The sequence below is a fragment of the Pseudoalteromonas sp. SWYJZ98 genome, from assembly GCF_015864495.1.
Classification (GTDB): domain Bacteria; phylum Pseudomonadota; class Gammaproteobacteria; order Enterobacterales; family Alteromonadaceae; genus Pseudoalteromonas; species Pseudoalteromonas distincta.
In genome coordinates this window covers 1-80,969 of the sequence record NZ_JADYXA010000015.1, presented here as the reverse complement: position 1 = coordinate 80,969, position 80,969 = coordinate 1, and the positions used below count along the sequence as shown (strand labels likewise).

Below are 80,969 nucleotides of genomic sequence, written 5' to 3'. Positions count from 1 at the left end.
AGTGTTGCTTGCAGTGCTTGTTCTATATTCACAAAAAAATCCGTAGTTAGTTTCCTAACTACGGATTTTGCATGATCGTTTGGATCGGTCAACCGGTCATTTTCTTAACTGATCGGCATTACCCGATTGGGGCTTTTTACTTACTAGTATTTACTTTTATTGCTCAAAACTACAAGAGTTAACTAATTTTTACGGTATATCTCATGCTCAATATCGTAAATATTTACGCTTAGACTGTCTGATGCTCTGCAATATGTTTTTAAACATGAAAGTAGCAGTTCGCTTAACATTTGTTTTTGCTCAATTGAGCGTCCTGCCAAAATATGTACCGCGATATGTATAAACCCTGATTTTCCTGCGCCAAGTTGATATTGCTGATAAGCAATAGCACGTGTTTTTATGGTTTCTAATTCAAACAAGTTACTTTCGAAAGCGGTTGTATGAATTTTTTCTACCAGTACTTGAGGTAAAACGGGGAGGTCTTCTGAGTGTTCAATAATAATGTGCGGCATTTAGGCGTTTCCTATTATGAGTTACTGCATGAGCGAGAGGTAATTGTATCAAATACAAGAGGGGTCACTAAACCCTGAGCTATCTAAAATCTTTACTTTAAACTAATTTAGTCGTATTTATTTTTGATGTTAGTATAAAAACAAACAGGTGAACCTTCGCTTAGTAACTCATCTACTAAGTTACCTATATATTGATTAAGGATAAGTATGAAATTACCACAAAAATTTAAACGTTTAGCTTTACTTGCATGTGCAATTGTTACGTTAAGTGCTTGCTCTGACGATGTTGCTTCGGTAAGCCTTGGGTTATTTACAACTAAAGATGTTGTGGTGAATTCGCAGCAAGATCCTATTGTTGAGGGCGTTACTTGTCATATTAGTCATATAGAGGCTAATTTGGACTTTTCTGATCCCTCTGATATGTCTATAGCGTGTCGTCAAACGGGGCCAATTACAGCGCAGCAGCTACAAAAAATAGACCGTAGCAAATCGGGCGAAGTGATCTTTAAATCATCTAAAAGTATATTATTTAAATCACTAAAAGTGCGTCGTATTTACGATGCTGAAAATCGTACTTTATTGTACTTATCGTACTCAACTAAAGAGTCCAGTGGTAGCCACCACCATGCGCTATCAACAGTGCCGCTATACAATACTCAAGCGTGGGACTGGGCGCTTACACAAAAAGACTAAGTTAGCACCTACGTAAGCACCTAAACTAAAACCTAAAAGAGCACACTATGTTAGCTTTATTTAAATCAAAGCCATTATTAGAGCAGCAAGAACAGCAATGGCTTATTGATACATTTATTTGGGCTGTAGAAAACTTTGATGCTGAGTTTTTTACAAAGCACACTCAAATAATACTGCCAACGGCCACTTTTTTCCCTGATTCGGTATCGAGCATTGAAGAAATGGCGAGTAATGTTTTTAACCGCGTTACTAATTACGCGGGTATGAACGCATGGCCTATCCAACTAGTTGCACCGCAGCAATTACAACCGCAAGTTTTTCCACACTTTGAATTTAGCAATGAAATACGTGGCGAAGGCAGCCATTTAATTGTGCCGCCAAGCCATACGATTAATATTTCTTTTAATCCTAATCAGATTAATCAGCCACAAGATTTAGTGGCAAGTTATGCGGGTACTCTGGCTACTATACTTATTCATCACGTTGGGGTGCTACCGCCAGGTGGTAGGGAGTATTTACCACAAGCTGCTGATGCACTTGCTTGTTTTTTAGGGTTTGGTGTAATGATGAGCAACACGGTGTATCAGTTTAAAGGGGGTTGTGGCTCTTGCTATAACCCATACGCTAACCGTGAAGCTAAGTTAAGTGAAACGCATACGGTATTTATGCATGCCCTAATTAGTTACTTTAAAAACGATAAGGTGTCTAAAAAACACTTAAAGCCGCATTTACGTGGCCAGTTTAAAAAAGCACAAAAAGAAATTAAAGCATTGGTAAATAACTCGGCCAACCCGCTGTTATTAGCTTATTCGCCAAACTAGCAAGGATTTGCGTGGAATACTTAGATGAATTTTTACTGATTGTTATTGCTCATTTTTTTGCAGTAGCAAGTCCTGGGCCTGACTTTGCCGTTGTGCTCAAGCAAAGTGTGCAACAAGGTAGGCGCAATGCATTGTGGACAAGCGCAGGTGTTGGCGCTGCTATTTTACTGCACGTTGCCTATTGTGTGTTGGGTGTTGCGCTTATTTTAACGCAATCGCCTAGTTTATTTATGGCGCTTAAGTACCTTGCTGGTGCATATTTAGCTTATTTAGGCGTACAAGCTCTTAGAGCTGCAAAACCGCCTGCAAGTAATGAAGGCGAGGCTGCAAAAGATATTGAAAACAAAACCGTTCAAGAGGAGCCCGTTTGGGTGGCTTTTAGGCGCGGCTTTTTCACCAATGCATTAAACCCAAAAGCCACGTTATTTTTTATGTCGTTATTTACACTCGTGATTAGCCCAACAACACCTACTAGCGTACAGGTCGGCTACGGCGTGTACATGGCATTGGCTACTTGGGCGTGGTTTTCAATACTTTCAATAATACTTTCTAGAAATAATGTAAGAGGCTTTTTCCAACAACGCGGTTATTGGTTTGACCGTGGAATTGGCATTATTTTAATTGCACTTGCAGTACGTGTTGTTATTTAACTTATTCAAAAAGCGCAGGAGATAAAAATGCCGCTATATAATTTTTCGTTTGGTTCTAATATGTCATCTAATCGTTTGTTAGCGCGCTTGCCCAATGTAAAGCGTGTAGGAACCGCGATACTTAAGGGCTACGAGCTTACTTTTGATATGCTATTTAAAGATGGCTCAGGTAAATGCAGTATTTGTCCAAGCGATAAAGAAGATGCATTGGTTTACGGCGTTATTTATGAGCTCAATGAAGAAGAAAAAGCTATTTTAGATGGTATTGAGGGCGTAGGTTATGACTGCGTAGATATAGCCCCAACGCTTTTAACGGGTGAGACTGTAGCCGCACATTGTTATATAGCTAATACCCATGACAGCAATGTACTCCCATATGATTGGTACATAAAACACGTTCATCGCGGATCACTTGAAGCGGGCGTACCAAAAGAATACAGTGATGCGATATTAAATCGCGCACAAAAAAGCGATACCAATCAAGAGCGCGCAGCAATTGAATTTGCAGTTCATCAAAAATAATAAAATAGGATTGATATGAAATTAACCAAACTTGCCGCAATTGCACTACTAGCAGGCACTTCGTTTAGTAGCTGGGCACAAGTTGATACCAACAAAATTGACGACGTAATTAAAGCGTCAATGGCACGTTTTGACGTACCCGGTATGGCAGTCGCCATTGTTGAAAACGATAAAGTAATATTTGCTAAAGGCTTTGGTGTAACTAATCTCGATACCAACAAAAAAGTAAACAAAGACACTTTATTTGGTATTGCTTCAAACACAAAAGCATTCACTACTGCGGCACTGGCAAAGTTGGTTGATGAAGGTAAATTAAGCTGGGATGATCGCGTAATTGATCATTTACCAGAGTTTAGATTGTACGATTCGTACGTAACACGCGAAATGCGTATTCGTGACTTATTAAGCCATCGCAGTGGGCTTGGGCTTGGGCAAGGAGATTTAATGATTTGGCCAAGCACGGATAAATCAGTTGATGAAATTTTAGCGGGATTACAGTACTTAAAACCAGCGAGCAGCTTTCGTAGTAAGTACGCTTATAACAACTTGATGTTTGTTACCGCTGGTGAAGTGGTTGCACGTGTGTCGGGGATGAGCTGGAACGATTACATCGAAAAAAATATATTACAACCGCTGCACATGGATAACTCACGCGCGGGCTTTTCACGTATTCCAAAAAGTAATAAAAACTGGGCGACAGGTCATATTCCTATGGATGGCACGCTTCATCCATTTTTTGTGAACTACCTTGAAGACTTTAGAGGCGCAGGCGCCATTGCTTCAAGTGTAAGCGATATGAGCCAATGGCTTCGTACGCAATTAGCGGGCGGTAAAATGCCTAATGGCGAGCAGCTGTTTAGCGAAAAGCAACAAGCGCAAATGTGGCACCCACATATTACGTCTATGGCGTCTAAAAGTGCGTTTGAATCGTATCATCAGCAGTTTAGGGGTTATGGGTTAGGCTGGAGTATTGAAGACTACCACGGCTTTAAAAAGTTAGGTCACGGCGGTGGTATTTTGGGAATGGTATCGCAAGTTACTTTATTGCCTGAGAAAAAACTCGGTATTGTTATTTTATCTAATCAACAAGCTTTTGGTGCACTTTCGGCAGTAACCCATGAAGTGCTTGAAGATGCACTTGAACTTGAAGATAAAGACTGGGTAGAAGATTTAGCTAAAAGTCATTTTGAAGGCAAGCAACAAGCGTATGCTAATGCAAAACCAGAAGCCCCCGCTGACTACCAACCACAATTACCAAATATTAATTACACCGGAACATTGCACGATGATTGGTACGGCGATGTAATTATTGAGCAGTTAGATGGTAAATTACGCATTGATTTTACGCACACTAAACGCTTGAAAGGCACTCTTGAGCATTACACTGGCAATACATTTATTGTTAAGTGGGATGAAAAATTACTAGAAGCAGATGCGTTTATTCGTTTTGAAATGAGCTCACAAAATCGTGTAAACAGTGCCAAAATGCGTGCGGTATCAACACAAGTGACCGACTTTAGCTTTGACTTTAGAAACCTACATTTAAAAGCAAAATAGCTAATATTGATATTTAAAGTATTGATATAAACCAAAGTCGCAAAGCCACCCATCGGTGGCTTTGCTATATTAAGTTTTTACACCTTGTAAGGGACTTTTTATGCGTACCGCTGTTATTTCTCATCCTCATTGCCGTAAGCATAAAATGATAGACGACCACCCCGAGTGCCCAGAACGTCTAGATGCCATAACAGACCGATTACTTGCCAGCGGCGTAGATGTTGGCTTAACACACCTACAAGCACCCAAGGCCGAGCGTGAGCATTATTTACTTGCTCACGATGAAGCTTTACTTAAACACGTAGAAAATACGCTACCAACAGAAGGGCTCGCTAATTTAGATGGCGATACGTGGCTGTGCCCCGATTCGTTTAAAGCGATTGAGCGGGCAGTAGGTGCAGGATTGTTAGCGGTTGATGAAATACTTGCCGATAAACTCGATGCTGCTTTTTGCTCAGTGCGCCCGCCAGGGCATCACGCTAACAAAAACTCATCATCTGGGTTTTGTGTGTTTAATAACTTAGCTATTGCTGTTAAGTACGCACAAAGCAAAGGGGTTAAGCGCATTGCTATTGCGGATTTTGATGTACACCACGGTAATGGCACGCAAGATATTTTTATTGATGACGAAAATGTACTGCTTTGTTCGTTATTTCAGTATCCGTTTTATCCAAATACAGCGGTTAAAAATAATAGCCATATAGTTAATTCACCTCTGCCAATTGCCAGTAATGGCGACGATTTAAAAGAGGTGTTTACTGGGCAATGGCTACCAAAATTAAAAGCGTTTAAACCTGAATTACTTTTTATAAGCGCAGGGTTCGATGCTCACCTAGAAGATGATATGGCAAGCTTAAAATTTGTTGAAGATGACTATATTTGGCTTACCGAGCAACTATGTGGTGTTGCTAAAGAGGGCGGTTGCAAAGGGGTTATTTCGTATTTAGAAGGTGGCTATGCGCTATCAGCTTTAGGTCGCAGTGCTGTAGCGCATATAAAAGTGCTTACTGAGGTTTAAATAAAGAGAGTGTTTATAGCCCTAGTAAATCAAACGCCTGCGCTGAGCTTAGGGTTTTGATTTTACCAAGGCAGCATTGTCCTTCATTTAATAAGTAAGCTGTAACAAGCTGTGCTAGTTGCTCGCCATTCAATTTAGGGCAAACAGTGCCTTGTAAATTAAGGTAGTCACCTTGCTTGTTAAGTACTCGCACATCGCTTAGCTCACTTTGCGTAACGCTGTGCAAGCACTCTTGTTGCTCTTGTAGGTTATGGGCTATCTCAAGCTCATTATAAATAACCAATAATTGTGGGTAGCTGTTTAACATGGCCCGTTAGCCTACGGTTACTTCATAAGACGTAAATTTACGTATATTAATAACGCCTTTTTCAAAGATTAAGTACTGACCTTTAATACCTTGTAAAACACCACTTACAACAGGGTCTTTATCAAAGTTAAATGAGCTGATTTTTGTTGGGTATTCGGTTACTGGAAAGTTTAAATCAACCACATCTTCATCAAGTTGCTCTATTGCTGTTGCGCCAAATAATTCACTGAGCTCGTTTAGCTTTTCACTAATTTGTGGGATCAGCTCGGCTGCTGCTGCCTTTAAGTCAATTGCGTCGTTTTGACCTTTTAGCATATTGCGCCAATTAGTTTTGTCGGCAATAAATTCAGCCAATGCAACTTCTACTAAACCAGATTGCAGGCGAGTTTGCACTTTAAAAATAGGTAATGCCTGAGTGGCGCCTTGATCAACCCAGCGAGTCGGTATTTGTGTGTGGCGGGTAATACCTACCTTTAAACCTGAGGTGTTAGCGAGATACACATAGTGTGGGATCATGCAGTTTTCTTTGCCCCACTGTGGCTCTCGGCATGTACCTTGATCGTAGTGGCAAGTTTCTGGTTTCATTATGCACATATCGCAACTAGCAAGCTTGCGCATACATACAAAACAGTGACCTTGAGAATAGCTTTTTTTGGTTTTTTTACCGCAGTTAGAACATAAAATAGTGCCACTAAAGGTAAGCGTAAGCTCCTTACCTATAAATGCATTTAAGTCTACTAAGTGTTCACCTACAGGTAAGTGATATTGTACTGGTTCGGTTAAGCTCGATTTTAGTTTACGCAGTGTGCCTTGCATCTTTACTTGGCCCCTAAAGATGTTAAAAAGAGGAGTCTAACATTTTTAAGCTATATTGGCTTTTTAAGAAGTGTAAATAGTCGGTGTAAGGCAGTGCTTTTGCGTATAAATAACCTTGGGCGGAATCAGCGTTCATATCTTTGAGCAAGTGATGGATTTCTTGGGTTTCTACCCCCTCAATTGTTATTGATAAATTGAGGTTATGCGCCATATCAATGGCTGTTTGTACAATAACTTGGTGAGTTGGGTTGTTAGGCAAATCAAAAACAAATGACTTATCTATTTTAAGCTCACTAAAGTGATAATTAACTAAGTAGCTAAGTGACGCGTAGCCTGTCCCAAAGTCATCCAGTACCACTTTAATACCTAATGCGGTTAACTCATCAATTAACTCTATAAGTGCATCTTGACTATCTACGAAGGCTGATTCGGTTAGTTCAAATTTAAGTAAGTGTGCCGGCACTTGGTATTTAATTAAAATATTTTCTACTTTTTCGGCTAAATTATTTATGGTTAAGTTTTTAGCACTTAAATTTACGCTAATTGTGTGCTCGTTATAGCCATTTTTAGTAAGCTCAACTATGTCTTTACAAGCTTGCTCTATTACCCACAGTGTTAGCTCGTTAATAATACCTGTGTGTTCAGCAAGTATTATTAGCTCTTCAATTGATAAGTTGCTGTAAGTTGGGTCGGGCCAACGTAATAAAGCTTCAGCACCACTTACGTGGTTACTTAATAAGTTTATTTGAGGTTGGTAATAAAGCGCCAGTTGATTTGTTTTGATTGCTTGTTGCAGCTTAGCGGCTAGAGCAACGTCCATCATCAGATTATTACCGTTTGACGATGACCCAACTTGATTAACGCTACCTTTTGCTTTTTTAAGCGCTAAATAACCACGCTTTAACCAATATTCAAAGTCGTTAGTCTTGCCTGCACTACTAATACCTATACTGTAACTAAGCTGCAGGTTTAGCCCTTTAATTTCATATTGTTTTGGTAGGCTACTAATTATTTTAGTCAGTAGTGCTTCTAGCATTTCTTGGTTTTGTGTTTTTGTAGAAATACAGGCAAATACACCACTGCTTAAATCGGCTAAGCGAGGACTGGTGTTTAAATCTGTTTCGAGGTTTGTAAATTCACGTTCATGGCTGAGTTCTAATTCAAGCTCTTTGGCTATATGCTTTATAAGTGTGTAGCCCTGAGAAGAGGTAATAATTGTATTGAGTGAATTAAAGTGACGTATTTTTATTAAACACAACGTTGTTGAGCGGTTTTGGCTTTGTAGTGCCATAAATGCTTGTTTTAGCTTGGAGCTATTAAGTAATCGTGTTTGTTGTGTATGCGTGGCATGATAAAGCGCACGTTCTCGCTGATACCTTACCCTGTCTGCTAATGCCATCGCCATTAAAATAACTTCACACAAAATAGCGACTAAAAAGGCATGGCGGGTTGCAAAGGTATACGGTAAAACACCAGTGAGTTCCATAGGCTGAATTGCCGCACCAAAAATTAGCGGTATCCATGATAAAACATAAAACTTAGCCCACCTAAAACCACTGCGTAACTTGTTATATATTAAAATAATACAAGTAATATAAAGCAGTACCATTACACCAAAAAATATAGGAGCCGCTATATTTTCAGGAATAAACAAGCTACATACAGCAAGAGTAAACATTAGCCAAAGTAGAGCTATGCTCATTTTGTAACGCCAACATTTATCTTTATGATAGCGCAAAAACATGGTGCAAAAAGCAAGGGTGAAAAAGGCGACCCCATAATTACTAAATACAATTTGTTCGTGAATAAAGAGCTGCCATTGCTTAGGCCATAAATAAAAACCAAAGCCCAGTACTGCACCCATTAGCGTAATAGCGCTGACGATGTAGCCAATATAAATTAAATAAACACGGTCTTTTATACCAAAATAAAGCACCAAGTTGTAAAGCGCAGCCATCAATAGCACGCCTACAAAAATACCCCAGATCCCAGCTTGAGAGCGCACTAAGTCAATAAACTCTTTATCACGATACAAGTTTACAGGTGTTTTACTTATGCCTATTGTGTCTATTTTTATTACTAGGCGTTGTGATGATTTTCTTTCTACTAAAAAGCGAATATGCGGTACGCTGTATTCAAACAAAGAGAGGGCTTCTTCTTTATCGCCGAGTTTGTATGTTTCAATTAGTTTGTTATTTTTATCGAGGCGATAAACCGTAAGGTGATCGACCATAGGGTTGTCAAAATGTGCTACAACATTTTGCTTGTTAAGACTTTTATTTTCTAAATCAAGAAACAACCAATAATTTTGTTGGCTAAAGCTCCATGGAACATCTGAAAATGGTTGATGAGTAAGTAATTCAGGTTGGTTAATGATGTTATCGAATGTTTTAGTTTTGGTTTTGTCAATATAGTAGGCGTAATCGAGGTACATTGGAGCCGTTTTATCAATTGTATATCGTGTAGGCACGACTAAGTTTGATGCCAATGTACTGATTATAAAAAATATAAAAATCAGTATGGCAACAGCAATTGCATGGTAACGTAAAGTTCTTAGTTCCAACGTTAATTTACTTTTAGAAAACCTTTTAATTAGTGTAGCACTAAAAAAGCGCAGGGAAACTGCGCTTTTTTAGTTAAATTAATTGGTTATACCAATGAATAGGTATTATAGGCTATTGCTCGCGTGCAATAGCACGGTAAGCTATATCTGTACGATATTCCATACCATCCCAGCTAATTTGTTTAACAAGCTCATAGGCGCGTTGCTGCGCTTGCGTAACAGTGTTACCAAGTGCTGTTGCGCATAATACGCGACCGCCTGCGGTTACAACGTCATTGCCACTTTGTTTAGTACCCGCATGAAACACTTTTTCACCTGCAGGGTAATCCACTTTTAGCCCCGAAATAGCGTCACCTTTAGGGTAATCACCAGGGTAACCTTTAGCGGCAAGTACAACACCAACGGCTGCGCGTGGGTCAAACTCAATTGTTGTTTTATCAAGTTCTACACGGTTAGCAGCTTCAATCAATTCAACCAAATCTGATTGCAAACGTAGCATCATTGGTTGAGTTTCAGGATCGCCAAAGCGACAATTGTACTCAATTACTTTAGGGGTGCCTGTTTCGTCAATCATTAAACCTGCATATAAAAAGCCGGTGTACGGATGGCCTTCGCTTGCCATGCCTTCTACCGTAGGGTAGATCACTTCGTTCATAATACGCTGGTGGATTTCATCAGTAACAACTGGCGCAGGTGAGTATGCACCCATGCCACCCGTGTTAGGACCCGCATCGCCATTGTAAGCGCGTTTATGATCTTGGCTTGTTGCAAATGGTAATACGTTTTTACCATCAACCATTACAATGAAAGACGCTTCTTCACCGTCTAAAAACTCTTCAATAACAACACGACTTCCCGCATCGCCAAAAGCATTACCCGCAAGCATATCGCGAATAGCTTCTTCGGCATCGGCCTCCGTCATGGCTACAATTACGCCTTTACCCGCAGCCAAACCATCTGCTTTTACAACAATTGGCGCGCCTTTCTCTTTTAAATAAGCAAGGGCAGGCTCAATTTGTTCAAACGTTTGGTAGTCGCCCGTTGGGATTTTATGACGTGCTAAAAAGTCTTTAGTAAACGATTTCGAACCTTCAAGCTGAGCTGCGCCCGCCGTTGGTCCAAAAATAGCCATGTTATGTTCACGAAACTTATCAACAACACCCAGTACTAACGGTATTTCTGGACCTACAATAGTAAGCTCTACCTTATTTTGCTGTGCAAAATTAAGTAAACCATCTAAGTCGTCAACGTTTATTGCTACGTTTTCAAGTTTTGGTTCAAGTGCAGTACCTGCATTACCAGGGGCTACAAATACAGTATTTACTTTGGTGTTTTGAGCGGCTTTAAACGCAAGTGCGTGTTCGCGGCCGCCGCTGCCAATGACTAAAACATTCATGGCGAAAATTCCTATTTAAAGCGGTTTCTTAAATTTCAGCGTCATGCGGTCGCTTTCACCAATGGCTTTATATTTGTCAGCATCTTGTTCGCCGAGTCTTAAGCTTGGTGGTAGCGTCCATACACCTTTAGGGTGATCGGCTGTATCTTTTGGATTTGCATTTATTTCACTGCTTGCTACTAATTCAAACCCAGCTTGTTCAGCAAGGTCTACTACGTAGCTCTGCTTCATATAACCTGATGTTTTTTGATCTTCATCAGCACGCTCTTCAGCTAAACGGTGTTCAACTAAACCTAATGTACCACCTGGTTTAAGGGCTTTATAAAAAGCTTGGAATGCACTTAATGCACCGCTTTTATCTTTGCCCATATACCAGTTATGTACATTACGAAATGTTAAAACCATATCGGCACTGCCAGCTGGTGCAATATCTAAATGTGTTACAGGTGCAAACTCAGTAATTTTAACGCTACTAAAGCGCTCATCTTCAGCTACTTTTTGTTTAAAGCCTGCAAGAGAGCGTTGGTAGTAGCCAACTGATGAATCAGCAGGGAAGTGCGCGACATAATAAGTGCCTTGCTCTTTTAATGCTGGCGCTAAAATTTCACTATACCAACCACCACCGGGTGCAATTTCAACAACTGTCATGGTTGGTTTAAAGCCAAAAAATGCAAGTGTTTGAGCTGGGTGACGATATTCATCACGAGCGCTGTTTTTAGCATTGCGTTCGCTTGATTGAAGTGCATGTTCAAGGCTTGATTCGTGGTTATGGCTAAGCGCCATAGCCATAGTCGATGTCATTGTTAGTGTGGCTACAAGTAGCGATTTTAGCGCAAATTTCATTGTTTGTTCCTTCACATTATAATTTTAAATAGGTTATTGAATAATCAGAATACGTGAATTTATAGCAAACAAAAAGGGTTAAACCAACGTTTAACCCTTTGTGTGATTAGTGGCGGAAATGGCGCATACCAGTTAGTACCATTGCCATGCCAGCTTCATCAGCAGCTGCAATCACTTCTTCATCACGCATTGAGCCACCAGGCTGAATTACCGCAGTAATGCCAGCGGCTGCGGCTGCGTCAATGCCATCACGGAATGGGAAGAATGCGTCAGACGCCATAACTGAACCTTTAACTTCAAGGTTTTCGTCGGCGGCTTTTATACCTGCAATTTTAGCTGAGTATACGCGGCTCATTTGGCCTGCGCCTACACCAATGGTCATACCGTCACGGGCATAAACAATTGCGTTTGATTTAACAAATTTAGCTACTTTCCAGCAAAACAGTAAATCTTTAAGTTCTTGCTCAGAAGGCTGGCGCTTAGAAACAACTTTTAAGTCGCCTTGCGTTACCATGCCTAAGTCGCGGTCTTGAACTAAAATACCGCCGTTAACGCGTTTAATATCTTGGCCAGCTGCTTTACCTGTCCACTGTCCACACTCTAATAGGCGCACGTTCTTTTTAGCTTCAACAATTTTTGCAGCGTCGCTCGAAATACTAGGTGCAATAATTACTTCAACAAACTGACGGTCAACAATTGCTTGTGCAGTTGCTGCATCTAGCTCTCGGTTAAAGGCAATAATGCCACCAAATGCTGATGTAGGGTCTGTTTTAAAAGCGCGCTCGTATGCTTGTAGAATATTGCTCCCAATTGAAACACCACACGGATTAGCATGTTTTACAATTACGCACGCAGGTACGTCAAATTCTTTAACACATTCAAGTGCTGCATCGGTATCTGCAATGTTGTTAAACGAAAGGGCCTTACCTTGCAATTGAGTTGCTGTTGCAACTGATGCTTCAGCAATGTCATTTTCAACATAAAAAGCAGCATCTTGATGTGAGTTTTCACCGTAACGCATATCTTGCTTTTTAGTGAACTGCATATTGATAGTACGTGGGAATTTAGTCTCTACAGCAGCTTCCTCGGTGTAATCAGGCACCATTTTACCGAAGTAGTTAGCAATCATGCCATCGTATTGTGCTGTGTGCTCGTAGGCGGCAATCGCTAAATCAAAACGTGTTTTGTACGTTGTTGAACCATTGTTGTTTTGCATTTCGCTAATAACACGGTCGTAGTCGCTCGCGTTTACCACGATTGTTACATCTTTGTGGTTTTTAGCTGCTGCACGAACCATTGTAGGGCCGCCAATATCAATATTTTCAATGGCATCTTCAAGGCTGCAGTTTTCTTGAGCGACTGTATTCGCAAAGGGGTATAAGTTAACTACAACTATGTCGATAGCAGAAATGTTGTTATCTGCCATTACGCTTTCATCTTGTCCGCGACGGGCTAATATGCCGCCGTGAATTTTTGGGTGAAGAGTTTTTACGCGACCATCCATGATTTCAGGGTGGCCTGTGTGATCTGATACTTCAGTCACTTTTATGGCGTTATCAGCAAGTAGTTTACATGTGCCGCCAGTTGATAAAATATCAACGCCTTGCGCTTCAAGTGCGCGGGCAAATTCAACAATACCGGTTTTATCAGACACACTTAATAGTGCGCGACGAATGGGACGATGAGTATCCATTGTAGTTTGATTTCCTCAGTTAATGAGCTAGCTTAGAAGCGGGCATTTTAACTGATTACTACTCAAAAAACGACTTATAAAGGCTCAATAAGCGTGAGCATTTTGCAATTTAGTTAATAAACTGTAGGCATAAAAAAAGCACCCTAAGGTGCTTTTTTTGCATAATACCAGTTGTATTGGATTAGTAAGTAGTAATAACGATAGAAGAACAAGTCTATAACAAGGCAAAAATTTTGCAGTGTAGTTATTCTACATAAAAAATTTTTAACGACGTTATGGGCTTGTTTAGCTCGTTAGAATACTTACGCTTTCAATATAATTGGTATTAGTTCATGCCGTATTTTTTAAGCTTTTTACGTAAAGTACCACGGTTGATACCTAGTAAAATTGCTGCACGAGTTTGGTTACCACGTGTATATGTCATTACTTCTTCAAGTAATGGCGCTTCTAGCTCTGAAAGAACAAGGTCGTAAACGTCTTGCACATCTTGACCGTTAAGCTGCTTTAAATAGTGGTGAACAGCTTTTTTTACTGCATCACGCAATGGCTGCGGTTTCTCGTGTGACTGAACATGAGGGTTAGTGATAAATGGAGAAGTCACGTTTTGTTCGAACATTATTAAGTCTCTTTCTTTCTTAGTTAGCTGCTAGTGTTTTAAAGTATTGCTCTAATGCGACGACCTGTGCCTGTGGGTTGTCGAGCGCATTAAATACTCGCCTAAACTGACCATCACTGTCATGGGTTTGCAAATACCAAGATACATGTTTGCGAGCAATTCGCGCTCCCATTGGCTCACCGTAAAACATATGGAGGTTTGTTAAATGCTCCATTAATATACTGCGCACCTCTGCAATAGCAGGTGGCTGTAAATGTTCCCCAGTTCGCAAATAGTGGTCTATCTCCCTAAATATCCAAGGGCGACCTTGGGCGGCTCGGCCAATCATAATGGCATCTGCACCCGTATAGTCTAAAACCTGTTTTGCTTTTTCTGGTGATGTAATATCACCATTGGCAACAACAGGAATCGACACTGAACGTTTTATATCCCTAATCGTGGCGTACTCAGCATCACCTTTGTACATACATGCGCGCGTACGCCCATGTACAGCAAGTGATGCAATGCCATAACGTTCAGCTATTCTCGCAATCTCTACACCATTACGGTTATCCGGATCCCATCCTGTACGGATTTTAAGTGTCACAGGTATATCAACAGCATTAACGACTGCATCAATAATCTCTTCCACAAGTTCAGGAAACTGTAATAAGGCAGAGCCTGCGAGTTTCTTGTTCACTTTTTTTGCTGGGCACCCCATATTGATATCTATGATCTGTGCACCATTAGCAACATTGAATTGTGCGGCCTGCACCATAAGCTCAGGATCTGCTCCTGCAATTTGCACCGCGCGTATACCCGACTCACCGCTGTGATCCATACGGTTCATCGACTTTTCTGTTTTCCAAACCTTAGGATTTGACGATAGCATTTCAGACACAGCTAATCCCGCACCTAAGCGTCGACAAAGTTGTCTGAATGGTCTGTCTGTAATGCCTGCCATTGGCGCGACAATTACATTATTCTCAAGTTGGTATTTACCGATACGCACTATATTCAATAGGCCTCTTTTCAAGGGGCGCTAAGTTTACGGTTTTTTTCACAAAAATCAAAGGCTATAAATTGAACAAAAGTAACTTTTTTTTGCCCTTTTCGTATTGACATTTGATAACCACATGACAAGTAGGTTGATTTGTTTGAAATTCATACAGATTTTATTTTTTACAAGATAACTAGAAAATTTTTGGATATGTAAAAAAATAGTAAAGCCTGTTAAATACAGGCTTTACATGCATGTTTTGAGTTAATGCTCTAGATTTGATTGTTCGATTTATTACGCTTTTTTAGTGCCACTTACTCGAGTCCAATCACCTTCAACGGCAATGTCATCTAGTTCAATGAACGGTGCATAAATGTCAGCAACCGATTGCGCTTGTTCTTCTAAAATACCCGACATGGCAATTTTACCACCTGGCTTTAATAACCCTAAAATCACACTATGTAATTCGCGAAGTGGCTGGGCTAAAATATTAGCCACTACTATATCTGCACTAAACTCAGGTTGGTTTTCTGGAAGGTATACTTCGAGTTTGTCTGCAACACCATTTCGGTTCGCGTTATCAAGGCTTGCTTCAAGCGCTTGAGGGTCAATATCTATCCCAATCATACGCTCTGCACCTAGTTTTATAGCTGCAATACCTAAAATGCCTGAACCACAACCAAAATCAACAACCGTTTTACCCGTCAGATCTTGGCTTTCTAACCATTTAAGGCACAAGGCCGTTGTTGCATGTGTGCCCGTGCCAAAAGCAAGGCCAGGGTCTAGCAATACATTTACAGCATCAGGGTCAGGAATATCGCGCCAGCTTGGGCAAATCCATAGTTTTTCGCCAAATTGAATAGGGTGGAAGTTATCCATCCATTCACGTTCCCAGTCTTTATCTTCAAGTTGCTCGATTTTGTATACTAAATTGTCTTTTAGCTCATCATGGCGCTTTAATAACGCAACGACTGCGTTCATATCATGATTAGCTTCGAACAAGCCAATAACTGTGGTATCAGCCCAGAACACAACGGTGCCAATTTTAGGCTCGTAGATAGGGGTGTCTTTTGCGTCAATAAAGGTTACTGAAGCACTACCCGCTTCCATTAATAGATCGCTTACGGCATCAGCTGTTGCAGCATTGGCATTAATACGAATTTGGATCCAAGCCATGGTTATTTCCTTCAAATAGAAAAAAGGCCGCTATAGCGGCCTTTTTAGTTTATATAGTAGCGCTAAATTATTTAGCGTCTAAAAAGCTTTTCAGTAAATCTGAGCGAGAAGGGTGGCGTAATTTACGCAGCGCTTTCGCTTCTATTTGACGAATACGTTCACGTGTTACGTCAAACTGTTTACCTACTTCTTCTAAGGTGTGGTCGGTATTCATATCAATACCAAAACGCATACGTAGTACTTTAGCTTCACGAGCTGTTAAGCCTGCAAGTACATCGTTAGTTGCGCCACGAAGAGATTCCATTGTTGCCGAATCGATTGGCGAATCAATAGTTGTATCTTCGATAAAGTCACCTAAGTGAGAATCTTCATCATCACCGATTGGTGTTTCCATTGAAATTGGCTCTTTAGCAATCTTAAGTACCTTACGGATTTTATCCTCAGGCATCATCATGCGTTCTGCTAATTCTTCTGGATTTGGCTCACGACCCATTTCTTGTAACATTTGACGAGAGATGCGGTTAAGTTTATTAATCGTTTCAATCATATGTACAGGGATACGGATTGTTCTTGCTTGGTCAGCAATAGAGCGTGTGATTGCTTGACGTATCCACCACGTAGCATAAGTAGAGAACTTATAACCACGGCGATATTCAAACTTATCAACCGCTTTCATCAGACCAATGTTACCTTCTTGGATTAAATCTAAGAATTGTAAGCCACGGTTTGTGTATTTTTTAGCAATTGAGATTACAAGACGTAAGTTAGCTTCAACCATTTCTTTTTTCGCACGGCGTGCTTTCGCTTCACCTATGCTCATTCGACGGTTGATGTCTTTAATACGCTCAATGCTTAAACCTGTTGTTTGTTCAATAACAGATAATTTATTAATGCTACGAATGATTTCTGGCTTAACTTCTTCAAGTTTAGCTGAATACTTTTCGTTACCTGAAATTTCTAAATCAACCCAAGAAGCGTCAGTTTCGTTATTAGCAAAATGCTTAACGAATGTTTTCTTTGGTAATTTAGCAATTTGAACAGCTTGCTTCATGATTAGGCGTTCTTGAACACGAACTCGATCCATCATTTCACGCATGTTATTTACCATGCGGTCAAACTGTTTAGGTATTAATTTAAATGTTCTGAAAAGCTCACCAATTTCAAAAATGGCTGCTTGTGATTCAGGATGCGAACGACCTTTAGCTTCAAACGTATCACGTGCTTTATTATATAAATCACGTAAATTTTCAAAATGAATACGAGCTTCTTCAGGATCTGGCCCTGTGTCTATCTCTTCTTCATCTTCATCATCGCTATCAGCATCATCTTTGTCATCTTTATCGTCGTCCTCAAGTTGCTTAGCACTTAATTCTGAACCGATGTTAGTTGCTGAAATTGGCGCTGTATCTTCATTAGGATCGATAAAACCAACGATAATATCGCTTAAACGCATTTCTTCAGCTTCAAACTTATCCCACTGCTCTAGTAGGTAAGTGATTGCTTCAGGGTACTCTGCAACAGAAATCTGTACTTGATTAATGCCTTCTTCAATACGTTTAGCGATTACAATTTCGCCTTCACGTGTAAGAAGTTCAACAGTACCCATTTCGCGCATGTACATGCGAACTGGATCCGTTGTACGGCCGATTTCTTTTTCTACAGTCGCAAGGGCTGCAGCGGCAGCTTCAGCTGCGTCTTCGTCTGTCGTTGTTTCTTGCATCATTAATTCATCAGCATCAGGCGCGTTTTCGCTAACCTTGATACCCATGTCATTAATCATGCTTATGATATCTTCTACTTGATCTGAGTCTATAATGTCTTGTGGAAGGTGATCATTTACTTCTGCAAAAGTTAAGTAGCCTTGCTCTTTACCTTTCTGAATCAGAAGTTTTAATTGTGACTGAGGAGTTGGATCCATAGAGATTGTTTCTTCCACTCTGATAAGTTGATACAACAGGCGCCATCATGTAGTTTGCATTAAAGCTAACTAGAATAATGTGACGCAGTGAATAGCACAGTATAACAGTTTAAATCAATTTTGACTAGGGTCTGTTGGTCTTTCAGGATTAAAGTTTGTTCTATCCAAGGGTGGTTTAATCGCGGCGCGAGGTTTGTAACCTAGTGGGCTAAGTAAAAACCGAGCAACAAAGAGTAAACCTCCCTTGGGTCGAACCCAAAGGGCAGCGCGTGTTTGGCATTTATGCTGCGTTATCGCCTATTTATGTGGAATAACCACACTACATAGGCTCTGTCTTGCCTAAATACCAAACACACTGCTGTAAACTTAACCTCGAAAGATAAACAGACCCTAGCTGTTAGTCGCTTTTAACGCTGTCATTAACAAATGACACTCAAGCCTTTCATCGCTACTAAGGCCTTGTGTCTTGTCCTTTATTAATAGGGTCTCGAGTCGATAATTTAAACACTGATCTTCAATAAACTTGAAAGTATTTTTAAAAACCGTCTCTAAACGTTCTTCATTTATTTCATGTTGCCACGTTGCAAGCTTGATTAATGGCTCGTAATCTTCAGTTCCTCGAAAAAACTCGAGCAGTTGCGCAGTGGTCACATTTTCTTTTTCTAAAGCTTGTTCTTGTAATCGTAATAACAGCCCTATGCCAGCAATGTTCATTTGTGCAAGCTCAGGTAAATACGGCACACTTTTAGCTAAATTAGGGTGCTGGATCAATATACCGATAGCTTGGCGCATAGGTGTTATTTTAAATTTACGTTCAATAGAGTGTTGTTGTTTAGGCGTTTTTAAACGGCTATTCAACTGCTCACGCGTTCTGCCAATTAAGCGTCCTAATTGTTCAAGAATGTTTTCTTGATAAAACTCACTTGGAATTTTTTCAATTAGTGGAAGTGCTGCACTAAGAAGTTTAGCTTTTCCTGAATCGAGTGTTAAATCAACCTCTTGGCTTAATTTATTAAACAATACTTTGGTAAAGTCATCTGCTTGGCTTAGGCGCAATTCGAATTGCTCCTTACCTTCTTTTTGTACAAGCGAGTCAGGGTCTTCGCCATCTGGTAAAAATGCAAATTGTAGTGCTTTACCATCGTTTAAATAAGGGAGTGCATTTTCAAGTGCCCGCCAAGCAGCGTCACGGCCAGCCCTGTCGCCATCGTAACAACAGATTACTTTATCAGTAGTTCTAAATAAAGTGTGCATGTGCTCGCTTGTTGTTGCTGTCCCCAGTGATGCAACTGCATATTCAATCCCTTGTTCAGCTAAGGCAACAACATCCATATAACCTTCAACAATCATTACATGATCAAGTTTTTTATGGGCTTGCTTTGCTTCGTAAAGCCCATAAAGCTCAAAGCCTTTATGGAAAATTCGGGTTTCTGGCGAGTTTAGATATTTTGGCCCTTGGTCGGCTTGCATTACACGCCCACCAAATGCAATAACGCGTCCGCGTTTATCGCGAATAGGGAACATTAGGCGATCGCGGAAAAAATCAAATTGTCTGCCTGGTGTTTTTTCTGAAGCTAGCTTTAGCTCAACCAATTGCTCTTTTTGTTCTTTATTACGACCAAGCTGTAGGCATAGCCCATCCCATTCACTGGGAGCGTAGCCAATCATAAATTTTTTAACAGTTTCACCGCTTAAACCACGGCCTTTAACATACTCAATAACAGCAGCAGAATTACTATGGTGTTTTAATTGGTGCTGATAAAAGCGAGCAGTATGAAGCATTAAGTCGTAATCGGAGCGCTTTTGCGCAGCTGTACGCTCTGGTGCTGAGTTTGCGCCTTGTTCTCGAGGTACTTCTAAGTTAAGCATGCTAGCTATTTCTTCAATAGCATCTACAAACTCTAGCTTTTCGTACTCCATTACAAACGAAATAGCATTACCATTAGCGCCACACCCAAAGCAGTGATAAAACTGTTTGTCTTGCGATACAGTAAATGAGGGAGATTTTTCGTTATGAAATGGGCAGCAAGCTTGATAATCCTTACCTGCTTTTTTTAGACCTACTTTTGAGTCTATCAGGTCGACAATATCGGTTCTGGCAAGTAAATCGTCTATAAAGTTACGTGGGATCTTTCCGGCCATTAGTAAAATACAGTCCTGAAATAATAAGAAGAAGAACGAATATGAAATTTACTTTTTTATACTTGCTTGATGCAAAATATAGTGTGCTTTAACTTACCAAAATGACAGCGAAATAAATAGGGAAGCTATAAAAAATTTCATTTTAAAGTAACCTAATCGGTGTACTTTTTATTAAAGTTAAAAACAAAGAAACCGAGCGCTAGGCTCGGTTTACTTCAATCATACTTTAATGTATGTGGGAGTATTAGGCAGTTAATCTTTGCTTAATTAAACCAGAAATCTTACCCATATCGGCTCGATCTTCAGCTTTGCTTTTGATTATACCCATTACTTTACCCATGTCTTGCATACCTGCTGCATTAGTATCAGCAATAGCCGCGTCAATGAGAGCAATTATTTCTTCTTCACTCAATTGTTGAGGTAAAAAAGTTTCAAGCGCTACTATTTCATTGGCTTCAATATCAGCTAAATCATCACGCCCAGCATCTTTGTACTGAGTGTAAGAGTCACGACGTTGTTTAACAAGCTTCACTATAACGGAGGTAATACCTGCGTCGTCTAGTGTTATTTGCTCGTCAATTTCACGTTGCTTGATTGCAGCAAGTACCATACGAATAGGGTTAAGACGTTGCTTGTCTTTAGCTCTCATCGCATCTTTTTGCGCATCTTTTAGCGTTATTAAAAGGCTCATTTATACAAGACCTAATATATTAGTATAATTTAACGCGACGAGCGTTATCACGAGAAAGTTTTTTCATGTGACGTTTAACTGCAGCAGCTTTTTTACGCTTACGCTCAGCTGTTGGTTTTTCATAGTGCTCGCGACGACGAACTTCTGAAAGGATTCCTGCTTTTTCACATGAACGCTTGAAGCGACGAAGTGCTACGTCAAACGGTTCGTTCTCTCTTACTTTAATTACTGGCATTAAAAATTCACCTACCTAAATTATGAGCGTTGCTCAAGTTGATCAAACATTGATCAAGTGGTTCAAAAATGGTGCGGTATTGTAATCCGAAGCAACACCACATGTAAAGGACAATATTAACAGAAACGCATTACGTTAAACAGTATTAATTTGCTTGGCGCTGGTACAGTTGGCAAAGTACTTGCCCCGCCTTTTTTTCTTTAATTAACAACCAGTTGGTTGGCGTTTCCAAGGTGGCTAGCTCTGCCTCTACTTCAACATAAATTAATGCGTCGTTGCTTAACCATTGGTTTTTTTCTAATAAATCGCAGGTTGTTTGCGCTAAATCTTTACGAAATGGTGGGTCAACAAATACAAGATTAAAGGCTTCGTTTGTGTTTTTTTGCTCTAAAAAGGAGAGCGAATTGGTATGTTTAACGTATGCGTTGTCGAGCTTTAAAGTGCTAATATTTTGTTCTAATTGCTTAGCAGCTAATGAGTCGAGCTCGATAAATGTAGCGCTTTTAGCAAATCGTGATAGCGCTTCAAATCCCAATCCACCAGAACCGGCAAAACAATCAAGTACATTTGCGTCACGCGTATCTTGCATTAGCCAATTAAATACAGTTTCTTTAATTCGATCGGTAGTAGGTCTCAAGCCTTCTACGTTTTTAACAGGGAGTTTACGGCCTCGAAACTGACCACTAATCACTCTAATAAAGCCATCACTGGGCTTGTTAGTAGCTTTATTTTGCGTTGTTTTTTTTCTCATTTAGCTCACTAAAAAATGGTATATGGTATCTAGCTCAGATAATATTATGGGCGATTACGTGTAGCTTCATTTTTCAACCGCATTAAAAGTGTTACTATTGAACACTTACGTTTTGAATGGTTGTATTTATTAGCAACTATTGCTGGGCATTGCCAAGCTATTTCAAATTTTAGTTTATCAGATTTTTATAAGTGGTTATTAGCAAGTATGACAAAAAAAAGTAAATTCATGTCGTGGCTCGGTTTTGGCAAGTCAGATAAAAAAGAAGCAGAGCAAAAAGCAGCAGCTGATAAACAACAAGTATTAGCGCAAGAAGAGGCGCAGAAGCTAGAGCAAGAAAAACTAGCGCAGCAAGCTGAAGCTGAACGTATAAAAGCTAAGGCTGAAACAGAGCGCTTAGAGCAAGAAAAACTAGCGCAGGAGCAAGCTGAAGCTGAACGGTTAAAAGCAGAGACTGAAACAGAGCGTTTAGAACAAGAACGCCAGCGTGCTGAAAACGCGGAAAAGATTGCCATTGAGCAGGCCAATGCTGAATTGCTTGCAAAACAGCAAGCAGATGCCGATGTGCAAAGACAAGAACATGCGCAACGTTTAGCCGATCAAGAAAAAGAGATGCGCTTAGAGCAAGAACGATTAGCGGCAGAAAAAGTAGAGGCTGAGCGACTAGAGCAAATACGCCTTGAAAAACAAGATGAGGCAATCAAAGCCGAAAAGCTTGCAATAGAGCAAGCGAATGCTGAGTTATTAGCAAAAGAACAAGCGGATGCTGAAGCTCAAAGGCAAGAGCAAGCGAAGCGCTTAGCAGAACAAGAAGCGCAGATGCTTTTAGAGCAAGAACGCATTGCGGCTGAAAAAGCAGAAAATGAGCGCTTAGAGCAAGTACGTATTGCAGCTGAAAAAGCAGAAAATGAACGTTTAGAGCAAGAACGCCTTGCAGCTGAAAAAGCAGAAAATGAACGTTTAGAGCAAGAACGCCTTGCAGCTGAACAAGCAGAGAATGAACGATTAGAGCAAGAACGCCTTGCAGCTGAACAAGCAGAAAATGAGCGTTTAGAGCAAGAACGCCTTGCAGCTGAACAAGCAGAAAATGAGCGTTTAGAGCAAGAACGTATTGCAGCTGAAGAAGTAGAAAATGAGCGTTTAGAACAAGAACGCCTTGCAGCTGAAAAAGCAGAAAATGAGCGTTTAGAGCAAGCACGTATTGCAGCTGAAGAAGCAGAAAATGAGCGTTTAGAACAAGAACGTATCACAGCAGAACTTGCAATTGAAGAAGCTAAAAAAGCCGAAAAGCCAAAAAAAGAAGGGTTTTTCTCTCGTCTTAAAAAAGGCTTGTTAAAGACTCGCGTTAATATAGGTTCTGGTTTTGCGTCTATTTTTAGTGGAAAAAAAATAGACGACGAATTATTTGAAGATCTTGAAACTCAATTACTCACCGCCGATTTAGGTGTTGATACCACCATGAAGTTGATTGATCGTTTAACTGATGCAGCGAACCGTAAACAGTTAAAAGATGGTGATGCGCTTTATGAGTTAATGAAACAAGAAATGGCTGCGATGCTTAAAACGGCAGAACAGCCTTTAGTTATAAGCGAAGATAAAAAGCCGTTTGTTATTTTAATGGTAGGCGTAAATGGTGTTGGTAAAACAACGACTATTGGTAAAATGGCAAAGCAATTTCAAAATGAAGGTAAGTCGGTAATGCTTGCTGCTGGTGATACATTTAGAGCCGCAGCTGTAGAGCAATTACAGGTTTGGGGTGAACGTAACAGCATCCCTGTTATTGCCCAGCATACAGGTGCAGATAGTGCATCAGTTGTGTTTGATGCATTCCAAGCTGCAAAAGCACGTAATGTAGACGTGTTAATTGCTGATACAGCTGGACGCTTGCAAAATAAAGATAATTTAATGCAAGAACTTGAAAAAATAGCCCGTGTAATGAAAAAAATTGACCCTGATGCGCCGCACGAGGTGATGCTAACTATCGATGCAGGCACAGGGCAAAATGCAATTAGCCAAGTAAACCTGTTTAATCAATGTGTTGGTTTAACTGGTATTACGCTTTCAAAACTTGATGGAACTGCAAAGGGTGGTGTAATTTTTGCGGTTGCAGATAAGTTTAATATTCCAATTCGTTACATTGGTGTTGGTGAAGGTATTGATGATTTACGCGCTTTTAAAAGCGATGACTTTATTGATGCGTTATTTAGCCAAGATGAGGACGACGTTTAATTTACCAAAAAAGGGAGCTAGCTCCCTTTTTAATTGCGAGGAATACTAATTTCATTAATGTGTTAATGGAGTTGGCATAATAAAAAGATGATAAATTTTCAGCAAGTAAGTAAGACCTATCCTGGAGGGCACCGCGCCCTCGAAAAAGTTAATTTTCATATTAAACCGGGTGAACTTGCCTTTTTAACTGGCCACAGTGGTGCGGGTAAAAGTACGTTGCTTAAGTTAATTAGCTTAATGGAACGTCCTTCAGCAGGTAGTGTATTTATCAACGGTGTTGATTTAAACAAAGTAAACTCGCGTCAAATTCCTTATGCTCGTCGTGATATAGGTATTATTTTTCAAAATCATAGGTTATTAGAGCGCTATACTATTTTTGATAACGTGGCATTACCTCTCATTATTGAGGGGACTCACCATAAGCAAATAGCTAAACGGGTTCATGGCGCGCTTGACAAGGTAGGCCTAATTGACAAAGTGAAATGTCATCCTTCAATGCTATCTGGAGGCGAGCAACAACGTGTTGGTATTGCCAGAGCTATTGTAAACTCCCCACCAATTTTACTAGCTGATGAACCAACAGGTAATCTTGACCCAGAGCTTTCAATGGAAATACTCAAGTTGTTTGAAGACTTTAATAAACACGGTACCACTGTTCTTATCGCAACGCATGATTTGGGTTTGGTTGCACGTATGAAGTATCGTAGCTTAACCTTAAAAGATGGCCGTATGCTTCAAGACCCGCTTGCTGAGGGGGCACTATGAGTTTACTTTTTAAAGGTCGCCAAAATAGTAATGACAAGCAAAAAAAATCAGTATTAGCTGGCAGTTATTTTTTTATTATTAATATTTTTCGCCAAGGTGTGCATAGCTTAGGTGAAATGTGGCGCACGCCGCTTGCATCTATGATGACTATCGCTGTACTTGGTTTGAGCCTAACGTTACCTGCAACACTTTACTTAGTCGTTAAAAACGTACAGCAAGTGAGTAGTGGCTTTGAAGAGGCGAGTGAAATATCGTTGTTCGTTAAAGAAAGTATGAACGAGCAAGAAACGCAAACATTAGTAAAGCGTTTAGCACTTTACCCAGAAGTGGAAAGTGTTGAGTTTATTTCAAAACAACAGGCATTAACTGAATTTAAAGACGTATCTGGCTTTGGGCAAGCTTTGGAGTATTTAGATAAAAATCCATTACCGGATGTGGTGCTCGTTACTCCAACAAAACGTCACAGACACCCAAATTCCGCTAAAGTACTGCTAACTAAATTAGAAAGTGAACGTGAAGTTGATTTTGGTAAGCTCGATATAGCCTGGTTAGAGCGTTTAAATGCATTACTAGATTTACTTAAAGAAAGTGTAATAACCATCGCATTATTACTACTTACCTCAGTGACACTTATTATTGGTAACACCATTCGTTTGTCGATCATGGATAAAAAAGAAGAAATACAAGTAATGAAGCTAGTAGGCGCAACGAACACCTTTATACATGCCCCATTTTTGTGGACCGGTATTTGGTATGGTGTAATAGGTGGTTTGTTTGCCTTTATATGCATAGGTTTGATGATGTGGTGGCTTTCAAGCGCAGTGAGCAGTGTGGCGGGGGTGTATCAAACAAGTTTTTCGTTAATAGGATTATCGCTTAATGAACTCGGCTTTTTAGTGTTACTAGCAACAAGCTTAGGATTTGTAGGATCGTACCTTTCTGTAAATCGATATATTAAAGAAATAGAACCCGATAAAGTATAAAAACCCCTGCAAACTATAAGTGAACCAACCCAGCTTGATATGCGTAACGTATCGGACTGGGTTGTACCTCCCGTTATTAAAACTGTCATATTTGTGTACTATCCTCCCATAAAGTAATGAGTTGTAAATAAGGTGATGCGGTTAGGTTAATTGGCTGCAATCCCTCAATTCATCACTTATTCAGTCGCTTGTAGTAGACTAAACACATACTAAAAACTGCTTGATTTATACTTTTAAAAAGTTTTAAATTGGGGTTAGCACTCTTAGAGAAAGAGTGCTAAGATAGTTTCAAATGTTTATCACCGAGGTGAAAAATGAGTAAAGATTTATACGCAATGGCACTTACAGTCGGACAACAAAGCGCAAGCATGGACGGTTACCTTCAAGCGGTAAGCACTATTCCTATGCTTAAAGTTGAACAAGAGCAAGAACTTGCTAAAAGACTTCAGGAAGAAGGCGATCTTAGTGCTGCCAAGCAACTCATTATGTCGCATTTACGCTTTGTAGCACATATTGCTAAAAGCTACTCGGGATACGGCTTACCACAAGCTGACCTTATTCAAGAAGGTAATATAGGCCTGATGAAAGCGGTTAAACGTTTTGACCCTACAGTGGGTGTACGTTTAGTGTCGTTTGCAGTGCATTGGATTAAAGCCGAAATTCACGAGTTTGTTCTTAAAAACTGGCGCATAGTTAAAGTTGCAACCACTAAAGCGCAACGTAAATTGTTTTTTAATCTTCGTAAAAACAAAAAGCGTTTAGGCTGGTTCAACCAAGCTGAGGTTAGCACTGTTGCTAGCGAGCTAGGTGTGAGCGAAAAAGAAGTACGTGAAATGGAATCGCGCATGAGCGGCCAAGACATGGGCTTTGACCTAACTGGTGACGATAACGACGATGCACCAACAAGTACATACTCTCCAGTACAGTATTTAACAGATGGCGCAGCAGACTTAGCTGACGACGTTGAACAAGAGCAGTGGAAAGAGCAAGCGCATACTCGTTTATTTAGCGCACTTAAAACACTAGATGAACGTTCACAAGATATTGTTAGCGCACGTTGGTTGTCTGATGATAAAGCGACACTTCAGGAGCTTGCACAAAAGTACAGTGTATCTGCTGAGCGTGTCCGTCAGCTTGAAAAAACAGCGATGAAAAAGTTACAAAGCGCTATGAGCTAATATTGCTCAGCAGCAAATTTAAAAAGCCCTGCATGAAAATGCGGGGCTTTTTGCTTTTGAGTAGGTTGGTTTGAGCGAAGCGAAACCCAACGATAAAATATCTAATTAAGTAATACCGATATTCTGCATTATTGAATGGTTATACCAATCCGCAATAATACTTAATGATTTTACGGGGCTAAACGTGTCGCTACCTGCGTTAAAAAATTCTCATTTAGAGCAACTAAATAGCGAATTTTTTGCCTAGCTATTAACACGTTTTTCCGCCCTTAAAATAGACCACTTAATTAAGCGAATTGGTATTAGTTTATTATTCGGATATAGCATTATTTAAAGCTATATTACCTAGCACTCACTCCTTTTCCCTCAGCATGCGCTAACTGAATGTACTTACGTTCAACTAATTGCGAAACCGGTACGAGTTCAAAACCTTGCTTAGTTAGCTCTGGTAAGGCATGGCGTAAAAATTCGATGGTTTCAGGGTAGGGATGAGCAATTGCAATGGCAAAGCTATGGGAAATGGCTAATTGTTTTAACTCTTCAAGCCTTAGTTGCAGTTGTTCTGGTGTAGTTATGTTGTCTAAAAACACTTGGCGACTAATATTAGCAACACCCAAAAAGTTAGCGGCATTTTGTGCTTGACTCAAATCGGTTGTGCGACTATCTAAAAAATATAAATGACGCTTTTTAAGTACTTCCATTGTCCACTTCATAGCTTGGCTTTTTTGCGTAAGCGCTGAACCCATGTGGTTATTAACGCCTTTAACTTGCGGTAAACTAGCGAGAGCGGTTCCAAGAGTTTGCTGAAGCTGCTCTTTATTCATATTTAAAGTAAGCGCACCAGGCCCTAGTTCTTTACCGTTAAGTGCTTGCATAGGTACATGAAGCAATAACTCTTTATTTGATTGACTGGCAAGTGTTGCAAAAATTTGCGAATAAGGGGTATGGGGCAAAATTGAATACGACAATTGCCCAGGTAAGGAAAGGAACTCTAAGTCCCGTTGATGATAGCCTATATCGTCTATCACTATTGCTATTTGCTTGGCGCTAATTGTTGCAGAGCTAAAACAAATAGCTAATGTTAGCCATTTTATTATTTTCACGTTTATAGTTTTTATTATCTTTTTAGCTTTATTTATACAGCTTGTACAAGCTATTGCATGCTAAGCAATTGTTTGGCTTTAACCAACTGTAAATCGGTTAGATTACCAGTAAGTAATTGCGCATTATTGTTAGTGTGTTCATTTTTTATTATAACGGCTTTATTACTTTGTGAAAGGTTTGTTTGATTAACCGCCACATCTGGGGTTATTCCTATTCCATCAATCGATTTACCTAACGGTGTGAAGTATTTCGCTGTGGTGAGCTTTAATGCGGTATTGCCATCACCGAGTGGAATGAGTGATTGTACAGAGCCTTTCCCAAAAGATTGGCTGCCAACAATGGTTGCTCGTTTATTATCTTTAAGTGCTGCTGCAAGTATTTCGGCTGCAGAGGCAGAATTTTCGTTTATAAGCACAACTATGGGCGCATTTTTTAGAATGTCTCCACGCTTTGCATAAAATGCTTGGTTAGCATCGTAAAAACGTCCTTTAGTCGTCACTATAGTGCCACTTTGTAAAAATAGGTCTGATACAGCCACTGCGCTTTGTAATGTCCCCCCTGGGTTATCACGTAAATCAATTACTAAGCCTTTAAGTGGGTAGCCAAAATGGCTTTGCAGGGCGGCAACTTGTAGTGCAACTTCATGTAATGTGTGGTTAGAAAAGTTATTGATAGCTATGTAGCCAGTTCCAAAATCTAAAAGTTCGCTTGTTACACTTTCGAGGTTTATTTGGCGACGTGTAACATGAAAAGTGAGTGGGTTTTTATTGTTATCGCGATTTACAATTATATCTATATTCGAAAATTCACTGTCTCTTATTAGTGTTGCTATTTCGTCGATAGTACGATTTTGAGCTGCATTGTTGTTTACATTTACAATAATATCGCCTGGTAAAATACCTGCTGCTTTTGCGGGCGAATTATTAACCACGTTAACAATAGTCATATTCTCGTCTATGTTCTTAACTTCTATACCAATACCTGTGTAACGACCATTTGTGTTATCAAATAATGAGGCTAACTCATACTCATTTAAGTACTTAGAATAGGAGTCGAGTTTTGAATATAAACGCTCAAACTGCTGGTTGTTATATTTAATATGGTGGCTATTTTGTAAGGTGAGATCTTCAACGTAATAGGTATGAATGTTAAAGAGTATTTCGTCTATTTGTTGTCTTTTAAGATCTTTAATTGAGCTTGCTAGTGCATTACTAGTAAAGGTAATTAGGGTTAGTAATACAAGCAAGTACAGACTTATATAAAAGTCTGCACTTTTTTTATTAACGGTATTTATTGTGTGTTTTTTAGTTGTCATCAGCTGCTCCAGGGCGGTGCAGCGATTTATCTAATTAAATACGTTTGCACCATTTTACAGGATTTACTGCGCGTCCTTTGTGGCGTATTTCAAAGTATAGACCAGAACTTGCCTGTCCGCCGCTTTGGCCTACCAAAGCGAGGGTTTCGCCTTCACGTACCATATCCCCTACATCTCTTAGTAGCGTTTGAGCGTGGCCATATAGGCTCATAAAACCTTCACCATGGTCTACAACAATTACCCATCCATAACCTTTTAGCCAATCGGCAAATACAACTTGCCCGTTGTGCACGCTATTAATATTAGTGCCTTCTTTTGCACCAATTAATACGCCTTTCCAATCAATACCACCATGCTTACGTTGGCCGAATGTGTGCTCTAACTTGCCTTTGCTCGGCCAGTCTAATTTTCCCTTGCTCTTATTTAGGCCAAGTAATTCTATTTTTTGTGTTTTTTCTTTTTCGAGCTCTTTAATCGTTGTTACTAAAGTTTGTTGGTTTTCTTTTAAATAATTTATTGAGCTTTTAGTGCTGCTAAGCTGAGCTTGTAAGTTTTTAAGATTAGCTTGGCGTTCACTTTGTGCATTAAGTAATGCAGTTTGACGCCTTTTTTGTTCATCAAATAAAAGCTCTAGTTTTTCTTGTGTTTTAACGAGCTCTTTTTGGTTTTGTACTATTTGCTGTTGAAGATCTTTTAGATCTTCGATTTGTTCAATACGGGCTTTATTTAAGTAATTGTAATAGCTAAGTGTGCGCTCAAACTTGGCTGTGTCTTCTTGATTCAACAGCATTTTAGAGTAGTCGTCGCCACCGGCCATATAGGCACTTTTGAGTTGCGCGGCTAAAATTTTCTGAAACTGAGTGTGCTTTTTATCAAGCTCATCGGCTTTACTTTGTAACTCTTTTTGCTGTGTTTTAGTCTCTTTTACAGATTGCTCTGCCATGTTAAGTGCTTTAGCATTTTTAGCTATATCGAGTTCATGGCTTTTTAGATTTTTTTGTAGCGACGCTATTTTTTTTCTTTGGGCGTTATATTCAGCTTGGCTTTGCTCAAGTGCATTTTGAACCTCTGATAAGTCTTTTTTAGTACGATCTTCATTAGCAACTGCAGATGCAGCCACTAATGAAGTTAGTATCAAACCGCACTTAATTAACCGGTTAATACGTTTATTCATGTGTTATTTCAACATCATGATAGGCGTACCAGTCATTTCTTTTGGTTGCTCCATACCCATTAAGTGAAGCATTGTTGGGGCTACATCACTCAAGGCTTTACCTTGCATTGGCTCTGCATCACGACCAACATAAATAAAATGCACCGGTTCGCTAGTGTGGGCAGTATGTGCTTGGCCTGTTTTGAGATCAGCCATTTGCTCAGCATTACCATGATCGGCTGTAATTAGTGCTTCACCACCTAACTCTTCTAGTGCATCAACGACACGTCCGATACAGCTATCTACAGCTTCACAAGCTTTAACAGCGGCTTCAAATACACCTGAGTGACCAACCATATCGCCATTAGGGTAGTTACAAATAATAGCATCGTATTTACCGCTTTTAATTGCTTCTACTAGTTTGTCGGTTAGCATTTCTGAGTTCATTTCAGGTTGTAGGTCGTAGGTTGCTACTTGCGGCGAAGGAATTAGCTCGCGTATTTCACCTTTAAATTCACTTTCACGTCCGCCACTAAAGAAAAACGTAACGTGTGCGTATTTTTCGGTTTCTGAAATACGAAGCTGTGTTTTATTATTTTTTTCAAACCATTCACCAAGTACGTTTATTAGCGGTGTAGGTCCAAATGCAACAGGTGCGTCTATATCGGCTGCATACTCTGTCATCATTACAAATGCGCTAAGCTCTGGCGTTCTTTTTTTAGTAAAACCATCAAATTCAGGCTCAACAAAAGCGCGGGTAATTTCGCGGGCTCTATCTGCTCTAAAGTTAGCAAAAATAACGGTGTCGCCATCGTTTATTGAAGCCGGAGTGGCACCTGTCGGCGTAATGGTCGTAGCTGCTACAAACTCGTCGTTTTCGTCGCGCTCGTACGCTGCATTAAGTGCTTCAACACCATTATCAAAATTAAAGTCGCCTTCGGCGAGCGTCATTACGTTGTAAGCTTTTTCTACACGGTTCCAACGGTTGTCTCTGTCCATTGCGTAGTAACGGCCAATAAGTGATGCTAAACGTCCGCACTTAAGTTTACTAAATAACGCTTCAATTCTTTCGATTGATGCTTTTGCGCTACGTGGAGGAGTGTCACGGCCATCTAAAAATGCATGGAAATAGACTTCTTTAGCACCACGTTTTGCAGCAAGTTCGATACTTGCAACTATATGATCTTCATGGCTATGCACACCACCTGGGCTTAAAAGACCCATTATGTGAACCGCTTTACCAGCACTTACTGCTTTGTCTATGTTTTCAACTAAGGCTGGGGTTGAATCAAACTCGCCATCGTTAATTGCTTTGGTGATACGGGTAAAATCTTGATACACAATGCGCCCTGCACCTAAGTTTACATGGCCAACTTCTGAGTTACCCATTTGACCATCAGGAAGACCAACATCTAAACCCGAAGCAGATATTAATGTGTGTGGGCGGGTGGCCCATAAGTTGTCTAATACAGGTGTGTTAGCTGCAAGAATAGCATTACTTTGCGTATCTTCGCGGTGTCCCCAACCGTCTAAAATCATTAATACCAGTGGTTTTTTATGCTCTGTCATAATAGCTCCTGAAAATTAGTATCTGTTGATGGATACTGTGCACCTAAAAAGGTTTATTAGCGTGGTTTTAGCATACCGTGTTTTTAAGCTAGGATCAGCATTGAAAACAAGATATTAAATATTTTTACTTATACCTTATTGACTAACATGAACTCTGCTTGAGATAGATTTATTATCCAGAGTTCTGTTAACTATATATGGGGGGCTTTATCGTTTTTTAAACGTCTCTAAGTGCTCCTAAACTCGCATTTTAGGTTGGTTTGGGTATACTTGCGTGGCTAAAGTACAAAATAATTAAAACATCACGTTTTAAAACATAATTTCATAGTGGAAGTAGAATGGATCAATATATTGAATTTATTACAAATCATCCCATTTTAAGCCTTGCTTGGGTTGGTATTGTTTTCCTTATTGTTAGTGGCTGGATAAAAAGTAAGCTTTCAGCTGTTCGTCAAATAAATCCCCAGCAGCTTACGTTACTTATTAACCGTGATGACGGTCAAGTAATCGATATACGTGCGCAAAAAGAGTTCAATGCAGGGCGTATTTCTGGTGCTGAGCACTTAAGCCCAGAGAATGCGAAAAAATCTGACTTTTCAAGCCTTGAAAAGTACAAGACTAAACCCATTATAGTTGTATGTACTACAGGTATGACTGCCCAAGGTACTGCAGCCGCTATGAGTAAAGCTGGTTTTGAACGAGTTTACTTATTAGCAGGTGGCATGGGTGCGTGGCAATCTGCCAGCTTACCAACTACAACAGGTCGCTAATCAGTTTAGCTAGGCCGATAGAGGATTTATTATGAGTAATGTTGTTTTATACACCAAGGCGTATTGTCCATTTTGTCAGCGTGCTCTTTCGCTTTTAAACAGCAAAGGCGTTGAATACACAAATTATGATATTGGTGTGCAGCCTGAGCTACGCGATGAAATGATTGCCAAAGCAGGTGGTGCAAGCACAGTACCGCAAATTTTTATTAATGATGAACATATCGGTGGCTGCGACGACATGATGGCTATTGAAGCGCAAGGTAAACTTGACGCTAAGCTAAACGCTTAATTTAATTATAATAACGAACAAGTTAGGAATAACAATGAACGAAGAAAATCAAAACGTAGCAGCTGCAGAAGCTGGCGCACAATTTACTATTCAACGCATTTACACTAAAGATGTATCGTTTGAAACGCCAAACTCTCCGGCCATCTTTCAAAAAGAATGGGCACCAGAAGTTAAGCTAGACCTAGATACACGCTCAAACAAGTTGGACGAAGGTGTATTTGAAGTTGTTTTAGCGCTAACTGTAACTGCATCTATTGGTGAAGAAACTGCGTTCTTATGTGAAATTCAACAGGCAGGTATTTTTACTATTGCTGAAGTTGAAGAAGTGCAACTTGCGCACATGCTAGGTGCATTTTGTCCTAACGTATTATTTCCATATGCACGTGAAGCTGTTTCAAACCTTGTTAACCGTGGTACTTTCCCACAGCTTAACCTTGCGCCAGTTAATTTTGATGCGTTATTTGCACAATACATGCAACAACGTACTGCGCAAGCTGACCAGGCTTCAGCAGACGCATAACTTATGAGTACAGCAACTACAGCTGTTACTGTATTAGGGGCGGGGTCTTACGGCACCGCCCTTGCTATTTGTTTAGCCCGAAATGGTCACCAGGTGACACTTTGGGGAAGAAATAGCGACGACGTTGCCACGCTTGCAGCTGAGCGGAAAAATCAACGTTACTTACCTGATGCTCCTTTCCCAGATACTCTTACTCTTGAAGCTAACTTACAACATGCCGTTGCTAGCAGTGCTATTGTACTTGTTGTTGTGCCAAGCCATGCTTTTGGCGACACGCTTGCGCAAATAAAACCTGCATTGCAAGACGGTGCTAAAGTAGCATGGGCAACTAAAGGGCTTGAGCCTAATACTGGACGTTTGTTACAAGAAGTTGCTTTGCAAGAATTGGGTGATGACATTCCACTTGCGGTACTTTCGGGTCCTACGTTTGCAAAAGAAATGGCGATGGGGTCGCCTACAGCTATTTCAGTGTCTTCTACGTCACCTGAATTTGCGCAGCAACTGGCTGATTTACTTCATTGTGGTCGCTCATTCCGTGTGTATAACAATGATGACTTTATTGGTATACAGCTCGGTGGTGCGGTTAAAAATGTAATTGCAATTGGCGCCGGTATTTCGGACGGTGTAGGTTTTGGTGCTAATGCGCGTACCGCGCTCATTACCCGAGGCCTTGCAGAGCTCACTCGTTTAGGTTGTGCCCTGGGTGCTAAGCCAGAAACCTTTATGGGAATGGCAGGCCTTGGTGATTTAATACTAACCTGTACAGATAACCAATCACGTAATCGTCGGTTTGGTTTGGCGCTAGGTAAAGGCGAGAGCGTTGATGCTGCTATTGAGTCTATTGGCCAAGTAGTTGAAGGCTTTAGAAATACTAAAGAAGTGTATTTACTAGCGCAGCGTGCTGGCGTAGAAATGCCAATCACTGAGCAAATTTATAAAGTACTTTATGAAAATAAAGACATGAAAGAAGCCGCTATGGCTCTTTTAGGACGAGAACAACGCGCTGAATAAGCGCTTGAGCTAGGCCTTAACTAAAAAACCGACATTATGTCGGTTTTTTATTGCCTAACGGATTATATTTACTGGGCGTTAGGGAAGCCCAACTGACGCCACGACTCGTAAACAAACACGGCGACTGCATTTGAAAGGTTCATACTACGGCTATTTGCTTGCATAGGAATACGTACACGCTGATCGTTTGGTAATGCTTGAATCATTTCATCAGGCAGGCCGCGTGTTTCAGGACCAAATACCAAGCAGTCGCCAGCTTCGTAACTTGCTTCATGATGAAATTGACTGCCTTTTGTTGTACAGGCATACACTTTTTTAGGTTTGCATTTTTCAAGGTAGTCCTCAAATGAGGCATGGCGTTGAACATGGCTAAATTCATGGTAATCAAGGCCCGCACGTTTCACGCGTTTATCGTCCCATTCAAAACCTAACGGCTCAATTAAATGTAATGCATAGCCAGTATTGGCACATAGGCGAATAATATTACCTGTGTTAGGCGGTATTTCAGGTTGGTATAAAACAATATCCAGCATAATGAGCCTTATAAAATAATCTGTAGTTTGACGAAGGGCAGTATACACGAAACCTTTTAAAAAAATGATATACTCAACACATTCAATACAGTGATTAATGGATACACGCGTGCATAACCGTAGCTACGAATTTTGGGTTAAAACTTCCAGCATTGTTACCATGGTCATGGTTAGTTTAATGATCGGCGCAAAAACATGGGGCTGGCTGGCTTCGGGCTCGGCTTCAATGCTTGGCTCGTTAACTGATTCGTTAATGGATATTACTGCCACCGCTATGAGCTTTTTAGTGTTGGGTTACGCACTGCGCCCAGCGGATGATGACCATAGGTTTGGGCACGGAAAAGCTGAAGCACTTGCAGGACTTGGCCAAGCCGCATTTATTGCAGGCTCAGGTTGCCTACTGGCTTTTCATGGTATTGAGCGATTATTTAACCCTATACAGTTAAGCCATTCTTTATTAGGTGTGTGGGTAAGTATTTTTGCTATTGCGTGTACGCTCGCCATTGTATTTGTACAAAATAAAGTGGTTAAGTATACCGATTCAATTGCTATAAAAGCCGACTCAGTACATTACAAAGGCGATTTAATATTAAACGCTGCTGTGCTGTTAGCTATTTTGTTAGCTTATTATGGCGTGTTGTATGCAGATCCTATTTTTGCAATAGGTGTAGCGGGTTACTTACTTTATAACAGCTGGGATATAGCTCGCGATAGTGCCGATCATTTAATGGATAAAGAACTCCCTGATGATGAAAAACAAAGTATATTTGACATAGCCAGAGCCCATGCCGATGTACATGGTGTGCATGATATTCGTACTCGCCAAGGTGGAAAAGTTAAGTTTATTCAAATGCACTTAGAGCTTGATGATCATTTAAGTTTGATTCGCGCGCACAATGTGGCTGATGAAGTAGAGGCAATGCTCAAAGAACGTTTTGAGTCGGAGGTAGATATACTGATCCACCTCGACCCTTTGTCAGTACTTGTTAAGCCGTCACCGACTCACAAAATTGATAAAAGTTAGTTAATAGCGGCTTTCGAATTTCGTCACGTTCAAAAAGTAGCTCGTGTTTAGCGCCTTCAAAACTCTCAATCGTTGCATGAGCATGCCTTTTTGCAAGACCGTACTGTGCTTCGTTGTTTACCACTGTATCGCTAGCTGCACTTGCTATAAACAAAGGGATTGGTACGTTTAGATTATCAACAGACTTTAAAAACGATATTGTAGCTGCTAGCCAGCCAAACGTAACGCCACCTAATTGTATGTTAGGTTCTAATTTATAGGTTTGCCTAAAGTAGGTGTAACGCTTCTCGCTGCTAGTAAGTACGTTTTCGGTAAATGGGATCGGGTTGTAGTTGCCTTGTCCAAATGCATAGCAAGAGTGTAAACCAAGTAAAGTGGCTAATTTAACAATAAACTTCGTTGGTATTTTTGGTACGTCTTTTGTAAAAATATCAAACATAGGGGCAGACAAAAACACGCCTTTATAGCTATTTTCAAATTTTGCTAAATAATCAATAGCAATGGCGCCACCCATTGAATGAGCCAGCATGACTTTTTTACCTTGCCAATGGTTTGAAACTATTTGCTGATCAAAGTTATTTAGGTCACTGCTGTAGTTATTATAATGTTTTACAAAGCCTTTATGTTTATTTTTAAGGTGCCTGTAAGAGCGGCCTTGACCTTGATGATCCATAATAAACACAGCAAAATTATTACAATACAGCTCCCATAGCAGTTCTTTATATTTTTCTAGGCCTTCAATACGCCCTGTACTTACTACTATTGCGGTTGTCGCGTTTTTAGGTATTGCGTATGCGTAAAATAGCTTTCCTGATGGCGTATCTAAGTAGCTTTTAATTAAATTTGAAGTATAAAAAACATTAATGGCCTCTTGGTTGCTCTCAAGCTGGGCTTCTGAACTATAAAACATGCTTTACTCTTTTATTAATGGCAAGGTTATATTAGCACACAAGCCACCTAGTTCTTTATTTGATAATACTAAACTGCCGCCATGCGCAGTAATAGCATTTTTTGCAATCGCCAGCCCTAAACCCGTACCACCACTTACGCGATCCCGCGCATCTGATTGCCTAAAAAAGGGCTCACAAAGCTTGCTCAGTTGATCATCGGGCACACCAGAGCCATCATCACATATTTCTATATAAATGGCATCTGTGTGCTTTAGAGTAATGCTAATTGTATTGTTTGCGTATTTAATAGCGTTACGAAGTAGGTTTTCAAGCGCACTGGCAATAAGTGTTTCGTCGCAATTAATATTTACGTCTACAGCGCCCACTATATTGAGCTGCTTATTATTTTGTTTTGCTTCAAACTGCGCATCGTTAATAACGTGATCTACAATTATTTGTAATGATTGTTTTTGCAGTGAAAGCGCTTGGCTTTTTGCTTCTAAGCGAGAAACTTGCAGCACGTCGGCAATCATCTTATCAAGTTGGTTTGCTTCTTTTTCTATGCGTAATAAATACGATTGGCTAGCGTCGTTAGCTTGCATTTGCGCAAGACCGGTAGCCATTTTTAAACGCGTAAGGGGCGAGCGTAACTCATGTGATATGTCGGCTAATAAGCGTTTTTGTGAACTAATTAAAAGCTCTAGCTGATTGGCCATGCTGTTAAAGTCTCGCCCAAGTATTCCCAGCTCATCTTTTCGGTTTACAGAAATGTCGGCTCTTGCGCTTAGGTTGCCCGCTGATAGTTTAATAGCTGCTTTTTTAAGACTATTTATAGGGGCTATTAAGTTACGGCTAAATACAAAGCTTAAAATAAGAGAGGCAACAATTGCGATGACTATTTTCATCCAATTAGGCATAAGCTTAAAGCGCATTAATAGCGGCGGTTGATGGTTAATATCTATTTCATAAAGATAAAAACTCCCTTCAGGCACGTTTATGTTAACAGGGCCGAAGGCTTGATATTTTTCAGTAAAAATAATTTGTGGTGACATATTTTGAGTAAAGTTTAATAAACTTAAGTCGATGCTCTCTGGCACCTCTTTACTACTAAGGGAGTCTTCGCTTTGAGCTGCGCTTAAGTATAAAAGTTTACGCTTTGATAGGCGAGGGTGTACTAATACATCGCTTAGGCTGCGCTTATGTTTAATAACAGTGCGCTCAATACTTTTGGCGGTATATATTAAGTTTTTTTTCATAGGGCCATAAAGCGGCTTGTTAGTTACCGCGTTAATAGCGGTAATGTTACTTAAAAATATAAGCGCTGCAACGGTGCCGATTATAGTTAACCAAAACCAAATAAATATTTTAAAAAACAGGTAGTGCCCAGGGTGTTTTAACCAAGCAAAGTAAGTGCTTTTATTCGCCTTGGATAAAGACATAACCCGTACCTCTCATTGTTTTAATTCGCTCACCTGGAATATGCTCTGCTATTTTTTTGCGGATATTACTTACATGCATATCGATAGAGCGATCGAAAGAAGCTAAACGCCTACCTAGTACTTCTTCACTAATTTGCTCTTTACTAACCACTTCACCTGCATTTTTACACAATAGCGTGAGTATTTCGTACTCTGTACCAGTAAGCGTTAGTGTAGAGCCGTCTATTGAAGCCTCGCGCGCAGCAAGGTTAACAGTAATGCCATTAACGAGTAACTTACTCGTTGTAGCTACATTTAAGCTATTAATGTGCTCTATACGGCGAGTTATTGCTTTTACGCGGGCTAGTAATTCACGATGATTAAAAGGCTTTGGAATGTAATCGTCAGCGCCTAGCTCTAGACCAAAAATACGGTCAAAGTCTTCACCTTTTGCTGTAAGCATTATTACCGGTGTGAGTTTTGTTTGCCTAAGTTGTTTAAGTACTTCAAAACCATCAAGCGTTGGTAACATTACATCTAGCAATATCAGGGCGTAGTCATTTGCTTGTGCTAGTTCAAGGCCTTGTTCACCGTCGTGTACGCATTGTATTTCAAAGCCTTGGGCAGTTAAATATTCACTTAATAGCTCACAAAGGCCAGTGTCGTCATCAATCATTAATAGTTTCATTTACAAACCCTTAGAGTTGTTTATAGCGTTATTTTACCCGCTAAATAGTGCAAAGGTGAATCTTTACACAACCTTTACACTGCTTTGCGTTACTTTGCGTTGAGTTAGGTATAGTTAACTCACTGGCGTATACCCAGTCAGCCTCAAGATACAGAATTCAGCGTTTCACAGCAGCTGGCTATCAAGGCGTGACTTTGCAAGAATGGCATTCCCTTTTAAAAAGTCACAACACCGAGAGCTAGTTGCTGTGAAACGCCCAAAGGGTTGGTTTTAAAACGATTTATTCTGCGTTATAGATTTTAACAAGGGAGCAACCATTGGTTACAATCAATGCCTTGCCTAAATAGTTTTTAATTCCAACTGAAACTCGTTTCTTGCGGTTGATTGGGTATGTTAGCCACAACCAACCCAATATTAAGGTAATGATTATGACTAAATTAAACACACTTTCAAAATTAGTACTTATCTGTGGCTTAGCAACAGCAACGCTTGGTGCTGGTAGCGTGTTAGCTAAAGGCGACGGACATAAGCAAGGCCATTCTCAAGCTCGTTTTTTACTTTCTGAGCGCGGCGTTGAAAAATTAAACCTAACAGATGAGCAGCAAACTAAGCTAAAGGCTATTTTTGAAGCGCAAAAAACACAAATGAAAGCACTGCGTGGCGACGATAAAGAAGCCCGTAAAGCGATGCGTGAAGCGCACAAAGCAAAAATGGATGCATTACTTTCGGCTGCAACATTTGACGAAAATGCAGCAAAAGAGCTATTAAATGAACGTCATGAAAAAGGTGAGCAATTTGGTTTAATTGAACTAAAAACACGACACCAAGTAATGCAAGTGCTTAACGCTGAGCAAAAAGAGAAGTTTGCTAAAATGCAAAAGCGTATGAATAAAAAGCACCGTAAACAAAAAAGTTAATTTTACTTTTTTGTAAATACTAAAAAACCAGCGTAATGCTGGTTTTTGTATTTAGGGCATTATGAAGATAAATTATTTAAAAAAGTCATCTTCATTTTTAGCCATCATTGCCTCAATATCTTCTATCATGTCTTGGCTAAACTCTTCAGCCGAGGTGATTGGTGCAGAAATTTTATTATTTTCGAACGACCATTCACCTAAATCAATTAGTTGGCAGCGCTTTGAGCAAAAAGGGCGAAATGGGCTTTGCTCTGACCATTCAACTTTAGTTTTACAGGTTGGGCAGTTTACAACAGTAGGCATAAATTACTCTCTACAAATTTTTGGTGCGTATTACATTACTTAGATATGAGTCTCTAGCTATAAGGCTCTGAGCTTAAAGCTTAAAGCTTAAAGATTAGAGCTTAGAGCCTTATATCTTTTACTGTGGGACTTTTAAAAATTGGTTACGCGGTTAATTTCACCAAGGGATGTAAGGCCATCGGCTGCTTTGCGTAAACCTGATAAACGTAAATTATTAAAACCGGCTTTAAGTGATACGTCTGCTATTTCAAGCGAATTACCACCGCGCATAATAATTTGGGCAATTTCAGGAGTAATTTGCATTACTTCGTAAATACCCACACGTCCTTTGTAACCATCAGTACAGCTATCACACCCTTTAGGCATATATAACGTCATTTCTTCAATTTGCTCGGCACGAAATCCTTGGCGAGCAAGTTCTTCACTCGGAAGTTGTTCTGGCGTTTTACATTTAGGGCACAAGCGACGTGCTAAACGCTGGGCTATTATTAAGCTAATCGAACTTGCTACGTTATAAGCAGGTACACCCATATTTAATAAACGAGTGATTGTTTCCGGCGCTGAGTTTGTATGCAATGTTGATAAAACCAAGTGACCTGTTTGCGCCGCTTTTATTGATATTTCTGCGGTCTCTAAGTCACGTATTTCACCTACCATAACTACATCAGGATCTTGACGTAAAAATGCGCGCAGTGCGTTGGCAAAAGTCATGTCGGCTTTAATATTTATTTGTACTTGGTTTACACCTTCAAGGTTAATCTCAACCGGATCTTCCGCAGTACTAATATTACGCTCAGGTTGGTTTAGTATATTTAAACCTGTGTATAGCGATACTGTTTTACCAGAACCCGTTGGCCCTGTTACAAGTATCATCCCTTGAGGCTGGGCAAGCGCGTCCATGTAGAGCTTTTTCTGCTCAGGCTCATAGCCTAATACATCAATGCCTAACATAGCGCTTGATGAATCAAGGATACGCATTACAATTTTTTCGCCCCACAAGGTAGGCATGGTACTCACACGAAAGTCGATACTTTTGCGCTCAGTAATTTTTAGCTTTATACGACCATCTTGTGGTTTGCGTTTTTCGGCAATATCGAGTCTCGACATAACCTTAATACGCGCAGAAAGCTTGGTGGCTAATGTATTAGGTGGGCTTGCCACTTCATGCAAAATGCCATCAATACGAAAGCGAATACGGTACTTGTGCTCATACGGTTCAAAGTGTAAATCAGAGGCGCCTTTTTTAATGGCATCCATTAAAATTTTGTTGATGTAAACGATGATAGGCGCATCGTCTTTATCGTCATCTTGCTGGGATGTATCTTTTTGGCTTTCTGAGTCTAAGTCAGCAAATTCTTGAAACTCGTCATCAGTTAAATTTAAGCTGCCAGCAGCATCTAGTAACTGCTCAATTTTGGCATCGAGTTGAATATAATCAACAGCAACAACTTCGCATGATAGACCGGTACTAAACTCAAAGTTTTCAAATGCGCCATAATCTGTTGGGTCTGATGCTGCTATATAAACTTTTCGATCTTTTTGAACAAGCGGCAAAATGTGATGTTTACGTATAAGTTTTTCTTTTACGAGATCGGCTGGAATTTTTGTAGGGTCAAAATCTTTTAAATCAAAATAAGGTACGCGAAACAAATCAATACATTGTTCAGCTAAATCTTTACTATCGATTTTTCCACATTTAGAAATAAGCTCAGCTGTTGAGGCAAATTCATTTTGTTTGTTTTTAACCGTGTCGGCATCAATGCGGCCAAGGGTTATAAATTTTCTCAATAACGGTGAGTTAATATTCATTGCGCACCTGTTTTATTCCTTCAATAGTAAGTAATTTATCAGAAAAAAGAAGGTGATTACATCACCTTTCATTCTTTGTTGTGATTTTACTAACTAAAATACGAGTTTGTGTGAGTTAGTTTTGTTGTGTAATGCATATTGTAGGTACTTTTTATGAAGATCAACAAGTTCTATATGCACTAGGTTTAAACTACGGTCGTTATTTAAAATATCATCCGCTTTGTGCTGTTTATTGGCACGTGACATTTGCGAGGCAATAATACTTTTAACTTGCTCACGACTTGTGTTGTCACGTTTTGCTGTACGCGCTATTTGTACACAGCTTGGTACGTCAATAAGTAAGGTATGGTCGCAATATTTATCAAGGTTGTTTTCAAACAATAAAGGCGCTACTAAAACAACATAAGGGCTAGTTGCATTATTTAAATCGGTTAGTATTTTTGCGCGAATAAGAGGGTGCAGTAACGCATTAAGCCATTCTTTGTCATTGTTGTTAGTAAATATTTTTGCGCGAAGCTCTGCTCTATTTAATGTTCCATTTGGCAATAAAATATTATCACCAAAGTGTTGGGCAATCGCTTTAAGCCCTTTGCTGTTAGGCTCTACTACTTGACGCGCAATTATATCGGCATCAACTATTGTAATACCAAGCTCTCCAAACATATTGCTTACGGCCGTTTTACCACAGCCAATACCGCCTGTTAAACCTAATACCCAGCTGCTAACTTTAGTAATTTGCTCACTCATTTTAATAACCAATTAAATTAAAATAAGCGCCTTGAATTTGGTTGCCCCAAAGCATTGTGATCCAGCCAGCTATCGCTAGATAAGGCCCAAAAGGGATAGGGGTCGCTTTGTCTTTACCTTGTATGCTCAACAGCGCAATACCTATAATGGCACCTACTATGCTCGAAAGCAGAATAATAGTAAGTAATGACTGCCAGCCAAGTAATGCCCCAAATACAGCGAGTAGTTTAAAGTCGCCATAACCCATGCCTTCTTTACCGGTTAATAACTTAAATAGCCAAAACACACTCCATAAGCTTAAATAACCGCAAGCGGCACCAATAATGGCATCGGTAGGTGTAATTGTGTAACCCATTACCGAGGCAATAAGTGCAAGCCATAAAAGCGGGAGAGTAAGCTGATCTGGCAGTAACATGTGATCAATATCAATAAATGTCAGTGCTACTAAAATCCACGTTACAAAAATATATAACAGGGCTTGCTCGGTCGCACCAAAGCTGTAGGCAACAATTAAACTTAATACGGCAGTAATTGCCTCTACAGCAGGGTAGCGAGCAGAAATAGGGTTACTGCAACTTGCGCATTTACCTTTAAGTGCTAACCAACTAACAATAGGAATATTTTGCCAAGGTTTTATGGCAGTTTTACATTTGGGGCAGGTAGAGTTGGGTTTTACTAAGTTAAAAGGCTCATTGATATTGGCTTGTTTAGATTTATTGGCTGTAAGTTCATCTTCTAGCAGTATTCTGCATTCGCTTTGCCACTCACGTTGCATCATTAGCGGTAAGCGGTAAATAACTACATTTAAAAAACTACCAATACATAAACTAATTAGGCCAATAGTGGTTAAATAAAACCACAACTGGCTTTGCATTACTTCTATAATACTTTGCATATAACGACCAAATAATTAAATAGCGTATTAAAATAAAAAGTTAAATAAAAATTAAACAACAGCACCTAGTTGGAAAATAGGCAAGTACATTGCAACAATCAAGCCACCAACAAGTACACCCAGTACGGCCATAATAAGTGGCTCAAGTAGGCTTGAAAGACCATCTACAGCATCATCAACTTCTTGCTCGTAAATAGTCGCTACTTTAGCAAGCATACCGTCTAGTGAGCCAGATTCTTCACCAATCGCTACCATTTGAATAACCATGTCAGGGAATATTTTTGAGTTACGCATTGCCCAGTTCATTTGATTTCCAGAGCTAACCTCTGCTTTTATATCTAGTATTGCATAGCGATAAACAGCATTACCTGAAGCGCCTGCTGCTGAATCAAGTGCATCAACCAATGGAACACCAGCGGCAAACGTAGTCGAAAGAGTTCGTGCATAGCGTGCAACTGCCGCTTTATTTAAAATCATGCCAATAACAGGGAGTTTTAGTATGGCTCTGTCTGTAGCATCTCTGAGTTTTAAACTTCTTAATTTTGCTTCTTTAAATATCCAACCACTAGCAACTACAGTAATTAATGCAATCCACCAATACTCCTGCATAAATTCCGATATCCCAATTACAAATAATGTAAATGCGGGTAGTTCTGCACCAAATCCTGCAAAGATATCTTGAAACTGCGGTACTACAAATATAAGAAGTATTGAGGTCACTATTAAAGCTACAACTAAAACAGCGATAGGATAAAACATCGCTTTTTTAATTTTTGATTTTAACGCTTCTGACTTTTCTTTATAAAGTGCAACGCGGTCAAATATCTTATCAAGTGAACCTGATTGTTCGCCTGATGCAACTAAATCGCAGTATAAATCATCAAAATAGCGGGGGTGCTTTTTAAGTGCTGTTGATAGTGGCTGACCTGCTTTTACTTCATCCGCAATAGTATCCATTAACTTGGCAACACTTTTATTGGATGATCCCGTGCCAATCATTTCAATTGACTGAATTAGCGGTACGCCCGCCATTAGCATAGTGGCAATTTGTCGAGTCACCAAAGCAATATCTTTGGGAGTGATTTTTTGTTTATTTGCGATACCAAAAAGGGGCTTTGCCTTACGTTTAACCTTTGAGGGAGTAATACCTTGTTTACGCAGTTGTGCTTTTACTAAAGCAATGCTAGAACCAGTAAGTTCACCTTCTAAACGCTTTCCCCTAGTGCTAACACCTATCCACTGGAAAGTGTCTAAACTTTTTTTTTCCTGTTTAGTAGACATAGTTGTCACTCATTAAAAATCAAGTTCTATAAGGGATGGTAGTGCCTAAACAAGATATAAATTTAGGCACATTGAAGGTTTACTAGCCCCCAGTTTTCTTAGCACAGCCTTTTGGAGCTATTGCTAAGTTTGTTAAGTTGTGAGTACAAACCCACTTAAATGTATTAGATGCAGCAGATGGAAGAGAGGGTGTAAAGGTAAAAACTATGCCTTGAAGATCTTTTGATACACCTGTTGAGTTCATCGTAGCACTAATAACCCCATCAGCTCCCAAGGCTACAGAAGTATATGTACCGACAGCTTTATAACTAGCTAAAGGTGGTGTTGTTGTTGCTGTTGGGAACCCGCCTTCACTTTGATAAAACTCAGCAATGCCAGTTTTCATACCTGCACTTAAAGATACAGCCTCTGCAGCTTGTGCTCTTGCAGTGTAATCTTGATAAGCAGGCAATGCTACTGCAGCAAGAATACCTATAATTGCTACTACGATCATTAATTCAATTAGGGTGAAACCCTTTTGGTTCTGTTGTGTCATTGTTTTCATGTTTCCTCTCCTAAAGGATAATGTTGTGGTAAATAAGCGTTATTTAAGTAGCATTAGTGCTTAGCTTAATTTGCTTATTTAACCTGTTTATTTAAACAGTTTACTTAAACTATTTATTTAAAGAATAAACTTTACTGTACAGCGTATCTTGGTTTGTATAAACAAAAGTACGCTGTGAATTTAGTTATTAAAGTTACAAACGTTTAGCACTTTAATGCGTTATTTAATTACTTTTATATTTAGGTATAGCCGCAATCAATTTTTAATTACTTATATTGTTAGCTAAATAAGCGCTTAGCTTTTTATACCTGTTTACTGAACGCATTAGTATTAAAGCAGCTCATTAGTGCTTTTATATTAATGTTATATTCATTAATAGTACAACAGCGTGAGTTTACCACTGTTTTTTACTTTTTAGTACACGGCTTATATTTAAAAAAGCATCTTATTTAACAAAATGTTAAAAAGCAATCCTTTCGGGTTATTAAATGCTTTAAACAAGCTATTGTCAATGAATTAGCGCAGCTTTAATTTAAAATTAACATAATTATTAATCAAATCGCATTGATAAATCGATTGATTGTAAGTTTTTTGTTAACGCCCCGCTTGATATAAAATCTATACCAGCTTGTGAGTAAGTTTTAAGCGTTTGTAAGGTCATATTGCCCGAAACCTCAAGTTTTGCACGTTTGTTAGTAACCACTACAGCTTGCTTAATTTGCTCAACGCTAAAATTGTCGAGCATAATTATGTCGGCGCCAGCTTCAATTGCTTGCTTAAGTTCAGGGAGTGATTCTACTTCTACTTCGACAGGTTTGTTTGGGTGATTTTGTTTAGCCTGAGTTACGGCTTTGTTTATTGTGCCACAAGCCGCTATATGATTTTCTTTAATTAAAAATGCGTCAAATAAACCAATACGATGATTTGCACCGCCGCCACATTTTACTGCGTATTTTTGAAGTGCTCTAAGGCCTGGTATGGTTTTGCGTGTATCGAGTAGTTGCGTTGTTGTGCCGCTTAGCTCTTTTACATAATGTGCTGTAGTAGTGGCTGTGCCCGATAACGTTTGCACAAAGTTAAGTGCAGTACGCTCGGCAGTTAATATTGAACGAGCTGAACCAGTGGCTGTAAATAATGTGCTGTTTGCTTTAACTGCGTCGCCATCATTAATGAGTACATTAACCTTAACGCTTGGGTCTACTTGTTTAAATACTTCAATAATTAGGTCTTTACCACAAAATATGCAGTCTTCGCGGGTAATTACTTTGGCGCTTGCTTGCTCATTTTGAGGGATCAATTGCGCGGTAATATCGCCTTCTTGTGCTGTTTGATAATTTAAATCTTCGTCAAGTGCTAAAGTAACAAGCTGAGTAATAAGAGTGTGCGAAATAGACATGGAATGCTCATAAGCGTTAATAAATTAAGCAAATTTTACTATGTTTATAAAAGAAAGAGAAGCGATTGCATTTTCACCAATATAAAGATAAGTGCTTATAGTAAATTAGTATCTACGTGTGGGTTTGTATTATCTGTAGGTGAGGTTTTATACCTCGCTTTTAATTTCAAAATTTACGTTACATGAGCAGACGTAAATTAGTACCTACGTGTGGGTTTGAATTATTTGCAGGTAGGGTTTTATACCTGTTTGTTACTATCATTGTTTTAATAAATCCTTTAGCATCAGTGCTATGTATATCTTGATATTTATATAATAAACGTATCATGAAAATAGATTTAAACGGTGTTTTAAGTACGGTAGCGCAGCGGCCTTGTTCGCATTTTGATGAACGCCCTGATGAGGCTGATATTTCTTTACTGGTTATTCACAATATATCTTTGCCAGCAGGGCAGTTTGGTACACCTTTTGTTGATGAGTTATTTATGGGTAGTATTGACTGCAATGCTCACTCGAGTTTTAGTGACTTAAAAAATTTACGTGTATCGGCCCATTGCTTTATAAAGCGCACCGGTGAGGTTATACAATACGTGCCTTTTGAAAAACGTGCTTGGCATGCTGGCCAATCTAAGTTTGAGGGCGTATCTGCTTGTAATAACTTTAGCATTGGTATTGAGCTTGAAGGTACCGACACCACGCCATACTCTTTAGCGCAATACGAAGTATTAGCTACACTTAGTAAATCTATAATACAACGCTATCCAAAAATTACCCCTTCGCGTATTGTTGGGCATTGCGATATTGCCCCGGGACGTAAAACCGATCCTGGCAGTAGCTTTAATTGGCCATTGTTTTTTAATATGCTTGAACAACTAAGTTAAGAGAGTTATTCCCATGATTTTAGTTTCTATAATAATTGCATTAATACTTGAGCGTTTAGGGGCTCGGTCTAATTACTGGCAGATAAGCTATTACACAAATGGTTATTTAAATCGCTCTAATAAGCTACTAGGTGACAAAGGCTTATTTAGTTCTACTCCGGGCTTTTTAATTTGGCTGTTACTTCCAGTAATAGCAATAGCGTTTATTTATTGTTTATCTGATTTTGTACTATGGCAGTTAGCTATTAATATTGCTGTGCTTTTGGTTTGTTTTGGTTGTGCCAAGCAGCGTGCTTTATATAAGTCGTACTTAAATGCATTAACGCGAGATGACGGTACTGCTGCATCATTATATGCGCTGCAAATAGGTCAAAAGCGTACTGATGATCAAGAGGATGGCGAAACCTTTGGGCAAACATTGGCATGGGTAAACTTTAGATTTTACTGTGCGGTGATTTTTTGGTTTGTTGTTTTAGGCGCGCCGGGCGCAGTTTTATATGCACTGGTGCGTACTTTAGCTGATTTAGTACGAGAAGATCATAAAGTAATATTTGCTAAGCGTTTTAAACTTATACATAAACTATTGTTTTGGCTCGACTGGTTACCTGCACGTATTACCAGCTTTGGTTATTTAGTAATAGGTAACTTTAATAAAGGCACGAGCTGTTGGCTACGTTACGTACTTAACTTTAAATCTCCAAACCGAGAAGTCGTAACGTGCACTGCACTTGCTGCAGAGCAAGTTGAAAAGCGTTATTACGGCTGTACCTACGAAGCCACTTGTATGATTAAGCTTGTTAAGCGCAATGTATTATTTTACTTAGTACTTATAGCGTTGCTTACATTATTTGGTGGGCTATCGTAGTCGCGATTTTATATCGCGCATGTGTTTTATGTTTGGGAGATTGCTCGGCTAATGGTCGCGGGGTAAACCCGCTGCTACGATATTTGCGTAGTCGCAATTTTACATCGCGCATTGTATTTTTCGGTTGGGAGATTAGTTGCCAAATGTCGCGGGGTAAACCCGCTGCTACAATATTGCGTAGTCGCGATTTTATATCGCGCATTGTGTTTTTCGGTTGAGAGATTAGTTGCCAAATGTCGCGGGATAAACCCGCTGCTACGAGTTTAGATAAATACTATCCCAATATGGGTAGTCTGCAATATTTTCTATTAAATTTGCACGCAAAGGGTTTGCGACTATGTATCTAGCACAGCTATTTAAGTCTTCGGTATTTCTTATTAAGTGATCATAAAACCCTTTTTGCCAAAGCTTTTGTCTGCCAAATTGTCTATACACCGTGGCTGAGCGTCCTTTGAAGCTTCTAATTACCTCACTTAATGTTGCGCTATCGGATAATTGTAATAACCAATGAATATGGTTTGGCATTATCACGAAAGTATTTGATTTAATCAGTTGCTCTCTTTCTAATCCCCTCATTTCATTAATAATAGATCTATTAATTATTAAGCTTGTGAATAGGTTGTTTCGCTCATGACAAACCAGTGTAATAGCGTAATAGTGATTTGCTTTTGATACTCTTCCCTTTCGTAATAAATATGAACGATGCATAACATACCCGTATTTTAGCAATCACAGACCCACGAATTTAAAGCATATGCAATTTTTATAAATTTGCGTAGTCGCGATTTTACATCGCGCATTGTGTTTTATATTTAGTTGATTGCTCGCATAAGAGTCGCGGGGTAAACCCGCTGCTACGATATTACGTAGTCGCGATTTTATATCGCGCATCGTGTTTTTTTGGTTGGGAGATTAGTTGCCAAATGTCGCGGGGTAAACCCGCTGCTACGATATTGCGTGATCGAAATTTTATATCGCGCATCGTGTTTTTTTGGTTGGGAGATTAGTTGCCAAATGTCGCGGGGTAAACCCGCTGCTACGATATTGCGTGATCGAAATTTTATATCGCGCATTGTGTTTTTCGGTTGGGTAATTACTTGCACAATAGTCGCGGGGTAAACCCGCTGCTACGATATTGCGTAGTCGCGATTTTACATCGCGCATGTGTTTTTCGGTTGGGAGATTGTTTGCACAATAGTCGCGGGGTAAACCCGCTGCTACGATATTGCGTAGTCGCGATTTTATATCGCGCATTGTGTTTTTCGGTTGGGTAATTACTTGCACAATAGTCGCGGGGTAAACCCGCTGCTACGATATTGCGTAGTCGCGATTTTACATCGCGCATTGTGTTTTACGTTTAGGTAATTACTTGCACAATAGTCGCGGGGTAAACCCGCTGCTACGATATTGCGTAGTCGCGATTTTATATCGCGCATCGTGTTTTTTTGGTTGGGAGATTAGTTGCCAAATGTCGCGGGGTAAACCCGCTGCTACGATATTGCGTGATCGAAATTTTATATCGCGCATCGTGTTTTTTTGGTTGGGAGATTAGTTGCCAAATGTCGCGGGGTAAACCCGCTGCTACGATATTGCGTGATCGAAATTTTATATCGCGCATTGTGTTTTATATTTAGTGGACTGATCGTGTGTAAATTGCAGCTATTTCTTTGGTACTTTTATCCTGTTATTAATTTCTTTAATAAATTCAACTAGAGTTAACACTCTAACTTTCTGGTCAGACCATTTGTTTTCATCTCATTAACTTTGTAATTATTTTTGTAAATTATGCTTTGTTTAATCTTCGTTCAAAATGCGTTACGCTACGTTACCCGTATAAGTAGACTGTAAATTGACAGCTAATAAGGTTTTTGATACCGTATTGAAAATTTTTGGTATGACCAATTTACCTTTTGGGTAAATCATACTACTCAAAGCCCCGCTTTATGGGCTCTTGGTATTTATACAACGCGGACGTTGATTCATGTCTTTAAAGATCAAAGCAGCAAAGTTATCTGATGTTATTTTACAGCAACTCGAGAACATGATTCTTGAAGGCTCGTTAGCACCAGGTGAAAAGTTGCCACCAGAGCGTGAACTAGCAAAGCAATTTGAAGTGTCTCGCCCGTCACTGCGTGAGGCAATTCAAAAATTAGAAGCGAAAGGTTTAGTTACGCGTCGCCAGGGTGGCGGCACGTTTGTAAAAAATCAGCTCGAAGAAGGGCTTACTGATCCACTTTTTGATTTGATTAGTAAACACCCTGAGTCGCAGTTTGATTTACTTGAATTTCGTCATGCATTAGAAGGGATTGCTGCTTACTACGCGGCACTGCGCGGGACCAGCAACGATTTTAGCAAAGTGAAAGAAAGCTTTGATAAAATTGCCCTAGTTAATGATGATTTACAGCAAAAAGCAAAAGCAATTAATGCATTTCACTTTAGCGTGGCAGAAGCCTCGCACAATGTGGTGTTACTGCATTTAGTTAGAGGTATGAAAGCGCTGCTTGAGCAAAATGTATTGCAAAATTTAACTGTTCTATTAAAAAAGTCAGATATTAGCAGTCAGTTAGCCCAACACAGGCGTTTATTAATGGATGCCGTTATTGACGGTAATCCAGAACAAGCCCGTTTAGCAAGTAATGCGCACTTAGCATTTATCGAAGAAGCACTACTTGAAGCAGGCAAAGAACATTCGCGAATTGAACGTAGTTTAAGACGCACTAAACAAAATTAAGTTAGTACATAACTACTTTGAACACACAAATTAAGTAGCTGTGATATTAAATTAACAATATTCGTATTTTAAACATAAGGAAACCTCCATATGTCTGAAGTCAATAAAATTGACGTAGACGCGCTAGAAACACAAGAGTGGTTACAAGCTCTTGAATCAGTTGTGCGCGAAGAAGGTGTTGAACGAGCTCAGTTTTTACTTGAGCAAGTATTAGAGCAAGCCCGTTTAGACGGCGTTGATATGCCAACGGGTATTACCACGAACTACGTTAATACTATTCCTGTAGATCAAGAGCCTGCTTACCCAGGTGATGTAAATCTTGAACGTCGTATTCGTTCAATTATACGTTGGAACGCGATTATGATCGTTCTACGTGCATCTAAAAAAGATCTCGACTTAGGCGGCCATATGGCGTCTTACCAATCATCTGCTGCATTTTATGAAGTGTGTTTTAACCACTTTTTTAAAGCACCAAATGATGTAGACGGTGGTGACTTAGTTTATTACCAAGGTCATATTTCTCCAGGTATTTACGCACGTGCATTTGTTGAAGGTCGTTTATCGGCTGCGCAACTAGATAACTTCCGCCAAGAAGTTGATGGCGAAGGCTTACCATCGTACCCACACCCTAAGTTAATGCCTGAGTTTTGGCAGTTCCCTACGGTATCAATGGGCTTAGGTCCTATTTCATCAATTTATCAAGCACGCTTCTTAAAATACTTAGATGGTCGTGGCTTAAAAGACACTAAAAACCAACGTGTATATGCGTTTTTAGGTGACGGTGAAATGGATGAGCCGGAATCACGTGGTGCTATTTCTTTCGCTGCACGTGAAAAACTAGATAATCTTTGTTATTTAATTAACTGTAACTTACAGCGTTTAGACGGCCCAGTTATGGGTAACGGTAAAATTATTCAAGAGTTAGAAGGCTTGTTTAAAGGCGCTGGCTGGAACGTAATTAAACTAGTTTGGGGCAGCGGTTGGGATATTCTGCTTGCTAAAGACACAACAGGTAAATTACTACAGTTAATGAACGAAACAATTGATGGCGATTACCAAACTTATAAAGCTAAAGATGGCGCATACGTGCGTGAGCACTTCTTTGGTCGCTACCCTGAAACAGCTGCCCTTGTTGCAGATATGACAGATGACGAAATTTTTGCGCTTAAGCGTGGTGGTCATGAGCCATCAAAACTATTTGCTGCATTTAAAAAAGCAGAAGAGACAAAAGGTCGTCCAACTGTAATTCTTGCTAAAACTGTAAAAGGTTACGGCATGGGCGAAGCCGCTGAAGGTAAAAACATTGCGCACCAAGTGAAAAAAATGGACATGTCGCATGTTGCACATTTACGTTCACGCCTTGGTCTTGATGATTTAGTATCTGAAGAGCAACTTGCAGAACTTCCTTATTTAACACTTGAAGAAGGTTCGGCTGAGCACAAGTACTTACATGCTCGCCGTGATGCACTTAAAGGTTATACGCCAAAACGTATTCCTAACTTTACTGAAAAGTTAGTACTGCCAGAAGTAGAAGCGTTCAAGCCACTACTTGAAGAGCAAAAGCGTGATATCTCTACCACTATGGGCTTTGTTCGTGCACTTAATATCTTATTGAAAGATAAAGGTATTGGTAAAAACATCGTACCAATTATTGCCGATGAAGCGCGTACGTTTGGTATGGAAGGTTTATTCCGTCAAATCGGTATTTATAACCCGCATGGCCAAAACTATACGCCGCAAGACCGTGATATCGTTTCTTACTACAAAGAAGCAACATCGGGTCAAGTATTGCAAGAAGGTATTAATGAGTTAGGTGCAATGTCGTCATGGGTTGCTGCTGCAACATCATACAGCACTAACGATTTACCAATGATCCCATTCTACATTTACTACTCTATGTTTGGTTTCCAACGTGTTGGCGACATGGCATGGATGGCGGGCGATCAACAAGCACGTGGTTTCTTATTAGGTGCTACAGCGGGTCGTACAACGCTAAATGGTGAAGGCTTACAACACGAAGATGGTCACAGCCACATTCTTGCAAACACGGTTCCTAACTGTGTTTCTTATGACCCAACTTACGCGTTTGAAGTTGCAGTTATTGTACAAGACGGTATTCGTCGTATGTACGGTGACGACCAAGAAAATATTTACTACTACCTAACGCTTATGAACGAAAACTACCATCAGCCAGCTATGCCAGAAGGCGCTGAAGAAGGTATTCGTAAAGGTATTTACAAGCTTGAAAGTTACGAAGGTAAAAAAGCCAACGTACAGCTATTAAGCTCAGGTACTATTATGACTGAAGTGCGCAAAGCTGCTTCAATCTTAAGCGAAGAATATGGTATTGCATCAGATGTTTACTCAGTAACATCTTTCAATGAATTAACGCGTGAAGGTCAAGATGTTGAACGTTTCAATATGCTTAACCCTGAAGGCGAGCAAAAAACAGCATTCATCACAAGCGTATTAAACGACTCTGTGACTGTTGCAGCAACGGATTACATGAAAAACTACGCAGAACAAGCGCGTTCATTCATTCCAAGCAGCAACTACAAAGTGCTAGGTACAGATGGTTACGGTCGTTCTGATAGCCGTGAAAACCTACGTCGTCACTTTGAAGTTAACGCAAGCTACGTTGTTGTTGCTACGTTATCTGAACTTGCTAAACGCGGTGAAGTTGAGAAGTCAGTAGTTGTTGAAGCACTTAAAAAGTTCAACATCGACACTAACAAACTTAACCCACTGTACGCATAAGAGGTTTGCAATGAGTATTGAAATTAAAGTACCTGATATTGGTGACGACGAAGTAGAAGTAACCGAAATATTAGTAAGCGTTGGCGATAAAGTAGATGTTGACCAATCATTACTAAATGTTGAAGGCGACAAAGCATCAATGGAAATACCTGCTTCTCAAGCGGGGACTGTAAAAGAGATTAAAGTTAACGTTGGCGACACCGTTACAACAGGCTCTTTAGTATTTTTGTTTGAAGGCGAGAGTGAAGGCACTGATGAGAAAAATACACCAGCCGCTGCTCCAGCTAAATCTGAAGAGGCAGCACCTGCTGCTTCTACAGGTTCTTCAACTAAAGAAGTAACCGTACCAGATATTGGCGATGATGAAGTTGAAGTAACTGAAATCATGGTTGCTGTTGGCGACACCGTTGAAGAAGAGCAATCTATCTTAAACGTGGAAGGCGACAAGGCAGCAATGGAAGTTCCAGCTCCATTTGCCGGTACAGTTAAGGAAATTAAAGTAGCCGCTGGCGACACAGTTAAAACTGGCTCGTTAGTGTTTGTTTTTGAAGTAGCAGGCAGTGAATCTGCAGCACCGGCTAAAGAGTCGGCTCCTGTAGAAGCGCCAGCTGAGAGTTCAACAGCAAGTTCAGCACCAAGCACTAAAGAAGTTAATGTACCTGATATTGGTGGCGATGAAGTTGAAGTAACTGAAATTATGGTTGCCGTTGGCGACGAAGTTTCAGAAGATCAATCAATCTTAAACGTTGAAGGCGACAAAGCTGCAATGGAAGTACCAGCTCCATTTGCAGGTACAGTTAAAGAAATTAAAGTAGCTGCAGGCGATAAAGTATCGACTGGTTCATTAATTTTTGTATTTGAAGTTGCAGGCAGTGCGCCAGCAGCATCTGCACCCGCTGAAAAATCAGCTCCTGCAGCAGCGGCTATAGCAGAGTCTGCACCGGCTCAAGCGGCACCTGAAAAAGCAAGTAATGAAAGCTTCACAGAAAACAGCGCGTATGCTCATGCATCGCCAGTTGTTCGCCGTTTAGCGCGTGAGTTTGGTATTAACCTAGCTAACGTTAAAGGCACTGGTCGCAAAGCCCGTATAGTTAAAGAAGACGTGCAAAACTACGTTAAAAACCTAGTTAAGCAAGTTGAATCTGGTCAATTATCTGCAGGCAGTAGCGCAGGTGGTAGTGAGCTTGGTCTTATTCCATGGCCTAAAGTAGATTTTGCTAAGTTTGGTGAAATTGAAGAGCAAAAGCTGTCTCGTATTCAAAAGCTATCAGGCAAAAACTTACACCGTAACTGGGTACAAATCCCACATGTTACACAGTTTGATGAAGCTGATATCACAAGCCTTGAAGTATTCCGTAAAGAGCAAAATGCACTTAGCGAAAAGAAAAAGCTTGGCGTTAAAATCACACCACTTGTGTTTGTGATGAAAGCAGCAGCTAAAGCACTTGCAGACTTCCCAACATTTAATTCTTCACTGTCTAACGACGGCGAAAGTTTAATTCTTAAGAAGTACATTAACATTGGTGTTGCTGTTGATACGCCAAATGGTTTAGTAGTGCCAGTGTTTAAAGATGTTGATAAAAAAGGCATTATTGAATTATCACGTGAACTAATGGAAGTATCTGTTAAAGCACGTGACGGTAAGCTTACATCTTCTGATATGCAAGGTGGCTGTTTTACTATCTCTAGCCTTGGCGGTATCGGTGGTACGGCATTTACGCCGATTGTTAATGCGCCAGAAGTTGCTATTTTAGGTGTATCTAAATCTGAAATGAAACCTAAATGGAATGGCAAAGAGTTTGAACCAAAATTAATGGTTCCGCTGTCTATGTCATACGACCATAGGGTTATTGACGGAGCATTAGCTGCACGCTTTACTGTGACTCTTGCAAGTTACATGAGCGATATTCGCCAGTTGGTGATGTAACCAGTTTAGTAAAATTGGTATACGCAATAAAATAAATAGAATCAAATCCCAGCCAGTTGTTTTTAGCTGGGATTTTTACCATTTGCAATGATACAATCTTTGTACGAATTGCATCACTTTGTGCGCTGCTCACTCTTTCTGCCTTGCAGAAACATGGCAGTTAAATTTTAGGGCAGTGTCCCGTTCAAACAATTAAGGTAAAAGCATGAGCAACGAATTAAAAACTCAAGTTGTTGTACTAGGCGGTGGTCCTGGTGGTTATTCTGCGGCTTTCCGTGCTGCTGACTTGGGCTTAGAAGTTACATTAGTAGAATCTCGCGAAACATTAGGTGGCGTATGCCTTAATGTTGGTTGTATTCCTTCTAAAGCACTTTTACACGTAGCTAAAGTGATTGATGACGCAGCAGAAATGTCATCTCACGGTGTTACTTTTGGCGCACCAAAAATCGATCTTGACCAAGTTCGTACTTGGAAAGATTCTGTAGTTGGCCAGTTAACTGGTGGACTAGAAGGCATGGCCAAAATGCGTAAAGTGAAAGTTGTATCTGGATACGGCAAATTCACTGGCAGCAATACTTTAGTAGTTGAAGGCGCAGACGGCGCTACAACTATCACGTTTGATAACGCGATTATTGCAGCAGGTTCTAAACCAGTTAACTTACCTTTCATCCCAGAAGATGACCGTGTAATTGATTCAACTGGTGCACTAGAGCTTAAAGACGTACCAGAAAAACTACTTGTATTGGGTGGTGGTATTATCGGTCTTGAAATGGGTACAGTTTACCGTGCGCTAGGTTCTGCAATTGATGTTGTAGAATTTGCTGATCAATTAGTACCAGCAGCTGATAAAGACATTATCAAAATTTACCAAAAATACGTAAGTAAAAAATTCAACGTAATGCTTTCAACTAAAGTTGTTGGTGTTGAAGCTAAAGAAGACGGCTTATACGTAACGTTTGAAGGTAAAAACGCACCAGCAGAACCAGTACGTTACGACAAAGTACTAGTTGCAGTTGGCCGTACTCCAAACGGTAACTTACTTGATGCTGAAAAAGCGGGCGTAAATGTTGATGAGCGTGGCTTTATTAATGTTGATAAGCAATTACGTACTAACGTAAGCCATATTTTTGCAATTGGTGACTTAGTTGGTCAACCTATGCTTGCGCATAAAGCGGTTCATGAAGGTCATGTTGCTGCAGAAGTTATTTCTGGTCAGAAACATTTCTTCGACCCTAAATGTATTCCTTCAATAGCGTACACAGACCCAGAAATCGCTTGGGTAGGTGTTACTGAGAAAGAAGCAAAAGAGCAAGGCTTAAAAGTTGAAACTGCGGTATTCCCGTGGGCAGCATCTGGTCGTGCAATTGCATCTGCTCGTACTGAAGGTTCTACTAAACTTATCTTTGATAAAGAAAGTGGCCGTATAATCGGTGGTGCTATGATCGGTATTAACGCAGGCGAAATGCTTGGCGAAATCGGTTTAGGTATTGAAATGGGTGCTGATGGTGAAGACTTAGCGCTTACAATTCATGCTCACCCAACATTGAATGAATCAATCGGCCTTGCAGCTGAAATTTTTGAAGGTTCAATCACTGATTTACCAAACAAAAAAGCAGCTAAAAAGAAGTAATTTAACTTTTTAGTATTTGCTTGAAAAACCCAAGCCTGGCTTGGGTTTTTTTATGGGTGAAAGAGCAGGTTTTAAATTACAGTGTTTTAATTATGCGTAGTCGCGGCTTTATGCCGCGTTTTTTAAATTCAAAAAATTGCGCGAGGTAAACTCGCGACTACGGGGGCGCTTGTTAAATTAAAAATTTGTGCGAGGTATGCTCGCGGCTACGGGGCGCTTGTTAAATTAAAAAATTGCGTGAGGTATGCTCCGATTACGAGGTGGGAGTTTGTTGTGGTTGGGGTAGGTTGTAGTCGCGGCTTTATGCCGCGTTTTTTAAATTCAAAAAATTGCGCGAGGTAAACTCGCGACTACTGGTTTTTATTACTGATTGCTAAAATTCTCGTCGCAGCCCTCACATATCTATTACCATCAAATATAGTTACAATGCGCGCTTAATTAATTGAAGGTAAATACAGTGAAAAACTCAGTTTTAGCATTACGCGCTCAACAAATAAGTGAATCTCGTCGAGAGTTTAATGCTCGAGGCGGTAAATTAGATCGCTGTGAACAATGCCTGATTGCTAAGCACTACTGTATTTGCAAAGGTGTTGAGCATGCAGATTGTAAGGCCGCTGTGTGCTTACTGATGTATCATAATGAAAGCTTTAAACCTTCTAATACAGGGCGTTTAATTGCTGAAATAGTGCCAGATAACCACGCATTTAGATGGGATAGAACAGATCCTAACCCCGCTCTTTTAGCTTTAATAAATGATTCGCAGTATCAGCCTATAGTCGTCTTTCCCGCAGAAGATGTAGAAGAGGGCAGAGCCATTACAGAAGTGACTATTGAATCAGGTAAAAAGCCGCTATTTATATTCTTAGATGGTACGTGGCGCGAAGCTAAAAAAATGATTCGCAAAAGCCCTTATTTAGATAACTTGCCTGTACTTTCTGTTACTGCTGATAAACTATCTGATTACCGATTACGTGTAGCCCCTCATGCGCATCAACTAGGCACTGCTGAAGTGGCTATTATGGTATTAGCACTTGCGGGCGAAATGGATGCATCGACAAAATTAGAGCAGCATTTTATTAAGTTTCGTGATGCGTATTTATTGGGTAAGCGCAATAAAGGCCGACCGCTAGAAGGTTAATTTTACGAAGTTAAGCAAATGCTTGCTGATTTTTTAAGTGAGCAAGTGCTTTATTTTGAATTGCTCTGAAGCCTTCTTCAGATGTTAATTGTAAAACAGTATTATACAATTGACTTATACTATTATGCACTTGAATAAACGAGATACAGTCTTCACCAATCATTTCTTTTGCTTCTTCAACTCGTTTTAAAAAGTAGCAGTTAATGTCTATTTTGCCATTAAATTGAGTCGTTGCAATTGCGTCTGCTATTCTATTAAGTTGATAACTAAACTCATCAGGTCGAGCACCCTCACCCCACTTGCTAATACGAATGTCGCGTTCTAACTGAATAATTTCGTTAAGTATATTTTTAAACTCACTCATTGGCATATTTAAAAAGTTATAACCTTTGGGGTTAAATAAAGCTTTATAGGGATTTTCGCTGGGGGTTTGGGCACTAAATACACCAATTGGTTTTGCTGTACTTGCGTCTGATACTTTACATAAAAAGGTATTACTTTGAGATGTTTTAAAATTCATATCCATTGAGTATTTATGATCCTTGCGTTATTTAGTTATCGGCGCAATTAATAAAAAACTTAGCGAAATTTAAAATATTAATAAAGTATTTTAAGGTCTTAGCATTGATTTGCTGTGACGCGATATTACTCAGTAAAGATTAGTGATAGTTGCTCAGTGCTTTACTCACCCAAATTTTAGGCAAAGAAAAGCGCGCTCTATCTCTAGGCGCGCTTGCGGAATCTTCTAATTTTCTGCATCCTGCAATTGAACTTAATCAACTCCAATTTTCACTAATCCATGTTTATTACTATATTACTTTTTAGTTCTATGTAATGTAGACCGTCCGGGCCTGTATCCTTTAATTCCTAAACATCCTGTAGGGTAAATACTATTACCAAATCCTTAATTACACTTCCTAGTGTATCCTTGTTTTAACCAATCCCTTGTGTTGCCTTAAAGGCCTGTCCATTTATTCCTTCAACATCCTGTTGAACAACTTAGCCTTGTTATTATCCTTTTCGCATCTTCCTGACGCTGTCCTTTTTACAACATTGCGTTGTGATACTCATCCTGAGCCTGTCCTAAAATCCGTGTTGTCCTGATAACCTAATCATTGGTTGGTTGAGTAAGCAGTCCATTTCCTTTTACTCAATAAGCGTCATTGCTTGGTTGATGCGTAAATTATAGTGCAATAGAGCAACTAAAATAGAGATAAAACTACATTCAATTAGTGTTTTTGCAATAGCAATAAAAATAAATCTCATATAATTCATGTGTTTAACTGTTTTTAGGTTGTTTTTTATCTTGTTTTTTACTCATTAGCTGTCACATCCGTAAGACATCTCTTACACCGTATTTCCTTTTGGGCGTTATTTACATATTTACATTTATTTAAAGTGTGCACTTTTAGAATGAGCACGGTAGAATTCGTTGATAATAACAGTTATTTAGGTGGAATAATGAAGAAAGTATTTGCACTTGTTTTAGGGGTAGTTGCATCGGCACCAGTCTTTGCAAACGATGTTGTTAACATCTACTCTTTTCGTCAACCGTTTTTAATTCAGCCAATTTTAGAAGACTTTACAAAGCAAACAGGCATAAAAACCAATGTTGTTTTTGCTAAAAAAGGGCTAATTGAGCGTGTTAAACGCGAAGGCAAGCACAGTAAAGCTGATTTAGTATTAACCTCTAACTTTAGCGCGCTTATTCAATTAGAAGATTTAAAATTAACACAAACTATAAAAAGTGACAGTGTAAATAATAATGTTCCAGCCGCCTTTCGTGACGGTGATGGCCAATGGGTTGCGCTTACTAAGCGAGTGCGTAATGTGTATTCATCAAAAGAGCGAGTTGGTGAGTTACCTAAGCTCACTTATGAAGATTTAGCAGACTCTAAATACAAAGGACAAATTTGTACGCGCTCAGGCAAACATCCATATAATTTAGGTTTAGTAGCTTCTATGATTGCACACCATGGTGAAGCGCAAACTAAAGAGTGGCTTGAAGGTGTGAAGGCTAATTTAGCGCGCAAGCCTCAAGGTAACGATCGTGCTCAAGTTAAAGCTGTTAAAGAAGGTTTATGTAACTTGGCATTAGGTAATAGTTACTACCTTGGCAAAATGCTAGAAGATAAAGAACAAAAAGGTTGGGCAGAGGCCGTAAATATTAACTTTCCGAATCAAGTTAATCGTGGCTCACATATAAATGTATCGGGTGCGGTTATTACCAAATACGCTAAAAACCCTGAAAATGCATTAAAGCTCATAGAGTATATGACCGACAGCAAAGCACAAAACATGTATGCCTCATTAAATATGGAGTATCCAGTTAAGTCGGGTGTTGAATTATCAACTTTGGTTTCCTCTTGGGGTAGCTTTAAAGAAGACAGCTTGCCACTTGATGAGATTAGTAAATATCGTCCGTTAGCACTTAAGCTAATTGATGAGGTGAAGTTCGATCTTTAATGACTAATAAATTTAAGCTGTCTAAATGGCAGCTCTTTGCGTGGTCGACTGGCTTAATACTATCGGCCCCGTTGTTTTTTCTTCTTTTTGAATCTCTACAAGGTAGCTCTAAGGTGTTTTCTCACCTGTGGGATACCGTGCTTTGGGATTACATAACCAATACCGTATTGTTAGTTTTAGGTGTTTGCGTCCTTAGCTGCGCCATAGCTTTGCCACTTGGGTGGCTAACGGCTTACTGTAGTTTCCCGGGTAAAAAACAGTTTGAATGGGCACTTATGCTACCCCTTGCTATGCCCACCTATATTATTGCCTATGTATACACTGATTTATTAGATTATGCGGGCCCGGTGCAAATAGCGCTGAGAGAATGGTTTGGCTGGCAATCGCCTAGCGACTATTGGTTTTTTGATATACGTACATTACCCGGCGCCATCGTTATGATTGCCTTGGTGCTTTACCCGTATTTATTTTTAATTTTTAAAACGGCCCTTCGCGAGCAGTCATTCAAATTAGTACAAGCTAGCCAGTTAATGGGGCTATCTCCTTGGCAAAGCTTTTTTAAAGTTAGTTTAGTGCTCTCTCGTGGGGCAATTGTGGCGGCTCTTGCACTTATTAGTATGGAAACCATGGCCGACTTTGCAACAGTGAGTTATTTTGCCGTAAGTACATTAACAACCGCCGTATACGATACGTGGTTTGGTTATTACTCACTTACAGCGGCCGCTAAAATATCGGGTGTGATGTTACTGCTGTTATTTTTAGCATTAATGGCAGAGCGTTTTAGTCGTCGTAATCAAGCGGTATTTGAGCGCCAATCAAGTGTAAATAGCGAATCGCTCTATGTATTAAAAGGAAAGTCTGCTTGGCTCGCAACGGCATTTTGTAGCTTTATTTTACTTATCGCTTTTGTAATTCCTATTGCAGTACTTATAAATTACGCCATTACCTACTTTGATAAAGCATGGGATGTAGAGTTTTTTAGTTACTCTTGGCAAAGTTTAAAAGTGGCAGGGGTTGTAAGTGTTATAACCATTACATTGAGTGTTTTTGTGGTTTTTTATCAGCGTGTGGCAAAGCAAACGTATCCGCTTATTCCTGGGCGTTTAGCAAGCACAGGCTATGCGCTGCCTGGCACAGTACTCGCTATTGCGGTTTTGTTACCTCTTACATTGTTAGAGAACACCATTAACACAGCGCTCGAGCCGTATAATTTAGATATTGGCTTACTGCTTACAGGTAGCATTCTTACTATTATTATTGCTTATATTGTTAGGTTTTACGCCATTGCACACGGAGCAATTGAGTCGAGTTTTTTACGTATTAGTCCATCACTTGATATGGCAAGCCAATCAATGGGTAAAAGCCAAGGGCAAACGCTGCGTTTAGTGCATCTACCTTTACTGCGAAGAGGATTGCTCACTGCTGCCTTATTGGTATTTATTGAGTGTATGAAAGAGTTGCCGGCTGCGCTATTGCTCAGACCGTTTAATTTTGAAAGCTTAGCTACTCATGTATTTCAGTATGTGAGTGACGAGCAGTTAGAGCTTGCTTCAATATCTGCATTATTTATTGTTATTGTTGGGTTTATTCCTTTGTATTTTATTAATCGTTCTATGGAGCAGCGTAGTTAAATGAGTAGTTTAATTTTACAAGGCGTGAGCTATCACTATAACGGCACAAAGGTTATTCACGATTTAGATTTAACAGTAGGTAAAGACGAAATTGTTTGCCTACTCGGGGCGAGTGGATGCGGAAAAACAACCACATTAAAAGCGATTGCAGGTTTAATTGAAGCCAAGCAAGGGTCTATTTTTATAGACGGTAAATTAGTGAGTGATGAGCAATCGTTTGTCTCACCTGAGCATCGTAACATCGGCATGATGTTTCAAGACTATGCGTTGTTTCCGCATTTAACGGTGGCAAATAATATCGCATTTGGGCTTAGTAATATGAGCAAAGCTCAAAAGCAGCAACGCGTTGATGAAATGCTTAAGCTTGTACATTTAATTGGCTGTGCTGACAGGTTTCCACACCAGTTATCGGGTGGCCAACAGCAACGCGTCGCTATCGCTCGTGCATTAGCTTATAAACCTAGTTTATTACTCCTTGATGAGCCCTTTTCAAACATCGACACACAAGTACGCTTTGAATTAATTGCCGATATACGTCGAATTATTAAGGCAACTCAAGTATCTGCTGTGTTTGTTACACACTCAAAAGAAGAGGCGTTTGCGTTTTCAGATACACTTGCCATTATGCATCGCGGTAAAATTGAGCAACAAGGCACGCCTGAGCAGCTTTTTGCAGCTCCATGTTCAAAGGAGGTTGCAGAGTTTCTGGGTCAGGGCATATACTTAAGCGCAGAAGTGTTAACCGCAACTGAATATAAAACACCATTTGGTTTAGTCGAATCTTATGTTGAGAGTAAGCATAATGTAAGTGCAGGGCTTATATATGTGCGCCCTCATCAAATAGAATTAGTGGCAGATAACCAAAGTGACAAATTCAGCAAGCGAGCTACAATCATAAGTCGTCGCTTTATTGGTTCGGCGTATGTTTATTCGCTTGTCATTGATGAACAAGAAATTGAAGTTGCTGCACAATATGGCCAGTCATTTGAAAATAATGATCAGGTTATAATAAAAATAAAACCTCACACGGTGAATTTTTTCGAATCGTAATTAATTTGTTATTCGCTGTGTTTTTATCTGTAAAACTAAGGAATAACAATGGCGCAAGCGCAATCAGGGATTTGTGCTGAAGCAAACTTACACGGTTTGCACTTATTTTTTAATGTGTTTGATGGTCAAGACGAATCACTTCGCGCAAAGTTAAAACAAGTAAGCGCTATAGAAGAAGAGTTTAGCGATCAATTTTCAGAATCAATGCTCTCTTGTATGGTTGCTATTGGTGCGCAATACTGGCCGCATATCCTCCCTGAATACATTCCAAGCGAATTACAGAGCTTTCCCAATATAACCCATAGCGATCACCAAATGAGCGTACAACCGTGCGATTTATTTGTGCAAATTCGCTCTGACCGTGAAGATGTTAACCATTTATTTGCGCTGCAAATTTTAAAATTATTTGCCCCCGATGTTGAGCTGGTGGAGCAAATTCGTAATTTTCGTTTTTTAGATGGTCGTGATTTTAACGGTTTTATTTATGGTGGCGACACCGCGCATGGAAGAAAAAAGCGCGCTACGGCTTTAATCAGCAACCCTGGTAGCTTTGAAGATCAGGGGAGTTATATTCATGTTCAGCGTTATAAACATGATTTAACTATGTGGCAGCATTTATCATTGAGTGAGCAAGAACAAATAATGGGGCGTACGCGTCTTGATAACACGCTAATTACCCCAGCACTCGAAACCAGCCATGCTTCGCGAAGTGAGCTAAAAGACGAAGACGGACAACCGCTACTATTAAATCAAAGCATGCCTTATGGCGATGTGTATGAGCAGGGAATGTTATTAATTACGTGTGCTTGTACGGGTACTGCATTTGAAGAAGTACTTAATAGCCGTTTAGGGGAAGGGGATTGCTACGACCACTGGCTTGATTTTACTCAAGCCGATATGGGTTCTGCTTTTTTTGCACCTTCAGTCGGGTTTTTAAAACAGATTTAGTTTACTAATTTAGTTATTAAACCGTATCAAATAAAATGCGAACACGTTCAAGCGTTACGTCTATTTCAGATACTTTAGCTGGGGCGATAAAAATAGTATCGTCGCCTGCAATTGTGCCTAGCACGCCATCTGCTTTACCTAATGAATCTAATAAACGCGCAATAAGCTGAGCCGCACCAGGGCTGGTACGAATGATGATCATCATTTCGTTGTGCATAATGTCGATTACTAATTGGCGTAACGGACTTTTAGCCGTTGGTACACCCATTTCAGCAGGTAAGCAGTAAACCATTTCTTGTTTAGCATTACGTGTGCGTACAGCGCCAAACTTACTTAACATGCGTGACACTTTACTTTGGCTTATGTTGTCAAAGCCTTGATCTTTTAACGCATCAACTATTTCGCCTTGAGAGCCAAAGTTTTCTTCTTTTAAAAGCGATTTAAATGCTTTTACCAGTGCTTCTTGTTTATCTTGTGGTTGCATAGTCTTCATTCGTTTTTGTTATTTATGCCGCAAATTCTACACAATAATGAATAATTATGCAGCAGTTGTTTAGTTAACTTGCCAGTTTGATGCGTTAAATCACAAAAGTTTACGACTATGGTCGAAAATATACTTGAAATAGACAGGATAAATTTGTTTTTAGTCGCTAATTTCATTATCTTAAGAGCCACAAATGTTTCCTACCTCAAATTACGGAGAATTCCAATGAAAGTTGCTGTATTAGGTGCTGCAGGCGGTATCGGCCAAGCGTTGTCTTTATTATTAAAAACAGGCTTACCAGCTGGCTCTGAATTATCACTTTATGATGTTGCACCAGTAGTACCAGGTGTTGCGGTTGACCTTTCTCACATCCCAACAGATGTTAAAGTAGCAGGTTTTGGCGCAGATGAATTAAACAAAGCGCTTGAAGGCTCTGATATCGTTCTTATCCCAGCGGGTATGCCACGTAAACCAGGTATGGATCGTGCTGATTTATTTAATGTAAATGCTGGTATCATCAAAACTTTAGCAGAAGGCATTGTTGCTAGCTGTCCTAAAGCGTTAGTAGGTATTATTACTAACCCAGTAAATGGCACAGTTCCAATTGTTGCTGAAGTATTTAAAAAAGCAGGTACTTACGACGCTAAACGCGTATTCGGTATTACTACGCTTGACGTTATTCGTTCAGAAGCATTTGTTGCTGAACTTAAAGGCGTAGACGTAGCAACTGTTAAAGTACCAGTAATTGGCGGTCACTCAGGCACAACTATTCTTCCTCTACTTTCTCAGGTTGAAGGTGTTTCTTTCACTGATGAAGAAGTTGCTGCACTTACTCCACGTATCCAAAATGCGGGTACTGAAGTTGTAAATGCTAAAGCCGGTGGCGGTTCAGCTACATTATCAATGGGCGCAGCAGCTGCTCGTTTTTGTATGTCTTTAGTTAAAGGCCTACAGGGTGAAGAAGTTGTAGATTACGCTTACGTTGCTGTTGAAAATGGCGATGCAGAGTACTTTGCACATCCAGTACGTTTAGGTAAAAACGGCGTAGAAGAAATTCTTTCTTACGGCGAACTAAGCGCATTTGAAACAAAAGCAAAAAATGACATGCTTGAAACACTGAAAAAAGACATCAAAGAAGGTGTTGATTTCATGGCGTAATAGCCAAAGTAGAATAATAAAAAAGCCTGCATTTGCAGGCTTTTTTATTGCTCAGAATTAATGTCACACTGTGTAACTAGTTAGTGGTCGCGATCAACCGCAATACGTGCAAGGCTTATGAGTGCTTGCTTATAGTCAGACTCTTCTAAAAAGTCTAAACACGCAATGGCTTTATCGGCTTCAAGCTCTGCTTTTTGCATTGTAAACTCAAGCGCATTGGTTTGCTTTAGTGCAGATAAAATTTCTTCTAAATGCTCCATACCATTGCTGTGCTCTATTGCGTCACGAATAAGCTGCGTTTGCTGCTCGCTACCATGCTGCATAGCATAAATAAGTGGAAGCGTTGGTTTGCCTTCAGCTAAATCATCACCAATGTTTTTACCCAACTGCTCAGCATCTGCATTGTAATCGAGTACGTCATCCACTAACTGAAACGCAGTCCCTAAATGCATGCCGTACAGGTTTAGTGCATCAAGCGTGGTTTGATCTTGCTCAGTGATAATAGCAGCAAGCCCTGTAGCAGCTTCAAACAACTTAGCCGTTTTAGAGTAAATAACCTGCATATAACTGGCTTCAGTTGTATCTGGGTCGTTGCAGTTCATTAGCTGCAATACTTCGCCTTCAGCAATAATGTTTGTTGCATCGGCAAGTACTTGCATAACCTGCATTTTTCCAAGGCCAACCATAAGCTGAAATGAACGAGTGTAAATAAAGTCACCAACCAATACGCTAGCAGCATTACCAAATTCAGCATTTGCTGTAGGTGTGCCACGTCGTAAGTTTGATTCATCTACAACATCATCGTGCAATAGCGTTGCTGTATGAATAAACTCAACAATTGTTGCAAGCGTTATGTGATCTTTACCCTGATAACCGAGCGCTTTGGCCGCTAAAATCGCCAGCATTGGACGAACGCGCTTGCCGCCACTGCTAACTATATATAAACCAAGCTGATTAACTAACGCCACATCTGAGCGCATTTGCGCATGTATAAGTTGATTGACGTCATTCATATCGCTTTCGATTAACGCCTGGATAGCTTTTATATCCATTGATCTCCGAGCCAATTTTTATGTGTGAACGGCGCAGATTGTACAACAAAAAATGCACTAGCTCGATATTTTGTGACGATTGATTGAAAAAACACTATTAAAGTACTTAGTTTAGCCTGAATTAGCCAAGATAACTGATTAATTGCTAATCAATATACCCATTATGGTGTGCTTAGATATTAAGCTGTGAGGGTCATATTTGAGTGCATTGATTTATTTCGTCCAAGAGTTAAAAAGCGCTTGGCAAAAGGGCTAATTAATATAAAATGGGGTAAATATTGAATTGCTCTCAAAGCAGCTACTTTTTATTCATTTTAATTACAAAATAGGCTTGCTAGTTATTTCGCGTTAGCGTAAACTTCGCGCCCTATCGAAGAATATTTTAGTTGCGCCGATTTGAGGGTGCACAGACGGAGTTAATTATGTACGCGGTTTTCCAAAGTGGTGGTAAACAGCATCGTGTGACTGAAGGTCAAACGATTCGTCTTGAAAAATTAGACGTTGAAACTGGTGCGGCAGTAGAATTTGATTCAGTACTTTTAGTTGCTGATGGTGAGAAAATCGAGATCGGTGTACCGTTCGTAAACGGTGGCAAGATAACAGCTGAGGTTGTTTCACATGGTCGCGGTGAGAAGATTAAGGTTGTTAAATTTAGACGCCGTAAGCATTCTCGTAAGCAAATGGGCCATCGTCAATGGTTCACTGAAGTTAAAATCACTAGCATTAGCGCTTAATTAGAGGTACTTAGAAATGGCACATAAAAAAGCAGCTGGTAGTACTCGTAACGGTCGCGATTCAGAAAGCAAACGCCTAGGTGTTAAGCGTTTTGGTGGCGAATCAGTTCTAGCGGGTAGCATCATTGTTCGTCAGCGTGGAACTCGTTTCCACCCTGGTACTAACGTAGGTATCGGTAAAGACCACACTATCTTCGCAAAAGCAGATGGTAAAGTTCAGTTTGAACAAAAAGGTCCTTTAAACCGTAAATACGTAACTATCGTAACTGAGTAATCAGTAAGGTAGTTAAAAACCCCGCCTTTGCGGGGTTTTTTGTTTTGTAGTCAGCCAATATATACCCAAGCCTGCATTTGTGCTGGCTTGGGTATATAATAGAGTTATTAAACAAGCCAATCCCTAAAGTGAGTAATCATGAAGTTTGTAGATGAAGTAGAAATTCGCGCAGAAGCTGGAGACGGTGGCAGCGGCATCGTGTCTTTCCGTCGTGAAAAATATGTTCCAGATGGTGGACCAGACGGCGGTGACGGTGGAGACGGTGGTAGTGTTTATCTACAAGCTGATGAAAACTTAAATACCTTAATTGATTATCAGTTTGAGCGCTTCCATAGAGCTGAACGTGGTACTAACGGTCGTAGCCGTAACTGTACAGGCCGAAAAGCTGATGACTTATTTGTTATGGTGCCTGTAGGCACGCGCATCATGGATGTTGATACCCAAGAGGGACTTGGCGATTTAACGCAACATGGTCAACGAATTTTGGTTGCAAAAGGTGGTTTCCACGGCTTGGGGAATGCGCGTTTTAAATCAAGTACTAACCGAGCACCTCGTCAAAAAACATTAGGCACACCAGGTGAAGTACGTAACTTAAAATTAGAGTTACTATTATTAGCTGATGTTGGCTTACTTGGATTACCAAATGCCGGTAAATCTACGTTTATCCGCAGTGTATCTGCAGCAAGACCAAAAGTAGCTGATTACCCATTCACGACGCTTATTCCTAATTTAGGTGTAGTACGTCCTGAAGCAAATAAATCATTTGTTATAGCCGATATTCCGGGTCTAATTGAAGGTGCATCTGATGGCGCAGGCCTAGGTATTCGCTTTTTGAAACATTTAGAGCGTTGTCGTGTGTTATTACACATTATTGATGTAATGCCGGTAGATGGTTCAAACCCTGTTGATAATGCATTTTCGATTATTAACGAGCTGCACCAATACAGCCCCAAATTAGCTGAGAAGCCACGCTGGTTAGTATTTAATAAAATAGATTTATTACCAGAGGATGAAGCAAAAGCGTTATGCGAATCGATTGCAGAAGAGCTTGGCGAAACTGAAAATATCTATCACATTTCAGCAATTAATAAACTTAACACTCAACCATTAATCCACAACATAATGACACTACTTGATAGCATGCCTAAAGAGAAGTTTGTACAAGTGGAAGATGAAGAAGTTGAATTTAAGTGGGATACCTATCATGAAAAAGCCACTAAAGGTAAGGGCAATGATGATGATTGGGATGACTGGGATGAAGATGATTACGACGTAGAAGTTGTCTACGAGCGTTAATTAAATAGAATTTACTAAAAAGGAGCTTATGCTCCTTTTTCTTTGTTTAAGAATAAAGTACTAGGTGTTTATTATGATAATTTCAATGATAGCAGCAATGGCAAATAACCGTGTAATTGGTCTAGATAATAAAATGCCATGGCATTTACCTGCAGATCTTCAGCATTTTAAAAAGGTCACTACGGGTAAGCCTGTGATCATGGGTCGTAAAACTTTTGAGTCTATAGGTCGTCCATTACCTGGGCGCCGTAATATTATTATTACTCGAAACAGCGAATATACTGCACAGGGTATTGAAGTAGTAACTACGCCAGATGCCGCATTAGAACTCGTTGCTACTGCTGAAGAAGTAATGATTATTGGTGGTGGTAATATCTATGAGCAATTTTTACCAAAAGCAGAGCGCCTGTATCTAACTTTTATTGATTTAGATGTTAAAGGCGATACACAGTTTCCTGATTACAATAAAGTTGCTAATTGGTACGTAAAAGAAGAGCAAGAAAACCATCCGGATGACAAGAATTTATCTAGTTATAAATTCGTAACTTTATATAAAGAACGTTAACATTATTGCGTAAATTTTGATAGATTGATATAATATTCGATAGTCTATATAAGAACAAAGTATTATAAAGGGTTTGTCATGTTTAAATTACCAAAGCTAGTTGCACTTACTGCCGTTGTAGCTGTTAGTTCGTTTTCGTATACAGCACCTGTAAATGCTGAAGATCAATTAGCAGTATCTATTTGTGAATATATTGCGGCAGACGATAAAAACCGATTACGCAGCAAGCTTAAAAGCTCTCGTGTAAAAATTCGTAATATTTATGATGCAGTACAATGTAATGGTAATAACTTATTACGTCATGCTGTTGCTAGTAATGCAGTAGATACTGGTGAGTATATAGTAAAAAACTTATCAAAAAGTGCGTTAACAGATGGTGCTGATATTGCTTGGGCTGAAGATAATTTTGCCAGCTCACCGCTTATTGCAGTAATTAAAGAGCGTGCAGGTCTTTAATTATAAAAAGGTTTTGTAACGCGACCTTTAGTTAGAAATTTATTGGTCTGGGTTTGTTATTTATAGCAAACTCAGGCTTTTTTCATTTAGCTAATGTAATCTCACCCCACAACAAAATCATTAATAAACTTCATAACTTACCTGCTCATTTTAAATAACCAAAAATGTAGAGTCTCTGTTTAATAAACAGCTTCAAATTTACTTCTTCAAAAGAGGTAACTTTATTCAGCTGGTATCTATTTTGTATCTGCTAGTTTGTACCAATACGCAATAATACTTAATTATTTTGCGGGGCTAAACGTGTCGCACCTGTATTAAAAAATTCTCATTTAGAACAACTAAGTAGCGAATTTTTTGCCTAGCTATCAACACGTTTTCCATCCTAAAAATAGATCACTTAATTAAGCGAATTGATATTATTTACAAACTTAATCACTAAGGACAGATATGAAAGCTGTAATTCCAGTAGCTGGCTTAGGGACGAGAATGCTCCCTATGACAAAAGCTATCCCAAAAGAAATGCTCCCAATAGTCGATAAGCCTCTAATTCAATATATTGTCAGCGAATGTGTGTCCGCTGGTATTAAAGATATTGTGTTAGTTACGCATAGCTCTAAAAATGCAATCGAAAACCACTTTGATACAAGTTATGAACTAGAAGCGACTCTTGAGAAGCGTGTTAAACGAGCTTTATTAGATGAAATTCGCTCTATTTGTCCAAATGATGTAACTATTATGAGTGTACGCCAAGGTGAAGCTAAAGGGCTTGGACATGCTATTTTATGCGCTAAACCAATAGTTGGTGATAACAACTTTGTTGTGCTCCTGCCTGATGTGATACTTGATGCCTATACTGCGGATCAAGAGACTGAAAACTTAGCGGCCATGATTACACGCTTTAAAGAAACTCAAGCAAGCCAAATAATGCTTGAGCCGGTAGCTAAAGAAGACGTTAGTAAATATGGTATTGCTGATATAAACGGTGTTGATCTAATGCCAGGTAAAAGTGCTGCAATTAAAGCAATGGTTGAAAAACCTGATGCAGATTTAGCGCCTTCTAATCTAGCTGTTGTAGGGCGATATGTACTGAGTAAGAATATTTGGCCTCTACTTGCAAAAACGTCTGTAGGTGCTGGCGGTGAAATACAACTTACAGATTCTATTGACGCATTAATGGCACAAGAAACCGTTGAAGCATTTCATATGAGTGGTCGCTCTCACGATTGTGGAGATAAGTTAGGCTACTTAAAAGCAATTGTTGAGTACAGTCTGCGAGATGAAAAGCTAGGTAATGATTTTTCAAGTTTTATAAATGATTTGAATTTACCTTAATACAGCGCGTATTCTCCGTTCTATGGTAGGCTATTTTGAGCTACTAAGTTAGCCGTACTTTTTATACCTAGTAGTAGGCTACGTAGTACGATTGTTACTTATTATGTATTAATCTTTTCAAGGAATTACCATGATTGAGCAAGGCCAAGAATTACCAGCAGTGACGTTAACGCAATTAACTGACGACGGTATGCAATCTCTTACAAATAAAGAATTGTTTGAAGGTAAAAAAGTCGTGTTATTTGCAGTACCTGGTGCGTTTACACCAACGTGTTCAAATGCCCATTTACCTGAATTTATTACCCTTGCTGATAAAATTAAAGCAAAAGGTGTTGATGCTATTTACTGTGTATCTGTTAATGATGCATTTGTTATGAAAGCATGGGGTGACTCACAAAACGCGCAAGAAATTACAATGCTTGGGGATGGCGATGGAAGTTTCACTAAATCGTTAGGGCTTGATAAAGATACTGCTAGTTTTGGTGGTATACGTTCAACGCGTTACGCTATGATTATTGAAAATGCGCTAGTAACTGGTTTATTTGTAGAACAAGACAAAGAGTTTGTTGTAAGCCGCGCAGAATCAGTACTAGAGAAGCTATAACAGTAATAAAGTGTAGATTTTAGCTTTAACTAATCAGCTAGTTATTATTGAAAAACCGATGTTGGCAACAACATCGGTTTTTTTATTAAACGCCCAAACTTTAAATTACGGTTGGTATTGCCCGCTAAGCGTTAAACCAGAGAAAGTGCTATAAGCGTTAACGCTTAAGTGCCAAGTACCTGCTTGTGGATTAGTAAATGTACATGTTTCTGCATTGCCATTTTTATAAGGGCGGCAATCGTATGAGCTTGCTGTTGGTTGGCTACCGTATTTTACAAATAAATCAGCATCGCCACTGCCACCCGATGTTGTTACTGTAAACGTACTCATTCCAGCTGGTACATCTAACGTGTAATGTTTCCACTGCCCAGTATTGGCTGACACATCGCTAATCGTGCCGCCGCCTGCTTGTGGAGTACCTGAACCGCCACCCGATGATGAACCACCAGTAATATTACCTACCAAGCTAACAGCTGAATACGCAGAGTAGCCGTTAAGCATTACGTGGTAAGTTCCCGCAGTAGGGTTATCAATAGAACACTCTTCGCTATTACCGCCTTTATATGGACGACAATCATAGGTAGTAGTTGTAGGTTTACTGCCTGCACGTACGTATAAATCAGCATCGCCAGTACCACCACTCATAGTGAATGTTACGTTAGTTGCACCGCTTGGTACTGTCATCGTGTAAAATGCTTGTGCATTTGCAGCCCCACTTAAACCTGTTTTAGCTTCACCATTAATAAGCTCGCTATCGCCACCTGTAGGTGGAGTAGTGCCGCCACTTGCTGCTGCAACAGCTGCGGCAGCATCAACAATACCCGTACCACAGCTAGTACATGTTGCAGGGAACGAGCGGGTAGTTGATTTTAAAATACTTTCTATTTCGTCAGGCGTTGCATCTGGTTTTGCTTGCTTAATAAGTGCCGCAACACCTGCTACGTGAGGCGCAGCCATTGATGTACCTTGTGAAAAGCCATAGCTGTCGCTTGAAGGTGTAGACGAACCTGAATTGTAAGTTGATAGAACGCCTTCAGAGTCGTTTGCAAAGCTTTGTGCGCCACCTGGTGCTGCAACATCAATATTGCTACCGTAGTTTGAGTAATAAGCTCTGCCGCCATTACGGCCCACTGAGGCTACGTTTACTACACCGTTACAGTTACCTGGGTTGTAGTTTGCTGAGTTATCGTTATCGTTACCTGCAGCAATAACTACCACAGTGCCGTTACTACGTGCTGTGTTAATTGCATTTTGAGTTGTAGAGCTACATGAACCGCTGCCACCTAAACTCATATTAATTACATCAGCAGGGTTTGAGTTAGCAGGAATACCTGAAACACTTCCACCAGATGCCCAAATAATACCGTCTGCAATATCAGAGGTTAAACCACCACACTTACCGAGTACACGAACAGGCACTACTTTTGCGTTATAAGCTACGCCTGCAACACCTTCACCGTTATTGGTTACCGCAGCAACTGTGCCGGCTACGTGCGTGCCATGCCAGCTAGAGTTTTGTGCACCGTTAGTGCCACATTCATTCGCAGCAACTGCATCACCTGGATCACGTGCATCGCTATCGCGACCGCCACCGTCATTAGCTACCGAAAGGTTAGAGATCATATCGTAACCCGGTAAAATATTAGCGTTTAAATCAGCATGAGGGCGGTAGCCCGTATCTAGTACAGCTACAACTACACCGCTACCCGTTGCGGTATCCCATGCGGTCGGTAAGTTTAAACCACCGGCTTGCTCGTAGTAGTGCCATTGGTCATCAAAACGTGGATCGTTAGGAGTTGAAAACGGCTTTAACATTTGATCCACTTCAATGTATTCCACATTGCCAGAATCAACCATTTCTTGCATAAACTCTTGAGCTTCTGCCGCACTTAATTTTTTATCAGCACGCATTACGTGATGATTATTAAGTGCCATTGCACGAACGTATTTTGCTTTTACTTTGCCTTTTTTAGAAGCGAAGTTTTTAACAAAGCTTTGTGCGCGCTTTTTCATGCTAGCTGGGCTTGCGTCTGCAGTTGAGAGGCTCGCCATTTCGTTATTATTTTTATATTTAATAATGAACTGAGTTTCGAAACCGCCTTGGCTTTGTAGTTTAGCCGATGTTTCAGCCATTGAACTTGAAACTGATTGAGCCATGCCAGATGTTGCAGCAAAAAGCGTACTAACTGTAATTGCAATTGCGCATCTTTTAAAAGTTTTACTTGTTGTCATAATTATCCCTAGATTTTTATTTATTATTTCGTGATGTAGGATCACGATGCGGGAACAAAAGTAAACGATCTGTTAACTAGGTTAAAATATCAATTTATTATGTACCTCTTTCATTTAGTTATAACTCAGGTTTTTAGCGGTTTACTCGTTGTTTAGTATTGTCATATAAATTAAAAATAAGTATAAAGAGTTGGTTTGTTGTACGGGTAATTATTCCCGACTTATTACTGATGCGTTTTTGTTGTGTTATTACTAATAATTTAAATGCTACGTTGTTAGCTATCAAACTTTGCTATAATCGGAAAAATTTTTTAGTAGGGTAAAATAATGAGTCAAGTAGATGTAATTGTAATAGGTGCGGGAGCAGCAGGATTAATGTGTGCAGCGCAAGCTGGATACCGTGGCCGAAGCGTTACAGTACTTGATATGGGCAAAAAACCAGGTCGTAAAATTTTAATAAGTGGTGGTGGGCGTTGTAATTTTACAAATGAAAACGCAACCCCTGATAACTACTTATGCGCAAATGCTCATTTTGTTAAATCATGTTTAAGTCGCTATACACAGCATGACTTTATTGAGCTGGTAGACAGACATGGCTTGGCGTATCACCATAAAACACTAGGTCAGCTTTTTTGCGATAACAATGCACAAGACATTGTTGATATTTTACTGACCGAATGTGAGTGGGCCGGGGTAAATATAAAACTACGCAGTGAAGTGATCAGCGTATCAAAAACCGAAACCGGCTATAGCGTTACCACAGAGCAAGAAACCTTAAGCTGTGAGTCGTTAGTTATAGCATCAGGTGGCTTAACTATGCCAAAACTAGGGGCTACACCAATAGGTTATAAAATTGCAGAGCAGTTTGGCTTAAGCGTGTTACCAACTATGGCTGCACTTGTACCGTTTACTTTGCATCAGCATGATAAAGAGCGTTTTGAAGGGCTCTCGGGAATTAGCATTCCTTGTGAAGTTTCAAGCGAAGACGGCACCGTATTTAAAGAAAACATCCTCTTTACTCACCGAGGGTTATCGGGCCCAGCAATATTGCAAATAAGCTCATTTTGGCGAGCAGGGCAGGCTGTAACTATAAACCTATTACCTGAAATTGATTTAAGGCAGCAACTTGCTGATTGGCGAGAAACGCAAGCACAAAAGTCGTTAAAAAATAGTCTTGCGACTATTTTACCTAAACGCTTTATAGAAATACTGCACGAAAGCAAAGCGATACCAGATTGTAATATTAATCAGCTTACCCATGCTCAAATAAATGAGTTAGTAAATTATATTCATGCGTGGCAAATTAAACCCAATGGCACAGAAGGTTATAGAACAGCAGAAGTAACATTGGGCGGTGTAGATACCGACGAGTTGAGCTCAAAAACCTTTGAAGCTAAAAAAGCTAAAGGCCTATACTTTATAGGCGAAGTAACTGACGTAACAGGGTGGCTTGGAGGCTACAACTTCCAATATGCGTGGAGCTGTGGATTTGCTTGTGGGCAGTACGCTTAAGTTTAGGCTATAAACTCATTTAAGTAAGTTGATTGAGTGATAACGGTTGAATCGTTATCGCTAACACTAACATATACTTTATTGCGTCCATTATTTTTAGCCTTATATAGCGCTGTATCAGCCCGCTCCAGTAGTTTTAGCACTGTATCGTCTTTTTGTATCGTTGCTAATCCAATACTTATAGTAAATGCTACATTTGTAACTGTGTTTTCGGCAATATACTTTCTCAGGTCATCGGCTTTTTTAGCGCTATCATTTAAAGAGGTGTTGGATAAAATAATAGTGAATTCTTCTCCACCCCATCGCGCAATAAGTGCGTCATTTCCCATACGGCTTTTTAATATTTTTGCAAATTCAGTTAGCACGTTATCACCAACCAAATGCCCGTAGGTATCGTTTATATTTTTGAAGTGATCTATATCGCAAATAAGTAAGCAATGTGGGGTTTTAAAAACGTCATTTTTAGCAATTAACTGTGATAATTCAAAATCAAATTTTTGCCTGTTATAAAGCCCCGTTAACTTATCGGTTTCTGCTAAGTGTTGAATTTCTAAGTTACGGATAGATAATCGAGTGTATGCCGAAAACCGTGTTTTTTCGTAAAACCTAAAAATTAAAATATGAGCAAGGCTTACCTCTATAAGATTAAATAAAGAGCCTAAGCCAATTGTTACAGTTTGCTGTTGTTGTAAATACACAAGATACGCACAAATAGCAAAAGCGACTGCACTAAATAGGCTTCCCCAGTTTCTTCCAACTAAAAAAAAGCTAAAAGGCGGGATTAACGTCGCCCAAAATAAAGAATGCGCATGCCCACCTACAGAAACCACAAACATCATTATTAAGCTAACGACCATAAGGGTAACAGCCCACGCTGCTGCATTTACGTTGGCTGTTTTATTAAACCAAGTATAAATACCTAACGATATCGTAAGTCCTAAGGCATCAATTAAAGCAATGTCATAGCTTTTAAAATAAAAAAGATTGAGGAGTGTTAAAACTAAAAAGTAACATGTAGTTATTAGTAAAGAGTGGGCTATTAAGCGAGTACGCCAAAAATCCTTATGGTCTTTTGGGTATTGTGGAAACTCTTTGTACCAAAAACCTAGCATAATGAACGACTCTTTAACCTCTGAATTTAGTGATTATTACTTATATTAGGCTTTTATTATAGTTTTTTACTTTGATTAAAACGCTTATATACGGTGGTGTTTATAAAAGTTTAAAGATCATTACAGCATTGTTCAAAGGTATGAAGGACTAGGTAGTGACTGATTACTTAAATGTAATATGCCTCGCCTTGATTTAATTGACGCAGAGCTCGCCGTTATCGCTTACGTAGAGCTCTGAATAAATGCTATATCTATTCCTCTATAAATGCTTCGCCTTGTGTCATCCACTTTGCAGCTGGTTTGCCTTTTAAGTAATGATCAAAGTACTGCATCATACGTACTGAAAAATCGACCTGATTAGGAAACTTTTTCAAGTGGTGTGGTTCACCTTCGTATTGTAAAAAGGTTGCATCTTTACCAGCGCGGCGAAGTGCTAAGTAGTACTGCACGCCTTCGTGCCAAGGCACTGCATCGTCTTTATCGCCAAACATAATTAAAATAGGGGTATTTACTTTATCTGCAAAAAACACCGGTGAGTTTTCTATGTACAGTTCTGGTGCTTCAAATAAGTTTTTACCTATACGGCTTTGCCCTGTTTCGTATTGAAACTGACGAGCAAGACCTGATTTTAAACGTATGCCACTATAAGCACTGGTCATGTTTGATACTGGCGCGCCAGATACAACCGCTTTAAACATATCTGTTTGGGTTATCATAAACGCACTTTGATAGCCCGCCCAAGAGTGACCTTGTAAACCTATTTTATCAGGGTCGGCTATGCCTAAATCTATTAATTTTTGGGTGGCGTTTATCATGGTTTGCGTTGACGATTTACCCGGGTGACCTATTTCAAAACGAATATCAGGTAAAAATACCGCATAACCGTTTGAGGTAAACATAGGGAAATTAGGGCGATGGTTTAATTCCATTTTTGGAAAATCAAACATACGCTGGCTCATGTAACGGTAAAAATACACAACCACAGGCACTTTATCGCCTTTTTTATATCCCGCAGGTTTTATTAGTACGCCTTGTAAGTCTTCGCCATCAAAACCTTTATAGCTTATCAGCTCTGGCTTTTCGCCCCAGGCAAAATTACTAATTTGTGGGTTTAGCGTGGTCACTTGTTTTGGTGAACTAAAGCTAAAATCTGTTTGGTAGTAATCAGGAAATTGGCTATAAGTTTGCGAGGTAAATAAGTACTTGTCAGCCTTTTTGGCTTTTTTAACCATATCAAAGCGTTTATTACCGCTAAGCACCTTAGTTAGTGTGTTAGTGGTTAAGTCGAGCTTTGCAACTTCGCTTTGTTTAGTTTGTAAGTTAATAGCAGAGACAAGTAATGTATCGCCTTTTTTAAAGCCCACTCTGGTTTTATCAAGCTTAATAACACGGTACTGCGTATTGCTTTGCTTACCATTAGTTAGGCGTTTAGCTTGCTTAGTTTTTACATCAAACGCCCAAATATCGTATTTACTATAAGCAAGCACTTGGCTGCTATCGGTCATCCAACCTGCAAAACCATAACCAGGTTGAGTAGATGGGTAGTCGTGTTTATCATCAGCAAAGGTTGCCTGAATCGCTTTTGTAAGCGGTGTTACTTTATTATTTTTTAAATCTTTTAACTGTATTTGGCTATCGCTAAAATAAGCTGCAAACTCACCATTAGGTGCAAGGCTCGGTTTAAACGGGTAGTTACTAATAATTGGAGTTTGTGTACCGGTGTTTATATTTACTGCAAAGTAATCAGCAAAAAAACCGCCGTACATTATTTTTTCTAGGTAGGGGATGTTAGATGAGCCAAGTAAAGACACATCTCGCTGAGGGTTTAGTGCAACCTCAGGCATGTTTGGTGTACTAAGTTGCGCAACTTTTTGCGAGTTAAAGTGATACACCGCACTGTAATGGCGATTTTTATTAACCTCGTTCCATTGCTGCTCTTCACGTGGTTTTATTTGCGCATCGTTGTTGTGCCATACATTAAGACCTTTGTGTTCACGAATGGTATCAAAGTCGTATAGTGAGGCTTCGTCGGTATATTCTTTGGCTTTTACTTTAGCTGCTAATTTTGGATGGTTTTCAAAATATAAGCGCTCGCCATTTTCTGACCATTTAAGGGAAGCTGTTTTACCTAACGTCCATGTTTTATTAGGTGAATCTATAGTTGAGAGCTTCTCGTTTTTATATAGCTGTAAAGTGTAGTTTCGACGGCGGGTGTCATCATTTACATAGTTACCCAATGTAAACGCTGCAATATTGTCAGTGGGGTGCCACGCTATTTTATTTGCGATTACGCCCGGTTCATCAATTAATACGCTGCTATTAAAGTCACTGAGCTCAATTAACGCTATTTGGTTGTTATTACCATCGCTGTAACTTTGACTCACTAATAGCTGGCTGTTAGCTGAGTTAATAGCGTAGCTAAATACGTTTTCTATTGTATGAGTGCGTTTATCAGATAAATTTACGATAACAAGCGCATAGCTCTTATCTTTTTTATCGGGCGTGATGGCGTTGTCTTCTTCGTTTTTAGTGCTATCGGTTTTATCTTCTACTTTTGCGTCATCGTCTTTTTTATTTAAACGATAAGCAAGCCACATACCGTCATCAGATAACGTGTAATCTTTTACATCAGCAAAGCTTTGTTGGGCACCTGATTGTGTGTTTACGAGTACCAGATTGTTTTTAAGTGTGTCTTTTTTTTTGGTTGTTTCTTTTTCAAGTAAGGTAGGTACTTGTGTAAAGGCGACCCAGTTAGCGGCTTTATTAATATGAGGCTTAGTGCCTAATGCCAGTCAGTTAAGCTGACTGGCATCTTTCTTTTTATGGGGATACTTAGATGGTTTTGGCTTAACCCATCGGGGATATCTTCTATCCTCTCGTCTAGCTGGAAGCTTAAATAAGACC

Annotated in this window: 73 protein-coding genes; 36 read left to right on the top strand and 37 right to left on the bottom strand. The window is 39.7% G+C overall.

Annotated features, from left to right (window positions below; all coding sequences use genetic code 11):
- Nucleotides 1-182 precede the first annotated feature (182 nt).
- Nucleotides 183-512, bottom strand: a complete 330-nt coding sequence (locus I6F10_RS11135) for a 5-carboxymethyl-2-hydroxymuconate Delta-isomerase (RefSeq protein WP_002957818.1) — start codon at nt 510-512, stop codon at nt 183-185.
- 207 nt (nt 513-719) lie between these two features.
- Here I6F10_RS11135 and I6F10_RS11130 point away from each other — a divergent pair, with 207 nt between their 5' ends.
- From I6F10_RS11130 to I6F10_RS11105, 6 genes are all read left to right on the top strand, one after another.
- Nucleotides 720-1,205, top strand: a complete 486-nt coding sequence (locus I6F10_RS11130) for a CreA family protein (protein ID WP_165744689.1) — start codon at nt 720-722, stop codon at nt 1,203-1,205.
- 47 nt (nt 1,206-1,252) lie between these two features.
- Entirely contained in the window at nt 1,253-2,026 is a 774-nt protein-coding gene (locus I6F10_RS11125; RefSeq protein ID WP_002957816.1) for a hypothetical protein, read from the top strand.
- Nucleotides 2,027-2,037: 11 nt separating this feature from the next.
- Nucleotides 2,038-2,676: a LysE family translocator gene (locus I6F10_RS11120; RefSeq protein ID WP_197098838.1), complete on the top strand. Its 639-nt coding sequence runs from the start codon at nt 2,038-2,040 to the stop codon at nt 2,674-2,676.
- Between the two features lie 27 nt (nt 2,677-2,703).
- Nucleotides 2,704-3,198, top strand: coding sequence for a gamma-glutamylcyclotransferase family protein (locus I6F10_RS11115; protein ID WP_024605481.1), 495 nt, complete (start codon nt 2,704-2,706; stop codon nt 3,196-3,198).
- A gap of 15 nt (nt 3,199-3,213) precedes the next feature.
- Complete coding sequence (locus I6F10_RS11110; protein WP_197098837.1) at nt 3,214-4,755, top strand: serine hydrolase; 1,542 nt, start codon at nt 3,214-3,216, stop codon at nt 4,753-4,755.
- A 100-nt stretch (nt 4,756-4,855) separates the two neighbouring features.
- Complete coding sequence (locus I6F10_RS11105) at nt 4,856-5,773, top strand: histone deacetylase family protein (RefSeq protein ID WP_149593802.1); 918 nt, start codon at nt 4,856-4,858, stop codon at nt 5,771-5,773.
- A 13-nt stretch (nt 5,774-5,786) separates the two neighbouring features.
- Here I6F10_RS11105 and I6F10_RS11100 read toward each other — a convergent pair whose 3' ends face one another.
- From I6F10_RS11100 to rsmD, 14 genes are all read right to left on the bottom strand, one after another.
- Nucleotides 5,787-6,080: a hypothetical protein gene (locus tag I6F10_RS11100; protein ID WP_197098836.1), complete on the bottom strand. Its 294-nt coding sequence runs from the start codon at nt 6,078-6,080 to the stop codon at nt 5,787-5,789.
- A 6-nt stretch (nt 6,081-6,086) separates the two neighbouring features.
- On the bottom strand, nt 6,087-6,896 hold the full coding sequence (locus I6F10_RS11095) for a DUF2797 domain-containing protein (RefSeq protein WP_197098835.1): 810 nt from the start codon (nt 6,894-6,896) through the stop codon (nt 6,087-6,089).
- A 22-nt stretch (nt 6,897-6,918) separates the two neighbouring features.
- The gene (locus I6F10_RS11090) at nt 6,919-9,459 is read right to left on the bottom strand and encodes an EAL domain-containing protein (protein WP_197098834.1); all 2,541 of its coding nucleotides are present in this window, start codon (nt 9,457-9,459) and stop codon (nt 6,919-6,921) included.
- Between the two features lie 112 nt (nt 9,460-9,571).
- Complete coding sequence (purD, locus tag I6F10_RS11085) at nt 9,572-10,855, bottom strand: phosphoribosylamine--glycine ligase (RefSeq protein ID WP_165744701.1); 1,284 nt, start codon at nt 10,853-10,855, stop codon at nt 9,572-9,574.
- Between the two features lie 15 nt (nt 10,856-10,870).
- On the bottom strand, nt 10,871-11,698 hold the full coding sequence (locus I6F10_RS11080; protein ID WP_197098833.1) for a class I SAM-dependent methyltransferase: 828 nt from the start codon (nt 11,696-11,698) through the stop codon (nt 10,871-10,873).
- Between the two features lie 106 nt (nt 11,699-11,804).
- Complete coding sequence (purH, locus tag I6F10_RS11075; protein ID WP_182671439.1) at nt 11,805-13,391, bottom strand: bifunctional phosphoribosylaminoimidazolecarboxamide formyltransferase/IMP cyclohydrolase; 1,587 nt, start codon at nt 13,389-13,391, stop codon at nt 11,805-11,807.
- 325 nt (nt 13,392-13,716) lie between these two features.
- On the bottom strand, nt 13,717-14,007 hold the full coding sequence (gene fis / locus I6F10_RS11070) for a DNA-binding transcriptional regulator Fis (RefSeq protein WP_002957804.1): 291 nt from the start codon (nt 14,005-14,007) through the stop codon (nt 13,717-13,719).
- A gap of 19 nt (nt 14,008-14,026) precedes the next feature.
- Complete coding sequence (gene dusB, locus I6F10_RS11065; RefSeq protein ID WP_197098841.1) at nt 14,027-14,998, bottom strand: tRNA dihydrouridine synthase DusB; 972 nt, start codon at nt 14,996-14,998, stop codon at nt 14,027-14,029.
- 282 nt (nt 14,999-15,280) lie between these two features.
- On the bottom strand, nt 15,281-16,162 hold the full coding sequence (prmA, locus tag I6F10_RS11060) for a 50S ribosomal protein L11 methyltransferase (protein WP_002957801.1): 882 nt from the start codon (nt 16,160-16,162) through the stop codon (nt 15,281-15,283).
- A 67-nt stretch (nt 16,163-16,229) separates the two neighbouring features.
- Nucleotides 16,230-18,080, bottom strand: a complete 1,851-nt coding sequence (rpoD, locus tag I6F10_RS11055; RefSeq protein ID WP_002957800.1) for an RNA polymerase sigma factor RpoD — start codon at nt 18,078-18,080, stop codon at nt 16,230-16,232.
- 390 nt (nt 18,081-18,470) lie between these two features.
- Nucleotides 18,471-20,222, bottom strand: a complete 1,752-nt coding sequence (gene dnaG / locus I6F10_RS11050; protein WP_165744708.1) for a DNA primase — start codon at nt 20,220-20,222, stop codon at nt 18,471-18,473.
- A gap of 244 nt (nt 20,223-20,466) precedes the next feature.
- Complete coding sequence (locus tag I6F10_RS11045; RefSeq protein WP_197098832.1) at nt 20,467-20,913, bottom strand: GatB/YqeY domain-containing protein; 447 nt, start codon at nt 20,911-20,913, stop codon at nt 20,467-20,469.
- A 19-nt stretch (nt 20,914-20,932) separates the two neighbouring features.
- Nucleotides 20,933-21,148, bottom strand: a complete 216-nt coding sequence (gene rpsU / locus I6F10_RS11040; RefSeq protein WP_002957797.1) for a 30S ribosomal protein S21 — start codon at nt 21,146-21,148, stop codon at nt 20,933-20,935.
- Nucleotides 21,149-21,293: 145 nt separating this feature from the next.
- Nucleotides 21,294-21,899, bottom strand: coding sequence for a 16S rRNA (guanine(966)-N(2))-methyltransferase RsmD (rsmD, locus tag I6F10_RS11035; protein WP_165744710.1), 606 nt, complete (start codon nt 21,897-21,899; stop codon nt 21,294-21,296).
- A gap of 207 nt (nt 21,900-22,106) precedes the next feature.
- Between rsmD and ftsY the strand changes: the two genes are divergently transcribed.
- From ftsY to rpoH, 4 genes are all read left to right on the top strand, one after another.
- The gene (gene ftsY / locus I6F10_RS11030; protein ID WP_197098831.1) at nt 22,107-24,128 is read left to right on the top strand and encodes a signal recognition particle-docking protein FtsY; all 2,022 of its coding nucleotides are present in this window, start codon (nt 22,107-22,109) and stop codon (nt 24,126-24,128) included.
- Nucleotides 24,129-24,215: 87 nt separating this feature from the next.
- Complete coding sequence (gene ftsE / locus I6F10_RS11025) at nt 24,216-24,893, top strand: cell division ATP-binding protein FtsE (RefSeq protein ID WP_002957793.1); 678 nt, start codon at nt 24,216-24,218, stop codon at nt 24,891-24,893.
- Complete coding sequence (ftsX, locus tag I6F10_RS11020) at nt 24,890-25,876, top strand: permease-like cell division protein FtsX (RefSeq protein ID WP_197098830.1); 987 nt, start codon at nt 24,890-24,892, stop codon at nt 25,874-25,876. The genes ftsE and ftsX overlap by 4 nt, the downstream gene beginning before the upstream one ends.
- Nucleotides 25,877-26,190: 314 nt before the next feature.
- Nucleotides 26,191-27,054, top strand: a complete 864-nt coding sequence (gene rpoH, locus I6F10_RS11015; protein WP_002957791.1) for an RNA polymerase sigma factor RpoH — start codon at nt 26,191-26,193, stop codon at nt 27,052-27,054.
- A 341-nt stretch (nt 27,055-27,395) separates the two neighbouring features.
- On the opposite strand, the gene I6F10_RS11010 is transcribed toward rpoH, so the two are convergent.
- From I6F10_RS11010 to gpmM, 4 genes are read right to left on the bottom strand one after another with little or no spacing between them, the layout of a single operon-like run.
- Nucleotides 27,396-28,157, bottom strand: coding sequence for a divergent polysaccharide deacetylase family protein (locus I6F10_RS11010; RefSeq protein ID WP_024597557.1), 762 nt, complete (start codon nt 28,155-28,157; stop codon nt 27,396-27,398).
- Between the two features lie 50 nt (nt 28,158-28,207).
- Nucleotides 28,208-29,473: a S41 family peptidase gene (locus tag I6F10_RS11005; protein ID WP_197098829.1), complete on the bottom strand. Its 1,266-nt coding sequence runs from the start codon at nt 29,471-29,473 to the stop codon at nt 28,208-28,210.
- A gap of 34 nt (nt 29,474-29,507) precedes the next feature.
- Entirely contained in the window at nt 29,508-30,647 is a 1,140-nt protein-coding gene (locus I6F10_RS11000; protein WP_197098828.1) for a murein hydrolase activator EnvC family protein, read from the bottom strand.
- A gap of 3 nt (nt 30,648-30,650) precedes the next feature.
- On the bottom strand, nt 30,651-32,195 hold the full coding sequence (gene gpmM / locus I6F10_RS10995; protein ID WP_197098827.1) for a 2,3-bisphosphoglycerate-independent phosphoglycerate mutase: 1,545 nt from the start codon (nt 32,193-32,195) through the stop codon (nt 30,651-30,653).
- Between the two features lie 338 nt (nt 32,196-32,533).
- Here gpmM and I6F10_RS10990 point away from each other — a divergent pair, with 338 nt between their 5' ends.
- The 4 genes from I6F10_RS10990 to gpsA are packed head-to-tail and all read left to right on the top strand — an operon-like array spanning nt 32,534 to nt 34,785.
- On the top strand, nt 32,534-32,965 hold the full coding sequence (locus I6F10_RS10990) for a rhodanese-like domain-containing protein (RefSeq protein WP_002957784.1): 432 nt from the start codon (nt 32,534-32,536) through the stop codon (nt 32,963-32,965).
- A 31-nt stretch (nt 32,966-32,996) separates the two neighbouring features.
- Entirely contained in the window at nt 32,997-33,254 is a 258-nt protein-coding gene (grxC, locus tag I6F10_RS10985) for a glutaredoxin 3 (protein WP_002957783.1), read from the top strand.
- A gap of 34 nt (nt 33,255-33,288) precedes the next feature.
- Nucleotides 33,289-33,774 (top strand): protein-export chaperone SecB, encoded by a 486-nt coding sequence (gene secB, locus I6F10_RS10980; RefSeq protein ID WP_197098826.1) that lies wholly within the window; start codon nt 33,289-33,291, stop codon nt 33,772-33,774.
- A 3-nt stretch (nt 33,775-33,777) separates the two neighbouring features.
- Entirely contained in the window at nt 33,778-34,785 is a 1,008-nt protein-coding gene (gene gpsA, locus I6F10_RS10975; RefSeq protein WP_002957781.1) for an NAD(P)H-dependent glycerol-3-phosphate dehydrogenase, read from the top strand.
- 68 nt (nt 34,786-34,853) lie between these two features.
- On the opposite strand, the gene trmL is transcribed toward gpsA, so the two are convergent.
- On the bottom strand, nt 34,854-35,318 hold the full coding sequence (gene trmL / locus I6F10_RS10970; protein WP_002957780.1) for a tRNA (uridine(34)/cytosine(34)/5-carboxymethylaminomethyluridine(34)-2'-O)-methyltransferase TrmL: 465 nt from the start codon (nt 35,316-35,318) through the stop codon (nt 34,854-34,856).
- A 109-nt stretch (nt 35,319-35,427) separates the two neighbouring features.
- Between trmL and I6F10_RS10965 the strand changes: the two genes are divergently transcribed.
- Nucleotides 35,428-36,342 (top strand): cation diffusion facilitator family transporter, encoded by a 915-nt coding sequence (locus I6F10_RS10965; RefSeq protein WP_442960861.1) that lies wholly within the window; start codon nt 35,428-35,430, stop codon nt 36,340-36,342.
- Here the strand turns inward: I6F10_RS10965 and I6F10_RS10960 are convergent.
- From I6F10_RS10960 to I6F10_RS10950, 3 genes are read right to left on the bottom strand one after another with little or no spacing between them, the layout of a single operon-like run.
- Nucleotides 36,305-37,252: an alpha/beta fold hydrolase gene (locus tag I6F10_RS10960; RefSeq protein ID WP_197098825.1), complete on the bottom strand. Its 948-nt coding sequence runs from the start codon at nt 37,250-37,252 to the stop codon at nt 36,305-36,307. The two genes, I6F10_RS10965 and I6F10_RS10960, sit on opposite strands and share 38 nt — an antisense overlap.
- Nucleotides 37,253-37,255: 3 nt before the next feature.
- Nucleotides 37,256-38,671 (bottom strand): ATP-binding protein, encoded by a 1,416-nt coding sequence (locus I6F10_RS10955; RefSeq protein WP_197098824.1) that lies wholly within the window; start codon nt 38,669-38,671, stop codon nt 37,256-37,258.
- Entirely contained in the window at nt 38,649-39,338 is a 690-nt protein-coding gene (locus tag I6F10_RS10950) for a response regulator (RefSeq protein WP_197098823.1), read from the bottom strand. Before I6F10_RS10950 ends, I6F10_RS10955 begins: the two co-directional genes overlap by 23 nt.
- A 428-nt stretch (nt 39,339-39,766) precedes the next feature.
- Here I6F10_RS10950 and I6F10_RS10945 point away from each other — a divergent pair, with 428 nt between their 5' ends.
- Entirely contained in the window at nt 39,767-40,255 is a 489-nt protein-coding gene (locus I6F10_RS10945) for a periplasmic heavy metal sensor (protein WP_197098822.1), read from the top strand.
- Nucleotides 40,256-40,327: 72 nt separating this feature from the next.
- Here the strand turns inward: I6F10_RS10945 and yacG are convergent, their stop codons facing one another.
- The 7 genes from yacG to nadC form a co-directional block, all read right to left on the bottom strand.
- Entirely contained in the window at nt 40,328-40,558 is a 231-nt protein-coding gene (gene yacG, locus I6F10_RS10940; protein ID WP_002957774.1) for a DNA gyrase inhibitor YacG, read from the bottom strand.
- A gap of 132 nt (nt 40,559-40,690) precedes the next feature.
- Entirely contained in the window at nt 40,691-42,367 is a 1,677-nt protein-coding gene (pilB, locus tag I6F10_RS10935) for a type IV-A pilus assembly ATPase PilB (RefSeq protein WP_197098821.1), read from the bottom strand.
- A 93-nt stretch (nt 42,368-42,460) separates the two neighbouring features.
- Nucleotides 42,461-43,114, bottom strand: coding sequence for a dephospho-CoA kinase (coaE, locus tag I6F10_RS10930; RefSeq protein ID WP_197098820.1), 654 nt, complete (start codon nt 43,112-43,114; stop codon nt 42,461-42,463).
- Nucleotide 43,115: 1 nt separating this feature from the next.
- Nucleotides 43,116-44,009 carry a prepilin peptidase gene (locus I6F10_RS10925; RefSeq protein ID WP_197098819.1) on the bottom strand — a complete coding sequence of 298 codons (894 nt, stop codon included), beginning with the start codon at nt 44,007-44,009 and terminating at the stop codon, nt 43,116-43,118.
- A gap of 51 nt (nt 44,010-44,060) precedes the next feature.
- The gene (locus I6F10_RS10920; protein WP_197098818.1) at nt 44,061-45,290 is read right to left on the bottom strand and encodes a type II secretion system F family protein; all 1,230 of its coding nucleotides are present in this window, start codon (nt 45,288-45,290) and stop codon (nt 44,061-44,063) included.
- 82 nt (nt 45,291-45,372) lie between these two features.
- Nucleotides 45,373-45,834 (bottom strand): pilin, encoded by a 462-nt coding sequence (locus tag I6F10_RS10915; protein ID WP_197098817.1) that lies wholly within the window; start codon nt 45,832-45,834, stop codon nt 45,373-45,375.
- Nucleotides 45,835-46,384: 550 nt separating this feature from the next.
- A complete protein-coding gene (nadC, locus tag I6F10_RS10910) occupies nt 46,385-47,230 on the bottom strand; it encodes a carboxylating nicotinate-nucleotide diphosphorylase (protein ID WP_197098816.1) in 846 nt (281 codons plus the stop codon).
- Between the two features lie 326 nt (nt 47,231-47,556).
- Between nadC and ampD the strand changes: the two genes are divergently transcribed.
- Nucleotides 47,557-48,111 carry a 1,6-anhydro-N-acetylmuramyl-L-alanine amidase AmpD gene (gene ampD, locus I6F10_RS10905; RefSeq protein WP_197098815.1) on the top strand — a complete coding sequence of 185 codons (555 nt, stop codon included), beginning with the start codon at nt 47,557-47,559 and terminating at the stop codon, nt 48,109-48,111.
- 13 nt (nt 48,112-48,124) lie between these two features.
- Nucleotides 48,125-48,976 carry a beta-lactamase regulator AmpE gene (gene ampE, locus I6F10_RS10900; protein WP_197098814.1) on the top strand — a complete coding sequence of 284 codons (852 nt, stop codon included), beginning with the start codon at nt 48,125-48,127 and terminating at the stop codon, nt 48,974-48,976.
- 255 nt (nt 48,977-49,231) lie between these two features.
- Here ampE and I6F10_RS10895 read toward each other — a convergent pair whose 3' ends face one another.
- On the bottom strand, nt 49,232-49,684 hold the full coding sequence (locus I6F10_RS10895) for an REP-associated tyrosine transposase (RefSeq protein ID WP_197098813.1): 453 nt from the start codon (nt 49,682-49,684) through the stop codon (nt 49,232-49,234).
- A 1,273-nt stretch (nt 49,685-50,957) separates the two neighbouring features.
- Here I6F10_RS10895 and pdhR point away from each other — a divergent pair.
- The 5 genes from pdhR (at nt 50,958) to I6F10_RS10870 (ending at nt 59,159) form a co-directional block, all read left to right on the top strand.
- Entirely contained in the window at nt 50,958-51,707 is a 750-nt protein-coding gene (pdhR, locus tag I6F10_RS10890) for a pyruvate dehydrogenase complex transcriptional repressor PdhR (protein ID WP_007586129.1), read from the top strand.
- Between the two features lie 90 nt (nt 51,708-51,797).
- Entirely contained in the window at nt 51,798-54,464 is a 2,667-nt protein-coding gene (gene aceE, locus I6F10_RS10885; protein WP_197098812.1) for a pyruvate dehydrogenase (acetyl-transferring), homodimeric type, read from the top strand.
- A 10-nt stretch (nt 54,465-54,474) separates the two neighbouring features.
- Nucleotides 54,475-56,391 carry a pyruvate dehydrogenase complex dihydrolipoyllysine-residue acetyltransferase gene (aceF, locus tag I6F10_RS10880; RefSeq protein ID WP_197098811.1) on the top strand — a complete coding sequence of 639 codons (1,917 nt, stop codon included), beginning with the start codon at nt 54,475-54,477 and terminating at the stop codon, nt 56,389-56,391.
- 205 nt (nt 56,392-56,596) lie between these two features.
- Nucleotides 56,597-58,021 carry a dihydrolipoyl dehydrogenase gene (gene lpdA / locus I6F10_RS10875; RefSeq protein ID WP_002957761.1) on the top strand — a complete coding sequence of 475 codons (1,425 nt, stop codon included), beginning with the start codon at nt 56,597-56,599 and terminating at the stop codon, nt 58,019-58,021.
- Between the two features lie 457 nt (nt 58,022-58,478).
- Nucleotides 58,479-59,159 carry a tRNA-uridine aminocarboxypropyltransferase gene (locus tag I6F10_RS10870; RefSeq protein WP_197098810.1) on the top strand — a complete coding sequence of 227 codons (681 nt, stop codon included), beginning with the start codon at nt 58,479-58,481 and terminating at the stop codon, nt 59,157-59,159.
- A gap of 10 nt (nt 59,160-59,169) precedes the next feature.
- On the opposite strand, the gene I6F10_RS10865 is transcribed toward I6F10_RS10870, so the two are convergent.
- The gene (locus I6F10_RS10865) at nt 59,170-59,685 is read right to left on the bottom strand and encodes a hypothetical protein (protein ID WP_024604547.1); all 516 of its coding nucleotides are present in this window, start codon (nt 59,683-59,685) and stop codon (nt 59,170-59,172) included.
- Between the two features lie 935 nt (nt 59,686-60,620).
- Between I6F10_RS10865 and I6F10_RS10860 the strand changes: the two genes are divergently transcribed.
- From I6F10_RS10860 to I6F10_RS10845, 4 genes are read left to right on the top strand one after another with little or no spacing between them, the layout of a single operon-like run.
- Complete coding sequence (locus I6F10_RS10860; RefSeq protein WP_024606714.1) at nt 60,621-61,625, top strand: Fe(3+) ABC transporter substrate-binding protein; 1,005 nt, start codon at nt 60,621-60,623, stop codon at nt 61,623-61,625.
- Complete coding sequence (locus I6F10_RS10855) at nt 61,625-63,256, top strand: ABC transporter permease (protein ID WP_024606715.1); 1,632 nt, start codon at nt 61,625-61,627, stop codon at nt 63,254-63,256. Before I6F10_RS10860 ends, I6F10_RS10855 begins: the two co-directional genes overlap by 1 nt.
- A complete protein-coding gene (locus tag I6F10_RS10850) occupies nt 63,257-64,306 on the top strand; it encodes an ABC transporter ATP-binding protein (protein ID WP_024604545.1) in 1,050 nt (349 codons plus the stop codon).
- Between the two features lie 48 nt (nt 64,307-64,354).
- Nucleotides 64,355-65,254 (top strand): Dyp-type peroxidase, encoded by a 900-nt coding sequence (locus I6F10_RS10845; RefSeq protein WP_197098809.1) that lies wholly within the window; start codon nt 64,355-64,357, stop codon nt 65,252-65,254.
- A 16-nt stretch (nt 65,255-65,270) separates the two neighbouring features.
- Here I6F10_RS10845 and argR read toward each other — a convergent pair whose 3' ends face one another.
- Entirely contained in the window at nt 65,271-65,738 is a 468-nt protein-coding gene (gene argR, locus I6F10_RS10840; protein ID WP_197098839.1) for a transcriptional regulator ArgR, read from the bottom strand.
- A gap of 225 nt (nt 65,739-65,963) precedes the next feature.
- On the opposite strand from argR, the gene mdh reads away from it, so the two are divergent.
- A complete protein-coding gene (gene mdh, locus I6F10_RS10835; protein WP_007586102.1) occupies nt 65,964-66,896 on the top strand; it encodes a malate dehydrogenase in 933 nt (310 codons plus the stop codon).
- An 80-nt stretch (nt 66,897-66,976) separates the two neighbouring features.
- Here the strand turns inward: mdh and ispB are convergent, their stop codons facing one another.
- Nucleotides 66,977-67,948, bottom strand: a complete 972-nt coding sequence (gene ispB, locus I6F10_RS10830; protein ID WP_197098808.1) for an octaprenyl diphosphate synthase — start codon at nt 67,946-67,948, stop codon at nt 66,977-66,979.
- A 422-nt stretch (nt 67,949-68,370) separates the two neighbouring features.
- On the opposite strand from ispB, the gene rplU reads away from it, so the two are divergent.
- From rplU to I6F10_RS10795, 7 genes are all read left to right on the top strand, one after another.
- Nucleotides 68,371-68,682, top strand: a complete 312-nt coding sequence (gene rplU, locus I6F10_RS10825) for a 50S ribosomal protein L21 (protein WP_002957748.1) — start codon at nt 68,371-68,373, stop codon at nt 68,680-68,682.
- 16 nt (nt 68,683-68,698) lie between these two features.
- Entirely contained in the window at nt 68,699-68,956 is a 258-nt protein-coding gene (gene rpmA / locus I6F10_RS10820) for a 50S ribosomal protein L27 (protein WP_002957747.1), read from the top strand.
- 138 nt (nt 68,957-69,094) lie between these two features.
- Nucleotides 69,095-70,252 (top strand): Obg family GTPase CgtA, encoded by a 1,158-nt coding sequence (gene cgtA, locus I6F10_RS10815; protein WP_002957746.1) that lies wholly within the window; start codon nt 69,095-69,097, stop codon nt 70,250-70,252.
- A gap of 73 nt (nt 70,253-70,325) precedes the next feature.
- Nucleotides 70,326-70,817 carry a type 3 dihydrofolate reductase gene (gene folA, locus I6F10_RS10810; protein WP_138489689.1) on the top strand — a complete coding sequence of 164 codons (492 nt, stop codon included), beginning with the start codon at nt 70,326-70,328 and terminating at the stop codon, nt 70,815-70,817.
- A gap of 78 nt (nt 70,818-70,895) precedes the next feature.
- Nucleotides 70,896-71,273, top strand: coding sequence for a DUF3718 domain-containing protein (locus I6F10_RS10805; RefSeq protein ID WP_197098807.1), 378 nt, complete (start codon nt 70,896-70,898; stop codon nt 71,271-71,273).
- Nucleotides 71,274-71,720: 447 nt separating this feature from the next.
- Nucleotides 71,721-72,605, top strand: a complete 885-nt coding sequence (gene galU / locus I6F10_RS10800; RefSeq protein ID WP_024604539.1) for a UTP--glucose-1-phosphate uridylyltransferase GalU — start codon at nt 71,721-71,723, stop codon at nt 72,603-72,605.
- Nucleotides 72,606-72,735: 130 nt separating this feature from the next.
- Complete coding sequence (locus tag I6F10_RS10795) at nt 72,736-73,209, top strand: peroxiredoxin (protein WP_024594812.1); 474 nt, start codon at nt 72,736-72,738, stop codon at nt 73,207-73,209.
- 105 nt (nt 73,210-73,314) lie between these two features.
- Here the strand turns inward: I6F10_RS10795 and I6F10_RS10790 are convergent, their stop codons facing one another.
- On the bottom strand, nt 73,315-75,441 hold the full coding sequence (locus I6F10_RS10790) for a S8 family peptidase (protein ID WP_002957741.1): 2,127 nt from the start codon (nt 75,439-75,441) through the stop codon (nt 73,315-73,317).
- Between the two features lie 327 nt (nt 75,442-75,768).
- On the opposite strand from I6F10_RS10790, the gene I6F10_RS10785 reads away from it, so the two are divergent.
- Nucleotides 75,769-76,953, top strand: a complete 1,185-nt coding sequence (locus tag I6F10_RS10785; protein WP_182768549.1) for an NAD(P)/FAD-dependent oxidoreductase — start codon at nt 75,769-75,771, stop codon at nt 76,951-76,953.
- A gap of 2 nt (nt 76,954-76,955) precedes the next feature.
- Here the strand turns inward: I6F10_RS10785 and I6F10_RS10780 are convergent, their stop codons facing one another.
- A complete protein-coding gene (locus I6F10_RS10780; protein ID WP_197098806.1) occupies nt 76,956-78,065 on the bottom strand; it encodes a GGDEF domain-containing protein in 1,110 nt (369 codons plus the stop codon).
- Nucleotides 78,066-78,316: 251 nt separating this feature from the next.
- A complete protein-coding gene (locus tag I6F10_RS10775; RefSeq protein WP_197098805.1) occupies nt 78,317-80,662 on the bottom strand; it encodes a S9 family peptidase in 2,346 nt (781 codons plus the stop codon).
- Nucleotides 80,663-80,969: the final 307 nt, after the last annotated feature.

Coding starts and splice junctions, on each gene's coding strand:
- I6F10_RS11135 (WP_002957818.1), bottom strand. CDS start 512: ATGCCGCACATTATTATTGAACACTCAGAAGACCTCCCCGTTTTACCT.
- I6F10_RS11130 (WP_165744689.1), top strand. CDS start 720: ATGAAATTACCACAAAAATTTAAACGTTTAGCTTTACTTGCATGTGCA.
- I6F10_RS11125 (WP_002957816.1), top strand. CDS start 1,253: ATGTTAGCTTTATTTAAATCAAAGCCATTATTAGAGCAGCAAGAACAG.
- I6F10_RS11115 (WP_024605481.1), top strand. CDS start 2,704: ATGCCGCTATATAATTTTTCGTTTGGTTCTAATATGTCATCTAATCGT.
- I6F10_RS11110 (WP_197098837.1), top strand. CDS start 3,214: ATGAAATTAACCAAACTTGCCGCAATTGCACTACTAGCAGGCACTTCG.
- I6F10_RS11105 (WP_149593802.1), top strand. CDS start 4,856: ATGCGTACCGCTGTTATTTCTCATCCTCATTGCCGTAAGCATAAAATG.
- I6F10_RS11100 (WP_197098836.1), bottom strand. CDS start 6,080: ATGTTAAACAGCTACCCACAATTATTGGTTATTTATAATGAGCTTGAG.
- I6F10_RS11095 (WP_197098835.1), bottom strand. CDS start 6,896: ATGCAAGGCACACTGCGTAAACTAAAATCGAGCTTAACCGAACCAGTA.
- purD (WP_165744701.1), bottom strand. CDS start 10,855: ATGAATGTTTTAGTCATTGGCAGCGGCGGCCGCGAACACGCACTTGCG.
- I6F10_RS11080 (WP_197098833.1), bottom strand. CDS start 11,698: ATGAAATTTGCGCTAAAATCGCTACTTGTAGCCACACTAACAATGACA.
- purH (WP_182671439.1), bottom strand. CDS start 13,391: ATGGATACTCATCGTCCCATTCGTCGCGCACTATTAAGTGTGTCTGAT.
- fis (WP_002957804.1), bottom strand. CDS start 14,007: ATGTTCGAACAAAACGTGACTTCTCCATTTATCACTAACCCTCATGTT.
- prmA (WP_002957801.1), bottom strand. CDS start 16,162: ATGGCTTGGATCCAAATTCGTATTAATGCCAATGCTGCAACAGCTGAT.
- rpoD (WP_002957800.1), bottom strand. CDS start 18,080: ATGGATCCAACTCCTCAGTCACAATTAAAACTTCTGATTCAGAAAGGT.
- dnaG (WP_165744708.1), bottom strand. CDS start 20,222: ATGGCCGGAAAGATCCCACGTAACTTTATAGACGATTTACTTGCCAGA.
- I6F10_RS11045 (WP_197098832.1), bottom strand. CDS start 20,913: ATGAGCCTTTTAATAACGCTAAAAGATGCGCAAAAAGATGCGATGAGA.
- rpsU (WP_002957797.1), bottom strand. CDS start 21,148: ATGCCAGTAATTAAAGTAAGAGAGAACGAACCGTTTGACGTAGCACTT.
- rsmD (WP_165744710.1), bottom strand. CDS start 21,899: ATGAGAAAAAAAACAACGCAAAATAAAGCTACTAACAAGCCCAGTGAT.
- ftsY (WP_197098831.1), top strand. CDS start 22,107: ATGACAAAAAAAAGTAAATTCATGTCGTGGCTCGGTTTTGGCAAGTCA.
- ftsE (WP_002957793.1), top strand. CDS start 24,216: ATGATAAATTTTCAGCAAGTAAGTAAGACCTATCCTGGAGGGCACCGC.
- ftsX (WP_197098830.1), top strand. CDS start 24,890: ATGAGTTTACTTTTTAAAGGTCGCCAAAATAGTAATGACAAGCAAAAA.
- rpoH (WP_002957791.1), top strand. CDS start 26,191: ATGAGTAAAGATTTATACGCAATGGCACTTACAGTCGGACAACAAAGC.
- I6F10_RS11005 (WP_197098829.1), bottom strand. CDS start 29,473: ATGACAACTAAAAAACACACAATAAATACCGTTAATAAAAAAAGTGCA.
- I6F10_RS11000 (WP_197098828.1), bottom strand. CDS start 30,647: ATGAATAAACGTATTAACCGGTTAATTAAGTGCGGTTTGATACTAACT.
- gpmM (WP_197098827.1), bottom strand. CDS start 32,195: ATGACAGAGCATAAAAAACCACTGGTATTAATGATTTTAGACGGTTGG.
- I6F10_RS10990 (WP_002957784.1), top strand. CDS start 32,534: ATGGATCAATATATTGAATTTATTACAAATCATCCCATTTTAAGCCTT.
- grxC (WP_002957783.1), top strand. CDS start 32,997: ATGAGTAATGTTGTTTTATACACCAAGGCGTATTGTCCATTTTGTCAG.
- secB (WP_197098826.1), top strand. CDS start 33,289: ATGAACGAAGAAAATCAAAACGTAGCAGCTGCAGAAGCTGGCGCACAA.
- gpsA (WP_002957781.1), top strand. CDS start 33,778: ATGAGTACAGCAACTACAGCTGTTACTGTATTAGGGGCGGGGTCTTAC.
- trmL (WP_002957780.1), bottom strand. CDS start 35,318: ATGCTGGATATTGTTTTATACCAACCTGAAATACCGCCTAACACAGGT.
- I6F10_RS10960 (WP_197098825.1), bottom strand. CDS start 37,252: ATGTTTTATAGTTCAGAAGCCCAGCTTGAGAGCAACCAAGAGGCCATT.
- I6F10_RS10955 (WP_197098824.1), bottom strand. CDS start 38,671: ATGTCTTTATCCAAGGCGAATAAAAGCACTTACTTTGCTTGGTTAAAA.
- I6F10_RS10950 (WP_197098823.1), bottom strand. CDS start 39,338: ATGAAACTATTAATGATTGATGACGACACTGGCCTTTGTGAGCTATTA.
- I6F10_RS10945 (WP_197098822.1), top strand. CDS start 39,767: ATGACTAAATTAAACACACTTTCAAAATTAGTACTTATCTGTGGCTTA.
- yacG (WP_002957774.1), bottom strand. CDS start 40,558: ATGCCTACTGTTGTAAACTGCCCAACCTGTAAAACTAAAGTTGAATGG.
- pilB (WP_197098821.1), bottom strand. CDS start 42,367: ATGAATATTAACTCACCGTTATTGAGAAAATTTATAACCCTTGGCCGC.
- coaE (WP_197098820.1), bottom strand. CDS start 43,114: ATGAGTGAGCAAATTACTAAAGTTAGCAGCTGGGTATTAGGTTTAACA.
- I6F10_RS10925 (WP_197098819.1), bottom strand. CDS start 44,009: ATGCAAAGTATTATAGAAGTAATGCAAAGCCAGTTGTGGTTTTATTTA.
- I6F10_RS10920 (WP_197098818.1), bottom strand. CDS start 45,290: ATGTCTACTAAACAGGAAAAAAAAAGTTTAGACACTTTCCAGTGGATA.
- I6F10_RS10915 (WP_197098817.1), bottom strand. CDS start 45,834: ATGAAAACAATGACACAACAGAACCAAAAGGGTTTCACCCTAATTGAA.
- nadC (WP_197098816.1), bottom strand. CDS start 47,230: ATGTCTATTTCGCACACTCTTATTACTCAGCTTGTTACTTTAGCACTT.
- ampD (WP_197098815.1), top strand. CDS start 47,557: ATGAAAATAGATTTAAACGGTGTTTTAAGTACGGTAGCGCAGCGGCCT.
- ampE (WP_197098814.1), top strand. CDS start 48,125: ATGATTTTAGTTTCTATAATAATTGCATTAATACTTGAGCGTTTAGGG.
- I6F10_RS10895 (WP_197098813.1), bottom strand. CDS start 49,684: ATGCATCGTTCATATTTATTACGAAAGGGAAGAGTATCAAAAGCAAAT.
- pdhR (WP_007586129.1), top strand. CDS start 50,958: ATGTCTTTAAAGATCAAAGCAGCAAAGTTATCTGATGTTATTTTACAG.
- aceE (WP_197098812.1), top strand. CDS start 51,798: ATGTCTGAAGTCAATAAAATTGACGTAGACGCGCTAGAAACACAAGAG.
- aceF (WP_197098811.1), top strand. CDS start 54,475: ATGAGTATTGAAATTAAAGTACCTGATATTGGTGACGACGAAGTAGAA.
- lpdA (WP_002957761.1), top strand. CDS start 56,597: ATGAGCAACGAATTAAAAACTCAAGTTGTTGTACTAGGCGGTGGTCCT.
- I6F10_RS10865 (WP_024604547.1), bottom strand. CDS start 59,685: ATGGATATGAATTTTAAAACATCTCAAAGTAATACCTTTTTATGTAAA.
- I6F10_RS10860 (WP_024606714.1), top strand. CDS start 60,621: ATGAAGAAAGTATTTGCACTTGTTTTAGGGGTAGTTGCATCGGCACCA.
- I6F10_RS10855 (WP_024606715.1), top strand. CDS start 61,625: ATGACTAATAAATTTAAGCTGTCTAAATGGCAGCTCTTTGCGTGGTCG.
- I6F10_RS10850 (WP_024604545.1), top strand. CDS start 63,257: ATGAGTAGTTTAATTTTACAAGGCGTGAGCTATCACTATAACGGCACA.
- I6F10_RS10845 (WP_197098809.1), top strand. CDS start 64,355: ATGGCGCAAGCGCAATCAGGGATTTGTGCTGAAGCAAACTTACACGGT.
- argR (WP_197098839.1), bottom strand. CDS start 65,738: ATGCAACCACAAGATAAACAAGAAGCACTGGTAAAAGCATTTAAATCG.
- mdh (WP_007586102.1), top strand. CDS start 65,964: ATGAAAGTTGCTGTATTAGGTGCTGCAGGCGGTATCGGCCAAGCGTTG.
- ispB (WP_197098808.1), bottom strand. CDS start 67,948: ATGGATATAAAAGCTATCCAGGCGTTAATCGAAAGCGATATGAATGAC.
- rplU (WP_002957748.1), top strand. CDS start 68,371: ATGTACGCGGTTTTCCAAAGTGGTGGTAAACAGCATCGTGTGACTGAA.
- rpmA (WP_002957747.1), top strand. CDS start 68,699: ATGGCACATAAAAAAGCAGCTGGTAGTACTCGTAACGGTCGCGATTCA.
- cgtA (WP_002957746.1), top strand. CDS start 69,095: ATGAAGTTTGTAGATGAAGTAGAAATTCGCGCAGAAGCTGGAGACGGT.
- folA (WP_138489689.1), top strand. CDS start 70,326: ATGATAATTTCAATGATAGCAGCAATGGCAAATAACCGTGTAATTGGT.
- I6F10_RS10805 (WP_197098807.1), top strand. CDS start 70,896: ATGTTTAAATTACCAAAGCTAGTTGCACTTACTGCCGTTGTAGCTGTT.
- galU (WP_024604539.1), top strand. CDS start 71,721: ATGAAAGCTGTAATTCCAGTAGCTGGCTTAGGGACGAGAATGCTCCCT.
- I6F10_RS10795 (WP_024594812.1), top strand. CDS start 72,736: ATGATTGAGCAAGGCCAAGAATTACCAGCAGTGACGTTAACGCAATTA.
- I6F10_RS10790 (WP_002957741.1), bottom strand. CDS start 75,441: ATGACAACAAGTAAAACTTTTAAAAGATGCGCAATTGCAATTACAGTT.
- I6F10_RS10785 (WP_182768549.1), top strand. CDS start 75,769: ATGAGTCAAGTAGATGTAATTGTAATAGGTGCGGGAGCAGCAGGATTA.
- I6F10_RS10780 (WP_197098806.1), bottom strand. CDS start 78,065: ATGCTAGGTTTTTGGTACAAAGAGTTTCCACAATACCCAAAAGACCAT.
- I6F10_RS10775 (WP_197098805.1), bottom strand. CDS start 80,662: ATGTGGCTTGCTTATCGTTTAAATAAAAAAGACGATGACGCAAAAGTA.